At 62.2% G+C, this 114,239-nt stretch carries 102 protein-coding genes and 1 pseudogene (1 of these 103 only partly in view); 39 read left to right on the forward strand and 64 right to left on the reverse strand.

The window, feature by feature from the left end:
* Nucleotides 1–438 (forward strand): HAD-IA family hydrolase (locus HMPREF3173_RS25035; protein ID WP_256544499.1); only part of this gene is annotated, 438 nt, incomplete at its 5' end.
* Between the two features lie 100 nt (nt 439–538).
* Here the strand turns inward: HMPREF3173_RS25035 and HMPREF3173_RS14560 are convergent.
* Nucleotides 539–1,096, reverse strand: a complete 558-nt coding sequence (locus HMPREF3173_RS14560; RefSeq protein ID WP_070574102.1) for an NADPH-dependent FMN reductase — start codon at nt 1,094–1,096, stop codon at nt 539–541.
* A gap of 154 nt (nt 1,097–1,250) precedes the next feature.
* Here HMPREF3173_RS14560 and HMPREF3173_RS14565 point away from each other — a divergent pair, with 154 nt between their 5' ends.
* Nucleotides 1,251–1,469, forward strand: a complete 219-nt coding sequence (locus tag HMPREF3173_RS14565) for a hypothetical protein (RefSeq protein WP_043214129.1) — start codon at nt 1,251–1,253, stop codon at nt 1,467–1,469.
* Here HMPREF3173_RS14565 and HMPREF3173_RS14570 read toward each other — a convergent pair.
* The 4 genes from HMPREF3173_RS14570 to HMPREF3173_RS14585 form a co-directional block, all read right to left on the reverse strand.
* Nucleotides 1,453–3,714, reverse strand: a complete 2,262-nt coding sequence (locus HMPREF3173_RS14570; RefSeq protein WP_070574105.1) for an Orn/Lys/Arg family decarboxylase — start codon at nt 3,712–3,714, stop codon at nt 1,453–1,455. The genes HMPREF3173_RS14565 and HMPREF3173_RS14570 overlap by 17 nt on opposite strands.
* Nucleotides 3,715–3,843: 129 nt before the next feature.
* Entirely contained in the window at nt 3,844–4,620 is a 777-nt protein-coding gene (gene dnaQ / locus HMPREF3173_RS14575) for a DNA polymerase III subunit epsilon (RefSeq protein ID WP_070574108.1), read from the reverse strand.
* Nucleotides 4,621–4,751: 131 nt separating this feature from the next.
* Nucleotides 4,752–5,198 carry a ribonuclease HI gene (gene rnhA, locus HMPREF3173_RS14580; protein ID WP_070092842.1) on the reverse strand — a complete coding sequence of 149 codons (447 nt, stop codon included), beginning with the start codon at nt 5,196–5,198 and terminating at the stop codon, nt 4,752–4,754.
* A gap of 39 nt (nt 5,199–5,237) precedes the next feature.
* Nucleotides 5,238–5,996 (reverse strand): class I SAM-dependent methyltransferase, encoded by a 759-nt coding sequence (locus HMPREF3173_RS14585; RefSeq protein ID WP_070574111.1) that lies wholly within the window; start codon nt 5,994–5,996, stop codon nt 5,238–5,240.
* Between the two features lie 82 nt (nt 5,997–6,078).
* Between HMPREF3173_RS14585 and gloB the strand changes: the two genes are divergently transcribed.
* The 11 genes from gloB (at nt 6,079) to HMPREF3173_RS14640 (ending at nt 18,958) form a co-directional block, all read left to right on the forward strand.
* On the forward strand, nt 6,079–6,846 hold the full coding sequence (gene gloB, locus HMPREF3173_RS14590) for a hydroxyacylglutathione hydrolase (RefSeq protein WP_070574114.1): 768 nt from the start codon (nt 6,079–6,081) through the stop codon (nt 6,844–6,846).
* Nucleotides 6,847–6,946: 100 nt separating this feature from the next.
* Complete coding sequence (locus HMPREF3173_RS14595; RefSeq protein ID WP_070574117.1) at nt 6,947–8,374, forward strand: lytic transglycosylase domain-containing protein; 1,428 nt, start codon at nt 6,947–6,949, stop codon at nt 8,372–8,374.
* 167 nt (nt 8,375–8,541) lie between these two features.
* Nucleotides 8,542–10,374 carry an extracellular solute-binding protein gene (locus HMPREF3173_RS14600; protein ID WP_218188848.1) on the forward strand — a complete coding sequence of 611 codons (1,833 nt, stop codon included), beginning with the start codon at nt 8,542–8,544 and terminating at the stop codon, nt 10,372–10,374.
* Nucleotides 10,371–12,218, forward strand: a complete 1,848-nt coding sequence (locus HMPREF3173_RS14605; RefSeq protein ID WP_070574121.1) for an extracellular solute-binding protein — start codon at nt 10,371–10,373, stop codon at nt 12,216–12,218. Before HMPREF3173_RS14600 ends, HMPREF3173_RS14605 begins: the two co-directional genes overlap by 4 nt.
* Before the next feature lies 1 nt (nt 12,219).
* Nucleotides 12,220–13,293 carry a microcin C ABC transporter permease YejB gene (locus tag HMPREF3173_RS14610; RefSeq protein WP_043214147.1) on the forward strand — a complete coding sequence of 358 codons (1,074 nt, stop codon included), beginning with the start codon at nt 12,220–12,222 and terminating at the stop codon, nt 13,291–13,293.
* Nucleotide 13,294: 1 nt separating this feature from the next.
* A complete protein-coding gene (locus HMPREF3173_RS14615) occupies nt 13,295–14,314 on the forward strand; it encodes an ABC transporter permease (RefSeq protein ID WP_070574124.1) in 1,020 nt (339 codons plus the stop codon).
* A 1-nt stretch (nt 14,315) separates the two neighbouring features.
* Nucleotides 14,316–15,914: an ABC transporter ATP-binding protein gene (locus HMPREF3173_RS14620; protein WP_070574126.1), complete on the forward strand. Its 1,599-nt coding sequence runs from the start codon at nt 14,316–14,318 to the stop codon at nt 15,912–15,914.
* Nucleotides 15,915–16,187: 273 nt separating this feature from the next.
* Nucleotides 16,188–16,751: a TetR/AcrR family transcriptional regulator gene (locus tag HMPREF3173_RS14625; protein ID WP_070574128.1), complete on the forward strand. Its 564-nt coding sequence runs from the start codon at nt 16,188–16,190 to the stop codon at nt 16,749–16,751.
* A gap of 45 nt (nt 16,752–16,796) precedes the next feature.
* Nucleotides 16,797–17,276 (forward strand): nuclear transport factor 2 family protein, encoded by a 480-nt coding sequence (locus HMPREF3173_RS14630; RefSeq protein WP_070574130.1) that lies wholly within the window; start codon nt 16,797–16,799, stop codon nt 17,274–17,276.
* 392 nt (nt 17,277–17,668) lie between these two features.
* A complete protein-coding gene (locus HMPREF3173_RS14635) occupies nt 17,669–17,914 on the forward strand; it encodes a DUF2790 domain-containing protein (RefSeq protein WP_070574132.1) in 246 nt (81 codons plus the stop codon).
* Nucleotides 17,915–17,941: 27 nt separating this feature from the next.
* Nucleotides 17,942–18,958, forward strand: a complete 1,017-nt coding sequence (locus tag HMPREF3173_RS14640; protein ID WP_070574134.1) for an alpha/beta hydrolase — start codon at nt 17,942–17,944, stop codon at nt 18,956–18,958.
* A gap of 138 nt (nt 18,959–19,096) precedes the next feature.
* Here HMPREF3173_RS14640 and HMPREF3173_RS14645 read toward each other — a convergent pair whose 3' ends face one another.
* Nucleotides 19,097–20,098: a zinc-dependent alcohol dehydrogenase family protein gene (locus HMPREF3173_RS14645; RefSeq protein WP_070574137.1), complete on the reverse strand. Its 1,002-nt coding sequence runs from the start codon at nt 20,096–20,098 to the stop codon at nt 19,097–19,099.
* 108 nt (nt 20,099–20,206) lie between these two features.
* On the opposite strand from HMPREF3173_RS14645, the gene HMPREF3173_RS14650 reads away from it, so the two are divergent.
* The gene (locus tag HMPREF3173_RS14650; RefSeq protein ID WP_070574311.1) at nt 20,207–21,106 is read left to right on the forward strand and encodes a LysR family transcriptional regulator; all 900 of its coding nucleotides are present in this window, start codon (nt 20,207–20,209) and stop codon (nt 21,104–21,106) included.
* Between the two features lie 43 nt (nt 21,107–21,149).
* Here HMPREF3173_RS14650 and HMPREF3173_RS14655 read toward each other — a convergent pair whose 3' ends face one another.
* The gene (locus HMPREF3173_RS14655) at nt 21,150–21,974 is read right to left on the reverse strand and encodes an AraC family transcriptional regulator (RefSeq protein WP_070574139.1); all 825 of its coding nucleotides are present in this window, start codon (nt 21,972–21,974) and stop codon (nt 21,150–21,152) included.
* 130 nt (nt 21,975–22,104) lie between these two features.
* Here HMPREF3173_RS14655 and HMPREF3173_RS14660 point away from each other — a divergent pair, with 130 nt between their 5' ends.
* Nucleotides 22,105–22,623, forward strand: coding sequence for a carboxymuconolactone decarboxylase family protein (locus HMPREF3173_RS14660; RefSeq protein ID WP_043214166.1), 519 nt, complete (start codon nt 22,105–22,107; stop codon nt 22,621–22,623).
* A 12-nt stretch (nt 22,624–22,635) separates the two neighbouring features.
* The gene (grxC, locus tag HMPREF3173_RS14665) at nt 22,636–22,890 is read left to right on the forward strand and encodes a glutaredoxin 3 (RefSeq protein WP_043214168.1); all 255 of its coding nucleotides are present in this window, start codon (nt 22,636–22,638) and stop codon (nt 22,888–22,890) included.
* Between the two features lie 192 nt (nt 22,891–23,082).
* On the opposite strand, the gene HMPREF3173_RS14670 is transcribed toward grxC, so the two are convergent.
* Both HMPREF3173_RS14670 and HMPREF3173_RS23990 read right to left on the reverse strand, forming a co-directional pair.
* Nucleotides 23,083–23,991: an AraC family transcriptional regulator gene (locus HMPREF3173_RS14670; protein WP_070574313.1), complete on the reverse strand. Its 909-nt coding sequence runs from the start codon at nt 23,989–23,991 to the stop codon at nt 23,083–23,085.
* Nucleotides 23,992–24,126: 135 nt separating this feature from the next.
* The gene (locus tag HMPREF3173_RS23990) at nt 24,127–24,489 is read right to left on the reverse strand and encodes a hypothetical protein (RefSeq protein ID WP_083300052.1); all 363 of its coding nucleotides are present in this window, start codon (nt 24,487–24,489) and stop codon (nt 24,127–24,129) included.
* Between the two features lie 421 nt (nt 24,490–24,910).
* Here HMPREF3173_RS23990 and HMPREF3173_RS14680 point away from each other — a divergent pair, with 421 nt between their 5' ends.
* The 3 genes from HMPREF3173_RS14680 (at nt 24,911) to HMPREF3173_RS14690 (ending at nt 27,041) form a co-directional block, all read left to right on the forward strand.
* Nucleotides 24,911–25,648 (forward strand): SDR family oxidoreductase, encoded by a 738-nt coding sequence (locus HMPREF3173_RS14680; protein ID WP_070574143.1) that lies wholly within the window; start codon nt 24,911–24,913, stop codon nt 25,646–25,648.
* Nucleotides 25,649–25,674: 26 nt separating this feature from the next.
* Nucleotides 25,675–25,929, forward strand: coding sequence for an Atu4866 domain-containing protein (locus HMPREF3173_RS14685; protein WP_070574145.1), 255 nt, complete (start codon nt 25,675–25,677; stop codon nt 25,927–25,929).
* A 212-nt stretch (nt 25,930–26,141) separates the two neighbouring features.
* On the forward strand, nt 26,142–27,041 hold the full coding sequence (locus tag HMPREF3173_RS14690; RefSeq protein WP_070574147.1) for a helix-turn-helix domain-containing protein: 900 nt from the start codon (nt 26,142–26,144) through the stop codon (nt 27,039–27,041).
* A 16-nt stretch (nt 27,042–27,057) separates the two neighbouring features.
* Here HMPREF3173_RS14690 and HMPREF3173_RS14695 read toward each other — a convergent pair whose 3' ends face one another.
* The 3 genes from HMPREF3173_RS14695 to HMPREF3173_RS14705 form a co-directional block, all read right to left on the reverse strand.
* Nucleotides 27,058–27,615: a flavin reductase family protein gene (locus HMPREF3173_RS14695; protein ID WP_070574149.1), complete on the reverse strand. Its 558-nt coding sequence runs from the start codon at nt 27,613–27,615 to the stop codon at nt 27,058–27,060.
* A gap of 81 nt (nt 27,616–27,696) precedes the next feature.
* Nucleotides 27,697–28,458, reverse strand: coding sequence for an SDR family NAD(P)-dependent oxidoreductase (locus tag HMPREF3173_RS14700; protein WP_043215701.1), 762 nt, complete (start codon nt 28,456–28,458; stop codon nt 27,697–27,699).
* A gap of 193 nt (nt 28,459–28,651) precedes the next feature.
* Nucleotides 28,652–29,698 carry a GNAT family N-acetyltransferase gene (locus tag HMPREF3173_RS14705; protein WP_070574151.1) on the reverse strand — a complete coding sequence of 349 codons (1,047 nt, stop codon included), beginning with the start codon at nt 29,696–29,698 and terminating at the stop codon, nt 28,652–28,654.
* Between the two features lie 219 nt (nt 29,699–29,917).
* Between HMPREF3173_RS14705 and HMPREF3173_RS14710 the strand changes: the two genes are divergently transcribed.
* The 5 genes from HMPREF3173_RS14710 (at nt 29,918) to HMPREF3173_RS14730 (ending at nt 35,680) form a co-directional block, all read left to right on the forward strand.
* Nucleotides 29,918–30,538: a tyrosine-type recombinase/integrase gene (locus tag HMPREF3173_RS14710; protein WP_070574153.1), complete on the forward strand. Its 621-nt coding sequence runs from the start codon at nt 29,918–29,920 to the stop codon at nt 30,536–30,538.
* A gap of 219 nt (nt 30,539–30,757) precedes the next feature.
* The gene (locus HMPREF3173_RS14715; RefSeq protein ID WP_070574155.1) at nt 30,758–32,224 is read left to right on the forward strand and encodes a DUF1254 domain-containing protein; all 1,467 of its coding nucleotides are present in this window, start codon (nt 30,758–30,760) and stop codon (nt 32,222–32,224) included.
* Between the two features lie 42 nt (nt 32,225–32,266).
* On the forward strand, nt 32,267–33,754 hold the full coding sequence (locus tag HMPREF3173_RS14720; protein WP_218188849.1) for a DUF1254 domain-containing protein: 1,488 nt from the start codon (nt 32,267–32,269) through the stop codon (nt 33,752–33,754).
* A 360-nt stretch (nt 33,755–34,114) separates the two neighbouring features.
* Nucleotides 34,115–34,663 (forward strand): hypothetical protein, encoded by a 549-nt coding sequence (locus tag HMPREF3173_RS14725; protein WP_070574157.1) that lies wholly within the window; start codon nt 34,115–34,117, stop codon nt 34,661–34,663.
* A 750-nt stretch (nt 34,664–35,413) separates the two neighbouring features.
* Nucleotides 35,414–35,680, forward strand: coding sequence for a DUF3077 domain-containing protein (locus HMPREF3173_RS14730; protein ID WP_043215707.1), 267 nt, complete (start codon nt 35,414–35,416; stop codon nt 35,678–35,680).
* Nucleotides 35,681–35,730: 50 nt separating this feature from the next.
* On the opposite strand, the gene HMPREF3173_RS14735 is transcribed toward HMPREF3173_RS14730, so the two are convergent.
* The 13 genes from HMPREF3173_RS14735 to HMPREF3173_RS14795 form a co-directional block, all read right to left on the reverse strand.
* The gene (locus HMPREF3173_RS14735; protein WP_070574159.1) at nt 35,731–36,426 is read right to left on the reverse strand and encodes a response regulator; all 696 of its coding nucleotides are present in this window, start codon (nt 36,424–36,426) and stop codon (nt 35,731–35,733) included.
* Nucleotides 36,423–39,077: a sensor histidine kinase gene (locus HMPREF3173_RS14740; protein ID WP_070574161.1), complete on the reverse strand. Its 2,655-nt coding sequence runs from the start codon at nt 39,075–39,077 to the stop codon at nt 36,423–36,425. Before HMPREF3173_RS14740 ends, HMPREF3173_RS14735 begins: the two co-directional genes overlap by 4 nt.
* 72 nt (nt 39,078–39,149) lie before the next feature.
* Nucleotides 39,150–39,716, reverse strand: a complete 567-nt coding sequence (gene kdpC / locus HMPREF3173_RS14745; protein WP_043215936.1) for a potassium-transporting ATPase subunit KdpC — start codon at nt 39,714–39,716, stop codon at nt 39,150–39,152.
* An 11-nt stretch (nt 39,717–39,727) separates the two neighbouring features.
* The gene (gene kdpB, locus HMPREF3173_RS14750) at nt 39,728–41,782 is read right to left on the reverse strand and encodes a potassium-transporting ATPase subunit KdpB (RefSeq protein WP_070574163.1); all 2,055 of its coding nucleotides are present in this window, start codon (nt 41,780–41,782) and stop codon (nt 39,728–39,730) included.
* Between the two features lie 9 nt (nt 41,783–41,791).
* Complete coding sequence (gene kdpA / locus HMPREF3173_RS14755) at nt 41,792–43,486, reverse strand: potassium-transporting ATPase subunit KdpA (protein WP_070574165.1); 1,695 nt, start codon at nt 43,484–43,486, stop codon at nt 41,792–41,794.
* 9 nt (nt 43,487–43,495) lie between these two features.
* On the reverse strand, nt 43,496–43,585 hold the full coding sequence (gene kdpF, locus HMPREF3173_RS14760) for a K(+)-transporting ATPase subunit F (RefSeq protein ID WP_070574167.1): 90 nt from the start codon (nt 43,583–43,585) through the stop codon (nt 43,496–43,498).
* Nucleotides 43,586–43,768: 183 nt separating this feature from the next.
* On the reverse strand, nt 43,769–44,821 hold the full coding sequence (locus HMPREF3173_RS14765) for an AI-2E family transporter (protein WP_070574169.1): 1,053 nt from the start codon (nt 44,819–44,821) through the stop codon (nt 43,769–43,771).
* A 12-nt stretch (nt 44,822–44,833) separates the two neighbouring features.
* Complete coding sequence (locus HMPREF3173_RS14770; protein WP_043211363.1) at nt 44,834–45,616, reverse strand: DUF4892 domain-containing protein; 783 nt, start codon at nt 45,614–45,616, stop codon at nt 44,834–44,836.
* A gap of 109 nt (nt 45,617–45,725) precedes the next feature.
* A complete protein-coding gene (locus HMPREF3173_RS14775) occupies nt 45,726–46,580 on the reverse strand; it encodes an alpha/beta hydrolase (protein WP_070574171.1) in 855 nt (284 codons plus the stop codon).
* Nucleotides 46,577–47,365, reverse strand: a complete 789-nt coding sequence (locus HMPREF3173_RS14780; RefSeq protein WP_070574173.1) for an alpha/beta fold hydrolase — start codon at nt 47,363–47,365, stop codon at nt 46,577–46,579. Before HMPREF3173_RS14780 ends, HMPREF3173_RS14775 begins: the two co-directional genes overlap by 4 nt.
* A gap of 163 nt (nt 47,366–47,528) precedes the next feature.
* Nucleotides 47,529–47,987, reverse strand: coding sequence for a phosphohistidine phosphatase SixA (sixA, locus tag HMPREF3173_RS14785; RefSeq protein ID WP_043211370.1), 459 nt, complete (start codon nt 47,985–47,987; stop codon nt 47,529–47,531).
* Nucleotides 47,984–48,331 (reverse strand): DUF4389 domain-containing protein, encoded by a 348-nt coding sequence (locus tag HMPREF3173_RS14790; RefSeq protein WP_043211372.1) that lies wholly within the window; start codon nt 48,329–48,331, stop codon nt 47,984–47,986. Before HMPREF3173_RS14790 ends, sixA begins: the two co-directional genes overlap by 4 nt.
* A gap of 15 nt (nt 48,332–48,346) precedes the next feature.
* Nucleotides 48,347–49,372: an NAD(P)H-dependent glycerol-3-phosphate dehydrogenase gene (locus tag HMPREF3173_RS14795; protein ID WP_043211374.1), complete on the reverse strand. Its 1,026-nt coding sequence runs from the start codon at nt 49,370–49,372 to the stop codon at nt 48,347–48,349.
* Nucleotides 49,373–49,508: 136 nt separating this feature from the next.
* On the opposite strand from HMPREF3173_RS14795, the gene HMPREF3173_RS14800 reads away from it, so the two are divergent.
* The 5 genes from HMPREF3173_RS14800 (at nt 49,509) to fabB (ending at nt 56,505) form a co-directional block, all read left to right on the forward strand.
* A complete protein-coding gene (locus tag HMPREF3173_RS14800) occupies nt 49,509–51,653 on the forward strand; it encodes a TonB-dependent receptor plug domain-containing protein (RefSeq protein ID WP_177343699.1) in 2,145 nt (714 codons plus the stop codon).
* Complete coding sequence (locus tag HMPREF3173_RS14805) at nt 51,653–52,543, forward strand: ABC transporter substrate-binding protein (RefSeq protein ID WP_043211378.1); 891 nt, start codon at nt 51,653–51,655, stop codon at nt 52,541–52,543. The genes HMPREF3173_RS14800 and HMPREF3173_RS14805 overlap by 1 nt, the downstream gene beginning before the upstream one ends.
* Nucleotides 52,540–54,465, forward strand: coding sequence for an ATP-binding protein (locus HMPREF3173_RS14810; protein WP_070574175.1), 1,926 nt, complete (start codon nt 52,540–52,542; stop codon nt 54,463–54,465). The genes HMPREF3173_RS14805 and HMPREF3173_RS14810 overlap by 4 nt, the downstream gene beginning before the upstream one ends.
* Before the next feature lie 292 nt (nt 54,466–54,757).
* Nucleotides 54,758–55,273 (forward strand): 3-hydroxyacyl-[acyl-carrier-protein] dehydratase FabA, encoded by a 516-nt coding sequence (fabA, locus tag HMPREF3173_RS14815; RefSeq protein ID WP_043211383.1) that lies wholly within the window; start codon nt 54,758–54,760, stop codon nt 55,271–55,273.
* Between the two features lie 11 nt (nt 55,274–55,284).
* Nucleotides 55,285–56,505 (forward strand): beta-ketoacyl-ACP synthase I, encoded by a 1,221-nt coding sequence (gene fabB, locus HMPREF3173_RS14820; RefSeq protein WP_043211385.1) that lies wholly within the window; start codon nt 55,285–55,287, stop codon nt 56,503–56,505.
* Between the two features lie 93 nt (nt 56,506–56,598).
* On the opposite strand, the gene HMPREF3173_RS25305 is transcribed toward fabB, so the two are convergent.
* From HMPREF3173_RS25305 to HMPREF3173_RS14830, 3 genes and pseudogenes are all read right to left on the reverse strand, one after another.
* Entirely contained in the window at nt 56,599–57,651 is a 1,053-nt protein-coding gene (locus tag HMPREF3173_RS25305) for a methyl-accepting chemotaxis protein (RefSeq protein ID WP_371906676.1), read from the reverse strand.
* A 30-nt stretch (nt 57,652–57,681) separates the two neighbouring features.
* Nucleotides 57,682–58,224: pseudogene (locus tag HMPREF3173_RS25310) on the reverse strand (MCP four helix bundle domain-containing protein); the annotation flags it as partial.
* A 109-nt stretch (nt 58,225–58,333) separates the two neighbouring features.
* Nucleotides 58,334–59,341: an amidohydrolase family protein gene (locus HMPREF3173_RS14830; RefSeq protein ID WP_070574179.1), complete on the reverse strand. Its 1,008-nt coding sequence runs from the start codon at nt 59,339–59,341 to the stop codon at nt 58,334–58,336.
* A 115-nt stretch (nt 59,342–59,456) separates the two neighbouring features.
* Here HMPREF3173_RS14830 and HMPREF3173_RS14835 point away from each other — a divergent pair, with 115 nt between their 5' ends.
* A complete protein-coding gene (locus tag HMPREF3173_RS14835) occupies nt 59,457–60,320 on the forward strand; it encodes a pirin family protein (protein WP_043211393.1) in 864 nt (287 codons plus the stop codon).
* 122 nt (nt 60,321–60,442) lie between these two features.
* Here the strand turns inward: HMPREF3173_RS14835 and HMPREF3173_RS14840 are convergent, their stop codons facing one another.
* The 4 genes from HMPREF3173_RS14840 to HMPREF3173_RS14855 form a co-directional block, all read right to left on the reverse strand.
* Nucleotides 60,443–61,168, reverse strand: coding sequence for a dienelactone hydrolase family protein (locus HMPREF3173_RS14840; protein ID WP_043211395.1), 726 nt, complete (start codon nt 61,166–61,168; stop codon nt 60,443–60,445).
* 55 nt (nt 61,169–61,223) lie between these two features.
* Nucleotides 61,224–63,131, reverse strand: a complete 1,908-nt coding sequence (htpG, locus tag HMPREF3173_RS14845; RefSeq protein WP_043211396.1) for a molecular chaperone HtpG — start codon at nt 63,129–63,131, stop codon at nt 61,224–61,226.
* Between the two features lie 95 nt (nt 63,132–63,226).
* Nucleotides 63,227–63,685, reverse strand: a complete 459-nt coding sequence (locus HMPREF3173_RS14850; RefSeq protein WP_070574181.1) for a PaaI family thioesterase — start codon at nt 63,683–63,685, stop codon at nt 63,227–63,229.
* Nucleotides 63,682–64,158, reverse strand: a complete 477-nt coding sequence (locus tag HMPREF3173_RS14855; protein WP_070574183.1) for a PaaI family thioesterase — start codon at nt 64,156–64,158, stop codon at nt 63,682–63,684. The genes HMPREF3173_RS14850 and HMPREF3173_RS14855 overlap by 4 nt, the downstream gene beginning before the upstream one ends.
* 158 nt (nt 64,159–64,316) lie before the next feature.
* On the opposite strand from HMPREF3173_RS14855, the gene HMPREF3173_RS14860 reads away from it, so the two are divergent.
* Nucleotides 64,317–64,538, forward strand: coding sequence for a hypothetical protein (locus HMPREF3173_RS14860; RefSeq protein WP_043211402.1), 222 nt, complete (start codon nt 64,317–64,319; stop codon nt 64,536–64,538).
* A 62-nt stretch (nt 64,539–64,600) separates the two neighbouring features.
* Here HMPREF3173_RS14860 and HMPREF3173_RS14865 read toward each other — a convergent pair whose 3' ends face one another.
* The 14 genes from HMPREF3173_RS14865 to sdhC form a co-directional block, all read right to left on the reverse strand.
* Nucleotides 64,601–65,350, reverse strand: coding sequence for a DUF599 domain-containing protein (locus tag HMPREF3173_RS14865; protein ID WP_070574185.1), 750 nt, complete (start codon nt 65,348–65,350; stop codon nt 64,601–64,603).
* Nucleotides 65,351–65,546: 196 nt separating this feature from the next.
* The gene (gene brnQ / locus HMPREF3173_RS14870) at nt 65,547–66,860 is read right to left on the reverse strand and encodes a branched-chain amino acid transport system II carrier protein (RefSeq protein ID WP_070574187.1); all 1,314 of its coding nucleotides are present in this window, start codon (nt 66,858–66,860) and stop codon (nt 65,547–65,549) included.
* 352 nt (nt 66,861–67,212) lie between these two features.
* Nucleotides 67,213–67,413, reverse strand: a complete 201-nt coding sequence (locus HMPREF3173_RS14875) for a hypothetical protein (protein ID WP_070574190.1) — start codon at nt 67,411–67,413, stop codon at nt 67,213–67,215.
* Between the two features lie 27 nt (nt 67,414–67,440).
* Nucleotides 67,441–68,091: a hypothetical protein gene (locus HMPREF3173_RS14880; protein ID WP_070574192.1), complete on the reverse strand. Its 651-nt coding sequence runs from the start codon at nt 68,089–68,091 to the stop codon at nt 67,441–67,443.
* A complete protein-coding gene (locus HMPREF3173_RS14885; RefSeq protein WP_139146857.1) occupies nt 68,088–68,861 on the reverse strand; it encodes a hypothetical protein in 774 nt (257 codons plus the stop codon). Before HMPREF3173_RS14885 ends, HMPREF3173_RS14880 begins: the two co-directional genes overlap by 4 nt.
* Before the next feature lie 139 nt (nt 68,862–69,000).
* The gene (gene sucD, locus HMPREF3173_RS14890; protein ID WP_043211414.1) at nt 69,001–69,885 is read right to left on the reverse strand and encodes a succinate--CoA ligase subunit alpha; all 885 of its coding nucleotides are present in this window, start codon (nt 69,883–69,885) and stop codon (nt 69,001–69,003) included.
* The gene (gene sucC / locus HMPREF3173_RS14895; RefSeq protein ID WP_011534748.1) at nt 69,885–71,051 is read right to left on the reverse strand and encodes an ADP-forming succinate--CoA ligase subunit beta; all 1,167 of its coding nucleotides are present in this window, start codon (nt 71,049–71,051) and stop codon (nt 69,885–69,887) included. The genes sucD and sucC overlap by 1 nt, the downstream gene beginning before the upstream one ends.
* Nucleotides 71,052–71,222: 171 nt before the next feature.
* Entirely contained in the window at nt 71,223–72,659 is a 1,437-nt protein-coding gene (gene lpdA / locus HMPREF3173_RS14900) for a dihydrolipoyl dehydrogenase (protein ID WP_043211417.1), read from the reverse strand.
* 96 nt (nt 72,660–72,755) lie between these two features.
* Nucleotides 72,756–73,973: a 2-oxoglutarate dehydrogenase complex dihydrolipoyllysine-residue succinyltransferase gene (gene odhB, locus HMPREF3173_RS14905; RefSeq protein ID WP_070574197.1), complete on the reverse strand. Its 1,218-nt coding sequence runs from the start codon at nt 73,971–73,973 to the stop codon at nt 72,756–72,758.
* A gap of 42 nt (nt 73,974–74,015) precedes the next feature.
* Nucleotides 74,016–76,847: a 2-oxoglutarate dehydrogenase E1 component gene (locus tag HMPREF3173_RS14910; RefSeq protein WP_043211421.1), complete on the reverse strand. Its 2,832-nt coding sequence runs from the start codon at nt 76,845–76,847 to the stop codon at nt 74,016–74,018.
* Nucleotides 76,848–77,093: 246 nt separating this feature from the next.
* Nucleotides 77,094–77,798, reverse strand: coding sequence for a succinate dehydrogenase iron-sulfur subunit (locus HMPREF3173_RS14915; protein ID WP_043211423.1), 705 nt, complete (start codon nt 77,796–77,798; stop codon nt 77,094–77,096).
* Nucleotides 77,799–77,809: 11 nt separating this feature from the next.
* Nucleotides 77,810–79,582, reverse strand: a complete 1,773-nt coding sequence (sdhA, locus tag HMPREF3173_RS14920) for a succinate dehydrogenase flavoprotein subunit (RefSeq protein WP_043211425.1) — start codon at nt 79,580–79,582, stop codon at nt 77,810–77,812.
* 3 nt (nt 79,583–79,585) lie between these two features.
* Entirely contained in the window at nt 79,586–79,954 is a 369-nt protein-coding gene (sdhD, locus tag HMPREF3173_RS14925; protein ID WP_043211427.1) for a succinate dehydrogenase, hydrophobic membrane anchor protein, read from the reverse strand.
* Nucleotides 79,948–80,334: a succinate dehydrogenase, cytochrome b556 subunit gene (gene sdhC / locus HMPREF3173_RS14930; RefSeq protein ID WP_023628897.1), complete on the reverse strand. Its 387-nt coding sequence runs from the start codon at nt 80,332–80,334 to the stop codon at nt 79,948–79,950. The genes sdhD and sdhC overlap by 7 nt, the downstream gene beginning before the upstream one ends.
* A gap of 351 nt (nt 80,335–80,685) precedes the next feature.
* Between sdhC and gltA the strand changes: the two genes are divergently transcribed.
* On the forward strand, nt 80,686–81,975 hold the full coding sequence (gltA, locus tag HMPREF3173_RS14935; RefSeq protein WP_043211428.1) for a citrate synthase: 1,290 nt from the start codon (nt 80,686–80,688) through the stop codon (nt 81,973–81,975).
* A 107-nt stretch (nt 81,976–82,082) separates the two neighbouring features.
* On the opposite strand, the gene HMPREF3173_RS14940 is transcribed toward gltA, so the two are convergent.
* From HMPREF3173_RS14940 to HMPREF3173_RS14980, 9 genes are all read right to left on the reverse strand, one after another.
* Nucleotides 82,083–82,688 carry an START domain-containing protein gene (locus tag HMPREF3173_RS14940; protein WP_070574199.1) on the reverse strand — a complete coding sequence of 202 codons (606 nt, stop codon included), beginning with the start codon at nt 82,686–82,688 and terminating at the stop codon, nt 82,083–82,085.
* Between the two features lie 33 nt (nt 82,689–82,721).
* Nucleotides 82,722–82,976, reverse strand: coding sequence for a YkgJ family cysteine cluster protein (locus tag HMPREF3173_RS14945; RefSeq protein ID WP_070574200.1), 255 nt, complete (start codon nt 82,974–82,976; stop codon nt 82,722–82,724).
* Between the two features lie 119 nt (nt 82,977–83,095).
* Nucleotides 83,096–83,596 carry a hypothetical protein gene (locus tag HMPREF3173_RS14950; protein WP_070574317.1) on the reverse strand — a complete coding sequence of 167 codons (501 nt, stop codon included), beginning with the start codon at nt 83,594–83,596 and terminating at the stop codon, nt 83,096–83,098.
* 64 nt (nt 83,597–83,660) lie between these two features.
* Nucleotides 83,661–85,103: an aminotransferase-like domain-containing protein gene (locus tag HMPREF3173_RS14955; protein WP_043211432.1), complete on the reverse strand. Its 1,443-nt coding sequence runs from the start codon at nt 85,101–85,103 to the stop codon at nt 83,661–83,663.
* Between the two features lie 196 nt (nt 85,104–85,299).
* Entirely contained in the window at nt 85,300–86,109 is an 810-nt protein-coding gene (locus HMPREF3173_RS14960; protein WP_070574203.1) for an OmpA family protein, read from the reverse strand.
* Complete coding sequence (locus tag HMPREF3173_RS14965) at nt 86,106–86,459, reverse strand: DUF4398 domain-containing protein (RefSeq protein WP_043211434.1); 354 nt, start codon at nt 86,457–86,459, stop codon at nt 86,106–86,108. The genes HMPREF3173_RS14960 and HMPREF3173_RS14965 overlap by 4 nt, the downstream gene beginning before the upstream one ends.
* Before the next feature lie 7 nt (nt 86,460–86,466).
* Complete coding sequence (locus HMPREF3173_RS14970) at nt 86,467–87,288, reverse strand: substrate-binding periplasmic protein (RefSeq protein WP_070574205.1); 822 nt, start codon at nt 87,286–87,288, stop codon at nt 86,467–86,469.
* A 78-nt stretch (nt 87,289–87,366) separates the two neighbouring features.
* Nucleotides 87,367–88,296 (reverse strand): electron transfer flavoprotein subunit alpha/FixB family protein, encoded by a 930-nt coding sequence (locus HMPREF3173_RS14975; protein ID WP_043211437.1) that lies wholly within the window; start codon nt 88,294–88,296, stop codon nt 87,367–87,369.
* The gene (locus HMPREF3173_RS14980; protein WP_043211439.1) at nt 88,297–89,046 is read right to left on the reverse strand and encodes an electron transfer flavoprotein subunit beta/FixA family protein; all 750 of its coding nucleotides are present in this window, start codon (nt 89,044–89,046) and stop codon (nt 88,297–88,299) included.
* 547 nt (nt 89,047–89,593) lie between these two features.
* On the opposite strand from HMPREF3173_RS14980, the gene HMPREF3173_RS14985 reads away from it, so the two are divergent.
* Nucleotides 89,594–91,258 carry an electron transfer flavoprotein-ubiquinone oxidoreductase gene (locus HMPREF3173_RS14985; RefSeq protein WP_070574207.1) on the forward strand — a complete coding sequence of 555 codons (1,665 nt, stop codon included), beginning with the start codon at nt 89,594–89,596 and terminating at the stop codon, nt 91,256–91,258.
* Nucleotides 91,259–91,326: 68 nt separating this feature from the next.
* Here HMPREF3173_RS14985 and HMPREF3173_RS14990 read toward each other — a convergent pair whose 3' ends face one another.
* The 4 genes from HMPREF3173_RS14990 to HMPREF3173_RS15005 all read right to left on the reverse strand — a co-directional run bounded on the left by HMPREF3173_RS14990 (nt 91,327) and on the right by HMPREF3173_RS15005 (nt 95,690).
* Nucleotides 91,327–92,991, reverse strand: a complete 1,665-nt coding sequence (locus HMPREF3173_RS14990) for a hypothetical protein (RefSeq protein WP_070574209.1) — start codon at nt 92,989–92,991, stop codon at nt 91,327–91,329.
* A gap of 144 nt (nt 92,992–93,135) precedes the next feature.
* Entirely contained in the window at nt 93,136–94,452 is a 1,317-nt protein-coding gene (locus HMPREF3173_RS14995) for an MFS transporter (RefSeq protein ID WP_070574211.1), read from the reverse strand.
* Between the two features lie 66 nt (nt 94,453–94,518).
* Nucleotides 94,519–95,001 carry a histidine kinase gene (locus HMPREF3173_RS15000; RefSeq protein WP_070574213.1) on the reverse strand — a complete coding sequence of 161 codons (483 nt, stop codon included), beginning with the start codon at nt 94,999–95,001 and terminating at the stop codon, nt 94,519–94,521.
* A 212-nt stretch (nt 95,002–95,213) separates the two neighbouring features.
* A complete protein-coding gene (locus HMPREF3173_RS15005; RefSeq protein ID WP_070574319.1) occupies nt 95,214–95,690 on the reverse strand; it encodes a sigma-70 family RNA polymerase sigma factor in 477 nt (158 codons plus the stop codon).
* A gap of 216 nt (nt 95,691–95,906) precedes the next feature.
* On the opposite strand from HMPREF3173_RS15005, the gene HMPREF3173_RS15010 reads away from it, so the two are divergent.
* Genes HMPREF3173_RS15010 through HMPREF3173_RS15020 form a run of 3 tightly spaced genes read left to right on the forward strand, consistent with a single transcriptional unit; the run spans nt 95,907 to nt 100,460 of the window.
* Nucleotides 95,907–97,085 carry an efflux RND transporter periplasmic adaptor subunit gene (locus HMPREF3173_RS15010; RefSeq protein ID WP_070574216.1) on the forward strand — a complete coding sequence of 393 codons (1,179 nt, stop codon included), beginning with the start codon at nt 95,907–95,909 and terminating at the stop codon, nt 97,083–97,085.
* Nucleotides 97,086–99,050, forward strand: a complete 1,965-nt coding sequence (locus tag HMPREF3173_RS15015) for a MacB family efflux pump subunit (protein ID WP_070574218.1) — start codon at nt 97,086–97,088, stop codon at nt 99,048–99,050.
* Between the two features lie 3 nt (nt 99,051–99,053).
* Entirely contained in the window at nt 99,054–100,460 is a 1,407-nt protein-coding gene (locus tag HMPREF3173_RS15020) for an efflux transporter outer membrane subunit (RefSeq protein ID WP_070574220.1), read from the forward strand.
* Between the two features lie 37 nt (nt 100,461–100,497).
* Here HMPREF3173_RS15020 and HMPREF3173_RS15025 read toward each other — a convergent pair whose 3' ends face one another.
* From HMPREF3173_RS15025 to HMPREF3173_RS15040, 4 genes are all read right to left on the reverse strand, one after another.
* Nucleotides 100,498–102,120: a pyoverdine maturation tyrosinase PvdP gene (locus tag HMPREF3173_RS15025; RefSeq protein WP_070574222.1), complete on the reverse strand. Its 1,623-nt coding sequence runs from the start codon at nt 102,118–102,120 to the stop codon at nt 100,498–100,500.
* 114 nt (nt 102,121–102,234) lie between these two features.
* Nucleotides 102,235–103,635: an aspartate aminotransferase family protein gene (locus tag HMPREF3173_RS15030; protein WP_070574225.1), complete on the reverse strand. Its 1,401-nt coding sequence runs from the start codon at nt 103,633–103,635 to the stop codon at nt 102,235–102,237.
* 224 nt (nt 103,636–103,859) lie between these two features.
* Entirely contained in the window at nt 103,860–105,182 is a 1,323-nt protein-coding gene (locus tag HMPREF3173_RS15035; protein ID WP_070574227.1) for an ATP-binding protein, read from the reverse strand.
* Nucleotides 105,179–105,862, reverse strand: a complete 684-nt coding sequence (locus HMPREF3173_RS15040) for a response regulator (protein ID WP_070574229.1) — start codon at nt 105,860–105,862, stop codon at nt 105,179–105,181. Before HMPREF3173_RS15040 ends, HMPREF3173_RS15035 begins: the two co-directional genes overlap by 4 nt.
* Nucleotides 105,863–106,068: 206 nt before the next feature.
* Between HMPREF3173_RS15040 and dsbD the strand changes: the two genes are divergently transcribed.
* Genes dsbD through dsbG form a run of 3 tightly spaced genes read left to right on the forward strand, consistent with a single transcriptional unit; the run spans nt 106,069 to nt 109,374 of the window.
* On the forward strand, nt 106,069–107,778 hold the full coding sequence (gene dsbD, locus HMPREF3173_RS15045) for a protein-disulfide reductase DsbD (RefSeq protein WP_070574231.1): 1,710 nt from the start codon (nt 106,069–106,071) through the stop codon (nt 107,776–107,778).
* A complete protein-coding gene (locus tag HMPREF3173_RS15050; RefSeq protein WP_070574233.1) occupies nt 107,778–108,614 on the forward strand; it encodes a TlpA disulfide reductase family protein in 837 nt (278 codons plus the stop codon). Before dsbD ends, HMPREF3173_RS15050 begins: the two co-directional genes overlap by 1 nt.
* 1 nt (nt 108,615) lies before the next feature.
* Nucleotides 108,616–109,374: a thiol:disulfide interchange protein DsbG gene (dsbG, locus tag HMPREF3173_RS15055; RefSeq protein ID WP_070574235.1), complete on the forward strand. Its 759-nt coding sequence runs from the start codon at nt 108,616–108,618 to the stop codon at nt 109,372–109,374.
* Nucleotides 109,375–109,500: 126 nt separating this feature from the next.
* Here dsbG and HMPREF3173_RS15060 read toward each other — a convergent pair whose 3' ends face one another.
* Nucleotides 109,501–114,239, reverse strand: partial view of a non-ribosomal peptide synthetase gene (locus tag HMPREF3173_RS15060; protein ID WP_070574238.1) — the 3' portion only. It continues 8,215 nt past the right edge of the window; only the last 4,739 of its 12,954 coding nucleotides appear in the window; the start codon falls outside the window, past its right edge; the stop codon is at nt 109,501–109,503.

The raw sequence follows: 114,239 nt of genomic DNA on the forward strand, positions 1-114,239 counted from the left end.
TACCCGAAAGTGGTGATGGACAAGGTAGTGGAGCTGGCCAAGCAGAATGGGTATGTCGCCGACCACGTGGTGGCCACCGACGAAACCCCGAACGGTCGTCCGTGGCCGGCCCAGGCCCTGGCCAACGTGATCGCCCTGGGCATCGATGATGTCGCCGCCTGCGTCAAGGTCGACGACACCGTGCCAGGCATACTCGAAGGCCGTCGCGCCGGCATGTGGACCGTCGCTCTGGTCTGTTCGGGCAACGCCCTGGGCCTGACCTGGGAGGGTTACCGCGCCCTGAGCGCTGAGAAGCTCGAAAGCGAGCGCAAGCGCATCCACGCGATGTTCGAAAGCTCCCGCCCACACTATCTGATCGACACCATCAACGAGCTGCCAGAGGTCATCGCCGACATCAACCGTCGCCTGGCCAAAGGGGAAATGCCACAGGCCTCGTAAGCCTCAGGTGCCGCTCGCGGACAAGCCCCCACTTACAAGGGATGCACTGCCCTGTCAGTGCGGGCTCGTCCGCGAATGGACCGGATCGCTCATGCAGATGTCAGACCGCGCGGTTGAGCTTCACCCAGGCCGCGAACTTGTCGATGAAGGCCTGCAGGAACGGGCGAGTCTTGTCACTGAGCTTGCCCGAATCTTCGAACAGGCTCGCCGCCCCCCCGAGGTAGGCCTCCGGCATCTGCATGCAGGGCATGTCCAGGAACACCAGCGACTGACGCACTGCATGGTTGGCCCCGAACCCTCCAATCGCGCCCGGCGATACGCTCACCACCGCTGCTGGCTTGCCGCTCCAGGCGCTTTGCCCATAGGGTCGCGAGCCCACATCGATGGCATTCTTCAGCCCACCAGGCACCGAGCGGTTGTATTCAGGGGTGACGAACAGCACCGCGTCGCTGCGCCGGATCTCGTCGCGAAAACGCTTCCAGGCCTCCGGCGCATTGGCCTCGACATCCTCGTTGTACAACGGCAGGTCGCCGATCTCGACGATCTTCAAGGCAAGGCTGGAGGGCGCCAACTCTCCCAGGGCCCGGGCCACCTTGCGGTTGTAGGAATCCTTACGCAAGCTGCCGACGACGACCGCTACCGAATAAACCTGGCTCATGGTGGTGTGCAACCTCTATTGGTTGGGGAAGTTGTAGTTATAGATGACCGCTCCCCATTCCCGGAGTTTTTTTCCCACCTGCGGAAAACTTCCCCCCGGTTTCATCGGTCTATGCCTGCAGATGTTTCCGATAATTTCAGAGGTTTTCTCGCAAATGGCAGCAATCCTGGTCGGCCAATTCCACGCTCGTGACGCCGAAGGCCGCATCTATCCCGTGCACGAGTTCCAGGAGTCGACGCTCCAGGCCGACGGCAGCACCCTCGGCGCACCCATCGTCACCTACCGACTGCCCGTCGGCGACCGGGTCAATCACCTGGGCGAAGACCGCTTCGAACTGGCCCGCAGCGGCGTTGAACTCATCCGCATTCCTTGATGCAGTCGACCGTATAGACGAGGCCCTGGCCAGCGTCTTCGCATTGCAGGCCATGGACATCGGCGACAAAACCCGGAAAACCGCTGTTGAAGGCCCGGGCGAAGGCCAGATAGTCGATGATTGCCCGCGTGGAGTCGGTAAAGCGCTCCCCCGGCATGATCAAGGGGATGCCCGGTGGATACGGCACCAGCATGACCGCCGAGACGCGCCCCAGCAGCGCCTCGATCGGCACGGCCTCCACCTCTGCCCGCACGAGTTGGTCATAGGCTTGGGCCGGGCTCATGGCCATCTCCGGCAAACGGGTGAACAGCCGCTTGAGCTGCTTGGCCGTTGCATTGGTCCGGTAGCAGTCATGCAACTGCTCACACAGATCACGCAGCCCTAGACCCTGATAGCGTGACGGCGCTACCGCCATCACGCTGGGCAGACAAAGACTCAACGGTGTGTTGCCATCGTAGTGGCGCTTGAACTCCAGAAGCTCGGTGAGCAAGGTGCTCCACTTGCCCTTGGTAATACCCATGGAGAACAACACTAGGAAGCTGTACAACCCGGTCTTCTCCACCACCAGCCCACGCTCCCAGAGAAACTTGCTCACCACCGCCGCCGGAATGCCGTGCTCGCCCAAGGCGCCCCCTGCCGTGAGCCCCGGCATCACCAGGGTGACCTTCAGCGGGTCGAGCAGCACGTAGTCCTGCTCCACTTCGCCAAAACCGTGCCACTCGGCGCCCGGCTGCAGCAGCCAGTCCTGCGCCGCCAGGCGGTGGATCCCTTCGGCTGCAGGTGGCTGCCAGATGCTGAACCACCAGTCATCGGCGGCGATGTGTTCACGCAGGTTAGCCAGTGCGCGACGAAAGCTCAGGGCTTCGTCGAACATCTCCTGCAACAGCGAGCGCCCGGCCGGGCCTTCCATCATGCTCGACGCCACGTCCAGTGACGCCAGAATGCTGTACTGCGGCGAGGTGGAGATGTGCATCATGAAGGCTTCATTGAAGCGGTCGCGGTCCAGTTGCCGCTGGCTGCCATCCTGCACGTGGATCATCGACGCCTGGCTGAACGCTGCCAGCAGTTTGTGGGTGGAATGGGTGCTGAACACCAGCGGGCTGCCGTCGCCACGCGCTGTGCCCATGGCATAGCGCCCGGCAAAGAACTCGTGGAAGGCGGCATAGGCGAACCAGGCTTCGTCGAAGTGCAGCACCTCGACACTGGCACCGAGCTCCTGCTTGATCAGCCCTGCGTGATAACACAAACCGTCATAGGTGGAGTTGGTCACCACGGCCAGGCGAATACGCGCCGCTCGCCCCCGAGCCAGAGGGTTGGCCTTGATTTTCGCCTGGATCGAGGCCGCGCTGAATTCGCTGAGCGGGATCGGACCGATGATGCCCAGCTCGTTGCGCTCCGGGCACAGGTAGATCGGGATGGCGCCAGTCATGATGATGGCGTGGACCACCGATTTGTGGCAGTTGCGATCCACCAGCACCAAGTCGTCGCGACCGACCATGGCATGCCAGACGATTTTGTTGGCGGTCGACGTGCCGTTGATCACGAAGAACGTGTGGTCGGCGCCGAAGTTACGCGCAGCTCGGGCTTCGGCCTGGGCCAAAGGGCCTGTGTGGTCGAGCAGTGAGCCGAGCTCGGGTACCGAGACCGACAGGTCCGAGCGCAAGGTGTTTTCCCCGAAGAACTGATGGAACGCCTGCCCCACCGGGCTCTTGCGGTAGGCCACGCCACCGCCATGGCCGGGCGTGTGCCAGGAATAGTTCGATTGCGCGGTGTGCTGCACCAGGGCCTTGAAGAACGGCGGCAACAAGCCGTCGAGATAATTGTGGGCGGCGCGGGCGACCTGACGGGCAAGAAAGGGGACGGTGTCTTCGAACAGGTAGAGGATGCCGCGCAACTGGTTGAGCTCGCTCATGGCTTCAGCCGGGGCATATTCGAGGGTGACCTGTTCACCGAGGGCGAAGATCGGCAGGTCTGGCGCACGTTGTCGCGCCAGGCGAATCAGCTCAGCCATGCTTTGCAACAGATGAGCGTCCTCTCCGACGCCTTCGGCGGCGATCAACATGCAGGCCAAGCCGTGATGGGTCGCCGCTACCAGCCTGGCTTCAGCCTGGTCGGCGGCGGCCAAGATGGCGAAACCGTCCTGGGCGAGCTCCTCGGCAATGCCGCGCACGCGCTCACCGGCGACGCTGTCGGCCTTGATCGCGCGATGGACGATGAGGATGGGGAACTTGAGGTCCTTGTACATCGGCAACTACTCCCTTCGCAGGACAGGTCCGTCCTTTCAGGGTAGAAGCTGGCCGATCAGGCTGCGCATCTTTCTGCGGGCGCTGGCGTCGCCTGGGAAAGGGCCGCAGAGCGGCCCCGGTATAGCCAATCAGCTGGCGGCAGGCTCCGTGAGCGCCTGCCACATCGACGGCGCACCCGCCGATTTGGCGATCGCTGCCAGGCGCTCGGCATGTGCTTCGAGCTCCTCGGCGCTGGCCATTATGACCCGCCCCGGCTGGCGCCCGACGATGCGGCGGATCTCGCTGCCGGTACCGCCCTCGCCGGACTCGTCGCCGTCTGCCCCATGGGCCGCCAGCGACAGGCTGGTCTGGCCACCGGTCATCGCCAGGTAGACGTCGGCCAGCAGTTCGGAGTCGAGCAGTGCGCCGTGCAGCTCACGACCGGAGTTGTCGATGCCATAGCGTTTGCACAACGCATCGAGGCTGTTGCGCTGGCCTGGGTGCCGCGCCCGCGCCAGCATCAGGGTGTCGATGACGGTGCAGTATTGGGAAACATCGGCGCGGTCGTGTTGGCCCAGCAGGGCGAATTCGTTGTTGATGAAGCCAACGTCGAACGCCGCGTTGTGGATGACCAGGTGCGCGCCTTTGATGTACTCGAAGAACTCTTCGGCGACATCGGCGAATCGCGGTTTGCCGATCAGGAAGGCATCGGTGATGCCGTGCACCCCGATCGCGCCTTCGTCACTCTCGCGGTCCGGTTGCAGATAGACGTGGAAGTTGCGCCCGGTCAGGCGCCGGCCGATGACCTCGACGCAGCCGATCTCGATGATCCGGTGGCCTTCGGTGACCGGCATGCCGGTGGTTTCGGTATCGAGGACGACGTACCGGTTGACTTGCTGCTCCACGCGGGTGGCTCCAACTTGCATCAGGACAAAGCCGGGATTGTACCCCAAACGACAGGGTGGGGCGCTACGTCGGGTGAACCCGCTACCACCTGACCACCCCAGGCTTTGTGGCAGCGGCCATACCCGCTGCAGTGCACCCCTGGCTCAAGGACTCAGCGCTTGGCACGCACTTCGTCGACACCGCGGTTGGCCAGTTGGTCGGCACGTTCGTTGCCAGGGTGGCCGATGTGTCCACGCACCCACTTCCAAGTCACCTTGTGACGGTTGACCTGCTCGTCGAGCTGCTGCCAGAGGTCGGCGTTTTTCACCGGTTCCTTGGCCGCCGTTTTCCAGCCGCGCTTCTTCCAGTTGGCCATCCACTCGTTGATGCCTTTCATGACGTATTGCGAATCGGTGGTGAGCACCACCTCGCATTCACGCTTGAGTGCCATCAGCCCCTGGATCGCCGCCATCAGTTCCATGCGGTTGTTGGTGGTTTCGCGCTCGCCGCCCCACAGCTCCTTCTCGACGCCTTTGTAAACCATCAGCACCCCCCAGCCACCCGGGCCCGGGTTGCCCTTGCAGGCACCATCGGTGTAGATCTCGACGCTCTCGCTCATGTACCGCCTTTTCGCTCTGTGATATCGACCGCAGGGCCCTCAGGGCTCACTGTGGCGACGATTGACCTTGGCCAGCGGCAACGGCAGCAGTTTGCCCATGGGCTCGCGGCGCTCCAGGCGTAGCGGCCGCAGGCCGACCACCATCTTGCGCGCCACCACCAGGTAAACCCCGCCGCCAGCAGTCTGCCAACCGCCGGCCATGCGCTCCCAACCGGCCAGGCGCTGTTGCCAGGCCGGCGAGGCAAGCGGCGGACGATAGCACCCGAAGCGGCGTTTCTCCAGCGCGAAGCCCAGCAGGTTGAGCCAGTCGCCAAGACGCGACGGCGAGATGCAACGAGCCTTGCGCAATGCCCCGTGACTGAAGAAATGGCGCACGCCCCAACTGCTCCAGGGATTGATCCCGACGATCAGCAGATGCCCGCCCGGGCGCACGGCGCTGGCGGCTTCACGCAACAAGCCATGGGGCGAGAGGCTGAAATCCAGGCCATGCTGCAGCACCACCACGTCGGCGGCATGCTCGGAAAGCGGCCAGGCCTGTTCTTCGCAGACGATTTCCACTCCCGGCAAGGGGGCGCCCAGGCGCACGTTGCGCTGCACTTGAGGCGCATTGGGCGGAGGCTCGGCACAGGGGCCGTAATGCACCAAGAAGCCGCCGAAGAAGCGGCCGAGTTCATCCTCGAGGAGTTTTTCCTCCTCGCGCAACATCAACTGCCCGAGCGGCCCGTTGAACCACTCACGGGCCAGGCTCATCAGCGCGATCCAGTCAGGATCGGCCTGGGCAAAGGCTTTGTCGGTCATTGCGTTCTCCCTCGAAGGTTCTCCGTCCGCGCCATCGCGGCTAAGATGCCTTCATGTTCACGCCAGGCGATTCGGTACGCACATGATACAGATCGATGCTCTTCCCGCTTTCTCCGACAATTACATCTGGCTGTTACAGGATACTGCCAAACGCCGCTGCGCGGTGGTCGACCCCGGCGATGCCGCCCCGGTGCAGGCCTGGCTTGCGGCCAACCCCGGCTGGGTGCTGGAAGACATCCTGATCACCCACCACCACCACGACCACGTCGGCGGCGTTGAAGCCCTTAAGCACGCCACCGGCGCACGCGTGTGCGGCCCGGCCCAAGAGCGCATTCCAGCCCGCGACCTGGCGCTGGACGACGGCGACCAGGTAAAGGTGTTGGGCCTGGTCTTCGACATCATCGCCGTGCCCGGCCATACCCTGGGCCATATCGCTTACTACAGCGCGCCGCTGCTGTTCTGCGGCGACACCCTGTTCGCCGCCGGATGCGGTCGCCTGTTCGAAGGCACGCCCGAACAGATGCACCAGTCCCTGTCGCGGCTGGCCGCACTGCCCGCCGAGACCCGTGTGTACTGCACCCACGAATACACCTTGAGCAACCTGCGTTTCGCCAAGGCCGTGGAGCCGGAAAACCTGCACGTTGCCCAACGATTTGCCGACGTTACCCGGTTGCGCGATGAAGATCGCATCAGCTTGCCCTCGACCATCGGTCTGGAACGGCTCACCAACCCCTTTCTTCGCACGGCTGAAACATCAGTGAAACAAAAAGCAGACGAATGGAAGGGACATTCCAATACAAGCCAAGCCTCTGTTTTTGCTGCCTTGAGGTCTTGGAAAGACACCTTCTGATAACCCCAAGATATATCGCAACCCGTTGTCAACGGTTGACCCGGGGGGGACCGGTTTCTAGAATCGCCGAAATTTTTCGCCCGGAAACCTGTCCCAGCCGATGTCTTCCCGTAGCCGCAGAACCTCTCATTCCGTCGCCCTGACGCGTCTGGCCCAAATCAGCGCGCTGGCTCTGGCCGCCACCTTGGTGGGCTGCCAGAGCACCCGTCAGCTCGACGAATCCGACAGCGTTCGCGCAAGCTACCAGGCGCGCGTCAAGCACAAGCCTGCCCCGCTGATGGTCAAGAAAGCCGAGCCAGCCCCCCAGGATGTCTGGGAGCGCATGCGCCAGGGCTTCGCTTTGCAAGACAACATCGACGTCAATCCGCGCATCGAGCAGCAACGCCTGTGGTTCGCCAGCAATCCGTCGTTCCTGGAAAACGCTGGCGAGCGTGGCAGCCTCTATCTGCACTACATTGTCGAGCGCCTCGAAGAGCGCGACATGCCGCTGGAGCTGGCCCTGCTGCCAGCGATCGAAAGCGCCTACAACCCGATGGCCTACTCCCGCGCCCATGCGGTTGGCCTGTGGCAGTTCATCCCCTCGACCGGTCGCCACTTCAACCTGCGTCAAACCAATTTCTACGATGGCCGCCGCGACATCACCGCGTCGACCAACGCTGCGCTCGATTATCTGGGCCGCCTACACGACATGTTCAACGGCGACTGGCTGCTGGCCCTGGCGGCCTACAACGCCGGCGAAGGCACTGTGAGCCGGGCTATCGAGCGCAACGAGCGCCTGGGCCTGCCCACCGACTACTGGAACCTGCCGCTGCCCCAGGAAACCCGCGACTACGTGCCCAAATTGCTGGCCCTGTCGCAAGTGGTCATGACTCCGCAAGCCTACGGCGTCAGCCTTAGCCCCATCGCCAACGAACCTTACTTCGAAGCCGTGGCCATCAACGATCGCCTGGACCTGTCGCGGGTTGCGGCGTTCGCCGACATCGACGAGGACGAGCTCATCCAGCTCAATCCGGCCTTCAAGAAGCGCATGACCGTGGACGGTCCCAAGCAGCTGCTGGTGCCCACCGCCAAGGCCCAATTGCTGACCGACAGCCTGTCCAACCTCAAGCCTGAGGAACTGGTCAGCCTGCAACCTAACAAGGCTGTGTTCCAGGCTGCCCTGGCCGAGACCAAGGCACCTGCGGCGACCCGCAGCTACCGGGTCAAGCGTGGCGACAACCTGGGCGCCATCGCCAAGGCCAACCGCGTGTCGGTGAGCGACCTGAAGCGTTGGAACCGCCTCTCGGGCAACCACCTCAAGGCCGGCCAGGTGCTCGCCTTGCGCGGTGGCAGCCCGTCGAGCGGAGCCGCCAACCGTGTCGCGGCCTCCAAGCAGCGCTCCACTCAATACAAAGTCCGCAAGGGCGACTCCCTCTATGCGGTGGCCAAACGCTTCAACGTCGAGATGAAGCATCTCAAGCGCTGGAATCCACGTAGCGGCCATGCCCTCAAGCCTGGCCAGACGCTGACCGTCTACCTGTCGCACTGATCTGATTGCCTTGGGGCCGCTGCGATGGGTGACGAAGCAGCCCCCGAGGACAAATCCAGTCACACTCCCCCGCGCCCAGCCCCGCGCCAGACACCCTTTTTCCATCCCAGACAAGCTGTTACTGTAGCCCGACCAACGCCCCACGCTGCCTGGATCGGATCACCGACTTGATACGTCCCCTCCTGTTGCTTTCACTCAGCCTCGCCATGAGCCTTCCCGCTGCCGCAACGGTGAGCGAAAGCCACGGTTATGCGCAGTTCGGCACACTCAAGTATCCAGCCACGTTCACCCATTTCGACTGGGTCAACCCGCAAGCACCCAAGGGCGGCACGTTGCGGGCAATGGCGTTCGGCACCTTCGATACGCTCAACCCTTACACCTTCAAAGGCTCGAGCCCGGTCACCACGCCGAATTTCCTGCAGTACGGGGTCAACGAGCTTAATGAGCCGCTGATGGTCGGCACCGGTCAGTACGATCCTTCCGGAGACGAGCCCACCTCCAGCTACGGATTGATCGCCCGCTCCGTGGAGTACAGCGAGGACCGCAGCTGGGTCGTGTTCAACCTGCGCCCCGAGGCGCGATTCCACGACGGCCACCCCATCACCTCAGCGGATGTCGCGTTCTCCTATCGCACCCTGCTCAAGGAAGGCCACCCGATCTACCGCACCAACCTGCAGGAAGTGCAGCGCGTGGACATCCTCGGCCCGCTGCGCATCCGCTTCGTCTTCAAGCGGGCCGGCAACCCGCTTTTGATCCTGCGCCTGGGCGAGATGCCGGTGTTGCCCAAGCATTACTGGAAAGGCCGAGACTTCAAGGCCACCACGTTCGAACCACCGCTGGGCAGCGGCCCGTACCGCATCACCGAAGTTCAGCCCGGCCGGCGTCTGGTGTTCGAGCGGGTGAAGAACTACTGGGGCAAGCACCTCGCCGTCAACCGCGGCAAGTACAACTTCGACCGTGTCGAATACGAGTTCTACCGCGACGCCACGGTCGCCTTCGAAGCCTTCAAGGCCGGCGAGTTCGACATCTACATCGAGCATCAGGCCAAGAACTGGGCCAACGGTTACACCTTCCCGGCCATCCGCCGCGGCCAGGTGATCAAGGCGCAGATCCCGCACCGCATCCCGACGCAAACCCAGGGGCTATTCATGAACAGCCGCCGAGCCAACTTTAGTGACCCTCGGGTGCGCCAGGCCCTGGGCCTGATGCTCGACTTCGAGTGGACCAACCGCGCCCTGTTCAGCAGTGCCTACCGCCGCTCGACCAGCTACTACCCCAACAGCGAGTTCGCCGCCACCGGCCTGCCCAAGGGCAAGGAGTGGCTGCTGCTGGCGCCGTTCCGTGACGAACTGCCGCCCAAGCTGTTCACCGAACCCTACACGGTGAGCCACACCGACGGACGCGGCATCAGCCGCCAGACCCTGCGCCAGGCCCTGGCGCTGTTCGCCCAGGCAGGCTGGAAGCTCGACGGCCAGCGTCTGGTCAATGCCAAAGGCCAGCAGTTCCGCATGGAATTGCTGCTGGTCAACCCGAACCTCGAACGCATCCTTCAGCCCTACGTGGAAAACCTCGCCAGCATGGGCATCGACGCCCACCTGCGCACGGTCGACCGTGCCCAGTACAAGCAGCGCCTGGATCAGTTCGACTTCGACATGATCCTCATGACCCTCAACCAGACCCTGAGCCCGGGTCTGGAGCAATGGCTGTACTTCCACTCGAGCCAAGCCTCGGTCAAGGGCAGCAAGAACTACGCTGGTGTGAAAGACCCTGTGGTCGACCACCTGCTCGACACCCTGCTCGCCGCCCGCACCCGCGCCGACCAGGTCGCTGCGGCCCGCGCCCTGGACCGGGTGCTGTCGTGGCAGTACTACATGATTCCCAACTGGTATCTCGACAATCACCGCCTGGCCTACCGCAACCGGTTCGCCTTCGTCACCACGCCGCCCTATACCCTGGGCCTGAACAGCTGGTGGCTCAAGACTTCGGAGAAAGCCCAATGATGCCAACGCACCCTTTGCGCCTGCTGGCCGGCAGCCTGTTGCTGGCCTGCCTGAGCCTCCCGGCGATGGCCGCACCGCAACACGCCCTGACCCTCTACGGCGAGCCGCCAAAATACCCGGCGGACTTCAAGCATTTCGCCTATGTAAACCCTGACGCCCCCAAGGGCGGCACCTTCCGCCAGTCCAGCTTCGGCGGTTTCGACAGCCTCAACCCGTTCATCAACAAGGGCGTGCCAGCCGACGACATCGGCCTGATCTACGACACCCTGATGCGCCAGAGCCTCGATGAGCCCTTCACCGAGTACGGCCTGGTGGCCGAGAAGATCGAAAAAGCCCCCGACAACGGCTGGGTACGCTTCTACCTGCGCCCCGAGGCACGCTTCCACGACGGCCACCCGATGCGCGCTGACGACGTGGTGTTCACTTTCAACGCGCTGATGAGCAAAGGTGCACCGCTGTACCGCGGCTACTACGCCGACGTCGCCGAGGTGATCGCCGAAGACCCGCTGCGGGTGTTGTTCAAGTTCAAGCACAAGAACAACCGCGAGCTGCCACTGATCCTCGGCCAGTTGCCGGTGCTGCCCAAGCACTGGTGGGAAGGCCGCGACTTCGACCGCGGCAACCTGGAGATTCCGCTGGGCAGCGGCCCGTACAAGGTCGCCGAGGTCAAGGCTGGGCGCTCGATCCGCTACGAGCGGGTCAAGGACTACTGGGCCAAGGACCTGCCGATCAACCGCGGCTTCTACAACTTCGATGTCATGACCTACGACGCGTATCGCGATAACACCGTCGCACTGGAAGCGCTCAAGGCCGGGCAGTTCGACTATTGGCTGGAGACCAGTGCGAAGAACTGGGCCACCGCCTACGACATCCCGGCGGTGCGCGAAGGCCGGCTCATCCGCGAGCAATTGGCCAACGGCAACCCCACCGGCATGCAGGGTTTCATCTTCAACTTGCGTCGCCCTGTGTTCCAGGACGTGCGGGTGCGCGAGGCGCTGAGTCTGCTGCTGGACTACGAATGGACCAACAAGCAGTTGTTCAACGGCGCCTACACTCGCACCGGCAGCTATTTCGAGAACTCCGAGATGGCCGCCAGCGGCCTGCCAGGGCCGGATGAACTGAAGATCCTCGAGCCCCTGCGCGGCAAGATCCCCGAGCAAGTCTTCACCCAAGCCTTCCGCAACCCGGTCAGCGATGGCAGCGGCATGATCCGCGACCAACAACGCAAGGCCTACAAACTGCTGCAGGAAGCCGGCTGGAAGATCGTCGACGACAAGATGGTCGATGCCCAGGGCAAACCGGTGTCCCTCGAGTTTCTACTAGCCCAGACCGAGTTCGAGCGCATCCTGCTGCCGTTCAAGCGCAACCTCGCCGACCTCGGAATCGAGCTGAACATCCGCCGCGTCGACGTTTCCCAATACATCAACCGCCTGCGCTCGCGCGACTTCGACATGATCGTCGGCGGTTACCCGCAATCGAGCTCGCCGGGTAACGAGCAGCGTGAGTTCTGGACCAGCGCCGCCGCCGACAACCCAGGCAGCCGCAACTTCATCGGCCTGCGCGACCCGGCCATCGACCAATTGGTCGAGCAGTTGATCAACGCCGACTCGCGCCAGAGTCTGATCGCCCACACCCGCGCGCTGGACCGCGTGCTGCTGTGGGGCTACTACGTAATCCCCAACTGGCACATCAAGACCTGGCGCGTAGCCTACTGGAACCACATCGGCCATCCCGAGGTGTCGCCCAAGTACGACATCGGCATCAACACCTGGTGGATCAAGCCCGGTGCGAAGCCGGCCGAGGCCCAGGCCGAAGAAGCGGCAGCCGCGCAAGAGGCGAACTGACATGCTGGCCTACATCCTGCGTCGCCTGCTGCTGATCATCCCGACCCTGTTCGGCATCCTGATCATCAACTTCATCATCGTCCAGGCCGCTCCTGGCGGCCCGGTGGAACAGATGATCGCCAAGCTCGAAGGCTTCGAAGGCGCCACCAGCCGCATCGCCGGTGGCGGCGCTGAAGTCTCGGTGGCCGGCTCCAACTACCGTGGCGCCCAAGGCCTGGACCCGGCCCTGATCGCCGAAATCGAGCGCATGTACGGTTTCGACAAGTCGGCGCCCGAACGCCTGTGGATCATGATCAAGAACTACGCCCGCCTGGACTTCGGCGAGAGCTTCTTCCGCGATGCCAAGGTCATCGATCTGATCGCCGAGAAGATGCCCGTGTCTATCTCCCTGGGGCTTTGGAGCACGCTGATCATGTACCTTGTGTCGATCCCGCTGGGGATCGCCAAGGCCGTGCGCCATGGCAGCCACTTCGATGTCTGGACCAGTTCGGCAATCATCGTTGGCTACGCCATCCCCGCCTTCCTGTTCGCCATCCTGCTGATCGTGCTGTTCGCCGGCGGCAGCTACTTCGACTGGTTCCCCCTGCGCGGGCTGACGTCCAACAACTTCGACGAGCTATCCACCAGCGGCAAGATCCTCGATTACTTCTGGCACCTGGTGCTGCCGATCACCGCGCTGGTCATCGGCAACTTTGCCACCATGACCCTGCTGACCAAGAACAGCTTCCTCGACGAGATCAACAAGCAATACGTGGTCACCGCCAAGGCCAAGGGCCTGAGCCGCTCGCGGGTGCTGTACGGGCATGTGTTCCGCAACGCCATGCTGCTGGTGATCGCCGGCTTCCCCTCGGCGTTCATCGGCATCTTCTTCACAGGTTCTCTGCTCATCGAGGTGATCTTCTCCCTCGACGGCCTGGGCCTGATGAGCTTCGAGGCAGCGATCAACCGCGACTACCCGGTGGTCTTCGGCACCCTGTTCATCTTCACCCTGCTGGGGCTGGTGGTGAAACTGATCGGCGACCTGACCTACACCCTGGTCGACCCCCGCATCGACTTCGCCAGCCGGGAGCATTGACATGGCACTCTCCCCTCTCAATCGCCGGCGCTTCGAGCGCTTCAAGGCCAACCGCCGCGGCTGGTGGTCGCTGTGGATCTTCATCGTGCTGTTCGGCCTGAGCTTGGGCGCCGAACTGATCGCCAACGACAAACCCATCGCCATACGCTACGAAGGCCAGTGGTACTTCCCCGCCTTCAAGCGTTACCCGGAAACCACCTTCGGCGGCGAATTCCCCCTGGAAGCGAACTACAAGAGCCCCTACATTCGCGAACTGCTCGCGGCCAAGGACAGCTGGGTGCTGTGGGCGCCCATCCCGTTCAGCTACCAGAGCATCAACTACGACCTCAAGGTCCCGGCCCCGGCACCGCCCTCGGCGGACAACTGGCTGGGCACCGACGATCAGGGCCGCGACGTGATGGCCCGGGTCATCTACGGCTTCCGCGTCTCGGTGCTGTTCGCCCTGACGCTGACCGTGCTCAGCTCCATCGTCGGCGTCATCGCCGGCGCCCTGCAGGGTTTCTATGGCGGCTGGGTGGACCTGGCCGGCCAGCGTTTCCTGGAGATCTGGTCGGGCTTGCCGGTGCTGTACCTGTTGATCATCCTCGCCAGCTTCGTACAGCCCAACTTCTGGTGGCTGCTGGGCATCATGCTGCTGTTCTCGTGGATGAGTCTGGTGGACGTGGTGCGCGCCGAGTTCCTACGCGGGCGCAACCTAGAATACGTGCGTGCCGCCCGCGCCTTGGGAATGCGCGACGGCCCGATCATGTTCCGGCACATCCTGCCCAACGCCATGATCTCCACCATGACCTTCATGCCGTTCATCCTCACCGGCGCCATCGGCACCCTCACCGCCCTGGACTTCCTCGGCTTCGGCCTGCCACCGGGCGCCCCCTCGCTCGGCGAGCTGGTGGCCCAAGGCAAGTCCAACCTGCAGGCGCCGTGGCTTGGCATCAGCGCCTTCGCCGTGCTGGCGATCATGCTGAGCCTTCTGGTGTTCATCGGCGAATCCGCCCGCGATGCCTTCGACCCGAGGAAATGACATGAGCGAACACAACCTGATCGAAGTGCGCGACCTCTCGGTGGAGTTCGTCACTGGTGAACACGTGCATCGCGTGGTCGATGGCATCAGTTTCGACATCCGCAAGGGCGAGACCCTGGGCCTGGTCGGCGAAAGCGGCTCGGGCAAGTCCGTCACCGCGCATTCCATCCTGCGCCTGTTGCCCTACCCACTGGCGCGCCACCCCAGCGGCAGCATCCGCTACAACGACCAGGACCTGCTGCAGCTCGGTGAAAAGCCCATGCGCCGCATCCGCGGGGACCGCATCGCGATGATCTTCCAAGAGCCGATGACCTCGCTGAACCCGCTGCACACCATCGAAAAGCAGGTCAACGAAATCCTCCTGCTGCACAAAGGCCTCACCGGCAAGCAGGCCACTGCCCGCACCCTGGAGCTGCTGGAGATGGTCGGCATCCCCGACCCGCACAAGCGCCTCAAGGCCCTGCCCCACGAGCTGTCCGGCGGCCAGCGCCAACGCGTGATGATCGCCATGGCCCTGGCCAATGAGCCCGAGCTGCTGATTGCCGACGAGCCCACCACCGCGCTCGACGTCACCGTGCAGTTGAAGATCCTCGACCTGCTCAAGGAGCTGCAGGCCCGCCTGGGCATGGCCCTGCTGCTGATCAGTCACGACCTGAACCTCGTGCGACGCATCGCCCACCGCGTGTGCGTGATGCAGTGCGGCAAGATCGTCGAACAGGCCGACTGCACTACCCTGTTCAAGGCCCCGCAGCACCCCTACACCCAAATGCTGATCAACGCCGAACCCAGCGGCGCCCCCGCCCACAACCCCGTGGGCGACCCCTTGCTGGAAGTCGAAGACCTGCGCGTGTGGTTCCCCATCAAGAAAGGCCTGCTGCGCCGCACCGTCGACCACGTCAAAGCCGTGGACGGCATCGACTTCAGCCTGCCTCAGGGCCAGACCCTCGGCATCGTGGGTGAAAGCGGCTCCGGCAAATCCACCCTTGGCCTGGCCATCTTGAGGTTGATCGCCAGCCGTGGCGGCATCCGCTTCCACGGCCAGAACCTCGAAGGCCTCAGCCAGAAGGATGTGCGCCCCCTGCGACGGGAAATGCAGGTCGTGTTCCAAGACCCCTTCGGCAGCCTCAGCCCCCGCATGTGCGTGGCCGACATCGTCGGCGAAGGCCTGCGCATTCACCGCATCGGCTCCCCTGCCGAACAGGAAGCGGCGATCATTGCCGCGCTGGAGGAAGTCGGCCTGGACCCCCGCACCCGACACCGTTACCCCCACGAATTCTCCGGCGGCCAACGCCAACGCATCGCCATCGCCCGCGCGCTGGTGTTGAAGCCTGCGTTGATTCTGCTGGATGAACCCACCTCCGCGCTGGACCGCACGGTACAGCGACAGGTAGTGGAGCTGCTGAGGAATTTGCAGCAAAAGTACAACCTCACGTACCTATTCATCAGTCATGACCTGGCGGTGGTGAAGGCGTTGAGTCACCAGTTGATGGTGATCAAACATGGGCATGTGGTTGAACAGGGGGATGCGCAGACGATTTTTCATGCGCCGCAGCATGCGTATACGAAGCAGTTGTTGGAGGCGGCGTTTTTGGAGGTTTAGGGGGGCAGGACGAACCACTGTTGCGTGCGGTTTTAATGGCTAAGTGCAGGAGAGGTCTCGCCTGCACCTGGCTTTTGAAAGAGCCCCACGTGCAAAGCGTATGTAAACCTCACCAGCATCCGTCAGGCGCACCGTCCTGAACGGCATCTCTATATCCTATCGAGCCAGATAACGTTGTATAAGCGCTTGTAAATCAAGCATATTTTATTTTTCTTTGAAACTGCTGTAGCGAGGGTATTGACCATGGAGAACGATCGTTCTACCATTGCCGACATGAACAGCGAAAGTAGTAACGACACCAAAGAGCGGCTATTGAAGATCGGGGAAGACTTGATCTATCGCGGCGGGATTGCTGCAACCGGAATGGATCTTTTAGTGAAGACATCTGGTGTCGCTCGCAAGAGTATCTACCGCTATTTCGGTACTAAGGAAGCGCTCGTAATAGAAATTTTAAAGCGCCGCGACAGAAACTGGATGCGATGGTTTGAGACGGAAGTAAATAAAGCCGACTCAGCAGCAGACAAGCTTCTACGCATATTTGATGTACTTTGCGACTGGTTCGCCTCTGAAAGTTTCAGAGGATGCGCATTCATTAATACAGCCGGTGAAACAGGCGACCCAGAAGATCCAGTACGACGTGTGGATAAAGAGCACAAAGAAAACGTAAAAGCGTTTGTGCTCTCTCTCTGTAAAGAATATGGCTTCGATGATCCAGAGGCGCGTGCGCGCCAATTTCTGATTCTGATCGACGGCGCCATCACCGTTGCCCATTTACTTGGTGACAGCCGATCAGCAGTTGATGCAAAAGCCATTGCACAACAACTGCTGAATCGTTAATCGCCAGTAGGCGGGCGATACCAGCCCAGTAAGCGAGGAATTAAAATGTCCGCTCATAACGAAGTACGCCCGCCAGTACCGCCATTCACACATGAAACCGCCATTCTCAAAGTACGTCTGGCCGAAGATGGCTGGAATAGCCGCGACCCCGAAAAAGTCTCTCTGGCTTACTCCCTTGATACGAAATGGCGTAATCGCGCTGAATTTGCATTTAACCGTGAGCAAGCAAAGAATTTCCTGACTCGTAAATGGGCCAAAGAACATGAGTACCGTTTGATCAAGGAGCTGTGGGCGTTCACCGAGAACCGCCTGGCCGTTCGCTATGCTTATGAATGGCACGACGATTCTGGTAACTGGTTCCGCTCGTACGGTAACGAGAACTGGGAGTTCGGTGATGACGGCCTGATGATCAACCGTTATGCCTGCATCAATGACATGCCCATCAAGGAGTCCGAGCGCAAGTTCCATTGGCCTCAGGGCCGTCGTCCAGACGACCACCCAAGCTTGTCTGATCTGGGCTTGTAAACGTTTCCCGTGTACACGGAAGTTCACCCTATTTTCTCTATGTTCTCTCACTCTGTAATTGGCGTGGCGCCCGATGGGTTCCCAGAGGGTAAGCCACGCCTTTAAATGCTTTTGAAGCATGGCGCTGATACGCCGCTCTCCTTCCCTTCTGCTGCATGCTCGCTAGCGCGCGCTCTGCGTGGCTGACAGGCGGCCCTCGGTACTACCAACGCCATCCGGCGGTCATTTCTGCCTGACTGCGAGACGCTTTCACACCGTGCGTTTGGGTGATGCGATTGTTCAATGAGAACAATAGCGCAAATATATTTTGCGCACTAACTATTTAGACGCAAAATAAACCCCACGCAGCAAGCAGTCGCTGATCCCAATATCAAAGCTCACGGAGAATCATCATGACTTTTAGCAAAGCACTCGCCATCGCCACCCTGACCTTTGGCACCAGCGTCGGCGCCTTCGCCCAGAGCGCCACCCCCTACCACTACGGCATGAACTTGGACATCGCTCGAGTGATCGCTGTAGACGCGCCGGCCAACGCCGCCAGCTACGCCAGCACCGCCACCCTCACCTACCGTGACAGCCACGGCAAGCTGCAGAAAATCAGTTACCTGCGCCCCACCACCTCCGCCAACCAGAACTAATGACTCCAGCGACCCAGGAACTTGACCATGAAAATGTCCCTTACCCTCACCGCCGGTCTGCTCGCCCTTGCCGTCAACAGTGCCTTCGCCGCTGGTAGCCCCGGTGTTGAAACCACCACTCAAGGCTTCCTACAGGCCCTTGCCGCGGGTGGCGGTAAACCGTTGGAAACCCTGTCCCCGAAAGATGCCCGCGGCGTGCTCACTGGCGCCCAGGCCAGCGTGAAAGTGGATGTCTCCGGTATCCAAATCGAGCGCCGCAGCATTCAGGTCGACAGCCAGGCGTTGGAGATCCGCGTGATACGACCACAAGGCGCGAAAGGCGAACTGCCTGTGTTCATGTTCTTCCACGGAGGTGGCTGGGTGTTGGGTGACTACCCAACGCACGAACGCCTGATCCGCGACCTGGTGGTCGGCTCCGGTGCAGCAGCGGTCTATGTCGACTACACCCCGTCGCCGGAAGCCCAATTCCCCACGGCCATTAACCAGGCTTACGCCGCCACCCGCTGGGTTGCCGAGAATGGCAAACAGATTGGTGTCGATGGCAGCCGCCTGGCGGTGGTAGGCAACAGTGTCGGTGGCAACATGGCGGCGGTGGTCGCGATCAAAGCCAAGGAGGCCGGCACGCCCAAGCTGCGGTTCCAAGCCTTGTTGTGGCCGGTGACTGACGCCAACTTCAACAACGGCTCGTACAACCAGTTCGCTGAGGGCCACTTCCTGACCCGCAATATGATGCAGTGGTTCTGGGACAGCTATACCACCGATCCGAGGCAGCGTAACGACATCCATGCATCGCCACTGCGCGCCAGCCTGGATCAGTTGAAAGGCTTACCGCCAGCATTGGTGCAGACCGCCGAGATGGACGTGCTGCGCGACGAAGGCGAAGCCTATGCCCGCAAGCTGGAGGCTGCCGGTGTACCGGTGACCGCCGTGCGTTACAACGGCATGATTCACGACTTCGGCCTGCTCAACGTACTCAGCCAGGTGCCTGGAACCCGCAGTGCATTGGACCAGGCTGCCCAGGCGATCAAGCAACACCTGAAGTAATCGAGCGGTACCGGACCGGGGCGGCTTTGACGCCCCCGGTCGTGCTTGTAGGCTCATCGGCACCCTGTACCGGCCAGCCCCCCGATCGGCATATCGCTCCCTGCGCGAAACGGTGCAGTGCCTTGAGCAGCTTCGGCTCTATTCGTTCACCAACTGGATTATCGTCTTGCCCTTGCCACGACCTTGCGCGACTTGGCGAAATGCGTCGTTGACAGTGTCCAATCCAAAGCGTTGCTGATCCACCCGGATGGTCAGTTGCCCAGCATCAGCCAGGGCAGCTGCCTGGCGCAGGATGGCCCCGTGGTGTTCGCGGCCCATGCCGGTAAGTAAGGGTGTCAGGGTGAACACGCCCGAATAGGTGGCGCTTCTGAACGACAGCGGCGCGAGGCTATGCTGCCCCCAGCCGAGGCAACTCAGAACGTGCCCTGTGTAAGGCTTCACGGCCTTGAATGATGCATCCAGCGTGCTGCCACCAACGGTGTCGTAGACGATGTCGAAACCTGCTCCGGCGGTATGTTCCTCGACATAGGCCTCCACACTTTGCGCCTGGTAGTCGATCGCTATCGCCCCCAGTGAGCGTATGAAGTCGAGGCTCGCCGCCGAACCTGTGGCGTAAACTTTGGCTCCACGGGCCTTGGCCAGCTGGACAGCCGCTTGGCCAACGCCACCTGCGCCACCATGAATCAACACCTGCTGGCCAGTGCGGACGTTGGCGCGATCCACCAAGCCTTCCCAAGCGGTGATGAATGCCAGGGGCAAAGCGGCTGCCTCGCCCATGCCTAGCGCGTGCGGCTTCGGGGCAATAAGCCGGGCATCAACAGCGATGTATTCAGCCATGGCGCCCTGAGCGCCACCGACTCCGCCGGCCATACCGAAGACCTCCTGGCCAAGCGTGAAGCCCTCGACCGCCTCACCCAGCTCGACAACCGTACCGGCCAAGTCCAGACCGAGCACCGCCGGTAGCGCCTGCCGAGCGTGTGCTGCTGCGCCAGTGGCGATCTTAGTGTCGAGTGGGTTGACTCCTGCGGCGTGGACGCTGACAAGGACCTCTCCCTTACCGGGAACCGGGCGAGCAATACGCCGCACAGCCAAGGGTGCCTGGGCGGATTCAGCGATGGCGGCAAGCATGGTCTGATTCATGATGGAAGCTTCTGATTAAGTGGACGAGTGACAGGTTGCTCCTGCTCTTTCATTCCGATAAGAGTCTAAAGTTGCATATCATTTATTCCCGGAAGAGGCCTAATGGCGGTGGACCTATTTCACAGCATGCACATCTTCGTACGCGTCGTGGAGCGTGGGTCCTTCTCGGCGGTCGCCCGCGAGCTGAACATGGGACAGCCGGCGGTAAGCAAGCAGATCCGCGCACTGGAGCAGCATCTGGGCGGCCCTGTGTTCGCTCGCAGCACCCGGCACCTGGCATTGACCGACCAGGGACAACGCTTCTACAGCCATTGCCAGGAAATTCTCGGACACCTCGAAACCGCTAAGCGCAGCTTTGCCAGCGGCCAGGAACAGGTTGCCGGGCCGTTGCGCGTTGCCGCGCCGGTCAGCTACGGAAGGTTGTGCATTGCCCCAGTTATCGGCCGTTTTCTGCAGCGCTACCCGGATGTGCAGATCGACTTGCGGCTAAACGATCACAATGAAGACTTGCTCATGGAAAACATCGACCTGGCGATCAGGATCGGCGTGGTGCAGAGCGAGGGCCTGGTAGCCGTGCCCCTTGGCAGCAGCACCCGGCGAGTGTATGCCTCACACGCCTACCTGCAACGCCACGGCCTGCCACTGGAGCCGAGTGATCTGGCGAGTCACAACTGCATCGGCTTCACCTTGCTTACGCATTACGACCGTTGGCGCTTCATCCGTGACGGTGAGGCGCTCGATATCGCCATCAGCGGCAACGTCACCAGCAACAGCAGCGAGGCCATTCGTGAGATGGTCCTCAGTGGCTTGGGTATTTCCCTCTCTCCCGAATGGCTATTCGCAGAAGATGTCAAACAAGGCTTCGTGCGTACTTTGCTCGATGATTATCCGACCACTGCCCTGCCTGTGAGCGCCGTATTCAGCCATGAACGACGACGTTCAGCACGGACAAAAGCGTTCATCGATTTTATGCGAGAGCACTTGCGCACTGCCCCACACGGAGCGTAAACCGCGCTGGACTGCCACAACCGATACGGCACGCGACCACGTATCATGCCGTGGTCTGCTGCAACCACTGCTTCGGACTTGCCCCCACCTTGCGGCGAAAAGTACGGGCCAACGCTGACGGGCTTTCATAGCCGACCTCATCGGCAATCAGGGCAATGGGGCGGCCTTCCCGGAGACGTTTTTGCGTCAGACTGATTCGCCAGTTCGTCAGGTAATCCGCCGGGGTGACACCCACGGTCTGGCGAAAGTGCGCAGCAAAGCTTGCGCGCGACATCCCTGAGCGATCAGCCAGCTCCGCCACGGACCAATTGCGCTGTGGCTCGTTGTGGATACCCACGAGTGCACGGGACAGCTGAGCATTGGCCAATCCGGCCATCATTCCCGAGGCGATGCTGCGGCTGGTGATGAGATGGCGAAGTAGCTGAATCACCATCAGCTCGAACAACCGATTGAGGATGACATCCCGTCCGCATTCATCGCCGACGGCTTCTTCGAATAGCCAGTTGAGGGTGCCATCAAGGCCCTGCAATTCGCGCAACGGCTTGATGATGAAATCCGGCAAAGCCAGGGTCAGCGGATTATTGGCACCGCCATCGAACTGCAAGGTGGCGCAAACCAACTCTGCGTTATCTGCTTCGCTGGCCAGCAGCTGATGCGTCTGCGGGCGCACCGCCAGAATCAGGCTGGGCTCCGTCAGTTCGGCGGGCTGGCCGCGTTTGTCCTTGAAGGCCAGGCGCCCTGATCGCAGCAAATGCACATGCCCGAACCTTTGCTGCCCATCGAAATGGGTCACTCCACAAAACCCACCCTGGTGAAAGGTGGACGCATGCAGGTTGAAGTGCTTGAGCAGTGTCGATAATCGGTCCATGGCGCACTCCAGATTTAGACGATCTGTTGCATAGATTCGACGATCAGAAGCCAAGAAGATAGCCCACGTCTCTAGGATTGATTCCAAGCTTGATCGACAAGCTCGTTAATCAACCTACTGGAGAACCACCATGACTCGTATCGCTGCTCTCTCGCTGGACCAAGCTCCTGCTGGCTCGCGCACTGCCCTCGAAGGCATTCAAAAAGGTCTCGGCTTCATTCCCAACGCCTTCAAGACCCTGGCTCACTCCCCGGCCGCGCTCAATGGCTATCTGGGCCTCGCCCAAGCCTTGGGCAAGAGTTCGCTGAACGCCGCCGAGCGTGAAGTCGTTGCGCTTGCCACGTCGCAAATCAACGGTTGCGACTATTGTCTCGCCGCGCACGCCTTCTTCGGTGCCAAGGCTGGCCTGAGCGATGAGGCCATCGGCCAGGCCCGCAATGGCACACTCAACGCGGTCGCCACGCTGGCGCGTCAGATTACCGAAAGCCGCGGGCAATTGAGCGATGGTCAAATCGCAGCAGCACGTGAAGCAGGCCTCACCGATGGCAAGATCGTGGAAGTGGTGGCTCAGGTCACGCTGTTGACCCTGACCAACTACCTGAACAATGTCGCCACGACCGATATCGACTTTCCACCATCGGCGCACTAAGGGGTAACTGCCATGAGCCATGTGACGATCTACACCACCCAGCACTGCCCTTACTGCATTAGTGCCAAGCGGCTGTTGGCGCAGAAAGGGGTCAGTGTCGTGGAAATCGACATCGAAGCATCGCCGAACCATCTGGCGCAAATGCTGCAGCGATCCCAGCGCAGGACCGTGCCGCAGATCTTTGTGGGTGAAGTTCATGTGGGAGGCTTTGATGACCTCAAACGCCTCGATCACAAAGGCGATCTCGACGCGTTGCTCCGTGCCTGAGGCACAACAGTGCTCCGGACGGCGCCGCCTCAAAGTGGACATCCATCCAGAGCACTTGGCCATTTTCGGACGATGCTATGGGTCGAAAGAAGGTCGCATCTGGCCGCTTTCGATCTATAGCGGCTATGCAGGCGCGGCGGCTCTGGACCCAACGAGCGTCATCAGGATGGCGCTAGCCAAGGCCAGCCGCCCTCACCCGAGCGATCGAAGCTTTGCGATATCTCGGCTCGGTGGAGCACCAAACAGTCGGCTGTACTCACGGCTGAACTGTGACGGGCTTTCATAGCCCACCTTGAACCCAGCCGTAGAAACATCAAGCCCCTCTGAGATCATCAACCTGCGTGCGTGTTGCAGGCGAAGTTGTTTCTGATACTGCAAAGGACTCATGGCGGTGACAGCCTTGAATCGATGATGAAGCGTGGAGTTACTTAAATTGACGTAACTTGCAAGCTCATCGATGTGCAACGGCTGCGCATAGTTGTTGTTCAGCCATTCAATGGCCCGAGTGACGCGGTGGGTCTGGCAATCGGTGATGGCGATCTCATGTAAACGCTGGCCCTGCTGGCCTTTGAGCAGCCGGTAGAATATTTCCCTCAGCGCTAGCGGTGCCAATGCCGGGATGTCAGATGGCGCATCCAACAGGCGTACCAGTCGCAACATCGCATCCAGCAGCGAGCTATCGACCTTGTCCAGGTACAGCCCGCGATGGGGCTGTTGGCTCGGCACGCCGATAGGGCTGACGTCTGCTATCAGCTGAGCGATGACTGTGGGATCGATATCCAGGCGGATACAAAAATAGGGCTGTTCTGGGGATGCCTCGGTCACTTGGCCCGCTAGAGGCAGCGTGACAGAGACGACCAGGTAGTTCAGGGGATCGTAGGTATAGCTCTCGTCCCACAACTGCACTTGTTTCCGGCCCTGCACAATGATGCATAGCCCAGGTTTATGCACGGTATGGATCACATCGGTTGGGGTGTCGCTGCGTATGAAATGCAGCGGATCAATCGCCGTCTGATACACGCCGTATGTCGGAGCGAAACGTTGCATGGTAGATGCCAGTTCGGCCCTTAGGCGTTTCAGGTCTTCGTCCCGATCACTCACCACCCTTACCTCCCGTTAGGCTGTACCGATTGCAGAGGATAGGTGGGTCAGTCACCTTTTGGGTAGATGCTAGATCGACATATTTCATATGCAAAAGCCCGGCGGGCCGGGCTCTTGGTTGGGTGGATATGGGCGTCAGGCATAGAAGGCACGCTGCGCATCGTTTTTAGCCACCCGACGGCTATTGAGTCGGTCCGCGCCGTCCTCAGCCACGCGGCGGTCATTGAGTCGGTCCGCACCGCCCTCAGCCACACGACGAGCATTGAGTCGGTCCGCACCACCCTCAGCGACACGACGAGCATTGAGTCGGTCCGCGCCGTCCTCGGCCACGCGGCGGTCATTGAGTCGGTCCGCACCACCCTCAGCCACAAGTGGAGTCATCACCTCTTTACAGGGCTGATTACTCCAAATGCCGATTTCTTTGGCTGGCAGCGCCATAGAACCTGCGCTGACAACAGACAAGGCGATTCCGATCATCATTTTGTTAACAGTTTTCATGACAGCGACTCCGTAATTAGCAATGGATTCGTTGCCGGTTGTCAGTGCAAAGCGTGACGTTGACTCCTGTTTACTGCAGGCTCGGTCGCTCTGATGGCCGGCGGCAGAAGCGGTCTCGCTTTCTGCTTGGGCTCAGATTAAGGCGGCGCTGATTTGGCCGTTATTAGGTTCCTGCGAGGCTTTTGCACATTCCTGCGCCGGGCCGACTTACAAAGACTCACTCGCGCGCAGGGCCGGTAGAGAAATTTTGTCGGCGGATTGGATGCGCTGACCGGCAAGACCATTGCCGCATAGTGTTCATGCAGGATCGTGCATGTCGTGCGTAGGAATCGCATAACCCTGCCCACCCCTGCCCTCTTACGCTTGCTTCACCACCTGCCTATCGGCAGGTGCCTCTTAAGCAATAGACAGGAGTGGGAAAATGCACGGCATCGAACAAAAAGTCATCGTGATCACTGGCGCCAGCAGTGGTATCGGCGAAGCAACAGCCCGCCTGCTTGCCAGCAAAGGCGCTCGCGTGGTTTTAGGTGCCCGCCGCACCGATCGCTTGGAAGCCCTCGCCAAGGAGATTCGTTCAACAGGCGGTATAGCTGATGTGCTTGCGCTGGACGTCACCCGCCTGGACGACATGCAATCCTTTATCGACTTCGCTATCGAATTGCATGGACGTGTCGACGTTCTCATCAACAACGCCGGCGTCATGCCGCTTTCGAAGCTCGAAGCACTCAAGGTCGACGAGTGGAACCGGATGATTGATGTCAACATTCGCGGCGTCCTGCACGGCATTGCCGCAACGCTGCCGCTCATGCAACAACAGCGCGCCGGCCAGATCATCAATATTGCCTCCATTGGAGCCTACGCTGTGAGCCCGACAGCTGCGGTGTACTGCGCCACCAAATATGCCGTACGGGCCATTTCAGAGGGTTTGCGCCAAGAGGTGGGTGGTGATATCCGGGTCACGGTCATTGCACCAGGCGTTACTGAGTCGGAACTGGCCGACAGCATTTCCGATGAAGGCGGACGGACGGAGATGCGCGAGTTCCGCAAGATCGCCATTCCTGCCTCGGCCATTGCCCGGGCAATTGCCTATGCGGTAGAGCAGCCTGCGGATGTGGATGTCAGCGAACTGATCGTGCGTCCAACAGCAAGTCCATTCTGAGTGACCTGACGAGAGCGAGGAAGAAAATGGGCAAGCCATATGGAGACCAAGACAAATACGTTGGCATGTGGGTGACGGCCGACGGCCGCATTCGCCATGAACTCTTGCCTGGCGGCCGCTATGACGAGGCCCGCGCAGAGCAACAAAGCGCGTACCAAGGTCGGTACTGGCTGGAGGGTGATCACATCGAGTATGTGGATGACACAGGGTTCACTGCTGACGGAGAGTTTCGCGGCAACGTGTTGTATCACGCTGGGATGATTCTCTATCCCGAACGTTGAAGCGCAGGCCGGAATGGAGACATTCCGGCTTTTTTTTCGACCATTCCTCTTCAGGCCCCACACCCAGCGCGAGGTTTCTGAGGTATCCCTCCGGGAACGCTAACGAGCTTTACTGGCCCAATCTTTTGGGCTTGAAATGCGAGCCCACCCTGTGAGACCAATGCCCGAAATGGCTCGTTCGAGCCGGCTTACTGAATGAGGCGATAATTCCCATGGATGTTATAGAGCGGACTTCAGCCCATGGTTTGGAGGCGTATATCCGCGGTGAGCGGCTTGCCGCTTCGGACGTTCTAGCCGATCGGGACATGTTGGTGCAGATCTTTAACCGAGCGCGTGAAGAAGAAAGCTTCATCGTCCCTGCGGTAGCCGAGCCTTTACTGGTGTGGATCATTTCAGGCAATGCTGCCGTGCAGGAGCGTGAGCTTGACGGCGATTGGCAATGCAGCCACGTCGCTAAAGGTGATTTCTTTTTAACGACCTCGGCACAGCCGTACGAGATGCGTTGGAAAGTGGACGGCGCTGAACCCTTCGAGGTGATGCATATCTACCTCGGCATTCCGCTGTTGGATAAAGCCATTCATGAGGTTTTGGGCGGCTCCGTCGAAGCGGTTCGCCTACGTGAAGTGTCGGGCGGGCGTGACGATGGGTTGTCCGTTCTACTGGAACAGGTTCGGCTGGAGCTGACAGGACACAGGGCCAGCCCTCTTTATCTGCAAGGGCTGGCCCAGTGCATCGCCATTCACCTTGCCCGCAGCTACCTGGACAGCTCAGCGAACGATATCGTGCGCCGCAACGCGTTGCCCGCTTACAAGTTGCGCCGCGTGCTGTCGGCAATGGAGGCGAATCTGGCCGGGGAATTTCATCTCGGGCACTTGGCCGAAGTAGCAGGGATGAGCGAATACCACTTCAGCCGGCTGTTCAAGAAGGCCGCTGGTTACTCGCCGTCACAGTTCTTCATCAGGCTAAGAATGGCAAGAGCCCGGCAGCTCCTGGTCGAAACGGATCAGAGCGTGATTGATATAGGCTTGGAGGTCGGGTACAGCAGCCCAAGCCATTTTTCTCAGGTGTTCAAACGTGAGGTTGGCGTTACGCCCACTCAATACCGCAAATAGCGAGTGGGCACGCCATTCAGAGATTCTGGGGACGGAATCGCCGGTGAAAGTCCAGGGTTTCCCCCGCCACCATGAATTGACCGCGCCCTCTGTAGTGCAGCGTTCTCGGCTGCTTCACTGATCGGTCGACATGCGCTTTAACGACTTCCCAGACAAACAGACCGTATTCGCCAATGAGCTTCGAGTCGTACAACTGGCATTCGAAACTGGCATAACACTCTGCAATCAGGGGCGCTTCAACCCGAGTCGCCGGCGTCGCGGTGAGACCGAATTGGCCAAACTTTTCCACGTCACTGCCCGTACTGTTGCCCACCGCGACCACTTGGTCAGCCAGCTCCAAGGTGGGCACATTGATCACGCATTGCTGGCTATTGCGGATCAGCTCATAGCTGTGGTTTCCCGACCAGATGTAGCAGCCGAAAAGAGCAGGGTCGAATTGCATCATCATGTGCCAGCCCATGGTCATGATGTTGGTTTCGCCGTTCCAGGCTGAGGTCACGAGTACGATGGGCCCGGTTTCCAGATGCTGGCGAACGTCGATGAGAGGGAAGTCGGATTTTCGAAGTGCGGTCATGACGCCTCCGTTGAGTGGGGTCTGGTAGCAAGAGAACGCGTTGTGCCGGCCATGCAGCACAACGCGTTTGGAGACCAAGGATCAACCCACAGGGACACTCATGCCGCCATCGGCCATGACCACCGAGCCGACGATGAAACTGGCGCGCTCGGAAGCCAGGAAGGAGACGATCTCGGCGATCTCTTGCGGTGCTGCAGCTCGGCCGATCGGCGCGGATTTGCCATGCTCCTGCAGGAACCCGCGACCGTCCTCCATGAAGTGGTTCAAGAGGTTGGTAACGACATCTCCTACGCCGATGGCATTGACCCGAATGCCATGCTCGATCGCTTCGAGCGCCTGAGTACGCGTCAATTGCGCCAGCGCCCCCTTGGACGCGGTATAGGCCGCGATACCGGGGAAGGCGAAGTAGGACGCGTAGGAAGCGATGTTCACGATCGCGCCGCTCTTGTTCTTCATCATTTCCTTCATTGCCTCTCGGGAGTGAAGAAACGCACCCGTCACGTTGGTTTGCATCTGCCATTCCCAATCTTCGCGGGTCATCTCGATCAGGGGTTTGTACAGAATGCGACCGGCGTTGTTGACCAAGACGTCCAGTTTGCCGAACTGCTCGACAGCCAGCGCCACTGCCTGCTCGGCAGAGCCATCGACAGTGATGTCTGCGACGAAGGGAACCAGGCCAGGACGCTCAAGCGCATTGACTGCGGGGTCGATGTCCTCGGCGATGATTTTCGCACCGCGAGCGTGAAGAAGCTCGGCGATGGCCTTACCGATGCCGCTAGCCGCCCCGGTCACCAGCACTACTTTGCCTGCCACTTCGTTTGGGGTTGGGGTGAAGTCAGTCATGTCATGTCTCCAAGTCAGGAATTGGTTGTCGCTTTCGACGGTGCCAATTTCTCCCTTTTCGACATTCCACTCCTTGGTGGCCTTGCTCTGCCTATCGGAGTTTTGCTTCTTTCGTTTCAACGTCCGCCAGGCGTGCTAGGGCATGTACGAGATGTGGTTGCACAAAGCGTACGTCCTTGCTCTTCAAAGAAGGTCAATCACCGAGCCGCCACTCAAGGATCGGAAGACTTCGGGCCTCGCCATCAATCGGGCGCGATACATCGCCCACATGCCGGGCCCCGAGCCGCTCGTAGAAGGCCCTGGCGGAAGGATCCGACTCAACCGCAAGAATGGTTACGCCCAACCCGCGTGCTACAGCCAGGGCGTGGTCTACCAGGCGCCGTCCGTGCCCTCTTCCCATGGCCGAGGGATCAACCCAGCAATGCTCCAGCTGCCAGCCATCCTCGCCGTGCTCCAGCCCATAGAAGCCCAACAATGCACCATCCGCTGCGGTCAGCACCGCATAATGGCCGGTCAGTTGCGTAGAGTGGATGGTCAGCGCACCCTCCCACGCATTCATCCAGGCTTCGGGATAACCCCAATGAGCCTTGCTGCGCCGGGCCAAGGCGCTCAGAGCCTGCGCATCCGCCTCACGTGCCGGACGCAGCGTTGGGGTGTCGTCCATCAGCATCGCTAGCGCCGCCGGGTCGGTAGCCAGCAGACTGAACTGGTGCAGGCTGAGGAAGCGCCCGCCCTTGTACTCCACATCTCGCAACGTTCCCTCCAGCACAAAGCCGAGGCGCTCCAGCAAGCGAGTACTGGCGGAGTTTTCAGGCTCGACATCTGCATGGATGCGGTGCACGCCGAGGGTATCGAAGGCGAAGCGGAGGATGGCGAGCAGGCAATCCTGCATCAGCCCCTGGCCCCAGTTTTCAGGCATCAGCCAATAGCCGATATCCACGCTGCGATCGGCTTTAGACCAATCATTGAAGCCACAAGCACCTATCAGTTCGTCTTGACCCGGCAAGGCGATACCCCACCAGATGCCTCGATCCTCCTCCAGCAGCGCGTCGTACCAATGCATTTGCTCGTAGGTCGCCTCGATGCTATCGAAAGACACACCATAGTGAGCAATAACCTGCGGGTGGGAAAGTCCGGTAAAAATCGCCGCTACATCACCGCAATGTATCCGGCGCAGTGTGCAACGCGGGAGCAAGAATTCGGGAAACTCGACAGAAAAGTCCATCATTATCAAATTCACAGGCCTGGATCACCGGAAAATCTTCTCAACAAAGGACGCAGGTCTACAAGGACTGTCAGGAGAGGGATGGCAGAACAGAAAAATAGGGCGATTGCGTGGTGTCGCCATCAAGCGGTTTGGGACGGCAGTTGCTGAAAGCGACTGGCAGGTATGGGTCGGTTAGCGACCGTCCATCGCATCGAGTTCACCCTTGTCCTCCTGTAACGCGGAGGAGAACCCATGAAAACCGCTGCTATCTACACCCATCGCCCATGGAACAAGGGAAAGCTAGTCGGGCAGAAAGCCCCGCTCCGACTGAGAGATATCTGGGCCATCCGGGTAAGGCTCCAGATCGCGGAGAAATCCAGGGATCTGGCGTTGTTCAACTTGGCAATCGACAGCAAGCTGCGAGCCTGCGACTTAACCAAGCTTCGTGTACGGGACGTAGCCCATGGAGAGCATGTGTCGTCACGAGCGATCGTGATGCAGCAGAAAACTCACCATCCAGTGCAATTTGAGATCACCGAGCAAACCCGTATGGCTTTGGAAGTCTGGATGCACCGGGCTCATCTCCGTAGCGAGGACTGTCTGTTTCCGAGTCGGCTACACGGTTCAGCTCATCTCTCCACCAGGCAATACGCTCGAATAGTGAAAGCCTGGGTGACAGCCATTGGCCTTGATCCAGCGCTGTACGGCACTCACTCGCTGCGGCGAACAACGGCCTCGTTGATCTATCGTAGAACCAAGAATCTGAGGGCAGTCCAACTCTTGCTTGGCCATACGAAGCTTGAAAGCACCGTCAGATATCTGGGGATTGAGGTCGACGATGCCTTGGAGATGGCAGAGCAGACGGAAGTCTGAAAGCGTACAGCGACGGTCGAGGGATGACCGTCGCTATTCGACCCAAAGCGAACGTAGCGGCTTAGGCTGATGCTATTGACCAGTTGCTGTGAATCGAACACCGACTAGACTCCCAGACGGTCTGGGGGTCGAAAATTTTGAGTGTGGACGTGCCTATCCCGTTCATCGCAGTTCGCTTATTCGTCTCCTTCGTTTTCCCCGCCAGAAAGGAAGTTGACGATGCATCAAGCTCTCAAAGGCATTCCTGCTGCTTTCCTGGCCATGGCGATCAGCGCATCGCTGGCCCAGGCCTCCGAGCCGTCACAGCCCAGTTCAACACAGCTGACTCAACCCAACGTCGATGCCCTGATGCATCCGGAGTACGCGAAGACCATAGCGCGCATGGCATACCTCTGGGGATGGCCGATGGTGAACATGATCAATCGCTACGATCGCATTACCAAAGCACCACATCCAGGGCTGCTGGGGGGTATCTTGCCCGCCGCGCCCCGTGGCCAGCTTGGCATGTTGCATGACTACATCACTCCCGCAGAAACATTCGTCACTTGCCCTAATCAAGACGTGGTGTACGGTCTGGGCTTCTTCTCCCTGGACGAGGAGCCGGTGATCGCTCAGGTGCCGGACTTTGGCGACCGGTTCTGGGTTTACGCCATGTACGACCAACGCACCGACCAGTTCGGTCAGTTGGGTAAGCCCTATGCCAGCAAGCCCGGCTTCTACCTGCTGGTGGGGCCGAATTGGAAAGGCGAGAAACCCGATGGCGTAGAAGCCATCATTCGCAGCCCCACAGCGCTAGCTAACACCATTCCCCGAATCTTCATGGACGATACCGAGGCGGACCGGGCGGCCATCCAGGAAAAGCTCAACCAAGTGGTGTTCTACCCGTTGAAAGACTTTGACGGAAAGATGAAGACCATCGACTGGAAAAAGACGCCGGACATCCCGGTACCCAATGCTGACAGTGCCAGCCAGGGCGAAACAAAGTGGGTGATCCCGGAGAAGTTCTTCGACCAGTTCCCGCAAGTACTGGATACCGTGGCGCCGCTGCCGGGCGAGGAGGCCCTGTACGCTCAATTCCGCCAATTGATAGAGATCGCCGCGAAGGACCCAGAGATCAAAAAGCTGCTGGTGGAAGAAGCCAAGCTGGCTGACAAGGAATTGATTGCTCCGTTCTTCCAGTGGAAGCACAACGGTCGTCCGGCGGGCAACGGCTGGAATCGCTCCACCAACAACGCGCAATGGGGGGTGGACTACTTCAACCGCACGGGCACCTCCAAGTCGAACATGTTCGACAACCGGCCCAACGAAACCCAGTACTTCTACACCGACTTCGATGGCAACGGTGCTCAACTCAATGGTGCCCACAGCTACGAGGTCACTTTCGCCAAAGGTGAAGAGCCTCCGGTGCAGGGCTTCTGGTCGCTGACGCTTTACAACCAGCACCACCTCTTCAGCGCCAATGCGCTCAATCGTTACTCGCTGGGAACCAAGAACAAAGACCTCAAGCGCAATGCTGATGGCTCACTGACGATCTACATCGGCCCGGTTTCCCCTGGGAAAGACAAAGAGAACAACTGGCTCCCGTCACCTAAAGAGTCCATCTCACTGTATATCCGGGCGTACTGGGGCAAAGAACCGATCCTCGATGCAAGCTGGAAGCCGCCAGTAATCAAGAAGATCAAGTAAACCTCGCGTTGCGACGCTTATCATTGCTCAGGAGACTGTTTGATGAGTTCCATTCGACGGGTATTTACGCTGTCCACCCTGGCTGCTGCGCTGGCAATCCTGCCAATGGCACAGGCGGCGGATCAGGCACCGGCTTCGCCGCTGATCAAGCAGATCAACAACGGCAACTGGCTCGAGCCCAAAGAAGCAGAAGGCCTGCGCGATGAGTTGTATTACCAGCGGGCAATCTTCGCCTACATGACCATGCTGCCGGCGCTTAACACCATCGGCATGAAAGACGGTTCGGAAAAAGCCTTCGGCGCCGGCTACAACGTGTTGCCGATCTGGAAGCAGCGCATGGATTCAAGGACCATGGTGCCCACGCCAAATGCTGACGTGATCTATTCGATGAGCTACCTCGACCTGAAGCAAACCGGGCCGCTGGTAGTAAAGGCGCCTGCCAACGTCATCGGCATGTTTACCGACTTCTTCCAGCGCACGCTTACCGACGTCGGCGCCATCGGCCCCGATCGTGCCCGTGGCGGCCTTTATCTGCTGTTGCCCCCAGATTACAACGGTCCGGTCCCGGGCGGCTATTTCGCGGTCAAGTCGCGCACCTACAACGTGTTCCTGTTCTTCCGCACCGTCATGGCCAAAGGCGATGGCAAGCCTGACCCTGGGCCAGCTGTGAAGAACGCCGAGACAACGCGTGTTTATCCACTGTGGGCAACCGAGAAGGACGCTAAGCCCATGGAGTTTCCCGATGCCAGCGGCAAGAAGCTCGACATGATGTATCCCGTCGACAACGCCTACTGGACCAAACTCAAAGCGTTTGTCGACTATGAGCCGGTCGAAGCCATCGATCCGGAGCTGCGTGGCGTGTTGGCGTCCATTGGCATCGTTAAGGGACAGCCGTTCGAGCCAAGTCAGAAGCAACAGGAGTTGCTGAAAAAAGCGGTAGAAACGGCACCGAAGATGATTCTTGCAAACCGTCAGTTGGGGCGTGAGGACAAGCGCAATCTCTACTACAAGGACCGCCAGTACGAGAACACCTGGGCCGGCGGCACCAACGACTGGATGCAGGAGAGCTACCTGGATGTGAACCAGCGCGCCAGTTTCTTCCAGTTCGCCTATTCTTCCGCACCGGCGATGGTGATGCACACCACCGGGGCCGGTTCCAAGTACCCGTTTACCGGGCGCGACAAGGACGGCAAGTTCCTGGACGGCGGTAGTACCTACAAACTGCGTCTCCCACCAAATCCGCCCGCCGCACTGTTCTGGGCTGTGACGGCCTACAACATCACCGACGGCACCATGCCGGAGACCAGCCAGCTGCTGCCGTCGACCAACGGCTACTACGACATTCCCAAGCAGCAGGACGGCTCCATTGAAATTTGGTTTGGTCCAGAGAAGCCCAAGGATATTGCTGACGCTGCCTTCATCCAGACCATTCCTGGACGTAACTTCCTGGTCGCCCTGCGGCTGTATGGCAGTGAGGACCCGTTCTATGACCAGACCTGGAAGCCGGACGACGTCGTAAAGGTCAAGTAACCAGCACCATCCTGGCGGAGATGCAACTCAAGCAAAAACTGTGTCTGGCAGCTCTCTATGCTCAATGGGTCGACTATGCTAATCGGCGTCGGGCTCAACCTCCGTTTCTGAGTTCAATATCAGCCCGCTTCGGCGGGCTTTTTTGTGCCGTTCCAGAGAACCCAAATTTTCAGCCACTTCGAACGCCCGCTTCTGGCCGATTTCTGCCCTTCACGAATGGCCGCTATGGGTCGAGAGCGGCCACTCGTGATTGGAGATTTCGTCCCAAAGCGGACGCTAAATCTTGCTGCTTTGTAGCAGCCTATCGCCGGCAAGCGCGTCTCAAGGTTTACAATCGAATGCCGTATTCAGGAAAAGCCGATGCTATACACCATCGCCCCAGAGGAGTGCCAGAGCTTTGTACGAAAGCTGGCACGGAAAATCGACATTACAAGTGACCTTCCGGCGCATATTTTCCTTGATCAGAACCTTTGTTATTGGTTCTTTGAGCGGTCACTTCTTTCTGACTTGGACCTGCTTGAAAGTCTGTTGATCGAAAGCCATCGGCAATTCTCAAGCGGGATGGGAGTGCTGTTTTCATGGGGCACCCGCGATTGCGTGGGCAGGTTCTTCGATGGCCGAAATACAGAGGAGAGTGTGCTTGAGCTTCAGCGCCAATCATTCCTATCAGACACGCCGCTGGAAATGCCGCACTTAGTATTCAGCCCGACCTATGAATGGCTTGCCTATGAAAGTGCTTTCGAAGAGTGGGGCGTGTTGGCAATGGACCGCTCCCTGATAAACACTGATTTTGCAGGGTATCTTAATCATGAATTCATCAGCATCGGGGAAGCGTGGAGGCTCAGCAAGCTGGAGGACTTCAATGGCATGTTGGCTAGGGCTTTCCTCCACAATTACGCCTGCGTTTGAGGATTGATCAGTAATCTACCGGCATTATTCACTGGGAAACTAACGCCGTGTATTGCCCACTTCCAAGGGCTGTTCTGGGTCGAAAGCAGTCCCTCGCCAAGCGACCACCTTCACCTATCCTCTGCTCTTCCAAACGCTCCGAAACCGTAGAAAAAATCAGATTCCCCCTCTTCCTCGTAGTCCATTTCCCAAACACACTCCCGCCACCTTTTTTCCGTTGCGGGTACTCTGGCAGGGCTCTAGTCTCGGCGAGTCGTTGCACTTCAACGACGCGGCTTTGACAGGCCGCAACGGAACGCAGGGGCATAGCTTGGCCTTCAATGGCGGCTGTGTGTGGGGCACGTTCGCGTGCGCCGGTCTTCCTGTATTCCACCGGTCTGTCAACCCATACGCAGCTGCCACCCACCTGTTTGACAGCAGGTCGTGTGCAGCACTATCGGGAATACAGGAGTTGCCATGCTGAAAAACGATCTTCGATCCATCTCGCTATCCCTTTCTCAAAGCACGATCTCCAGCCTCAACGCAAATTCAATCCATTCGAATCGTGGCTCACCATCCAATCCCGCTACTCCCACTTTCGATTCAGGTTATGGGCTTGCGTGTCCAACCCTAAGACGCTGCATTTAAGCCTTAACCATGTGCTATCTGCGCCGGCCCATTCGCGAGTGAATCCGCTCCCACAGCGGGTTTGCGTTGTCGGGCAGCGGTATGTCTGTGGGGCGGCGCTGATCATTTCAGGGAGATCGAACAATGACCACGAAGGACATCGAGCCGAGGACGGTGGGCAGGACGAAGTTCTACCAGGGCGAGGGCATGACCGCGCCGCTGTTTTGCATCGAGCCTGGTATCTCGTGCCAGCACGCACGCGAGCAGGCTTCGGAGTTGATGGGGTATGTGCGGGACATGACCCTAACAGGCGTGATGGACGACAAGCCGCAGTTGGTATGGGCGTCGCACTATCTGGCGGCGTTAGCGAAGGCGCTGATGGATGATGCGGAGTTGGGGATGATGGGCTGAGGTCAAGGTGCTCAGCCCTAGCGCCGCGTTGGGGCGCGAAGCGGCCCCGGTCAGGGCCCCGGAGCAACCAGGCGATAGCCTACGCCGGCTTCGGTGATGATGAACCGCGGCGCAGTCGGATCATCCCCCAACTTCTGCCGTACGTGGGCGACGACGATGCGCAGGTAATGGGTGTCATCGACATGCGTCGGCCCCCAGATGTCCTTGAGCAGTTGCTGCTGGGTGATGACGCGGCCGGGGTGGCCGGCGAGCTGGGCGAGCAATGCGTACTCTTTGCGGGTCAGGGCTACTTCCGCACCGTCGAGGGTCACCTTGCGAAACGCAAAGTCCACCACCAAGGGGCCGAAGCTTACGCTCGACTGGATAGCGTCGGCCTGGGGCGTCTGGCGCAGCAAGGCGCGGATGCGGGCGAGGAATTCCTGGATGCCGAAAGGTTTGGTCACGTAGTCATTGGCGCCGCCATCGAGTGCGTCGACTTTCTGTACTTCACTCGCGCGCACCGAGAGCACCAGCACTGGCACGGCGCTCCATTCACGCAGCTCGCGCAGCACCTGTTGGCCGTCCATGTCGGGCAGGCCAAGATCGAGCACCACCAGGTCCGGCTTGCTCAGCGCGGCCTGGGCGAGGCCTTCGGCGCCGGTGGCGGCTTCGATGACTTTGTAGCCTTGTGAGGCGAGGCTGATGCGCAGGAACTTGCGGATCTGCGGTTCATCGTCGATGACCAGCAGGGTGGCGGACTGACTCATGGGGCTTCGCTTTCAGGCTCAGGTTGTGGAGGCAACGGCAAGCATAGAGTGATGCAGGTGCCCTGACCATCGATGCCGTCGCCGACGAGGATCTGCCCGCCGTGGGCGCCGATCATGCCTTGGCAAATGGCAAGGCCAAGGCCGGTGCCCTGCCCTCCCCGGTCGCCGCGGGCTGCGGTGTAGAACATGTCGAAAATCTTCTCGCGCTCACTCACCGGAATGCCCGGGCCTTGGTCGCTGACGGCGAAGTGCAGTTGCTCGTTCTGCTCAGAGACCTGCAACGCCAGGCGCCCATTGACCGGCGAGAAACGGGCGGCGTTTTCCAGCACGTTGACCAGCGCCTGTTCGATCAGCGCCGCATGCACGAACAGCAACGGCAGCGCAGGCGGCACATCGGTGTGCACCCGCAGCGGAGCCAGGACCACGCGCAAGCGGTTAAGGGCGCTGCCTACGATGTCGGCCGGGGCGACCCAGTCGCGGGCGAGCTTGAGGCCGCCGTGGCCGAGACGGGTCATGTCCAAGAGGTTCTGGATATAGCGGTCCAGGCGTTCGGCTTCGTTGCGGGTGCCTTCGAGCAGCTCTTGGCGATCGGCCGGGGGGATGGCGTCGCCCAGGGCCAGCAGGCTGTCGATACTGCCGCGCATGGCGGTCAGGGGGGTGCGCAGGTCGTGGGAAACAGAGGCCAGCAGTGCACTGCGCAGTTGTTCGGTCTCGCCATGCAGGCGCGCGGCCTCCAGTTGCTCGCTCAGGCGGGCGCGGGCCAGGGCCTGGGCCAGGGGTTGGCCGAGAGACATCAACAGGCGTCGGCGTTGGGGGCTTAAGGTCTCCCCTGTGCGTGGGCGCACGCCAAGCAGGGCCAGGGGCTGGTCATCCACCGCGAGCGGCCACCACCACCAGCGCCCATCAGGCAGGGTGTCGCTGCCGTGCCCGGCGGCCTGGCCGTGCTGCCAGGCCCATTCGGCGGCAGCGCGTTCGTTGTCGGTCAGTTGCGGTTCGTGGCTGCTGGTGGCTTGCAGTAGGCCCTCAGCATTGCGCTCGAGCAGGCAGGCCTGCATGTCCTGCCAGGCGCCCAGGTGCTGGCCGGCGGCGTTGAACACGGCCTGACGGTCCGCAGCCACGGTGAGACGACGTGAGAGATCCAGCAGTTGCGTGGTCTCGGCCTGGGTTTCGCGCAGGGCCTGCAACTGACGGCGCTGGCGGGCGGCGAGGTTGCCGGTGAGGCCCGCCATGAGCAGGAAGAACACCAGCGTGAGCACGTCTTCTTCGCGCTGGATGGCGAAGGAGAAGTTCGGCGGGATGAACAGAAAGTCATAGGTGAGAAACGACAGCGCCGCACAGGCCAGCGCCGGCCCCAGGCTGCTGCGCACCGCCACCAGCAGCACGGCAGCGAGGAACACCAAGGAAATATTGGGCAGCGCCAGCACACTGGATACCGCCCACGACAACCCTGCTGCCAGCACGGTGGCCACCAATGCCAGCAGGTAATGGCGCCAGACCCACACGCGCTGCACCGCCGAGGGTGCTGTGCGGGGTTGGGTGTCGCGGTCGAGGACGTTGATTTCCAGGCCGTGGCTTTCTCGCAGCAGGCGCGCGGCCACGCCTGCGCCGAACAAGCGACGGCGCAGCCGATCGCGGGACTGGCCTACCAGCACCAGGCTGGCCCGGCGTTCGCTGGCGTGCTGGATCAGGGTGCGGGCCACTTCGCCGGCACGCAGCACCACCACTTCGCCGCCCAGACGCTCGGCCAGTTGCTGGGCGGCCTGCAGGCGCTGGCGGGCGGTCTCGTCGCGCAGGCGGCCGTTGTCCACGTGCACCAGGCTCCAAGGCAAGTGGCGGCGCTGGGCAACGCGACTGGCATGGCGCACCAGGCGTTCGGCCTGCTCGTCACCGTCCACGCCCACCAGCAGGCGCCCGCGCAGGGCCGGGGCCTCCTGACCGCGCTGGCGGTAGCCGTGGGCGAGGTCGGCATCGACCTGAGCGGCGGCGGTCTGCATGGCCAGCTCGCGAAGGGCGGTGAGGTTGGTCTGGGAGAAGTAGGCGTCGATGGCCGCTCTCGCCTGCTCCGGCACATAGACCTTGCCCTCGCGCAGGCGCATCAGCAGCTCACGCGGTGGGAGGTCGATCAGCACCAGCTCGAAGGTTTCCTGCAGGACCCAGTCAGGCAGGGTCTCGCGGACCTGAACGCCGGTGATGTCGCGGACTTTGTCGTTGAGGCTTTCCAGGTGCTGGACGTTGACGGTGGTGTAGACATTGATGCCGGCAGCGAGCAGTTCCTGCACGTCCTGCCAGCGCTTGGCGTGGCGGCTGCCGGGGGCGTTGGTGTGGGCCAGTTCGTCCACCAGGGCCAAGGTGGGGGCGGCCTTGAGCAAGCCGTCGAGGTCCATTTCCTCGAGGGTCACGCCGCGATAGTCAGTACGCAGCAAGGGCTGCTGGGCCAGGCCGCCGAGCAGCGCCTCGGTTTCGGCGCGGCCGTGGGTTTCGACGATCCCGGCCAGCACTTGCACGCCCAGACGTTGCTGGGCGTGGGCGGCCTGGAGCATGGCGTAGGTCTTGCCCACGCCGGGGGCGGCGCCGAGAAATACCTTGAGCTTGCCACGACCTTCGCGCGGCAGGCCCGCCAGGAGCGCATCGGCGCGGGCGGAGTCACTCATGTTTCATCCTTCGATTTCAGAGAGCCTGGAGCCTGCTGTGCAGGCCGCAGGCTTCGCCAGCTCCGATAAGGCTTAGGAGCCGGAGGGCATTGGGGCCAGGCGCTCCAGCGCCTGGTTCAGCGCCAGCACGTTGACCACAGGCGGGCCGATCAATGGGTGGAGGGTGGACGCTTCCACCAACGCTTGCAAGCGCTGCACCGGCACTTGCCGCGCCGACGCCACACGGGGCAGTTGGTAGGCCACGGCATCGGGCGGCAGGTGCGGGTCCAGGCCGCTGCCGGAGGTGGTCAGCAAGGCCAGGGGTACAGGGCCTTGCTGGGGTTGATAGAGCGCAGAGGCCTCGGCCTTGACCCGCTCGGCCAGGGCCGGATTGCTCGGCGAGAGGTTGCTGGCGCTGCTGGCGACAGTGGCGTAGGCGCCGGCCGACGGGCGCGAGTGGAACCAGGCATCGCCAGTGAAGTCCTGGGCGATCAAGGCCGAGCCGCGCACCCGCCCCTGCTCGTCACGTACCAGGCTGCCATTGGCCTGCTCGGGGAAGGCGACCTGGGCGATGCCGGTCACCGCCAGGGGATACAGCGCGCCGGTGACCAGGGTCATCAGCAGGGCCAGGCTCAGGGCCGGGCGCAGGTAAGTGGTCATGTCCATCTCCTTCAAACCAGGTGCAGAGCGTTGAGCAAAAGATCGATCGCCTTGATCCCGGCAAACGGCACGATGATGCCGCCCACACCGTAGATCAGCAGGTTGCGTCGCAGCAGGTGGGCCGCGCTCGCCGCCTGGACGCGCACGCCGCGCAGTGCGAGCGGGATCAGCACGACGATGATCAGCGCGTTGAACACGATGGCCGAGAGGATCGCGCTCTGCGGGCTCTGCAGTTGCATGAGGTTGAGCACGCCCAACTGCGGGTAGATCGCGGCGAACAGCGCCGGCAGGATGGCAAAGTACTTCGCCACGTCGTTGGCGATGGAGAACGTGGTCAGCGCACCGCGGGTGACCAGCAGCTCCTTGCCCACCTGGACCACGTCCAGCAACTTGGTCGGGTCGCTGTCCAGATCGACCATGTTGGCCGCCTCGCGCGCGGCCTGGGTGCCGTCGTTCATGGCCATGCCGACATCGGCCTGGGCTAGGGCGGGGGCATCGTTGGCGCCGTCCCCGCACATGGCCACCAGACGGCCGTCGTTCTGTTCCTGGCGGATGCGCGCCAACTTCTTCTCCGGCGTGGCCTCGGCCAGCACATCGTCGACCCCCGCTTCGGCGGCAATGGCAGCGGCGGTCAGCGGGTTGTCGCCCGTCACCATCACCGTACGGATCCCCAGCTTGCGCAGCTCGGCGAAACGCTCGCGAATGCCGGGCTTGACCACATCCTTGAGGTGGATCACTCCCAGCAAGCGCTTGTCGATGCACACCAGCAGCGGTGTGCCACCGCTCTGGGCGATACGCTCGACTTCACGGGCCAGCGGCGTGGGCATCTCCAGGCGTTGCAGGCCGACGAAGGCCAACACCGCATCGACCGCGCCCTTGCGATAGCGGCGTTGCTGGAAGTCGATACCCGAGAGCCGCGTCTCTGCACTGAAGGCAATGGCCTCGAACTGGTCGGCCGAAGGTTCGATGAACGCCTGTTGCTGACGTAGGTATTCGACAATCGACTTGCCCTCGGCAGTGTCGTCGGCAAGCGAGGCGAACAACGCGCCCTCCCCCAGTTCCCGCGCGGTGATGCCGGGCGCGACATGCAGTGCACTACAACGACGGTTGCCGAAGGTGATGGTGCCAGTCTTGTCGAGCATCAGCGTGTGCACATCACCCGCCGCCTCCACCGCACGGCCGGAGCGGGCGATGACGTTAAGGCGCACCAGGCGGTCCATGCCGGCGATGCCGATGGCCGAGAGCAGACCACCGATGGTGGTGGGGATGAGCGTGACCAACAGCGCAGCAAGGAAGATCAGCGGCAGGCTGCCACCCGAGAAATGGGCGAACGGCTGCAACGTCACCACCACGATCAGGAAAATCAACGTCAGGCCGATCAGCAGGATATCCAGGGCGATTTCGTTGGGGGTCTTCTGGCGTTTGGCGCCTTCGACCAAGGCGATCATGCGATCCAGGGTCGACTCGCCGGGGTTGCTGGTGATGCGGATCAACAGCCAGTCCGAAACCAGGCGGGTGTTGCCGGTCACCGCCGAGCGGTCGCCACCGGACTCACGGATCACAGGGGCCGACTCGCCGGTGATGGCCGCCTCGTTGACCGCAGCGATGCCTTCGAGCACCTCGCCGTCACCGGGGATCAACTCGCCGGCAACGACCTTGACCACATCGTCCTTGCGAAGCTGGGTGGCGGGCACGGTCTCGAAGCGGCCATCGACGGTGCGACGCTGGGCGGTCAGGCCCTGACTGCCGGCCTTGAGGCTGTCGGCACGGGCCTTGCCACGGCCTTCGGCCAAGGCTTCGGCGAAGTTGGCGAACAGCACGGTGAACCACAGCCACAGGGCGATCTGCAGGGCTACGCCGGTCCCCACACCACTGCCGGGGACGAAGCACAGCAGCGTGGTCAGCAGCGCGGTCAGGGCAACCACCAACATCACCGGCGAGCGCTTGAGTTGACGGGGGTCGAGCTTGACGAAAGCCTGGACCAGGGCCGGACGCCAGAGCGCGGCGAAGCGGGTCTGGTCCACGGCGGTGCGGTTGGCTTTGACATCAGGAATAGGCATGTTCATGGGAGGTCCTCAGAAGCCCAGGCTCAGGTGTTCGGCAATCGGCCCGAGGGCCAAGGTCGGCAGGAAAGTCAGGCCACCGACCAGCACAATGGTCACCAGCAGCAGGACCACGAACAGCGGGCCATGGGTGGGGAAGCTGTTCAGCCCCTGGGGCGCGCTCTTCTTCGCTGCCAGGCTGCCAGCCAGGGCGAGCACCGGCAGGATGTAGCCGAAGCGGCCGATAAGCATGGCCAGGCCGATCATCAGGTTGTGGTACGGCGTGTTGGCACCGAAGCCGGCGAACGCCGAACCGTTGTTGGCGGTGCCGGAGGTGTAGGCATAGAGCAGTTGGCTGAAGCCGTGGGCACCGGGGTTGGTCACGGCACTGGCAGGCCCGGCGAGGCTCGCGGTGATGGCGCCGAGCACCAGTACACCCACCGGCATCACCAGCAAGGTCGCCACCAGCAGTTGCACCTCCCGCGCCTGGAGCTTCTTGCCCAGGTACTCCGGCGTGCGCCCGATCATCAGGCCCGCCAGGAACACGGCGATCAGCACGAACAGCAACATGCCGTAAAGGCCTGCGCCGACGCCGCCGAAGATCACCTCGCCGACCATCATATTGACCATGGCCACCATGCCCGTGAGTGGGTTGAGGCTGTCATGCATGGCATTGACCGAACCGTTCGAGGCGGCGGTGGTGGTCACGCTCCATAGCACCGAGGCGGTGGTGCCGAAGCGGCTTTCCTTGCCTTCGAGCGGCGCGGTCTGTTGTACCTGGGCGCTTTCCAAGGCAGGGTTGGGCTGTTGCTCGGACCACAGCGCCGTGGCGCCGCCGAGCAGGAACAGGCCCAACATGCAGGCGAGGATCGCCCGGCTCTGGCGCAGGTCTTTGACGTAATGGCCGAAGGTGAACACCAGCGCTGCCGGAATGAGGATGATCGATGCCACCTCGAACAGATTGCTCCAGGCTGTGGGGTTCTCGAACGGGTGCGCCGAGTTGACGCCGAAAAAGCCGCCGCCGTTGGTGCCCAGTTGCTTGATGGCGATCTGGCTGGCGGCTGGGCCAAGGGGAAGGGCCTGGTCGCTGCCTTGCAAGGTCAGTGCGTGGGCGTAGTCGGCGAAGGTTTGCGGCACGCCCTGCCACACCAGCAGCAGTGCCAGCACCAGGCACAGTGGCAGCAGCACGTAGAGGGTGGCGCGGGTCAAGTCGACCCAGAAATTGCCTAACGTGGTGGTGGAGCGACGGGCAATCCCTCGGCACAGGGCGACCAGCACGGCCAGACCGGTGGCGGCGCTCACGAAGTTCTGCACAGTCAGGCCGATCATCTGGCTCAAGTAGCTGACCGACGCTTCACCGCTGTAGGCCTGCCAGTTGGTGTTGGTCATGAAACTGACTGCAGTGTTGAACGCCAGCGTCCACTCCTGCCCCGGCAGTTGCTGCGGGTTCAGCGGCAGATACCCCTGGAGCATGAGCACGGTGAACAGCAACACGAAGCCCACCAGGTTGAAGGCCAGCAAGGCCAGGCTGTATTGCTTCCAGTTCTGCTCCTGCTCGGCGCGTACACCGGCCAGGCGGTAGCAACCTTGCTCCAGCGGGCCGAGCACCGGTGTCAGCCAGGTGCGCTGCCCTTCCATCACCTTGAAGCAAAAGCGCCCGAGCCAAGGTGCTGGCAGCAGCACGATGGCGAAGAACGCCAACAGCAATAGGTAGTCGTAACTGTGCATGGCCGCCCCTTAACTGCGATCGGCGCGCAGCAGCGCCACCAGCAGGTACATCGCCAACGTCACTGCCAGCAGCAGTGACACCCCGTCCAGCATGTTCATGTGCACATCTCCCTTGGTACGGCGCATGGGCCGCTTTAGGGAAATTGTCCGAGGGAGGGGCGTAAAGGGACGAGATGGGGGGTGGGGTCAGGGCATAAAGAGTGCGTAAAGATCAGCCTTTTCGGCAGCCGCCATCGTCGCGGGTACCCCGCAAGGATGGCGGCATGGAGAGCCTTGGCCTGACTACCGCTGGGGTGTCTGCTGCCCCGCGTTACGGCTCCAGTCCAGCAGCAGGCTATAGCCCACCGCCAGCAAGGTCGGCCCGATGAACAGGCCGATGAAGCCAAAGGCGATCAGCCCGCCGAACACCCCGAGCAGCACGATCACCAACGGCAGGTTGCCACCGCGGCTGATCAAGTACGGCTTGAGGACGTTGTCGACGCCGCTGATGATGAAGGTGCCCCACAGGCCGAGGAACACCGCCATGCCGTACTCACCCTTCCACACCAGCCAGCCGGTGGCAGGTATCCAGGCCAGCGGCGGCCCCATGGGAATCAGGCTGAGCATGAAGGTCACCAGCCCCAGCACGATGGCGCCCGGCACACCGGCGATCAGGAAGCCGATCAAAGCCAGCAAGCCTTGGGCCGCGGCAGTGCCGATCACGCCGTTGACCACGCGCTGCACGGTGCCAGCCACCAGGTCCAGGTAATACTCGGCGCGTTCCCCCATCAACCGCTGCAACAGGCGCAGCACGAAGGCCGCCAGGCGCGGCCCGTCACGGTAGAAGAAGAACACGAACACCAGGCTCAGGGTCAGCTCCAACGCGCCGCTGCCAATCTGCGCACTGCGCGCCAGAAGCCAGTTGCCGACCTGCCCCAGGTGAGGCTTGACCGAGGCCAGCAAGGCCGCGCCCTGTTGATCCATGGAATCCCACCAGCGCACCAGTCGCTCCCCCACCAGGGGGATGCTGCCAAGCCAGTCGGGGGCGTCGGGCAAGCCGTCGACCTGCACGTCCCGGATGAACGCGGTGGCATCACGGATGTGGTCGGCCAGATTGAAGCCGAGCCACACCAGCGGCAAGGCCACCACCAGGATCCACACGGCGGTCAGTAGGCTCGCGGCGAGCGTTTCGCGCCCGCCCAGCACGCGGGTGAGCAAGCGCATCAGCGGCCAACTGGCGAAGGCCAGGATGGCGCCCCAGAGCAATGCCGAAATGAAAGGCGCCATCACCCACAGCCCGGCCCCGAGCAGGGCCAGCAGCAGGATCTGGATCAGCAGGCGGTCATTGTTGGGCATGGAGGGACTCATTCAACGGATCAGCTCAAGGTGCAGGCCATCGGTGGGTGCCGTCCCGACTTCCAGGCGGGTACTGCGCACGCCGGCGTTTACCAGTTGCTCGCGCCAGGCTTCGGCCTGGGCGCCGCTGAGGCTGGCGCGCAGGGTGCTGTCCAGGTTCAGGCTGCGCCCGAGCAAGGCCACCCAGGTGGGCTGCGGTGCGGCAAGGTCAGGGTAGTCCAGCTTGCCGGTGTCGCGCAGTTCGCGCAGCACCGTGGCTGGAGTCGGCAACAGCTCGCCCAGAGGCTGGTCGGCCACGAACTCCTCGACGTGCAGGTAGGCGCGGCGATTGCCACGGGTGACGCTGTAGAGCGAGACCAAGGTGTCGGCCTCTTCGGCGGAGCGGCGCAGGAGGATGAACGCCTGTTGCTCGTCACCACCATTGAGGCGGGCATTGGCGAATACTTCGTTGGCCCACAGGCTGGCTTCGCCGCAATCGCGACCCTGGCACCAGAACAGCGGGTAGCCCCCCTCGCGCTGCAAGGCCTCGCGGGCACTGGTGAAGGCCTCGCGGGCAGTCCGTTCGACAGGGAGCTCATAGGTGACGGAACTGACCTGGCCGCGGCTTTCGACTTTTTCGTCCACCCTCAGGCGGCCGCTGATCTTGCGTAAAGGGCCCATGGGATAGACCCGCTCCTGCTCCACGGCCGGACGCTGGTCGACCACTTTGGCATCCACCGGCACGGGCAGGCTGCCGGCCCACGACAAGGGGCTGGCCAGGCCCAAGCAAACGGCGATCAGGGTGCGCGTGATCATCGGCCACCTGTCACGCACAGGGCGCCGATGGGGTTATCCAGGATGTCTGGCATGTGCATGGTTGTCTCCGTGTTCAACCCGCCAAGCCTCGACACTTGTCCTGTGCAAGTCAAGAAAAGCCGAAGAAGCGATTGAAACAGTCTGCAACAAGGGTTGCGCCCTGTTCGTCATTCAAATGCAGGTGATGGCCACCGGGCAGCGTGACCTGCTCAAAGGGTAGCTGCTCTAGCAAGGCTGTGTGCTGCGCGAGCATGCCATCGGCCGCCACCACCAGGCAGGCCGGGCACGCGACCCGATGCACGAAGGCCATGGCCTGCGCCTCGTTCAGGCGTACCGGTGATGGCAAGGTCAGGCGGCTGTCGCTGCGCCAGCTGTAGCCGCCCGGCACCGGCATCAAGCCACGCTGGGCCAGCAGCTCGGCGGCTTCGCGGCTGACCGCGACCATGCCTTTCATGCGCGCCTGTACGCCTTCTTCAAGGGTCGCGTACACCGACTTGCGCTTGCCATCCAGGCGCAGTTGCGCCTGCAGCGCCATGCCCAGGCGTTCGGCGGCGTCCTGCTCGCGGGCCGTGGGCGGGATCAGGCCGTCGATCAACGCCAGGTGGCTGATGCGATCGGGCAAGGCTCCCGCCAGCTGCACGCTGATGATTGCGCCCAACGAATGTCCGAGCAGACCAAAGCGCTTCCAGCCCAGTTGCTCGGCCACCCGCAATACATCGTGGGCGTAGTCGGCCAAAGCGTAACCGGCGCCGACAGGGCGATGCTCGGAATAGCCATGCCCGGCCAGGTCCAAGGCGAGCACGCGCAGCCCGTCGAGGCGCGGCGCGAGGCGGGCGAAGCTGTTGGCGTTGTCCAGCCAGCCATGCAAGGCGATCACCGGCAGACCGTCATCCGGCCCGAACAGGTGCGCCGCCAGCTCGATATGGCCCAGACTCAGACGGATCTCTTCGACGTGCGTGCTCATGCCCGGCTCCAGCGATCGAACAGACCCTTGATCAAGCGCGCTGTATCCCCCGGCCGCTCCAGCGGGAACATGTGCCCACCGGGCAGGCTGTGGTATTCGCCCCGGGGAATGCCGCGCACCGCCAGGGCATGGTGGCGGCGGATCACCCGGCTCTGGTCGCCACGCACCACCGCCAGCGGCACCTGCAGCTGGCGCGCTGGCGCCGGGCTGACGTGGGGGATACTGCGGTAGATGTCGATCTCGGTGGTGGGGTCGAAGCGCAGGCGCAAGCCCTCCTGGGTGGCTTGCAGGCCGTGCTCCAGATACGCCTCCAGGCAATCGGGGTCGAAGTGGCGGAACAACGTCTTGCCGGCGAAGTAGGCCCGTGCGCTGTCACGGTCGGGGAATGCCTCGCGACGCCCCAGGGTGCGCCCGGCCGGGGTGATGCGGTCGATGAAGCCCAGGCGCTTGGCCGCGCGGATCATCCACTGGTCGGCGCGGGTCAGCACAGGCGAATCGAGCATTACCACGCCTCGGTAGTACTGCGGGCAACGTAGGGCGGCATGCAGGTGCAGAAGGCCACCCAGGGAATGGCCGACGCCCCAGACCGGCTGCCCCTGCTGGGCCAGGTGGTGAAGCAACTCATCGACCAGGTTCTGCCAGTTGTCGTTGACCGGGAACCGCGGGTCGTGGGCATGTTGCGCCAGGTGCCGGACCTGGTAGTCCGGCGCCAGGGCGGCGAACAACTTGCCGTAGGTGGCCGAAGGGAAGCCATTGGCGTGGGCGAAGAAGATCTGCTGCGACATGGCGGCCTGGTCTGAATGGGAAGTGATGGCCCATTGTCGGCATGGCGTGCTGGGGCGGCAACGTTCGGAAAGGTCATCGCTGAGGGCGATCCGGACATGCCTGGCATGTGTGTCGCCTTCTTCGCGCGTGAACCCGCGAAGAAGGCACCGTCAACAGCCAGGGTCAGCCGGCGTGGTACAGCCCCTGCAGGGTCATCAACCCGGCCAGCGGCCAGTCCCCTTCCAGCTCAGCCAGGCTCGCTGTGCTCAGCGGCGCCGGTTGCTGGCCATGGCCGTGTTCGAGCATGCCTACCAAGGTGCCGACCAAGGGCTGGTGACTCACCAGCAGCACGTGCTCCAGGCCCAGTTGGTCCAGCTCGCCGATCACCTGCCCGACATCGCTGTCGGGGGTGAGCCAAGGCACGGTACGCACCGGCTCATCGAAGCCCAAGGCGTCGTGCACCAGAGCTGCTGTCTGCTGGGCTCGAACGTACGGGCTGGCGATGATCGCCTGCAGCGGTTGGCCCAACAGGCGCGCGGCACTACGCAGCACCTGCTCGCGACCATGGTTGGTCAGGCGCCGCTCGGCGTCGGTGTTGGCGCGTGGCTCGGCCTCGCCGTGGCGCAGCACCCAGACCTTCACAGCTTGGGCTCCTGATCACGCACCGGGTGAGGCGCCGAGGCAACTTCGTGGGGCACTTCGCCTTCAGGGGCGCGAGGGGTCGGCCAGTCGGCGAACGGCCAGGGCTTCTGGTCGCTGTGGAAGGTGCCAAAGCGGCCGATCTGCGCCAGGAACTGGCTCAGGCTGTCGCCGAAATTCATCAGGCTACCGCTGGGCGCGCCATAGACCAGGCGGTAGATCAGCTGGACCAGCACCAGGCCACCCAGCAACAGTTGGGCCATGTGCCAGACCAAGAGGAACACCAGCATCCACAGTACCCGCAGGATGATCGATTCGCGCTGGGCGCGGTTGGCTGTGTCGTTCATGCATGTGCTCCGGGATCAATTGAAACCGCTGATGGAAATGAAATCGACGTCGGTCTTGGGCTCGGCGCGCATCAGGTGCTCGATCACCTGGTTCAGCGTACGCCCCTCGAAGAGGATCGCGTGCAGGCCAGCCACCAGCGGCATGTACACCTGTACCTCCTGGGCCTTGGCCTTGAGCACCTTGAGGGTGTTGACCCCTTCGGCCACCTCGCCCAAGCGACTCACCGCCTGCTCCAGGCTCAGACCCTGGCCTAGGGCATGGCCGACCTGATAGTTGCGGCTCTTGGGCGAGGAGCAGGTGACGATCAAGTCGCCGACCCCGGCCAGGCCTAGGAAGGTCATGGGGTTGGCGCCCTGGCTCACGGCGAAGCGGGTCATCTCGGCCAGCGCACGGGTGATCAGCATGCTCTTGGTGTTCTCGCCCATGCCCAGGGCGACGGCCATACCGGCAATGATGGCGTAGACGTTCTTCAACGCGCCGCCGAGTTCGACGCCGAAACGGTCGGCGCTGGCGTAGACGCGGAAGGTGCGGCCATGCAACACCGCCTGCACACGTTGACAGAGGGCTTCGTCCTCGCTGGCGACCACGGTGGCGGTCAGGGCGTGTTCGGCGATCTCGCGGGCCAGGTTCGGCCCCGACAGCACGCCGATGCGGGCCTCGGGCGCGATCTCTTCGAGGATCTGGCTCATCAGCTTGAAGCTTTGCGCCTCGATGCCCTTGGTCAGGCTGACCAGACCCTTGCCGCGCAACAGTTCGGCATGGGGCGCCAGCACGCTGCGCAAGGCGCTGGAAGGTAGCGCGACGAAGATCAGGTCGCAGGCCTGCAACGTGGCCAGCAGGTCGTTGACAGGCTCCACCCCGTCCTGCAGGCGAATGCCTTTGAGGTAGCGAGGATTCTCGCGATTGACGCGCATGGCCTCGGCCTGCTCGGGGTCACGCATCCATTGCCGGACCGGCACGCCGTTTTCGGCCAGCAAGTTCGCCACGGCGGTGCCGAAGCTACCGCCCCCCAGAACTGCAACAGGTTGCTGTTCAGTCATATCCAATCCGTTAAAGCCAATAAGTTAAGTTGGCGACCGGGGCATTATACGGCGCGCATGCGACAGAGCCAGTGGCAGTGCCAGCCCTGCGTATGGATATCAAATCGCACTGGCAAAACCCAAGCGGTCAGTTAACATGCCTGTTTCATCTCTGAAACAAGGCCGTACCGTGTTCCCTGGCACGCCACCTTACCCTCGCCTGCTGTTGCTGACTGCCCTCTTGGGCGGCCCGGCCCTGGCCGATGACATGTTCCTCGACAACCAGGACCTGCCGCAGGTTCTGACCGCGACACGCCTGAAACAATCCCCGGCCGCCGTACCTGGCAGCATGACGGTGCTCGACAGCGAACTGATCCGCGCCAGCGGCGCACGCGACATCCCCGAGCTGATGCGCCTGGTACCCGGCATGATGGTGGGCTACGTCGCCGGCAACCAGCCGACCGTCAACTACCATGGCAGCAACGTCAACGACGCGCGGCGCATGCAGGTGCTGATCGATGGCCGCTCGGTGTATCGCGCAGGCCTTGCCACGGTGGACTGGAGCGACATCCCGCTGGCCATCGAGGACATCGACCGGATCGAGGTATTCCGCGGCCCCAACACCGTGAGTTACGGGGCCAACGCCTTGATGGCCGTGGTCAACATCCTCACCCGCAACCCCGCCGACAGCCATGGCACCCGAGTGAAGGTGACCCGCGGCCAGGACGGCATCAACGATTACTACGCCAGCCAGGGCTTCGGCTGGGAAGGCGGCGACATGCGCCTGTCGCTGTCCGGCATGCAGGATGATGGCTTCGACGAGGACCAGTTCGGCAACGACTACCGCGACAGCCGCCGCCTCAACCGCTTCAACCTCAGCGCCAGCCACAACCTGGCGGTCAACCAGACCCTTGAATGGCAACTGGCGGCCAAGGAAGGGAGCAATCAGCGGCCCTATACCTATCAGCCGGTGTTTCCCTTCGTGACCGCCCGAGGCGACAACGCCGACGTCAATGCCAAGGACTATGCGGGCTCGATGCGCTGGAACATCGATTTCAATCCCGAACACAGCCTATACGTCCAGGGCTCGGCCCAGCACTTCGACCGGCAACAGGTCTGGCTGGCCTGCGATGCGGCCATCGCCTTCAGCCCGGAGCTGACGCGGCTCTGGCAGATCAACCCGGACTATGCCGAGCAAGTGGCACGCAACGCCAACAACCCGCCTCCCAGCAGCGACCCCGTGCAGAACGCCCTGCGCGACCAGATCGCCAGCCAATGGGCCAATGGTGGTCGTGAAGTGGTTTGCGGCGATGTGGACCAAAGCACCCGGGAAACCCGCTTCGATCTCGAGGTCCAGGACACCCTGAGCCTGACCGACAACCTGCGTCTGCTCAGCGGAATGAACTACCGTTATGATCGCGCCGACTCCCAGACCTACTTCAACGGCAGCCTGGACGACCAGACTTGGCGCCTGTTCGGTCAACTGGAGTGGCGCGCCGACGAGCACTGGATTCTCCAGGGTGGCGCGATGTTCGAGGACTCGCGCCTGTCGGGCAGCTCGCTCACCCCGCGCATGGCGGTCAACTACCTGATCACCCCGCGTCACGGCTTGCGTGCGGTGTATTCAGAGGCGGTGCGCTCGCCGGACATGTTCGAGAACAACGTCAACTGGAGCTACACGGTCAACAACCTGACCCCCAACGTGTATGGGTTGCAGCACGGCGAATACTTCGTCAAGACCCGCGGCCCTGGCGACCTCGAACAAGAGCGCATGCGCTCGCGGGAGCTGGGCTACAACGGCAATTTCAGCGACATCGATTTGAACATGGATGTGAAGTTGTTCTATGACGAGATCACCGGAATGATCAGCGAGCCGTTGCGCAACAACCAGTACATCGCCAGCAACGCCAACAAGGCCCGCTTCAGCGGCAGCGAAGCGCAGCTGGACTGGCGCCCTACCCTGCGTGACCGACTGCGCCTGACCTACGCCTACGTCGATGCCTGGGCCAGCAACCCCAGCGACCGACGCCTGAGCGCGCGCAACAGTGGCTCGGCCGGCTGGATGCGCGAATGGGGCCAGGGCTGGTCCAGCGCCCTGTTCTACTACGGCGACGACGCACTCAACCAGTACCGCTACGAACGCCTCGACCTGCGCGTGGCCAAACGCTTTCGCATCCAGGGCAGCAATCTGGAGCTGGCCGCACTTTGGCAGCAACGCCTGGATGACGAGCCGGTCACCGTGCCGCAGAACCGCTACGACAGTCGTCACCGCTTGAGCGTGAGCGCGGAGCTGGAGTTCTGATGGCCTTGTTGCTGCGCCTGTTGCTGTTCTGCCTGTGGCCTTTGGGCGCGGTATCAGCCAGCGAGATTCTGTTGGTAGGCGCCAGCGACCAACCAGGCGTACGCAGCTTCGTCTCCGCCCTGGAAGCGCGCCGTCCCAACGACCAGGTGCATTTCAAGACCGTCGACGCCCTGCCCAAGCCGGGGCAGTTGAAGGCTGATGTGCGCCTGGTGCTGCTCGACAGCGCAGCGTTCGAATGGCGCCTGGGTGAGGCCGCTGGCCCTCCGGCGCTGGCCTTGCGGGTCAGCCGGGTACAGGCGGAACAACGCCTGGGAAAGTCGCGTCCCGCCTACCTGTGCCTGTTGTGGAGCGATCCACCGCCTGGTCGGCAATTGCGCCTGACGCGCTACTTGTTGCCACAGGCGCGACGAATCGGTGTGCTGTACGGCGAACATAGCCGCTTCATGCTTGACGAACTGCGCCTGGCCGCCCGCCCGCTGGGCCTTGAGATCGTCGCACAGGACTGGCCGGACCCGCGCGACAGCCGCCCGCTGCAACACCTGCTGAGCAATAGCGATGTCCTGCTGGGGATCGACGACCCCGACCTGTACAACTCCAAGACCGCCAAGAACGTCCTGCTCAGCAGCTATGGCCGGCAGATGGCGCTGATCGGTCCCAACGCAGGCTTTGTCCGCGCCGGGGCGCTGGCCAGCACCTTCAGCGATCAGGACGACTGGCTCGCGGTGCTCGACCAATTGCTCGACCGCTCGCCCGCCAGTTGGCCGCGCAGCCACTACCCCACGCACTATGGGGTCAGCGGCAACCAGCAAGTGGCTCGCGCCCTGGGGCTGGAGCCGATCGACCCCAAGGCCGCCGCCGTGGTCCTGGCCGAAGGAGAGCCCACCCCATGAGCAACCGCCTGAGCTGGGACATCCACACCCGCACCCAGATCATCAGCCTGGGCCCCGCCCTGTTGCTGACCCTGCTGCTGATCAGCTTCTTCACCTTCGTGCGTCTGCAGGACCTGCGCCAGGAGCTCAACCATACCGGGCAACTGATCGCCAACCAGTTGGCTCCCGCCTCCGAATATGGCGTGATTTCCGGCAACAATGAGGTACTCGAAAGCCTCATGCGCGCGACCCTGAGCATTCCGCACGTACGCTTTCTCGAGGTGCAGGACAGCCGCAACCACATCCTGGTGTACGTCGAGCAGAACGGCGAGAACGTCAACCGTGCCCAGCGCGTGGAAGTGTTCCAGGCGCCGATCCGCCTGCAGCAGATCCGCCTGGACAACGATTTCTTGCAACAGGGCAACGCGCCTGCTCCCAGCATTGGCGATGACTATCTGGGGCGGGTGATCGTGGGCATGTCCGACGATGCCTTCAGCCAGCGCCAGCAGGAAATCGTGATCAAGGCCGGCATCCTGGCCCTGTTCGCCTTGCTGTTCACCTTCCTGCTCGCCCGCCGCCTGGCCATGAGCCTGGCCAAGCCGATCAGCGACATGGGCCATGCGGTCAAGGCCATCCAGAAGGGCGAATTCAAGACCCAGGTGCCGGAAGTCGACGACAGCGAGCTGGGGCACCTGGCCCGACACATCAACAACCTGGCCAGTGCCCTGGAGAAAGCCAGCACCGAGCAGAAGCAGGCCATGGCGCAGATGATTCAGGCGCGTGAGGAGGCCGAGCAAGCCAACCGGACCAAATCGGAGTTCCTGGCGATGATGAGCCATGAACTGCGCACCCCCATGAACGGTGTCCTGGGCATGCTGCAACTGCTCGAGACCACCCCGCTGACCAGCGAGCAGGCTGACTACACCGCCGTGGCCAGCGAATCCACCGGGCATCTGCTCAAGGTGATCAACGACATCCTCGACTTCTCGCGGATCGAGCGCACCACGCTGGAACTCGAACACATCGCCTTCAACCTGGGCGAGCTGATCAGCAGCAGCGTCCAGTCGTTCCAGCACAGCGCCCAGCAGCGCGGGCTGGGCCTGCATTTGCAGCTCCCCCAAGGCATCGACCAGTTGCAGGTCACAGGCGATCCGACACGGATCCGCCAGATCTTGCTGAACCTGATCGGCAACGCCTTGAAATTCACCGAACACGGCCAAGTGGAAGTGGAGGCCCGCTGGCGGGCCCTGGATGCCCAACAGGTGTGGTTCACCTGCGCGGTGCGTGACACCGGCATCGGCATCGACAGCGACCGCCTGGAGATGATGTTCGTGGCCTTCCAGCAGGCCGACAGCTCGATTTCCCGTCGCTATGGCGGCACAGGCCTTGGCCTGGCGATCGCACGGACCCTCGCCGAGCGCATGGGCGGGCAGTTGCGCGGCGAAAGCCGCGAAGGGCTGGGCTCGACCTTCACCCTGGAAATGCCTTTGGCCCTGGCCAGCGCCACGGCGACCTTGCTGCCGGCCCAGGACGTCGAAGGGCAAGCGGCCTGGGAAGGCGGGCAGATCCTGCTGGTAGAAGACAACCCGGTCAACCAGAGCGTCATCGAGGCCATGCTGCGTAGCCTGGGCTTCGATGTCGTCACCGCCCTCGATGGTCTTCAGGCCGTCGAGCAGGTGCTTGAGCAACGCTTCGCCGCCGTGCTGATGGACTGCCGCCTGCCCGTTGTGGACGGCTACGAGGCCACTCGGCGCATCCGCCTGCTGCCCAACGGCGCGCAGGTGCCGATCATCGCCCTCACGGCCAACGCGCTGCAGGGCGATCGCGAGCGATGCCTGGCAGCGGGGATGAACGACTACCTGAGCAAGCCTTTCAAACGAACGGAACTGCAGCAGGTGCTGCAACGCTGGTTGTCCGGACGGACAGCCGCGACTGGCGATTAACGCCGAAATGCGGCAGTCTAGGGAGATGGAGGCCAGAACGCGGCTTGTCCGGTGTCGGTGACGGGTCGCCCGACGACGCAAAGCAACCGAATTAACCGCCGTGGCCACTAGACAGGACCTGCATAGGCCCTGAAAATAAGCGTTTCAGTGCACACCTGTACTTCTTTGCCAGGTGCGCTGTGACTTTCACCACAACGCAATAGTCTACCTGTAGGCTGCCGTCTCGGACTCAACCGCCGAGCCGGCCGGGAAGATTCAGCCCCAGCCGCACGGGGATTATTGAGGAGCTCGCATGACCAAACAAAACGCCTTTACTCGGGAAGATTTGCTGCGCTGCAGTCGCGGTGAGCTGTTCGGCCCAGGTAATGCGCAACTGCCCGCCCCGAACATGCTGATGGTCGATCGCATCACCCATATCAGCGCCGAAGGCGGCAAGTACGGCAAAGGTGAATTGGTCGCCGAGCTGGATATCAATCCGGACCTGTGGTTCTTCGCCTGCCACTTCGAAGGCGACCCCGTCATGCCAGGCTGCCTGGGCCTGGATGCCATGTGGCAACTGGTCGGTTTCTTCCTTGGCTGGCAGGGTCTGCCAGGCCGCGGCCGCGCCTTGGGCTCGGGCGAAGTGAAATTCTTCGGCCAGGTACTGCCTTCGGCCCAGAAAGTCACCTACAACATTCATATCAAGCGCGTCCTGAAGGGCAAGCTGAACATGGCCATCGCCGATGGCTCGGTCAGCGTCGACGGCCGCGAGATCTACACCGCCGAAGGCCTGCGGGTCGGCGTGTTCACCTCCACTGACAATTTCTAAGGGTTATTCGCATGCGCCGCGTCGTTATCACTGGTCTGGGCATCGTATCGTGCCTGGGCAATGACAAAGCTACCGTCACCGAAAACCTGCGCAACAGCCGTCCGGGTATCCGTTACAACCCGGAATACAAGGAAATGGGGCTGCGTAGCCAGGTTTCCGGTTCCATCGACCTCAACCTCGAAGAGCTGATCGACCGCAAGGTCTACCGCTTCGTCGGCCATGCCGCTGCCTACGCCTACCTGGCCATGCAGGACGCGATCAAGGACGCCGGTCTGACCGAGGAGCAAGTCTCCAACCCGCGTACCGGCCTGGTTGCAGGTTCCGGCGGCGCCTCCACCCTGAACCAGATGGAAGCCCTGGACACCCTGCGCGAGAAAGGCGTCAAGCGCGTCGGCCCATACCGCGTCACCCGCACCATGGGCAGCACGGTATCGGCGTGCCTGGCCACCCCGTTCAAGATCAAGGGCATCAACTACTCGATCTCGTCGGCATGCGCCACCTCCGCACACTGCATCGGCACCGCCCTGGAGCAGATCCAGTGGGGCAAGCAGGACATCGTCTTCGCCGGCGGCGGTGAAGAAGAGCACTGGAGCCAGTCGTTCCTGTTCGATGCCATGGGCGCCCTGTCGACCAAGCGCAACGAAACCCCTGAACTGGCCTCGCGCGCCTATGACGCTGACCGCGATGGCTTCGTCATCGCCGGTGGCGGCGGCATGGTCGTGGTCGAGGAGCTGGAACACGCCCTGGCCCGTGGCGCCAAGATCTATGCCGAAATCGTCGGCTACGGCGCAACTTCCGACGGCTACGACATGGTTGCCCCGAGCGGCGAAGGCGCGATCCGCTGCATGCAGCAGGCGCTGGCCACCGTCGACACCCCGATCGACTACCTCAACACCCACGGCACCTCGACTCCGGTCGGTGACGTCGCCGAGATCAAAGGTGTACGTGAAGTGTTCGGCGACAAGGCTCCGAAGATCAGCTCGACCAAGAGCCTGTCCGGCCACTCCCTGGGTGCCGCAGGCGTACACGAGGCGATCTACTGCCTGCTGATGATGGAAAACAACTTCATCGCCGGCTCCGCCAACATCGACGAGCTGGACCCGGAGGTCGCCGACCTGCCGATCCTGCGCCAGACCGAAGAAAACGCCAAGATCGACACGGTCATGAGCAACAGCTTCGGCTTCGGTGGCACCAACGCCACCCTGGTGCTCAAGCGCTGGACTGGCAAGTAACAGCCTGACCTCGCTGCAACGAAAACGCCCCGACTGGTTCGGGGCGTTTTCGTTTGGCTGCAAGAACAGAGCGAGGGCCTTGCCCTTGCTGGGCTATACCGAAAACCTGTGCACCAGTGCGTTCAGATCCACCGCCAGCTGCGACAAGGCCTGGCTCGCCGCCGAGGTCTGCTCGGCCCCCGCCGAGGACTGGTGCGCCAGGTCACGGATGGTGGTCAGGTTGCGATCCACTTCGCGGGCCACCTGAGCCTGTTCTTCCGATGCACTGGCGATCACCAGGTTGCGTTCGTTGATCCGCGCTATGGCCGCCGTGATCGCCTCCAACGCCTCGCCTGCAGCATGGGCACCCTCGAGGGTCGAACGCGCCCGCTCATTGCTTTGTTGCATGCCGTGCACGGCACGTTCGGTGCCGGCCTGGATGGCAACGATCATCTGCTCGATCTCGCGGGTGGACGTCTGTGTGCGGTGGGCCAGCGCCCTTACCTCATCAGCCACCACCGCAAAGCCACGCCCCGCCTCTCCCGCCCGCGCCGCCTCGATAGCGGCATTGAGCGCCAACAGGTTGGTCTGTTCAGCAATAGCACCTATCACATCCAGCACCTTGCTGATGTCCTGAACCTGCTGGGCCAGTTGCCCGACCTCATCGGCATTGTCGGCCACGCCCGCCGCCAGGGACTCGATGGCATGTACGGTCGCCTGCACCTGTTCACGCCCCTGGCGGGCGATACGGTCGGACTCGCGGGAGGCCTCGGACGTCGCTACCGCATTGTTCGCCACCTCCTCCACTGCCGAGGTCATCTGGTTGACGGCCGTCGCCGCCTGTTCGATTTCCTGGCTCTGTTGCTGCAACCCTCGGGTAGCGTCCTCGGTAACCGCACTGAGCTGCTCGGAAGCTGAAGCCAATTGTCCCGCCGAATCGGAAATTCGTCCGATGGTGTCACGCAAGCTCTGCTGCATGACCTTGAGCGCCGCCTGCAGGCGCGCAGGCTCGTCCTCGCCCTGTACAGTGATCTGCGGCGTCAGGTCGCCCTTGGCGACCGTCTCGGCCACCTGCAACGACTGCCCCAGCGGCCGCACGATACTGCGTGTCAGGGCCAGCGCCAGGACCACGGTCATGGTCACCGCCACCAGTAACAATCCCCACACCCAGACCTTGGCCCCTGCGTAGACCGCCTCGGCAAGATCCGTGGCGCGATCGGCATGGTGGATGTTCAGCTCGATCAGTTCGTTGAGGGTCGCGGTCATCTGGTCAGCGAACTGGTTCATCTCGCCGTTGACCAAGGTCGCCGCCGCATCGGTGCGCCCTTCGCCCGCCAGTTGCATTACCTGGCCCTGCAGGTCCAAGTATTGGCGTTCAAGCCCTTGGTAGCGAGTGAGCAGCGTGTGCTCTTCCGGCAACACGATCAGCGCCTTATAGCGCTGCTGGACTTCGTTCAAGCCGGCTTTGAGTTCTTCGATACGCGCACGGTTCTGCTGTTGTGCCGCCGGCGCCGGGTCGATCAGCAGGCGCAAGGTCAGGGCGCGGATTCGCAACATGTCCTGAGTCATGCGCCCGACCGAAATGACACTGGGCAACCAGTTGTCGTCCACCTGCTCGGCTTGCTGGCGCATCTGTGTCATCTGTTGGAGAGAAAAGCCCCCGAGCAGGGCGACCAGCAAGGCCATCAGGCCAAAGCCAAGCCCCGCACGGGGGGCGATATTCAAACGTCTCAGACTCATGTACAGCTCCCTCTGCCACGTTGTCGTTGTTATAGACACTATCGGGGAGGGGCCGAATTTGCTTAAGACGAAAAGGCAATATCAAAGGGCCAGAATCAAGCGGCACGCATTATTTTGGTGCACCCGGTAGCACTGACAGAAAATTCGTGTGCGCCACACGGTTGGCCACTTCGACCGGCAGCGCATCGAGGAAGGCATCAAAACCGTGCATCTGCTCGCCGATTCCGGAAAAGCGCCCGACCACATCCGAACCGAGCATGAAACGCCCCGGGAACCGCTCGACCAGCTTGACCCATGCCTCGTGCGGCCTGCCCTGCCCGTCCAGCAAGTAAGGCTCGCGCATGCTCCAGGACAGGTCGATATACAGGTTCGGGTAGTCTTCGAGCAGCCGAGTGAGCACCGGCAGGAGGAAGTTCATCTGTGTCTGGTGCCGATGGATTTCCGCGCTGGTACCGGCATGGGCCCAGATGAAGCGGGTGTGTGGATGGTTACGCAGTGGCTCTTCGATCTCCGCCAGGTAAAGCGGGTTGCGCTCGCGCTTGGAGGTGATATTGGAATGGATGAGCACCGGCAAGTCACGCTCGGCCGCCAAGTGATAGATCCGCGTCATGGCCTCATTGTTGGCTCTGGGTGTATCGCCACTGGTGAGCGCAGTCAGATCGTCATGACGGGTGAACACCTCGCCAATGCCCTGCCACAGCCCTGGGTACAGCTCGAGCATGCGCTCGATATGACTGACAGCGTTCTTGTCCACCGGATTGAAGCCGCTGAGAAACGGATGCAGGCGTCGGCGCTGCTGCGGCGGCAACTGCTGCACCGCAGCGGCGACGTAGACATCGGTGGCGCTGTACCAGTAGGCGTCCGCATCATCACCGGCGTAGTAGCGCGGGCGCTTGGGCTCATCTTCATGCCACTTCTTGGCCACGGGAATGCCCGCGATCATGGACTGCTCGACCCCAGCCTCGTCCATGGCCTTGAACAGCGCAGCCATGCCCTCGCTCTCTTGGAAGAAGTCTACGTAGTGCAGGTGGGCATCACTGTAGCGGTAATCCCGGGCCTGCGCCGTCAGGCACATGCCGGCGGACAACAACAGGCAGGCCAGCGCTCTGGCGATCATGGTGGTCTTCCTCTGCGGCGGTGAAAAGAGTAGACCCGTACCTGCGCGAGGCGGTTCAGCCCGCTTCGCTGAACCGCTATGCTTGAGGCATCCGTTGCCCGCCTGGAGCCCTGTCATGAGCCGCCCCCTGATCATTCACCCGCGCGCCGAATCGGTCGAGGGCCAACCGATCCTGCGCCCACTGCCATCGGCCCAGTGCCGCAGCGTGGGGCCCTTCGTGTTCTTCGACCACATGCTCGATACCCGCTATGCCCCCGGCAGCGGCATGGACATCCGCCAACACCCGCATATCGGCCTGTCGACCCTGACCTACTTGTTTGAAGGCGAAATCCTGCACAAGGACAGCCTGGGCTCCGAACAGCGCGTCCTGCCCGGCGATGTCAGCTGGATGACCGCTGGCAGCGGCGTCGCTCACGTCGAGCGCACTCCCGCCGATGCCTTGAGCAGGGGTTCGCGCCTGCATGGCCTACAGGTATGGCTGGCTTCGCCCCGCGAGAATGAGCAAGGGCCGCCCAGCTACAGCCATCATCCGGCCGACAGCCTACCGGTCAGCGACAATCTGGGCGTAAGCATCCGCATGATCGCAGGCCAAGGGTTTTGTCTTGAATCCCCAGTGCCGGTGCTCTCCCCTACCCTGTACGCCCTGGTGCAAATGCAGGCGGCCACCACGCTCAACGTGCCCCTCGAACATGCCGAGCGTGCCCTCTACCTGCTCGACGGCGAGCTGCTGCTGGGCGAGGACGAGGTCGAGCCATGCAACCTGCTGGTACTGCCCGAAGGCGAAGAAGTGACGCTGTATGCACAAAGCGAGTGCCAGCTGGTGCTGATCGGTGGCGCGCCACTGGATGGGCCACGGCGGATGAACTGGAACTTCGTGGCCAGCGATCCGGAACTGATCGAACAGGCCCGGGCGCGCTGGGCTGCGGGGGATTGGCCGACAGTGCCGGGGGAAACATCGCGGATCGAATTGCCGCGTTGAGAGGGCCGCCATGTGGTCAACGCAGGCCTCGCAAGGACCCAAGGGGCTTGTGGCGTTGTAGCGCAGCAGATCCGTGGGCGCTGGCGTAGCCTGCGATGGGCTGCCGCGCAGCCCTTGCCCAGTCAGCGCTGGAACACTTCGTCCAGCAGGTTATGCATGGCACGGAACGCACGCTCGCTGGTACGGCGGTCGTATTGCATCTTGCCGGGCACGTTGGCGGACGGGTCGGTGAACGAGTGCACCGCACCGCCATAACTGAGCAATTGCCAGTCGACCTTGGCCGCGTTCATCTCCTCCTCGAACGCCGGCAACTGCTCCTTGGGCACCAGCGGGTCGGAAGCACCGTGCAACACCAGCACAGAGCCTTTTATGCGCTGGGCATCGGCCGGGTTCGGCGTATCCAGCGTCCCGTGGAACGACACTGCCGCCCGTAGGTCGGCGCCGGTACGGGCCAGCTCCAGGGCGCAGCAACCACCGAAACAGAAGCCAAAGGTCGCCACCTTGCCCGGCTCCAGCAATGCCTTGGACTGCCCGAGCAATTGTGCCAAGGCTTCCTGCATGCGCTTGCGCAGTTCGCCACGGTCATTCTTGAGCGGCATCATCGCCGCGCCCGCCTCGTCGGCATTGGATGGACGAACCGATTGTCCGTAAAGGTCAGCGACCAGCACCACATACCCCTGACTGGCCACTTCCTTGGCAATCCGTTCGGCGCCTTCGCCGACGCCCATCCAGTTCGGCGCCATCACCAGGCCCGGCTGGGGCAGCGCGCCCGGCTCATAGACCAGACGGCTCTCGTAAGCCTTGCCCGCATGGTGATAGACCAGCGATTCGACGATTACCTTGCTCATCAAACTCCTCCTTGCACCATGAAAAAAGCCCGCCGAAGCGGGCTTTGTCTTCAACTCAAGCAGACAATTCGACCAACAGCTTGTTCAGGCGACGAACGTAGGCCGCCGGGTCCTTCAAGCTGTCACCCGCTGCCAGCGCAGCCTGGTCGAACAGGATGTGGGAAAGCTCCGCAAAGCGGTCCTCGCTCTGTTCGTTATCCAGCTTCTCGATCAGCGGGTGGCTCGGGTTGAACTCGAAGATCGGCTTGGAATCCGGCACCTTCTGACCACTGGCCTCGAGGATCTGGCGCATCTGCAGGCCCAGGTCCTGCTCGCCGATGGCAAGGATCGCCGGCGAGTCGGTCAGACGATGCGAGACACGCACTTCGGCGACACTCTCACCCAAGGCGGTCTTCAGGCGCTCGACCAGGCCTTCCTTCTCCTTGGCGACTTCTTCCTGGGCCTTCTTGTCTTCCTCGGAGTCCAGCTTGCCCAAGTCCAGGTCGCCACGGGCGACATCGACAAAGGCCTTGCCGTCGAACTCGTTGAGGTAGCTCATCAGCCACTCGTCGATGCGGTCAGTCAGCAGGAGAACCTCGATGCCTTTCTTGCGGAAGACTTCCAGATGCGGACTGTTCTTGACCTGTGCATAGGACTCGCCGGTAAGGTAGTAGATCTTGTCCTGGCCTTCCTTGGCGCGGGCCAGGTAGTCCGCCAGCGCAACGCTCTGCTCGCCGCTTTCGTCGGCGGTCGAGGCAAAGCGCAGCAGGCCGGCAATCTTCTCCTTGTTGGCGAAGTCTTCGGCCGGGCCTTCCTTCATCACCTGACCGAAGTTCTTCCAGAAGCTCTTGTACTGTTCAGGCTCGTTCTTCGCCAGTTTCTCCAGCATGTCCAGCACGCGCTTGGTCAAGGCCGACTTCATCGAGTCGATGATCGGATCCTTCTGCAGGATTTCGCGCGAGACGTTCAGCGACAGATCATTGGAATCGACCACGCCCTTGATGAAACGCAGATAAAGCGGCAGGAACGACTCGGCCTGGTCCATGATGAATACGCGCTGCACATACAGCTTCAGGCCACGCGGCGCTTCGCGCTGGTACAGGTCGAACGGTGCGCGGGCCGGCACGTACAGCAGCGAGTTGTACTCCAGCTTGCCTTCGACCTTGTTGTGGCTCCAGGCCAGCGGGTTCTCGAAGTCATGGCCGATGTGCTTGTAGAACTCCTGGTACTCCTCGTCCTTGATCTCGGTACGCGGACGGGTCCACAGGGCGCTTGCGCGGTTGACGGTTTCCCATTCCTGGGCAGGCTTTTCTTCGCCTTCGGCGGTCTCGACGTGCTGCTTGGGCAGTTCGATCGGCAGAGCAATATGGTCGGAGTATTTCTTGACGATGTTGCGCAGGCGCCAACCATCGGCGAACTCTTCTTCGCCCTTCTTCAAGTGCAGGACAATACGGGTACCGCGTTGCGGCTTGTCGAGCGTGGCGACTTCGAACTCGCCTTCACCCTTGGACGACCAGTGGACACCCTCGGCGGCAGGAAGACCTGCGCGACGGCTGTAGACATCGACCTTGTCGGCGACGATGAACGCCGAATAGAAGCCGACGCCGAACTGGCCGATCAGGTGCGAGTCCTTCTTCTGGTCACCGGTCAAGTTCTTCATGAAGTCGGCAGTGCCGGACTTGGCGATGGTGCCCAGGTGCGTGATGACGTCTTCACGGCTCATGCCGATACCGTTGTCCTCGAGGGTCACGGTGCCGGCGTCCTTGTCGAAGCTCACGCGGATCTTCAGCTCGGCGTCGCCTTCGAGCAGCTCTGGCTTGGCCAGCGCTTCGAAACGCAGCTTGTCGGCGGCGTCAGAGGCGTTGGAAATCAGCTCACGCAGGAAGATCTCCTTGTTCGAATACAAGGAATGGATCATGAGGTGCAGCAGTTGCTTTACCTCGGTCTGGAAGCCCAGGGTTTCTTTTTGAGTTTCCACACTCATGGTCTTCAAAACTCCGATCTGTTGGCGGTGGCCGCCTGGCGCCCCTCGAAGGGCTGCGTTGGCGGCGGATGTCCAGCAGATGGGGGCTGGCCTGACTATTTCAAGGGCTTTTCCGGTTCAATCTTGAAATGAGCACGCGCGGTAGCGATCGGTGAGTCGGGGTCGGCCTGCCAGGCGGTGATGGCGACGTTGGTCACTCGACGCCCCTGGCGCCAGAGCTGACAACGCGCGAACGTGTCGCGATAGTGCCCGGCCCGCAGGTAATCGATGGAGAAATCGATGATCTTGGGAATGCTGGCGCTCTCACTGTAGATCAGTAGGTAAAGGGCCGCGGAGAGTTCCATGAAGCCTGCGATCACCCCGCCATGGATCGCGGGCAGCAAGGGATTGCCAATGTTGTCCTGGCTCGCCGGCAGACGAAACAGCAAGTCATCGCCCTGGCGCTCGCACTCGATGCCGATGAGTCCGGCGTAGGGAATCAGCCCCAGCAAAGGTCGGTAATTGCCGACGGCGTGGGCTTCGTTGAGCTGGAGGCGAACATCAGCAGGAATCATGACCTCTCCTCCTTGAGGCTGTTGCCGAAGCGGATGCCACCCTTGATCTCCTGCCCCAGACGCATGAAGGTGCCGACCACATGACAAATCGGGCGTGACGGGTCGTCCTGGTAGGCAGTGCCGCGGGTAAAGATCACGTCGCGGGTCACCCGGTAGCACTGCGCATGGCCGTGGATATCCTTGCCCGCCTCGGCCGGGTGCATATAGTCGATGCGAAGGTCCAGCGTCGGGCAGACCTCGAAGCGCGGCAGGGCGCACAAGGTGGCCATGCCACAGGTGGTGTCCATCAGCGTGGTCAGGGCACCGCCGTGCACCGCGCCGGTCTGCGGATTGCCGACGATGGCCACAGACCAAGGCAGCACCAGTGTCATGCCTTCGGTATCGGCGTGGTGCACTCGCATCTGCAATAACTGACAATGTTTCAATGCGGACAGAAAGCGTTCGGCCATGGCCCGCAGGTCTGTATCTGTCATGGGGCAACCTGTTTTTGTGAGGCTATTCACTCTGCACAAATCCGAGGAAAAGTCTATCTGGATCCACGCTATATATATCTGTAATCTTCGCGGAACTTATTCCACTTACTTGAGCTCGAATGGAACAAGTAAGTTATTCCACCAAGGAGAGACACCCCATGCGTAAACCTTTTGCTTTTGCCCTGATGCTGGCCGCTGCCATGGGCCTGGCCGCTTGCGACAAGGCGAGCGAAAACAAGGCTCCGGAAACCAAGACCGAGCAAGCCGCCCCTGAAGCTGCCCCAGCTACCCCGGCTCCAGAAGCCGCTCCTGCTACCCCAGCTCCGGAAGCCACTCCTGCTCCGGAAACCGCTCCAAGCGAAGAGCCGGCCAAGCAGTAAGCAGCACTTAAAAAAAACCCGACACTGTCGGGTTTTTTTATGCCTGGCGTTCAGGGAAGGGGTCAGCTAGCCGGGCTGGCAGGCTCTTTGAGCCCCTCCCCGGCCACCGGCTCGGTGGGCGTGAATACCATTACCTCGAGCACATCGGAATGAAACTCCCGGCGATAGAGAATCAGCACCACGCAGACACTGGTGACCATGAACAACCAAGGGCTGATGAACCAGGTCAGCATGGCCATTCCGAAGTAATACGAACGCAGCCCGAAGTTGAACTGGTTGGCTGCCAGTGATAATACCCGCGCCGCTCTAGATGCAAATGCCTTGCGCTCCAACTCACTGACTTGTCGCTCACCGATCATGGGCGCAGAACCCACCAGAACAGCGGCGAAGTTGTACTGGCGCATGCACCAACTAAAAGTGAAGAAGGCATAGACGAACACCATTGCCAGCCCCAGCAGCTTGATTTCCGACATGCCTTGGGACGCCTGCTGCACCAGAGGCAGGTCGGCCAGCAACGACAGCGCGCGGTCCGATGCCCCGAGCACGGTGAGGATACCGGCAAGGATGATCAGCGTACTGGAGGCGAAGAACGAGGCGTTACGCTCCAGATTACCGATCACGCTGGCGTCGGCGATGCGGTTGTCGCGCATCAGCATGCGGCGCATCCAGTCTTCCCGGTACAAGTGCAGCACGCTGGCCAGGCACGCTGTGTCGCGCCCCTTCCAAATCGCATAGCGGGTGTAGCCACCCCAGCAGAGGGCGAACCAGCAGGCCGCTACCCAGTGGCTCAGATTGCTTTGAATGAAGCTCATGCAGGCTCCTGATCGTTCAAGTCCTGAGAATATTGAAGTCCGCTTTTCGACGCACGGCGGTCAGAAAAGACACGCTCTGGAAACAAAACGTAGCAAGAAAAAAACCCCGTATCCGAATGGATACGGGGTTGGCGTTTTGACCATCGACTGGCGCCCTTTGGCTTGTGGCCGGCGCCAGCGCTCTGGCTTCAACGTATCAGGCCAGCGCCTCGCGGGGCTTGCCCAGCATGCGATCGCATGCCACGGCCAGGCCCAGGGTGATGACCGACGGCACCAGCCAGGCCAGGCCCTGATCGCTCAGCGGCAGATGGGCCATGGCGCCCGGCAGCATGTGCGCCAGGTTGCTGCCCTTGATGGCATCGACCATGCCGAACAGCAGCGACACCAGCATTACCGGCGCCAGGATGCGCACCGGCGAGTTCCACAGCTCTTTGACGAAGCTCAGGCCCACCACAACGATGCAGGGCGGGTAGATGGCGGTCAGCACCGGGATCGAGAACAGGATCAGCTTGGTCAGGCCGAGATTGGAGATCAGCAGCGAGAAACCGGCCAGGATCACTACCAGTGCACGGTAGGACAGCGGCAGGATCTGGCTGAAGTACTCGGCACAGGCGCAGGTCAGGCCCACGGCGGTCACCAGGCATGCCAGTGCGATCAGCACCGCGAGGAAGCCACTGCCCAGCGAGCCGAAGGTGTGCTGCACGTAAGCATGCAGGACCGCAGCGCCGTTGGTCGCACCCATGGCGATGTCATGGCTGCCGGCACCCAATCGGAACAGGCTGATGTACACGAGCGCCAGGCCCACGCCAGCGATCAGGCCAGCGATGATGGCGTAACGGGTGATGAGCTTCGGCGACTCCACACCGCGCGAGCGGATGGCATTGACGATGACGATCCCGAAGACCAGCGCACCCAGGGTGTCCATGGTCAGGTAGCCATTGATGAAGCCTTGGGAGAACGGCGCGGCCACATAGGCCGGCTGCGCCTCACCGATGGTACCGGCCGGCAGCGCGAAGGCAGCGATGCCCAGCACAGCCAGGGCAATGATCTTCAACGGGGCCAGGAACCGGCCGACGGTATCGAGCAGCTTGCCCGGATACATCGACACGGCCAGCACCACGATGAAGTAGACCAGGCTGTAGATGAACAGGGCCAACGGGCTTTCACCCGTCAGCGGTGCCACACCGACCTCGAACGAGACTGTAGCTGTACGGGGGGTGGCGAACAACGGGCCCACCGACAGGTAGCACACGGCCGCCAGCAGGCCGCCGAAGAACTTGCCGATCGGGCTGCTCAGAGCGTCCATGCCGCCGCCGACCTTGGCCAGGGCAACCACGGTGATGACCGGCAGACCCACAGCGGTGACGAGGAAGCCAAGGGCTGCCATCCAGACATGTGGGCCGGATTGCAAACCAACGATAGGCGGGAAGATGATGTTGCCCGCGCCGACGAAAAGCGCAAACGTCATAAAGCCAAGCGCCAGGATATCCTGGCCTTTCAACACTTTCATTTAGGGTAGTACCACACTGCTGAAATCGGGGTTCGAGAAGGGATTTCCCCAGGGGTATGGGAAAATGCTGCCCGGCTTGATAGGCCAGACCCGTTTAGCGTGTCGTTCCCTTTTGGGGGACGGGCACAGAGTGAACGCGTAGGTTAACCGTTTTACCCGGTAAACGCACTGGCACAGGCCTGCTTGTCCGATGTGCGTATGTTCTTGTCGTCTGGGTGACTCTGTGACACGGTTAATGCTGGCATATAGGATCAGGCCCGTCTGCCTTAAAATCCCTATCAAATCGATCGATTTTTCTTACAAGTTACACAAACCTGCCGAAAACGCCGGCTTGTCCTCGGCAGGTCATTCCTCAAAGCGGTTTGTCAGCCGCGTCTACCCCAACGCTCTGCCAAAAGCGTTTGATTTCATGAATGTTGCCAAAGTTGTAGCGTGGCCCGGTGTAAAAACCACCGTCACCGGAACAAAAAATTTCGGAGTCGACGCCGGTCTGCGGCAAGGTTTCGCTACCAGCGCTGTATAGACGGGCTTGCGCCCAAACAGGTTTGTGCATGATTTTCTACCTTTTTCACGGTTTACATCAGGATTGATGTGCTTGCCACAGCGCCTGGATGCGCTGGTGTATATGTTGTTCCTGCGAACCAAGTCCCGAATAGATCGGCCGCAGTTGCTCATCGAAACACCACTCCTGCCGCCCATTTCGGCTCGCGGCAGGAACAGCGACCATCAATGCCAACGACAGGGAAAACTCCTCGGGAGGAATCTGATAATGCAGGTCCTCAAAGGCACGCATATGTAGGAGCTTGCCTGGGCTCAAGCGAACTTCTTCAGGCTCGCCCAGTACGGGCCTAGTCCGCGCGTCGACCTGCGCTGCATTGAGTATCGGGTACTTCATGGTTCGGTAGCCGCAGCCTTGATAACCCACGGCATACAGTTCGAAATCATGGGTATGCGGCACGCCATAGATGAAGGTTTGCCGCTCAGCCTGCGCTTGGGCCGGCAACCAGCAGGTCATTCGCAGCGAGACGTACTGCGAGGCATGCAACGCAAAACCGTACGGGCTGTACACCTGCTCCCCCCGGCTGAAGGCGTGTTGCTGGATGTGCTCATACATGCACTCCCCAAGCAGGCTGCGATTCTGCGCAAGCGCCAGAAGGTCGGCGCTGATCGCGTCCTGCTCTCGCTCAAGATCCCGCTGCTCGAGTCGCTCGATGAAGGTGTCCAGTTTCATGCCGCCCCCAGCCCAAGGTAGTTCGACAGCATGTCATCGAGTGCAGGGTCGGATAGTGAGCGAAGGACCTTCAGATAATGCTCAAGATGCCCTGGAGCCAATCTCATCAACACCTCGAAAGCCCGCCAACGGACAGCCGAATGGTGGTGATAGATCAGCTCACCTGCCACAGCTTCCAGATACGGATCCTCGATGCGCTGGAGTGCATCGAGCCACACAAGAAAGCGCGAAACCTGCGGATCGGCGGGAAACCAGGCGATACGTGCCAGCGTGGTGCGGTCGAACACCTCGATGTCACTGCCGGGGCTTGGCAGGTTCAGGCTGAAGACCAGACGCTCTGGCCGTTCACCTGGGCATAGCGCCACCACCTTACAAGCACCGTCTACAAGCACGGGCGCTTGGGGTGTCACCTCCACCTTCACACCGTTGCACAGGCGGTCGGATTCGCGGTTGAACAGCCATAGGGGGTATTCGAAGCCCTGGGGTGCAAACCAGATGCTGTAACCCGAAGTGGAATACAGATGATCCGCTGTCGAGCGCACCCGCGTGACATCCAGTGCAACAGGTTCATGTGGGGCATTGAGTCGTAGACGCTCACTGAAATGAGCGACCGTGCCACACAACATGGCCTTGCTCCCAGGCTCGCCCTGGTCTTTCATGCGTTGATCAAAACCCTGCCATGCGGCGTTGACGAATGCACGCATGTCGGTACACCTCACCTGTTCCAACAGGACGGCCGGTTCGGGTTTCCTACTCAGCAATGCTTCCATGAAGTTTTCTTTCATCCGCTCTTCTGATCTCGAGCGGGATGATCTCTGACATGGATAACGTCATTAAGATGGAAGTAATCCCCTGAAACGACAAAGGCCACCCGAGGGTGGCCTTTGTGCGCGTGGGGGGTAAAGCGTATTACTTCTTCATTTCCCAACCGGTCAGCTCGGCCAGCGCCTTGCCGATATCGGCCAGGGAACGCACGGTTTTGACACCAGCGTCCTGGAGGGCGGCGAACTTCTCGTCCGCAGTACCCTTGCCACCGGAGATGATGGCGCCAGCGTGGCCCATGCGCTTACCCGCAGGCGCGGTAACGCCGGCGATGTAGGAAACGACAGGCTTGGTCACGTTGGCCTTGATGTAGGCCGCGGCTTCTTCTTCAGCAGAACCGCCGATTTCACCGATCATAACGATCGCTTCGGTCTGCGGATCTTCCTGGAACAGCTTCAGGATATCGATGAAGTTGGAGCCTGGGATCGGGTCACCACCGATACCAACGCAGGTCGACTGACCGAAACCTGCGTCGGTGGTCTGCTTGACCGCTTCGTAGGTCAGGGTGCCGGAACGGGAAACGATACCGACCTTGCCTGGCAGGTGGATGTGGCCTGGCATGATGCCAATCTTGCACTCGCCCGGGGTGATGACACCTGGGCAGTTAGGGCCGATCAGGCGTACACCCAGCTCGTCGCACTTGACCTTGGCGTCCAGCATGTCGAGGGTAGGAATACCCTCGGTAATGCAGACGATCAGCTTGATGCCACCGAAGGCAGCTTCCAGGATCGAGTCTTTGCAGAACGGAGCCGGAACATAGATGACCGAAGCTTCGGCGCCGGTGGCCTCAACCGCTTCCTTCACGGTGTTGAATACCGGCAGGCCCAGGTGCGTGGTGCCACCCTTGCCTGGGGTTACGCCGCCAACCATCTTGGTGCCGTAGGCGATGGCTTGTTCGGAGTGGAAAGTACCCTGCGAGCCGGTGAAACCCTGGCAGATGACTTTGGTGTCTTTATTGATCAGGACGCTCATTACTTGCCCTCCGCAGCTTTGACAACTTGTTGAGCAGCGTCGGTCAGGCTGGTTGCCGCAATGATGTTCAAACCGCTTTCTGCCAGTACTTTAGCGCCCAGTTCGGCGTTGTTGCCTTCGAGGCGAACGACGACCGGAACTTTAACGCCGACTTCTTTCACTGCACCGATGATGCCTTCGGCAATCATGTCGCAACGAACGATGCCGCCGAAGATGTTGACCAGAACGGCCGCGACATTGCTGTCGGACAGAATGATCTTAAACGCTTCGGTAACGCGCTCTTTGGTAGCACCACCGCCAACGTCGAGGAAGTTGGCTGGCTTGCCGCCGTGCAGGTTGACGATGTCCATGGTACCCATGGCCAGACCGGCACCGTTGACCATGCAGCCGATGTTGCCTTCCAGGGCAACGTAGTTCAGTTCGAACTTGGCAGCGTGAGCTTCACGGGCGTCGTCCTGGGACGGGTCGTGGAAGGTCTTCAGCTTTGGCTGACGGTACATGGCGTTGGCGTCGATGTTGATCTTGGCATCGAGGCAGTGCAGGTCGCCGTCGGCCTTGATGACCAGCGGGTTCACTTCCAGCAGGGCCAGATCGTGATCCTTGAACAGCTTGGCCAGGCCAACGAAGATCTTGGCGAACTGTTGAACTTGCTTGCCTTCCAGACCCAGCTGGAACGCCAGTTCACGACCTTGGAACGGCTGAGCGCCGACCAGCGGATCGATGGTAGCCTTGAGGATCTTCTCGGGAGTTTCGTGAGCGACTTTCTCGATGTCCACGCCACCTTCGGTGGAAGCCATGAACACGATACGGCGGCTCGAACGATCGACTACAGCGCCCAGGTACAGCTCTTTGGCGATGTCAGTGCAGGATTCGACCAGGATCTTGGAAACTGGTTGACCGTTGGCATCGGTCTGGTAGGTGACCAGGTTCTTGCCGAGCCACTGTGCAGCGAACGCCTTGGCGTCTTCCTTGCTGCGAACCAGCTTGACGCCGCCCGCCTTACCGCGACCACCAGCGTGGACCTGGGCCTTTACGACCCACTCGGAACCGCCGATCTTGTCGCAGGCTTCTGCAGCTTGCTCAGGGGTATCGACTGCGAAACCCTTGGAAACTGGCAGGCCGTATTCAGCGAACAGCTGTTTACCCTGATACTCGTGAAGATTCATGCTTTTTACCGTCTTCGTTAGGTACTGCGCTTCGGCGCTGCGCCATCACTGGCGCCGCACCACCTGTGACCGTTGACCCCGGGTTTCCCGTGTGATCCGGTCCGGCGGACGTTCCGCGGTGAGTCTTGCACGCAAGACCCACGACGGGCAGCCCGCCGTGGTTTCTTATAATTAACGCTTCTTACGGTTGGCGACGTGAATGGCGCCGCCATTCACAGCCAGCGCTGCTTCATGCAGCGCTTCGGACAGGGTCGGATGGCTGAAGACCATCATGCCCAGATCCTCGGCACTGGTGCCGAATTCCATTGCGATCGCGCCTTGCTGAACCAGCTCGGCGGCCGATGGGCCGATCACGTGAACACCCAGGACGCGGTCGGTCTTGGCATCGGCGATAACCTTGACGAAACCGCCGGTATCGTTGGCTGCCATCGCACGGCCGCTGGCCGCGAACGGGAAGGTGCCCACGTTAACCTCAACGCCCTCGGCCTTCAAGGCCTGTTCGGTCTTGCCGACCCACGCGATTTCCGGGTGGGTATAGATGACCGACGGAATCAGGTCGTAGTTCATCTGGGCTTTGTGGCCCTTGATGCGCTCGACGACCATGATGCCCTCTTCCGAGGCCTTGTGCGCCAGCATCAGACCACGGACCACGTCACCGATGGCGTAGACGCCCGGTACGCTGGTCGCGCAGTAGTCGTCGACGTAGATGTAGCCACGCTCGTCGATGGTCACACCGCTGTCGGCAGCCAGCAGGTCGGTGGTCACCGGACGACGGCCTACGGCCACGATCAGTTTGTCGAAGACGATCTTCTGCTCGCCATTGGCGTCGGTGTAGGTGACTTCGACTTCTTCGCCATTGACCTTCGAGCCAGTCACACGGGCGCCCAGCTTGATGTCCAGGCCTTGCTTGGTCAGGGTCTTCTGGGCTTCCTTGGAAACCGCGGTGTCAGCGGCCATCAGGAAGGTGTCCAAGGCTTCCAGGACGGTCACCTGGGCACCCAGGCGGGACCATACCGAACCCAGCTCCAGACCGATCACGCCTGCGCCGATGACGCCCAGACGCTTCGGTACCGATTGGAATTCCAGGGCGCCGGTGGAATCGACGATGACTTTCTGGTCGACCGGAGCAGGCGGAATGTCGATCGGACGCGAGCCGGAGGCCAGAATCACGTTCTCGGCTTCGATGACTTCGGTGGTGCCGTCAGCCTTGGTGACTTCGACTTTCTTGCCAGCCAGCAGTTTGCCGTGACCTTGGATGGAGGTAACACCGTTGGCCTTGAACAGGGTGGCAACACCACCGGTCAGGTTCTTGACGATGCCAGCCTTGCGTCCAACCATCGCAGCAACGTCCATCTTCACTTCGCCAGTGGAGATACCGTGGACGTTGAAGCTCTCTTTGGCCTCCTTGTACTTCCAGGAGCTGTCCAGCAGGGCCTTGGAAGGAATGCAACCCACGTTCAGGCAGGTACCGCCCAGGGCCAGTTTGCCCTCGGCGTCGGTGTATTTCTCGATGCAGGCGGTCTTGAGGCCGAGCTGAGCAGCCTTGATCGCGGCCACGTAGCCGCCAGGACCTGCACCAATCACCACTACGTCGAATTTCTGGGTCATAAAAGATTCCTTTTTAGCTTCAAGCGGCAAGTTGCAAGCCGCAAGACTGGCAAGCTTCGACGTGAAGCTTGCCGCTTGCAGCTTGCAGCTGCGCGATTAGATGTCCAGCAGCAGACGAGCCGGATCTTCCAGCAGATTCTTGATGGTCACCAGGAAGGTTACCGCTTCCTTGCCGTCGATCAGGCGGTGATCGTAGGACAGCGCCAGGTACATCATCGGGCGAATGACCACTTGGCCGTTGATGGCCATCGGACGCTGGATGATGTTGTGCATGCCCAGGATGGCAGCCTGCGGCGGGTTGACGATCGGGGTCGACATCATCGAGCCGAAGGTACCACCGTTGGTGATGGTGAAGGTACCGCCAGTCATCTCTTCGATGGCCAGTTTGCCTTCGCGGGCCTTCTTGCCGAAGGTGGCGATGCCGTTCTCGATCTCGGCCAGCGACATCGATTCGGCGTTGCGCAGGACAGGAACCACCAGGCCGCGGTCGCTGGAGACGGCAACGCCGACGTCAGCATAACCGTGGTAGACGATGTCGTTGCCATCGATCGAGGCGTTGACGGCCGGGAAGCGCTTCAGTGCTTCGGTGGCAGCCTTGACGAAGAACGACATGAAGCCCAGGCGTACGCCGTTGTGGGACTTCTCGAACAGGTCCTTGTACTTCGAGCGCAGGGCCATGACTTCGGTCATGTCCACTTCGTTGAAGGTGGTCAGCATGGCCATGCTCGACTGGGCTTCGACCAGACGCTCGGCGATCTTGGCGCGCAGACGGGTCATCGGCACACGCTTCTCGGTGCGATCGCCTGCGGCGGTGACCACTGGCGCAGCAGCGGCAGGCTTGGCAGCCGGAGCGGCGGCAGGCGCGGCCTTCTTGTTGGCGATGGCGGCAACCACGTCTTCCTTGGTGACGCGGCCACCTTTACCGGTGCCGGCAACCGAAGCCAGATCGATGCCGTTCTCTTCAGCCAGCTTGCGAGCGGCTGGAGCGGCGATCGGGTCTTCTTCGCCAGCGTCCGCGGCAGCGGCAGCCGGAGCAGCAGCGGCCGGGGCGGCAGCAGGGGCGGCGGCGGCAGCGCCACCTTCAACGATCGAACCCAGGACTTCGTCGGACAGGACGGTATCGCCCTCGCCCTTGACGATGTCGCCCAGCACGCCGTCGGCGGTGGCCAGAACTTCCAGGACGACCTTGTCGGTCTCGATGTCGACGATCAGCTCGTCACGCTTGACGGCATCGCCCGGCTTCTTGTGCCAGGTGGCAACGGTGCCGTCGGCGACCGATTCCGGGAAGGTTGGGGCTTTGATCTCGATAGCCATTATCAGTGTTTCCTTAAATTCGGTTTCAGGTGCGCGAAGGCGTTAGACAGTGAAAGCATCCTGCAGCAGTTTTTCCTGCTGCTCGGCGTGCATCGAAGCGTAGCCACAGGCTGGCGCGGCGGAAGCGTCGCGACCGGCGTATTCCAGGACCAGCGCCTTGTTGTGGCGGGTCAGGATACGGCGCATGTGATGCTGGCTGCTGTACCAGGCGCCCTGGTTCATCGGCTCTTCCTGACACCAGACCGCGTGCTTGAGGTTGGTGTAAGGCGCCAGGATTTCCACCAGGTCGTCCTCAGGGAACGGATACAGCTGCTCGATACGCACGATGGCGATGTCTTCGCGGCCTTCGGCACGGCGCTTTTCCAGCAGATCGTAGTAGACCTTGCCGCTGCACAGCACGAGGCGCTCGACCTTGGCCGGATCGAGAGTGTCGATTTCCGGGATAACGGTCTGGAACGAACCTTCGGCCAGATCTTCCAGGGTCGAGACGGCCAGCTTGTGGCGCAGCAGCGACTTCGGCGTCAGGACGATCAGCGGCTTGCGCAGCGGACGGATGACCTGGCGACGCAGCAGGTGGTAGATCTGAGCCGGAGTGGTCGGTACGCAGACCTGGATGTTGTGCTCGGCGCACAGCTGCAGGTAACGCTCCAGACGCGCCGAGGAGTGCTCGGGACCCTGGCCTTCATAGCCATGCGGCAGCAGCATGGTCAGGCCGCACAGACGACCCCACTTGTGCTCGCCACTGGTGATGAACTGGTCGATCACGACCTGAGCACCGTTGGCGAAGTCACCGAACTGGGCTTCCCAAATCACCAGCGCGTTCGGCGTGGTGGTGGAGTAGCCATATTCGAAGGCCAGTACCGCCTCTTCCGACAGGAAGGAGTCGTACAGCTCGAACTTCGGCTGGCCCGGGAACAGATTCTGCAGCGGTACGTAGGTGCTGGCGTCCTTCTGGTTGTGCAACACCGCATGGCGGTGCGAGAAGGTGCCACGACCGATGTCCTGGCCGGTCATGCGGATCGGGTGACCTTCGAACTGCAGGGTGGCGTAGGCCATGGTCTCTGCGTAACCCCAGTTGATCGGCAAGCCACCGGCCTGCATCTTCTGGCGGTCTTCGTAGATCTTCGCGACCTGACGTTGGACGACGAAGCCTTCCGGCAGCTCGAGCAGCTTGGCCGACAGGTCCTGCAGGGTCTTGAGGTCGAAGCGGGTGTCGTGACGTGCAGTCCAGGCATGGCCCAGGTACGGACGCCAGTCGACGAACAGCTCGCGGTTCGGCTCCTTGACCAGGCTCTTGACCACGTGCAGACCGTTGTCCAGGGCGTTGCGGTACTCGTCGATCTTGGCCTGGGCGCGCTCGGCATCGATGCGACCGGCCTGGATCAGCGCGTCGGCGTACAGCTCACGGGTGGTGCGCTGCTTGCTGATCTGCTGGTACATCAGAGGCTGGGTACCATTCGGTTCGTCGGCCTCGTTGTGGCCGCGACGACGGTAGCAGACCAGGTCGATGACCACGTCACGCTTGAACTGCATGCGATAGTCGATGGCCAGCTGGGTGACGAACAGCACCGCTTCCGGATCATCGCCGTTCACGTGCAGGATCGGCGCCTGGATCATCTTGGCGACGTCGGTAGCGTACTCGGTGGAGCGCGAGTCCAGCGGGTTGGAGATGGTGAAGCCAACTTGGTTGTTGATCACGATGTGCACGGTCCCGCCGGTCTTGAAACCGCGAGTCTGCGACATCTGGAAGGTTTCCATGACCACGCCCTGCCCGGCGAACGCAGCGTCACCGTGGATCGAGATCGGCAGAACCTTGTCACCCACGGTGTCGTTGCGACGGTCCTGGCGGGCGCGCACCGAACCTTCCACCACCGGCGAGACGATTTCCAGGTGGGAGGGGTTGAACGCCATGGCCAGGTGGACTTCGCCACCGGGGGTCATCACGTTGGAGGAGAAGCCCTGGTGATACTTCACGTCACCGGAGCCCAGCTCGTTCATCTTCTTGCCTTCGAACTCGTCGAACAGCTCGCGCGGGTTCTTGCCGAAGGTGTTGACCAGCACGTTCAGGCGGCCGCGGTGGGCCATGCCGATCACGACCTCCTTGGTGCCGTAGGAGCCGGAGCGCTGGATCATTTCGTCCAGCATCGGGATCAGGCTTTCGCCGCCCTCGAGACCGAAACGCTTGGTCCCCGGGTACTTGGTGCCCAGGTACTTTTCCAGGCCTTCGCCCGCGGTGACGCGCTCGAGCAGGTGAGTCTGCACGTCAGCGGAGAATTCAGGACGGCCACGAACGCTTTCCAGACGCTGCTGGAACCAGCTGCGCTGCTCGGAATCGACGATGTGGGTGAACTCGGCGCCGATGGTGCGACAATATGTCTTCTGCAGCGCATCGAAAATTTCGCGTAGGCTCGCTTCCTCTTTGCCGATGAACAGGTCACCGGTACGGAAGGTCGTATCAAGGTCGGCATTGGTCAAGCCGTAGTGATTGATCGACAGGTCTACGGGCGCAGGACGCTGCCACAACCCCAACGGGTCGAGCTTGGCAGCCTGATGGCCGCGCATACGATAGGCCTGGATCAGTCGCAGAACTTCAACCTGCTTCTTCTCGTGTTCACTGCTCACGCTCCCGGCGGATACCGGTTGGGCGCGGCGCTGGTTCTTTGCCAGCAGTACGAAATGGTCGCGGATTGTAGAGTGCGATACATCGGTAGCGGTGCTGCCGTCGGCGGGCAACTTCTGGAAGTAGGTGCGCCACTCTTCTGGCACAGCGTTAGGGTCGTGCAGGTAGAGCTCATAAAGCTCTTCCACATATGCAGCGTTACCACCTGAAAGGTGGGCGCTTTCCCACATGCGCTGCATCACGCTTTCTTGCATGCTTGGTCACCCTCGGTTAGGGGACTGATCGGCAAAAGCCACAGCAAACCTGGAAAAGTCCGAACACAGCGACTGAACCACGCCACCTGGATCCTGCTGATTTTCCGGGTACCAGCCCGGAAGCCCCTGCTGGTCTCATATCTTCATAGGTAATGAGCGCGGGCTTTGTGGGCCCTTGCTCGGGTTTTACCTTGGTGCGGGCTCAGCGCCCGCACCTCGGCTTACTGCAGGTGCAACATTTTTGAATCAGGTGCCGCTTTGCAGCAGCATGTTACGTACGTGACCGATTGCCTTGGTCGGGTTCAGACCTTTCGGGCAAACGTTTACGCAGTTCATGATCCCGCGGCAGCGGAATACGCTGAACGGGTCATCCAGGGACGCCAGGCGCTCCTGAGTCTTGGTATCGCGGCTGTCGGCCAAGAAGCGGTAGGCCTGCAGCAACGCGGCGGGGCCCAGGAACTTGTCCGGGTTCCACCAGAACGACGGGCAGGAAGTCGAGCAGCAAGCACACAGGATGCACTCGTACAGACCGTCCAGCTTGTCGCGGTCTTCCGGCGACTGCAGACGCTCGATGGCCGGGGCCGGCGTGTCGTTCTGCAGGAACGGCTTCACCTTCTCGTACTGCTTGTAGAAGATGCTCATGTCGACGACCAGGTCACGAATGACCGGCAGACCTGGCAGCGGGCGCAGAACGAGCTTGTTGCCCTTGACCACCGACGACAGCGGAGTGATGCAGGCCAGGCCGTTCTTGCCGTTGATGTTCATGCCATCGGAACCGCAAACGCCTTCACGGCAGGAGCGACGGTACGAGAAGCCCTCGTCCTGCTCCTTGATCAGTGCCAGCACGTCCAGAACCATCAGATCCTTGCCACCGGTATCGACCTGGAAGGTCTGCATCTTCGGCGCCGAATCGGTATCCGGGTTGTAACGATAAACTTCGACTTGCAACATAGCGGCCACCCTTAGTAAGTCCGGACTTTCGGTTCGAAGGCAGGAACTGTCTTCGGCGCAAAGTTGACGCCACGCTTGGCAACGCGCTTCTCACCCGGGTAGTACAGGGTGTGGCACAGCCAGTTCTCGTCGTCACGGTCTTCGTAGTCTTCACGGGCGTGAGCACCGCGAGACTCTTTACGGGCTTCGGCCGCGATGGCGGTAGCTTCGGCGACTTCCAGCAGGTTCTGCAGCTCCAGCGCTTCGATACGCGCGGTGTTGAAGGCCTGGGACTTGTCGTTGATCTTGACGTTAGCGATACGCTCGCGCAGGCCAGCCAGCTGAGCGATACCCTTCTGCATGTATTCGCCAGTACGGAATACACCGAAGTAGTTCTGCATGCAGCTCTGCAGCTCGCGCTTGAGGCTGGCAACGTCTTCGCCAGTGGTGCGCTCGTTGAGCTTGTTCAGGCGGTTCAGGGCTACGTCGACGTCGGTGTCGCTGGCGTCGCGGTATTCGACGCCTTCGGTCAGCGCCTTCTCCAGGTGCAGACCAGCTGCACGGCCGAAGACCACCAGGTCCAGCAGCGAGTTGCCGCCCAGACGGTTGGCACCGTGAACCGATACACAAGCCACTTCACCTACAGCGAACAGGCCTGGGATGATCTGATCCTTGCCTTCGGCGTCCATGGTGATGGCCTGGCCATGAATGTTGGTGGCGATACCACCCATCATGTAGTGGCAGGTCGGGATGACCGGAACCGGCGCGACCACAGGGTCGACGTGAGCGAAGGTCTTGGACAGTTCGCAGATGCCTGGCAGGCGGCTGTGCAGCACCTCCTCGCCCAGGTGATCCAGCTTCAGCAGCACGTGGTCCTTGTTCGGGCCCACGCCGTTGCCGGCGATGATTTCCTTGACCATGGAACGGGCGACGACGTCGCGGCCAGCCAGGTCTTTGGCGTTCGGCGCGTAACGCTCCATGAAGCGCTCGCCGTGGGCGTTGATCAGGTAGCCACCCTCACCGCGGCAACCCTCGGTGACCAGTACACCGGCACCGGCGATGCCGGTCGGGTGGAACTGCCACATTTCGATGTCCTGCACCGGCACGCCGGCACGCAGGGCCATACCGACACCGTCACCGGTGTTGATCAGGGCGTTGGTGGTCGAGGCGTAGATACGACCCGCACCGCCAGTGGCCAGTACGGTAGCCTTGGACTTGATGTACAGAGTTTCGCCGGTTTCGATGCAGATCGCGATCACGCCGACAAAAGCGCCGTCCTGGTTCTTCACCAGATCAACGGCATAGTACTCGTTGAGGAAGGTGGTGCCTGCTTTCAGGTTGCCCTGGTACAGGGTATGCAGCAGCGCGTGACCGGTACGGTCGGAAGCGGCGCAGGTACGGGCGGCCTGGCCACCCTTGCCGAAGTCCTTGGACTGGCCACCGAACGGACGCTGGTAGATACGGCCAGTTTCGGTACGCGAGAACGGCAGACCCATGTGGTCCAGCTCGAAGACCGCAGCAGGGCCTTCCTGACACATGTACTCGATAGCGTCCTGGTCACCGATGTAGTCGGAACCCTTGACGGTGTCGTACATGTGCCAGCGCCAGTCGTCGTTCGGGTCGGCCGAAGCGATGGCGCAGGTGATGCCGCCCTGGGCGGATACAGTGTGCGAACGGGTCGGGAAGACCTTGGTGACTACGGCAGTCTTGTGACCGCCCTGGGCCAGCTGCAGCGCAGCGCGCATGCCGGCACCGCCGCCACCGATGATGATGGCGTCGAAAGAAATGGTTGGAATGCTAGCCATGGATCAGATACCCCAGAGAATCTGCACACCCCAGACGAAGTACGCGAACATCGCAACGCCGCACACAGCCTGGAACAGGAAACGAATCGCAGTCGCCGACTTGCCGAAGGACATCGGCGTCAGGTAGTCGGTGGCAATGGTCCACATGCCGACCCAGGCGTGAGCGCCCAGGGCAACGAGTGCCAGCAGACTGAAGATACGCATCGCGTTGTTGGAGAACAGACCGTGCCACTGGGCATAGTCAAGACCCGGGTGAACGGCGACGTAGCCGATCAGGAAGATGAAGTAAGCCGCGAGAACGACCGCAGATACGCGCTGCGCCATCCAGTCATAGAGGCCCGAACGCGACAGGTTCGTGACATTAGTTACCATACCCAAACTCCCGCCAGAACGATCAGCACCACGGAGATGACGATCACGATTTTCGAGCCCAGCTTGCCGCCCTCGAGCGTCTCACCGACACCCATGTCCATGATCAGGTGGCGTACACCTGCAACGAGGTGGTACAGCAGGCCGGACAGCAGGCCCCAAGTCACCAGCTTGGCCAGCGGACTGGTCAGACACGCCTTCACCTCGGCAAAGCCTTCCTCGGAACCCAGCGACTTGCCCAATGCATAAAGCATGATGGCCAGGCCAAGGAACAGGATGACGCCGGAGATACGGTGAAGAATGGACGTGTACGCGGTGATCGGGAGTTTGATGGTCCTTAGGTCTAGGTTTACAGGTCGTTGGCTTTTCACGGCTTTTTTCACACTGAAGAGCCCCTAGCTAACAGGGCAAAGTTGTTGGTAAGTGTACTGGTCAGGTACCCACCACCCAGGGAGCGACGACCCCCAGCAGAACGGGCTTGCAAGCCCCTGGCGGTCGGTTGCGGAGTATAGACAGTTAGGCTGCTTATGACAACGTGAGGGGCTAGCCCAAATAGCGCATTGCCTTTAACGAACAAAAGGCGTAAATGGGCGAGAATTTCGTGAAAAATCAGGGCTCAGAGGGCGTTTCAACCAGCCTTTAGGCAAATTGACATTCGAATTTATCCCTCTATAGTGGTGCGGGCCCTGCGTGGGGGGTCTGTCTGATGATTTCAAGCATTAATAGGAGGCCACATGGCTGACAAAAAAGCGCAGTTGGTCATCGAGGGCGCTGCCCCCGTCGAGCTGCCCATTTTAACCGGCACCGTTGGTCCCGATGTTATCGACGTCCGCGGGTTGGGGGCTACTGGTCACTTCACCTTTGACCCTGGTTTCATGGCGACTGCGTCCTGCGAGTCGAAGATCACCTACATCGATGGCGACAAGGGTGTCCTGCTGCACCGCGGCTACCCGATCGAACAGCTCGCCGAAAAATCGGACTACCTGGAAACCTGCTACCTGCTGCTCAACGGCGAACTGCCGAACGCCGAGCAGAAGGCCCAGTTCGTCAGCACCGTGAAGAACCACACCATGGTTCACGAGCAGCTGAAATCCTTCTTCAATGGCTTCCGCCGCGACGCTCACCCGATGGCGGTGATGTGCGGCGTGGTCGGCGCCCTGTCGGCGTTCTATCACGACTCCCTGGACATCAACAACCCGCAGCATCGCGAGATCTCTGCGGTGCGCCTGGTCGCGAAAATGCCGACCCTGGCCGCGATGGTCTACAAGTACTCCATGGGCCAGCCGATGATGTATCCGCGCAACGACCTGTCGTACGCGGAAAACTTCCTGCACATGATGTTCAACACGCCGTGCGAGATCAAACCGATCAGCCCGGTGCTGGCCAAGGCAATGGACCGGATCTTCATCCTCCACGCCGACCACGAGCAGAACGCCTCCACCTCCACCGTACGCCTGGCGGGCTCCTCGGGTGCCAACCCGTTCGCCTGTATCGCCGCCGGCATCGCTGCACTGTGGGGTCCGGCCCACGGCGGCGCCAACGAAGCCGTGCTGACCATGCTCGATGAAATTGGCGATGTCTCCAACATCGACAAATACATCGCCAAGGCCAAGGACAAGAACGATCCGTTCAAGCTCATGGGCTTCGGCCACCGCGTGTACAAGAACCGCGACCCGCGTGCCACCGTGATGAAGAAGACCTGCGATGAGGTCCTGAGCGAACTGGGCATCAAGAACGACCCACAGCTCGAACTGGCCATGCGCCTGGAAGAGATCGCACTGACCGATCCGTACTTCATCGAGCGCTCGCTGTACCCGAACGTCGACTTCTATTCCGGCATCATCCTGAAGGCGATCGGCATTCCGACCAGCATGTTCACCGTGATCTTCGCCCTGGCACGCACCGTCGGCTGGATCTCCCACTGGAAGGAAATGCTCTCCAGCCCGTACAAGATCGGCCGTCCGCGCCAGCTGTACACTGGCCACGAGCAGCGTGACATCGTTGACTTGAAAGATCGCAAGTAAGCTCATCGAGCCGAACGTAAAAAGGCTGCCCTTGGGCAGCCTTTTTTATAGCGCAGCAACCGAAAGACCACTGCGCACCGCTTCGCGGGCATGCCCGCACCTCAGATTCAGGGCTTTTCAGCCTTCTCGCGCAACCCCTTGAGGGTATTGAAGGGCGCGTCCACCACAAACTTGTTGGCCAGCCAGGACGGCACACTGCCTCCAGGCTCGGTATGCACTTGGTAGGTAACCTCGGTGCTGTCACCCTTGGGCACCAGCTTCCAGAAGCCTTGGACCTGTGCCACCCGTACATAGCCCTTCTCCTCCGGCAGGTATTTGGGGTCCTCCTCGAGCTTGCGGACCAGGCTGCCGTCAGCCTCCTCGGTGGTGGTCACGTGAAGGATCGAATCACGCGGCGTCACCGGCCAGGGCGTATTGAAGCGGGTGTAGGTCCAGCTCTGCGCGCCGTCCTGCTTGAGCAGCTTTTGCGACTCGCACTCATGAATCCACTTGCAGGCACCTACAGTGTCCTCCTGCAAAGCCTTGACCTTGGCCAGCGGCGCCTTGATCAAGGTCACGCCGCGATAGGCTTTGTACTTCGAACCCGGTACTTCACTGAGGGACACCTTGATGCCGTCCTCATCCTTGGCCACCTGCCAGTTCTCGGCCCAGGCAACCGGCGACAGCAGAACACCAACGCCACACAGCAGTGCAATACGCTTGATCGATCTCATCGTTTTGTTCCTTGTTGTCGAAGATCCAACCTGTTACGCCGCCGTCATTTGCTCCAACCAGCCGAGAATCCTGATCGCCTCGTCGCGATCATTGCCGCACACCTCCACGTCCGCCTTGAACCCACCACACACCGTCGGCCGCTCAGGCTTGCCGAACAACTCACAAAGGTTGTCAGTGGTCAGGTGCAGGCACCGCTCGCCAGCAGGCTTGCCCTGGGGCATGCGCGGCATCGGCGAGCTGATGGATGGGGCAATGCAGCATGCGCCGCAGCCCTCTCGGCATCTCATGAAACAGGACTCCCACGAGCAAAACGGGACGAACGTCCCTGGATAGTAACCGCTCAAACATATGTTTGAAATTGCGGATCGGATGAAATCTGCCGTGACCCGGCAGTCAGTTGGAACACCTACTGACGAAACTCGAAATCGATAGCAGCGCCCTCCACATCATGACGACTGTCGTTGCGCAGCTGTAACTGCATTTCGTTGTTGATCAGGCGCCCATTGAGTTGGAAGGGACTGTCATCGCTGACCGGCTTTTGCGGAAACATGGACGGCAGCAAAGGCTTGCGCCGCATCACCGGATCACCCACCTCTGGCTTGAGTTCTTCGACCATCGCGGCAGGCAAACTCAGGTCAAGCTTTGGCTTGGGCAACGGCTTGGCGACCGCCTTGGCCAAGGGTTTTTTGCGCACTACCTTGCCGGACGGCTTGGCCTTGCCCCTGCCCGGCGTCTTGCTCGCGACTTTGCCGGCCTTGTCCGCCGCCTGCTTGCGCACCGGCTTGGCCGTCGCCTTGGCTTGCGTCGCAGACGCTTTGGCCGCCGGCTGCGCGGCGTGTGCCATAGCAGCGGACAGGCACAACGGAGCCAGGCAAAGGAGTAGGACAAAAGAGCGAAGCGCTTTCATGGACATCAGGGGCGTGCTGGAAAAGTGTGCGTATGCTCTCTGTTCCGCTCGCCCCTGGCAAGATTTACAACAATGATCCTGTCGACGATTTGCATAACTGATGAGCCAGCAGACCCAGCGTGATCACTGCACGCTCGGCCTCCTTGTTCCATGGAATGCCGCAGTTGAGCCGAATGCAATGGTTGAACTGCTCGGTGTTGCTGAAGATAAGCCCCGGCGCGATGCTGATGCCTTGCTCCAACGCCCGCACATGCAGATCTTGGGTGTTGACCCTCCCAGGCAGGCTCACCCAGAGAATGAACCCTCCCGTAGGCCGGGTCATCTGCGTACCTTCAGGAAAATGCTGCTGCACGGCCAACTGATAGGCGCTGAGGTTCTTGCGGTACTCCTGGCGGATGTACCGCAGGTGGCGGTCATAGCCGCCGTTCTCCAGATAGGCGGCCACACCCATCTGGGTGACGCTGCACGCCGAATGGGTGGTGAAGGTCTGCAGCCGCTGGATCTCGTCCTGGTAGCGACCGGCGATCATCCAACCTACCCGCACTCCAGGCGAAAGGGTCTTGGAAAAGCTTGAGCAGTAGATGACCCGATCCAGACGATCGAATGCCTTGAGCGCCTTGGTCCGCCCTTGCTCGAACATCAGTTCGCCATAGATGTCGTCCTCGACGATCTGGATGTCGAAGTCCGAGGCCAGACGCAACAGCTGCTTTTGCCGATCCTCAGGGATCGTGCCTCCCAAGGGATTGCTCAGACGCGGCGTCAACACCAAGGCCTTGATTGACCATTGGTTGGCAGCCAACTGCAAGGCCTCAAGACTGATGCCGGTCGACGGGTCACTCGGAATCTCGATGACCTTGAGCCCCAACAGGTCGGCCAATTGCAGCAATCCATAATAGGTGGGCGACTCCGCAGCGATCAGGTCGCCTGGGCGAGTCAGTACCCGCAGCGACATTTGCAGGGCATCGACGCAACCATGGGTCACCACCACCTCACGCGGATCGACCAGCACCCCGGCGTCACGCATACGAATGGCTATCTGCCGGCGCAGTGGCTCGAAGCCAGGACTGAACATGTAACTGAAGGCGCGCGGGCTGTGAAAGCGCGTCACTTTGGCCAATTGCTGATGTAGAGCCCGCACCGGCAAATAGTCAACGTGCGGGACTGCCGCACCAAAGGGGAAAACTCCGTCTCGTCGCGCCTCGGTCAGCACCTGCTGGATGATGCTCGCACGGGTTACCAGACCCGGTCGCTCGACCCGGGCGATATCCGGGGTCTGTGCGGTGAGTGCCGGTGTCTGGTGCACGTAATAGCCAGACTGCGGCCGCGCGCGGATCAGGCCTTGATCCTCCAGGTTGGCATAGGCCTGCAGCACCGTGGCATGACTGACGTTGAGCTGGGCGCTCATCTTGCGCACGGAGGGCACACGCTCACCAGGCTGGTAGACACCTCGGCGGATGTCATCGGCCAGTTGCTGGGCAATGCGCTGGTACAGCAGCAGGTTGGTCATGGCGGCTCTCGAAACGCGGACGGGTTCGTTGTTCTTGTGCGACTCAACGCCGAGTCAGAATACCGTAACAGTTACGAAGTGTACTGGGACAGATTGGAGAATAGTCAACAATACAGTGAGGTAACAATCACAGAATCAACAAACCCGCTCGCTACCGACGAACGAGATAGCCAAAAACCTACAAGAACGCCTGGATTCAACGCGCTGGCGCGAGTTTGCCCTTGTCGTCGGAAAAGACGATTTCGACCCGACGGTTCTGCGCCCTGCCCCGCTCGGACGCATTGGCGTCGATCGGATACTGGTCGCCATAGCCTTCGACTTGTATGCGTTTTTCGTCTACACCAAGGTCGATCAACATATCAGCCACGGCCTGGGCACGATCACGCGATAGCGCAAGGTTGTCCTCGGGCAGGCCGGTACTGTCGGTATAACCTTCGACCCGCACCACTCGACGAGGATTGAGCTGCAGGAACTGGACGAGCTTGAGCACTGTGCGGCTGGCGGAGGTCTTGAGCTCGGCGCGACCAGTGTCGAACAGCACATCGCCCAACGTCATCACCAAGCCACGATCGCTTTGCTCGGAGGCCATGGCCGCGATCTGCGCTTCGACCCACTTACCTTGCTGTTGGACGCTGGCCAATTTGGCTTCGCGCAGCCCCAGCTGCAAGCGCTGGCGCTCCAGGTCGAGCTTGGCCAGACGCTCTTGATTAAGCGCCAACTTGGCATGCTCGGCCGCGATCTCGCTGTAGCGCTTGCTCAAATAGGCGTAGTGACGCACGTCGGAACCGGTTCCGATGTAGCTCGAGAGACGCTCGGCACGCGCCAGGGATTCACCAGCACGAATCACATCGCGCGGCGCGCTGCGCAGTACATCGGCATCATCCTTGACCTTTTGGAAGGCGACCGCCGCTTCATCGAGCGCCGACTCGCTGCGCTGGCTCGCGCAACCCTGCAACCCGACCAGCGCCAGCAGCGCCAGTGCAGCCATCGATTGACGACGCATCATGGCTGGACCTCCAGTTGCTTGCGAAGGCGCTTGACCCGCGCTTGCACGACCTGAAGCTGCTCTTCGCTCTTCTGGGTCAACACCCGAGCCTCGGCCAGGCGCGCATCCAGCTCGGCCTGCTCGGCGCGCATGCGCGCGTCACGGTAATCCTCGGTGGCCATGTTGGTCTTGGCTCTCGCCAGTTTGTCTTCGGCCAGTTTCAATTCCGCCACCTGCTCGGTGGCACCGACGGCCTTGGCCTGCTCCAGGGCCTGCTCGGACAGACGCATCTGCTCGTTGGGCGCAGGATCGTTGGCACAGCCAGCCAGGCCGAGCATGGCCAAGGCAAGGATCAGTGGTTGGGTTCTCATTGCATTCCTACTGTTTAGGGGCATCCAGAGGCGCCTGAATCTGCGCCTTCCAGCGCTCGACATTGCGCTGCAGCACAGCCTGGGACACCCCGGAGATCGGCAATTCTGTCAGTTTTTTTGCCAGTTGTCCGCGCAGCCAGGCGTCATTGCAGGCCGAGTTGTGCGACACAGCGAGGTACAGGCCTGGGCGATCCACCGGCAAGCCGCGGGCGATCAAGTCGTTGCCCATCCCCAGACTCTGGACCATGCCCATGCCCGAGTAGCGCCCGGCCAGCACATAGTCGACCTGGCCCAGCACCAGTTTCTGGAAGGCCTGGGTCAGGTTCTGCGCAGGGGCCAGCTTGAGCTGGGCCTTGGCGAAGGCTTCGAAAGCCGGAGTCAGGCGAGCCCGCTCGGAGATACTGCCTTGGTACTGGGCAAGGTCCGCCGGCCCGTCGAAGACCAACGTGGCGTCATGGCGAGTCCAGACAAGGTACTCGTTGAGCTGCAACGGCGGATGGATGTAGTCCAGGGCGGTCAACTGTTCGACCTGCATGGGCGTATCGATCAACAGGTCCATACGCCCGCTGCGCACTTCCTCCAGCGCCTGGTCGCGCTTGCCGGCGTGCAGCACTTCGACCGACACCCCAAGCTCGACGGCGACCTGACGCAGCAGGTCGACATTGGCACCGATCAGATGCCGAGGATCCTTCGGATCCTGCCAGGAGTACGGCGGAGCATCCGGGCTGCCAGTCGCCACCAGGCGTTCGCACTTGCCTGCTGCCATTGTCCATGGCGCCGACAACGCCGCCATGCAGGCCAGCGCCCTGCCCGCTTTGCGAAACTCCATGCCCTACTCCTTGCAGCCAGAAAAAAGCCCGGCCCTCGTTTCGGAGGGCCGGGCTTCTTTATAAGTGAAGCCGCCGGATCAGACCAGCTTTTCCAGCTCTGGAACCGCCTCGAACAGGTCGGCGACCAGGCCGTAGTCGGCCACCTGGAAGATCGGTGCTTCTTCGTCCTTGTTGATCGCAACGATCACCTTGGAGTCCTTCATGCCCGCCAGGTGCTGGATAGCGCCCGAGATACCGACGGCGATGTACAGCTGCGGCGCAACGATCTTGCCGGTCTGGCCGACCTGCATGTCGTTGGGCACGAAGCCTGCGTCGACCGCGGCACGCGAGGCACCGACAGCAGCGCCGAGCTTGTCGGCCAGGGCGTACAGGTGCTTGAAGTTGTCACCGTTGCCCATGCCGCGACCGCCGGAAACGACGATCTTGGCAGCGGTCAGCTCAGGACGGTCGGACTTGGCCAGCTCTTCACCAACGAAAGCAGACTTGCCAGCGTCGTGCACAGCACCAACGGCCTCGACAGCAGCCGAACCACCCTCGGCGGCCACGGCGTCGAAGCCGGTGGTACGCACGGTGATGACCTTGACCGCAGCGCTGGACTGCACGGTAGCAATGGCGTTACCGGCATAGATCGGGCGCTTGAAGGTGTCGGCAGACTCGACCGAGATGATCTCGGAGATCTGGTCGACGTCCAGCAGCGCGGCGACGCGTGGCAGGATGTTCTTGCCATTGGTGGTGGCCGGAGCCAGCACGTGGCTGTAGCCCTTGCCCAACTCGGCGATCAGCGGCGCTACGTTTTCCGGCAGCGCGTGAGCGTAGGCGGCATTGTCCGCGACCAATACCTTGGCAACGCCAGCGATCTTGGCAGCTGCTTCAGCGACACCACCGACGTTCTGGCCTGCGACCAGCACATGGATATCCCCACCGATCTTGGCGGCAGCGGCAACAGTGTTCAGGGTAGCCGGGGCAACGGCACCGTTTTCGTGTTCAGCGACAACCAGGATAGTCATTTAGATTACCTTCGCCTCGTTCTTCAGTTTCTCGACCAGTTCAGCCACCGACTTGACCTTGATACCCGCGCTGCGAGCAGCCGGGGCTTCGACTTTCAGGGTCTTGGTGGTGGAAGCGGTGGAGACGCCCAGCGCGTCTGGAGTGACAGTCTCCAGAGGCTTCTTCTTGGCCTTCATGATGTTCGGCAGCGACGCATAGCGTGGCTCGTTCAGACGCAGGTCGGTGGTGACGATCGCCGGCAGGTTCAGCGCGACGGTCTGCAGGCCGCCATCGATTTCACGAGTGACGTTGAGCTTGTCGCCAGCCACTTCGACCTTGGAGGCGAAGGTGCCTTGGGCGTAGCCGGTCAGCGCAGCCAGCATCTGGCCGGTCTGGTTGTTGTCACTGTCGATGGCTTGCTTGCCAAGGATGACCAACTGTGGCTGCTCTTTATCGACAATGGCCTTGAGCGCCTTGGCTACGGCCAGGGAGTTGAGCTCTTCGGCGGTCTCGACCAGGATGGCGCGATCGGCACCCAGCGCCAGGGCGGTACGCAGCTGCTCCTGAGCTGCGGTCGGACCGACGGCAACGGCGACGATCTCGGTCGCAACGCCCTTTTCCTTCAGGCGTACGGCTTCTTCCACGGCGATTTCGCAGAAGGGGTTCATGGACATCTTGACGTTTGCAAGGTCGACGCCGGAGTTGTCCGCCTTGACGCGAACCTTGACGTTGTAGTCGACCACTCGTTTGACAGCTACAAGAACCTTCATGGATTCCTCGTTACTCTCCGGTGAAAAGAATGTCGCCTGGGGCATGCCCGGCGATTGCGCGTGGGTACAAGGGCACCTCTAAAAACGTTCCTGGCTGCGGGGAATTTCCTGTGACCGAACAGTCCTGTTTCGACTTCGCCGGCAAAACCGACGGGTCATTTTCTGTCGTGGCGTGTAGACTCCACTACAAAACCGGATTCGGCCCGAAAACCCTGCTCCATGCCTGGTCTTTAGGGGTACACCTGCGCCCGGCGGTCAGCCTACGGCGAGCGTAAAACCGCTCGTATCTTGACCGTAACACCTAATCCGGTCAATACGGCAAATCGGCCAGCCTCCAGCCGCGTTCCAGTGATTTTACTGGGCTCCGGCAAATTCAAACAAACGTTTGTATTGGACCCGCCAAGTGGTGTAGATATAATGCGCGGCCAAGACAAAGCGGTGTAGTCCGTCATCCACGAAGCTACAGCTTACACAGTCGTGCATGGCCCTCCATCACCCAAAAAGACAAGACAAGCAACAGCGATGAGCCTTGAGTAGGAGAGAACCAGTGGAACGCGAATACATGGAATTCGACGTGGTCATCGTCGGCGCAGGCCCGGCGGGCCTGTCCGCCGCCTGCCGCCTGAAGCAGAAGGCCGCCGAAGCCGGTAACGAGATCAGCGTCTGCGTGGTCGAGAAAGGCTCGGAAGTCGGTGCCCACATCCTCTCCGGCGCGGTGTTCGAGCCACGTGCTCTGAACGAACTGTTCCCCGACTGGAAAGAACTCGGTGCTCCGCTGAACACCGAAGTCAAGCGCGACGACATCTATGTACTCAAGGATGCGAGCAGCTCGACCAAAGTCCCTGACCTGTTCGTGCCAAAGACCATGCATAACCAGGGTAACTACATTATCTCCCTGGGCAATCTGTGCCGCTGGCTGGCCCAACAAGCCGAGAACCTGGGCGTGGAAATTTACCCAGGCTTCGCCGCCCAGGAAGCGCTGTTCGATGAGAACGGCGTGGTCCGCGGGATCATCACGGGCGACCTGGGGGTCGACCGCGAAGGCAACCCTAAAGACGGCCTGTACACGCCAGGCATGGAACTGCGCGCCAAGTACACGTTGTTCGCCGAAGGCTGCCGTGGTCATATCGGCAAACAGTTGATCAAGCGCTTCAACCTCGACAGCGAGTCCGACGTCCAGCACTACGGCATTGGCCTCAAGGAAATCTGGGAAATCGATCCGGCCAAGCACGAGCAAGGCCTGGTGGTGCACACCGCCGGCTGGCCGCTGGACGTAGTGAGCGCCGAGAACACCGGCGGCTCCTTCCTTTATCATCTGGAGAACAATCAGGTGGTGGTCGGCCTGATCGTCGACCTCTCCTATGCCAACCCCTATCTGTCGCCATTCGATGAGTTCCAGCGCCTGAAGCACCACCCGGTGATGAGCCAGTACCTTGAAGGCGGCAAGCGCATCAGCTACGGTGCCCGCGCCATCTGCAAGGGCGGCCTGAACTCGCTGCCGAAGATGGTCTTCAACGGCGGCGCACTGATCGGTTGCGACCTGGGCACCCTGAACTTCTCCAAGATCAAAGGCAGCCACACCGCCATGAAGTCCGGCATGCTCGCCGCCGACGCCGTGGCCGAAGCCCTGCTCGCCGGTCGCGAAGGTGGCGACACCCTCGACAACTACGTCAGCGCCTTCAAAGCCAGCTGGCTGTATGAAGAGCTGTTCGCCAGCCGCAACTTCGGCCCTGCGCTGCACAAGTTCGGCCCGTTGTTCGGTGGTGCGTTCAACTACATCGACCAGAACTGGTTCGGCGGCAAGCTGCCGTTCACCCTGCACGACACCAAGCCGGACTACGCCTGCCTCAAGCTGGCGGCCGATTCGCAGAAGATCGATTACCCCAAACCCGACGGCAAGCTCAGCTTCGACAAGCTGAGTTCGGTGTTCCTCTCCAGCACCAACCATGAAGAGGAACAGCCCTGCCATCTGAAACTGGCCGATGCCAGCGTACCGATCGCCAGCAACCTGCCGCTGTATGACGAACCTGCCCAGCGCTACTGCCCGGCCGGCGTGTACGAAGTGGTCACCCAGGAAGACGGCAGCAAGCGCTTCCAGATCAACGCGCAGAACTGCGTGCATTGCAAGACCTGCGACATCAAGGACCCGGCCCAGAACATTACCTGGGTCACTCCAGAAGGCGCAGGCGGGCCGAATTACCCGAACATGTAAGATCGCCCTGCATGAAAAAAGCCCCCAAGGCCAGGCCTTGGGGGCTTTTTCGTTTAGGTTGCAGGCCATCACATTGCCGGGGTTTGCGTCCTGTATCGGATCTGCGTACTGCTCGTATCCAGCCCAAGTTGGGCCAGCCGTTCGCGCACATGTGCCAGACATGCGCCGCCATCGGGTAGGTAATGCCCGGACGCGTCGTTGATCATCCCCAAAAGATCCTGCACAGCCATATGGGTCGCAACACGTGTGATGGTGAGCTCTCCGGCGCACACTACTGGATTGCCGGAGCCGAGTTGGCTATGACGGATATAGCTGCTGCGGGACGCGGTCTTGTCCCAACGCCGGATGATGATGCTTCCCTGCGGGGTGTAGACCCACGTGTAAGAATCGATTGCGGTATTGGGCTCAAGATAGACCGGTTTCTTGTCTTTGAGATCGTAGGCCAGAAGCCTGCCCTGATACTCCCCAATCAACTGGCACACCCCCGTGAGCGTTTCCGGTTCATACGAACGCCAATTCAGCCAATCGGACAGCAGTGGCCCCCAATTGACCGGATAGGTGTACCCGGCAAAGTCCAACGGCGTCTGACCGCCCTCCTCACGCCAGTCCAGCCAATTGATCGTACCCGTCCAGTTTGCGCCTGACGCTGGCAACAGCCATGGACTGTCAGACCCGAGCACACGATTGCTCATGTGGTCATTGACCACCAGATCCAGCGCGTTCATACGCCATGCTGGGCCGTAGCCGTCGCCGCTTACCTGATACAGCTCCACGCTGACGAGTTCGTCGGCAAAGATGGCGCGCCCCTGGAACATACTGGCCAGATCCACCTCGGCGGCCAGCGCCGAGCCTCGTTCGAAATTCCTGGCCAGAAGCTGCTGATGACGGCAGCCATTGATCGAGAAGTAGACGCTGTCCGAAGTCCCGGCGCTGTAGTCGTCGCAGACCTGCACATGCAGGACCAGCTTCTCGACCTGCATGCCCGACGCCTTGTTACGCGGTCGTTTCACCTGCCAACGCACAGATGGCAACCCCGGGTCCTGAGGCTGAAGCCAGACCTCGCCATGCGCCGGGTCTGCGCACAGCGCCTGCGCCTGACGGCCAAACGCAAGCACCCCTTCGGGAGAAAGATGCCATTTTTCAAGCCCTCGGGCGGGGGGCAGACAACGTACTCCCAGGCCAAGGACTTGACCGGTGGCGACGCTGCTCAGTTTTCCGTCCTTGAACATCCATTGCATGGCCAGGGTCTCCGGCCCCGAATCAATGCGCACGCCCCTTTCATCGGCCATCAGCAAAGCATGGTCATGGCCCAGGCAAAAAGGGATACCCACTGGCAATCCCTCGATTTCGGACTCGCGGCCCTCCTTGCCATCCAGCGAATCAAGCTCCAAGTGCGAGATTTCCACCTCATGGCCATTGGCATCGATCAGACGCAGTGCAACGCCACTGGCCGCCTCCTTGATATCAGCGATATGCCGGAACCCTTGCAGAGGTCGGCCCCCCGTGAGCCGCTGGCCATCCCCATAGACCACCAGCCAGGCCTGCTCATGGTGTACCCGGTCATCAAAGACGCAGGCTTTGCTGTTTCCCCAGCGTATGACGGGCGTACTCATCACAGGGGCATGGCCGGGATCAGCCTCTGGCGTGTCGCGCGCCACACCGGAGAACAACATGTCCTGGGGGATTTCCGGCAGTTGCTCGCGCGTCTGCCACTTCACGTTAAAGCCATACATCGGCAGCCTCCAAATCCGGTAGATGCGGGTGCTTGAATCAAGCACCGAGCAATCTACGCAGAGGCTCCACCACCGACAGTCAGCGCCGTTCCCCTTACCTTGCATGAACCCAAGCTCGCGCACCGTAGGACACGCCCTGCACCTTCAGAGGGGCGAGGTAGCCGAGCACGACGTCGCGCACGCCACCCCACGACCGCGGAAGTAGGCCGCCGTCATGAAGCCGACAAGCCCCATGATCAGGCAGAACCCGACGCACACCCAGGGGCTCCATGGCATCAATGCAATCAACGCCAGCGGCGTGGTGCTGGCCCATAAGGCGTAGGCGATGTTGTAGGTGAAGGAAATACCCGACACACGGATCTGCGCCGGGAACAACCCGACCATCACTGATGGCACCACCCCTACCACACCGCAGGACAACCCTGCCAAGGCATAGGCCAGCCACGTCCAGCCAAACTGCCCCACCAGACTTGCGTACAACGCTCCGATGCCCACAGGCAACAGCAGGCTGTAGATCATCAAGGCGCGCCAGGCACCGATGCGATCGACCAGCAAGCCGGCCAGCACGCAACCCATGTTGAGAAAGACAATTCCCACGCTGCTCAGGGCGAAGGTGTGGCCCGCTGCGATGCCGAAGCGCTGCTGCATCACGGTAGGGGTGATCACCACCAGCACCACCACTGCCGACGTCAGCACGCAAGTCAGCAAGGCCGCTGGAATCAGTGCATGACGATGCGTGCCCAGCACGCTACGCAGCGGGAAGGCCACTGGCTGTTCCTGGCGTTCGCGCAGGGCCAGGAACACCGGCGTTTCACTCAACCAACGGCGCAACCAGACGCCGATGACACCAAACACACCGCCCAACAGGAAGGGATAACGCCAGGCGTAGTCGAGAATCTCCTGAGGACTGTAAAGCTTCGCCAACAAGGTCGCGGTCAAGGCGCCCAGCAGGTAGCCGAAGGTCAGTCCGGCTTGCAGAAAGCCCAGGGCATAGCCGCGCCGGCCCACAGGGGCATGTTCGGCAACGAAGGTCCAGGCGCTCGGCACCTCGCCACCCACCGCAGCGCCTTGGAGGATACGCAACGCCAGCAGGATCAGCGGCGCGGCATAGCCGATATCGGCATAGGTCGGCATCAGGCCGATCAGCAAGCACGGCAGGGCCATCATCAGGATGCTCAGGCTGAACACCCGCTTGCGCCCCAGGTGGTCGGCGAAGTGGGCCATCAGGATGCCGCCCAGGGGCCTGGCCAGGTACCCGGTGACGAAAATTCCGAAACTCTGCAGCAGCCGCAACCACTCAGGCATTTCAGGCGGGAAAAACAGCTGGCTGAGGGTCAGGGCGAAGAACACGAAGATGATGAAATCGTAGATTTCCAACGCGCCGCCCAACGCCGCCAGGCCCAGGGTCCGGTGATCGCCGCGGCTGAACCGGGGTGCACGGGCGGTATCGATGGCAGTCATGGCATGGTTCCGCAAATCGGCAAAGGGCAAGAGGATAGCAAATGCCACCCCCTTGCCCTACCTGGCTCAGCTCGAGCGGCTGAACACCGTGTGGCCGAAGTTTCGGTGCCGGATCGGATTGCCCTTGCCCGCCAGGCTCGCCGGCAGCGGCAACTGCCCTACCACCAAAGGCAGGTCAATGATCGCCATGAACGATTGCAGCGCCTCGTCATCCGGTACGCGCGGCAGGCTGATGTTCACCGCCTGGCGCTGGGCCTGAGGCACTGCGGGCACCTTCAGGTGCTGGGAATGGTAGAGCAAGGCATGCTGGATCTGGGTGCTGACCCGGCAAAAGCGCGCCAGGTCGACGCCGGCGTGGCTGGCCAGCTCGATATTGCCGATCAACAGGTTGAACGGCTGCAGCGCGCTCTGCACCAGGCGCTGCAGGTCTTCGAAACTGTCCACCGGGGCGATGCGGTAATAGCCCAGGCCATTGAGCATTTTTTCCAGCTGCAAACGTTGGCACGGATGCTCGTCGGCAATGAGGATGCGCATGGTCTTGTTTGCCATTGTCTGCACCTGGGCAACGAGGCGTTGAGGGAAGATGCCCTGCCCCTACTGCGCCAGTACAGGCAACCACCACGACGGGGGCCCGGCCGGGGTCTTTCCTTGATAGTTGTCGGGAAAGCAGGAGAAATCAAGTCGCCAGCATGGGGAATTTTCATTTCCCATCAAGGGTGTAACGCGGCTGATACGGGTGTTTCAGGGATGTGTCGGCAACGTCAGGATTCCCACTCGCGCATGCGTACGCGGCAGTGTTTCATGGCATTGACAATATGCTTTTCCACCAGGCTGCGAGAGATCCCCAATCGCTCGGCGATCTGCGGGTGGGACAGCCCTTCGAGCTTACGCAGCAGGAAGCTGTCCCGGCAGGGCTTGCTCAACTCATCAAGGGCGCGCTGCATCAACTCCAGGCGCTGGTCCATCTGCATGCTGTGGGACAATCCAGGCCCGTGCCAGCGCTCATCGGTGTCCAGCACCTCCAGCGGCTCGGCCTGGCGCACCTGATGGCGCCGGTGGCGATCGACCACCAGATTCAGTGCGGTACGGTACAAAAAGGCGCGCGGGTGTTCGATGCGCTGAGCGTCGGTGCGCTCCAGCACCCTCAGGTAGGCATCATGGGCGACGTCCTCCGCCGCCTGACGGTTGCCCAGGCGCGCAGAAAGGAAACTCACCAGCTCACGATAGTAATGTTCCACGACGGTACCTGGCATTTCCTTGCTCGACACTTGCAATCGGAACACGGGACGAAGTGATATCAGCGCGACATATTACAAATTATAATTATTCTCAGCAACAACCCTCCCCCACTTCTCGAATCGACTAAATCTCCCCGTTGTGGCTTCGTCTACCTGAGACCGCCCTGCGTGCCACGATTGGCCGCGTGTGACTTTCACCCCTGGCCGGAAGCCCGCATGAGACGCTTAATCCACACCCGCCGTCGGATCCTGCTCGGTGGCCTGGGCCTGCTTGGCCTGGGCGCCATCCTGGCCTGGAAGACCCTGCCCTTCGGCACCCTGCCGGTAAGCACCGTCCAGGTCGTGCGAGGCGATATCGAAAGCAGCGTCACGGCCTTGGGCACCTTGCAGCCCAGGCGTTATGTCGATGTGGGCGCCCAGGCCTCCGGGCAGATCCGCACGTTGCACGTGGAGGTGGGCGATGTGGTGCGCCAGGGTCAGTTGCTGGTCGAGATCGACCCGTCCACCCAGCAAGCCAAGCTCGATGCCGGTCGCTATTCCATCGAAAACCTCAAGGCCCAACTGGCCGAACAACGCGCCCAGTACCAGCTGGCGATGCAACAGTACCAACGCCAACGTGATCTGGCCGCCGCAGGCGCCACCCGCGAGGAAGACCTGCAAACAGCCCAAGCCCAACTCAAAGTGACCCAGGCGCGCATCGACATGTACCAGGCGCAGATCCGCCAGGCTCAAGCCAGCCTGCGCAGCGACGAGGCCGAGTTGGGCTACACGCGCATCTATGCCCCCATGAGCGGCACCGTGGTCGCTGTGGATGCCCGGGAGGGCCAGACCCTCAACGCCCAGCAACAGACGCCGTTGATCCTGCGTATCGCCAAACTCTCGCCGATGACTGTCTGGGCCCAGGTATCGGAGGCCGACATCGGCAAGGTCCAGCCCGGCATGAGCGCCTACTTCACCACCCTGGCCGGCGGCAAGCGCCGCTGGAGCAGCCGCGTGCGGCAGATCCTGCCGATCCCGCCCAAGCCGTTGGACCAGGCCAGCCAGGGCGGCGGCAGCCCGGCCAGCGCCAGCGCCGGCACCACCGGCAACAAGGTGGTGCAGTACACCGTGCTGCTGGACGTCGACAACCCCGATGGCGCCCTGATGGCCGAAATGACCACCCAGGTGTTCTTCGTTGCCGGCCAGGCCAAGCAGGTGCTCACCGCCCCCCTGGCCGCCCTGGACGATGCCGATGACGACGGCCTGTACCTGGCCCAGGTGCTCAATCGCCAGGGCAAGATCGAGCAGCGCCAGGTGCGAACGGGCCTGAGCGATCGTCTGCGCGTGCAGATCCTCGAAGGCCTGAGCGAAGGCGAGCAACTGGTTATCGGCGCCCCGACCGCCAGCGGAGGTTGAATGTCTGCCCCCCTGATCGAACTCACCGACATCCGCAAGGCCTATGGCGGCATCGACACACCGAAAGTCGAGGTGTTGCGCGGCATCAGCCTAACCATCCACCCCGGCGAGTTCGTCGCCATCGTCGGTGCCTCGGGCTCAGGCAAGTCGACGCTGATGAACATTCTCGGCTGCCTTGATCGCCCCAGCGCCGGCAGTTATCGCTTCGCCGGCAAGGACGTCGCCGACCTGGACAGCGATGAGCTGGCGTGGCTGCGTCGCGAGGCCTTTGGCTTCGTGTTCCAGGGCTATCACCTGATCCCCTCGGGCTCCGCGCAGGAAAACGTCGAGATGCCGGCCATCTATGCCGGAACGCCCGCCGCCGAACGTCACGCCAGAGCTCGTGCGCTGCTCGAACGCCTGGGGCTGGCCAGCCGCACCACCAACCGCCCGCACCAGCTCTCCGGCGGCCAGCAGCAGCGGGTATCGATCGCCCGGGCACTGATGAACGGCGGACACATCATCCTCGCCGACGAGCCCACCGGCGCGCTGGACAGTCACAGCGGCGCCGAAGTCATGGCCCTGCTGGATGAACTCGCCCACCAAGGCCACGTGATCATTTTGATCACCCACGACCGCGAAGTGGCGGCACGAGCTCATCGGGTCATCGAGATCCGTGATGGACTGATGATCAGCGACTCGGCCGACGAGCAACCTGCAACCGCTACGTACCCAGGCCTGCAAGCCGACGAGCTGCGCCAGCGTCTGGACCGCGGCGCCACCTTGCGCGGCGCCTGGAAAGGCGAGCTGCTCGAAGCCCTGCAGGCGGCCTGGCGGGTCATGTGGATCAACCGCTTCCGCACTGCCCTGACCTTGCTCGGCATCGTCATCGGCGTCGCCTCGGTGGTGGTGATGCTGGCCGTCGGCGAAGGCAGCAAGCGCCAGGTCATGGCACAAATGGCCGCGTTCGGCTCGAACATCCTCTACCTGTCCGGCAAAGCGGCGACACTGCGCGAACCTGCAGGCCTCATCACCCTTGATGATGTCGACGCGATCGCCGAACTGCCACAGGTCAAACGCGTCATGCCGGTCATCGGCGAAGAACTGATGGTGCGCTACGGCAACAACAGCCAGCAGTTCTATGTCGGTGGCAACAACACCTGGTTCTCGGAAGTCTTCAACTGGCCAGTGGTCGAAGGGGCCTTTTTCAGTGAGGCAGACGAGGCCAGTGGTGCTGCCGTGGCGGTGATCGGGCAGAAAGTGAAGGAGAAGATGCTCGGCAACCGGCGCGACCCGCTGGGCCAGTACCTGTTGATCGGCAACGTGCCGTTCCAGGTCGTGGGCATTCTGGCCGGCAAGGGTGCAAGCTCGGGGGACCAGGACAGCGACGAGCGCATCGTGGTGCCCTACTCCGCCGCCGCCATTCGCTTGTTCGGGCGCTATGAGCCCGAGTACATCGCCATTGCCGCTCTCGACTCATCCCAGGTCCACGCCACCGAGGCGGCCATCGACCACCTGCTGCGCCAGCGCCACCAAGGCAAGCGCGATTTCGAACTGACCAACGATGCAGCCTTGATCCAAGCCGAAGCCCGCACCCAGAACAGCCTGTCGCTGATGCTCGGCGCCATTGCCGCCATCTCCTTGCTGGTTGGCGGCATCGGCGTGATGAACATCATGCTCATGACCGTGCGCGAGCGTACCCGTGAGATCGGCATCCGCATGGCCACTGGAGCCCGTCAGCGCGACATCCTGCGTCAATTCCTCAGCGAAGCGGTGATGCTGTCGATGGTCGGCGGGGTCACCGGCATCGTACTGGCCCTGTGCATCGGCGCAGGCCTGATGCTGGCCGACATCGCCGTGGCCTTCGCTCTACCCGCCATGCTCGGTGCATTCGCCTGCGCCGTCGTCACCGGCGTGGTGTTCGGCTTCATGCCAGCCCGCAAGGCCGCTCGCCTCGATCCGGTCAAAGCCCTCACCAGCGTATAACTCATGACATTGCCCAGCCGTATCACCCTGTTGACCCTGAGCCTCGCCCTTGCCGCGTGCAGCACACCGCCCAGTCCAGAGGCCGATATCACCGCGCCGGCGGCCTGGCAGGCGCAGCGCGAAGACGCTACCCGCCCCCTGCCCGATGCCATCTGGTGGAAGGCATTCGCCAGCCCCCAGCTGGACCAATTGATCGAGCGGGCCCTGCGCAACAGCCATGACCTCGCCGCCGCCACCGCACGGGTGCGCCAGGCCCAGGCCCGCGCAGTGATCGCCGGCGCACCTTTGTTGCCAGAGCTGCAGTTCGGCCTGGATGCCAGCCGCCAGCGCCTGTTGCGCGGCGACGGTAACGACCAACTCGATGCCAGCAGCAGCGAGCGTACCAGCACCTCCTTCGGCACCCGCCTGAGCGCCAGCTACGAGATCGATTTCTGGGGAGGCCTGCGCGCTGCACGTGACAGCGCCTTGCATGGCCTGGACGCCAGTCGCTTCGACCGCCAGACGGTCGAGCTGACGCTGACCTGCGCGGTGGCCGACAGTTACCTGCAAGGCTTGGCATTGGAGGAACAACTGCGTATTGCCCGTCTGAACCTGGACAATGCGCGTGACGTGCTGGCGCTCGTACAAGCGCGGGAACGCTTAGGTTCGGCCACGCGTCTGGAATTGGCCCAGCAGCGCAGCCTGGTAGCCGCCCAGGAACGCCAGGTGCCGCTGCTTGAGCAGCAATGGCAAGACAGCCGCGTCACCTTGGCCACCCTGCTGGGCGAGCCTGTCCAGCGCCTGCCCACCAACCGTGGCACGATCGGCGCCTTGCAATGGCCGCGCATCGGCAGCGGCGTCCCTAGCGATCTGCTCGGCCGCCGCCCTGATATCGCCGCTGCCGAGGCACGCCTGGCGGCAGCCAGCGCCAACGTTCAGGTCGCCCGAGCCGCGCTGTTGCCCAAGCTGACTCTGGGCGCCGACCTGGGCAGCGGCGCGCGCACCTTCGCCCAGATCCTGGACAGCCCCTATTACACCCTCACCAGCGGGCTGATCGCGCCGGTCTTCAACAACGGCCGCCTGCGTGCCGCCCGCGACCTGGCCACTGCCGAGCAGCAAGAACTGCTGGAAAACTACCGGACGAGCATTCTGGCGAGCTTTGCCGACGTGGAGAAGGCGCTCAATGCCATCCAGGGTGTGGACCACCAGCGCCAGTGGCAGGACGAGGAAGTGCGCCAGGCGCGCATCGCCTTCGATCTTGCCCAGCAACGTTATGCCGCCGGCGCAGAGACCCTGCTCAGCGTGCTGCAGACCCAGCGCACCCTATATGACGCGCAGGACCAGCAGGCGCAATTGCGCCTGGCCCGGCTACAGGGCAGCGTGGCGTTGTACAAGGCGTTGGGAGGTGGCTGGCAGGTGCCTTCGCGCTGAACGGCATCGGGGCCGCAATGCGGCCCCTGGACATCGATCAGGACACGATGTTCTTCAGCGAAAGATGCCGCGCATACCAGGGCCGGCGAGGCACCCGCCGCACCAGATCGCCGATCGCATCATCCTCGCCAAAGGTGATGCGCAGCGCCAGTTTCATGATCTCGACATCCATCTCCACCGACTTGCCGGGACGCGTGCCAGGAACCGTGCTGCAACCATGGGTGTCCGGCCCCAGCCAGGGGTCATCGACCTCTACCCAGCGCCCTGGCGCGAACCAGTCCACACCGTTGACCTGCATACGCCGTACCTGGCCTGGGTGGTAGCGCTCCTGGGCGCGGTACCAGTCCTCGATCCGGTCGTCGATCCAACCATGGAAGCCCCAGAACACAGGGTTCACATGGGAAGAGAACGGGTCACCGAGAAAGTCGTTCTCCGGCCCGAACCAACGCAGGGCGAAGTCAGACGGATCGCGGGCGAAAGGCACCGGCGCACCATTGAGCGGGTCACGCGGCACCGAAGCCCAGCACATGTGCAGCCAGTCGTGCAGGGTCATCTCCATCTCCGATCCCAGCGCGCCCAGGCTCAGCTTCGCGAGGTACCGAGGGTCCTGGTACTGCGACTCCCAGACCTGGAAGTTGCTGCAAAACGTCTCGCTGGCCTTGATCGCCGACACCCACTGCCCATAGGGCTCATCGTCCGGCGCCTGCCAGCTCGGTGGCACACAGCAACCATCGTGATTCTCGTGATAGCGGGCAAAGCCTGCCCGGTCGAGCTCGACACTTGGCGCAGGCAATGGGAAGTGCGTCCAGGATGGCAAGTCCTGCAGCTGGCGAGCGGTCTGCAGCATATGCCTGTGCATGAACAGAAAATCGATCCCCGAGCCATTGCGGTGCTTGCGCGGGCCGCGGGCATCGCGCTCACGCTCCCGTGGGCCTGGCTGCCAGCCCAGGCCACGCAGGGCGCCGCGCTGCTGTTCGGACAGGTCGTGCCATTTGTCCCGGGTGGCATGCCAGAGCTGGTGGAACAACCGATGCTCGGCACTGAGCACCCAGGCGTGCATCTGAGGCGTATAGCCGATGCGCTCGCGGGCTTCGGGGAAGCGCCGCTTGACCGCGACGAAGCGGCTGTCGGCCACCGGCAGCATGAGCGGTCGGTCCAACCGCTGCAGACGTCCGCTCAGGGTACCAGTGCCAGCATTGGCGAAATCGCCCCAGACCTCGTCGAGGCTGGCAATGCATTCGTAGCTGGGCCCACCCTGCTGGTTCAGCAAGCGCCAACGTACCTGCGCAGATGATGCCTCGACCAGATCGCCCAACACTCGATAGCGGGCCACCCCGTCGCCACGCAAGCGCTCGCCGGTATCGACAAAGCCGCGCAGGCCGCGACCCTTGGTGGCAATGTCGAGAAACAGCTCGACACCGACCACGGGCAACCCTTCAAGGCCCGCTTCTGGGCCTTCGAAGCGCAGGTCCCAGATGCCACGCAGGTGATCGGCCAGTACTTGTCCTGCGTAGTCGGCCAACTCGACGCTGGCCTCCCCTGGCGTGACGATGTCGTCCTCAGGATCGTGGGTCAGCGCCTTGTGTGCGTGATAGGCAGCCGTACCGGTTGCCCCCGCCACTGCCAGGCCTGCGATGAATCCTCGTCGGGAAATGCCCATTGCGCCTCTATCCGTTCCAGCCACACTGCGGGTTCTGTCCAAGCTAGGACGTAACCTGGATCGGGAAATTTACTGCTGGCAGAAGCCCCCCGAGCCTTGGCAGGTTCCGTTCGTTCAACCGGCGGAGACCGCTGCCTGCACGGCCTGAGCAAAGCGGTCGGCCACGTCGTCGATTTGTTCGGCACTGATGATCAGCGGTGGCAGGAAGCGCACCACAGCACCATGGCGCCCGCCGAGCTCCAGGATCAAGCCGCGCCTGAGGCATTCGCGCTGAATTTTCGGTGCCAGGGTGCCGTTGGCCGGTGCCCGACCCAGCGCATCGACGGCGCCATCCGGGTCCACCAGTTCGACCCCAAGCATCAGCCCGCGACCACGAACATCTCCAAGTTGCGGATAATCCTGCTGCACACGCAGCAAGTGGCCGCGCAAGCGTTGCCCCATGGCCTCGGCGTGCTCGGCCAGGCGATGCTCGACCAGATACCCCATCACCGCGGAACCTGCCGCCATGGCCAACTGGTTACCGCGGAAGGTACCGGCATGGGCTCCAGGCTTCCAGGTGTCCAGCCAGTCGCGATAGACCACCACCGCCAGGGGCAGGCTGCCGCCGATGGCCTTGGACAGGGTGACCACGTCCGGCACGATGCCGGCATGCTCGAAGGCGAACATGCGCCCGGTGCGGGCGAAGCCACTTTGAATCTCGTCGACGATCAACGCCACGCCGGCCTGCTCGGTGATACGGCGCAGGCCACGCAACCACTGGATATCCGCAGGGATCACTCCGCCTTCGCCCTGCACCACTTCGACGATCACCGCCGCCGGCAACGCGACACCGGCTTCTGGATCGCACAGCAGGTTCTCCAGGTAATGCAGGTTGGCACGCACGCCCGCCTCGCCACCCAGGCCGAAGGGGCATCGATAGTCGTAGGGATACGGCAGGAACTGCACGCCATTGGCAAGCAGCGCACCCAGCGGCTGTTTCGGCCCCAGGCTGCCCATCAGGCTCAACGCCCCCTGGGACATGCCATGGTAGGCGCCCTGGAAGGCCAGCACCGTGCTGCGCCCCGTGGCGGTGCGTACCAGTTTCAGCGCCGCCTCCACCGCATCGGTGCCGGTCGGTCCACAGAACTGGACCTTTGCCTCCCGGCGCAAGGCTTCGGGCAGGATGCCGAACAGGTCCTGGACAAAGCGGTCCTTGACCGGCGTGGTCAAGTCCAAGGTGTGCAGGGGCAGCTCTTCGGCCAGCACGCGCTGGATGGCCTCGATCACCACCGGGTGGTTGTGGCCCAGGGCCAGGGTGCCGGCACCTGCCAGACAATCGATGAACTGACGGCCTTCGACGTCCTCGACATGGATGCCACGCGCACGCTTGAGCGCCAAGGGAATACGCCGCGGGTAACTGCGGGCGTTGGACTCCTGTTGCTGCTGGCGCAACAGCAGGGGGGAATCCTCGAACTCGTACAGCGTCTGTGGCGCGCTGCTCGGCAGGACCTGGGCAAGGCTGGAAGCGATCGACATCGGAAAAATCCTCGCGAACAAGCGAATGAGCCCCGCCACGCCCCGGTAAGCGGATGGGTGTCGGGTGGTTATCGCTTGGAAAACGCTTCAGCGAGGCAAGGATTTAGCTGTCAGGCAGGTTTTTCCGCAGGCGCCCTCTTCGCGGGTAAACCTGCTCCCGCAGGGCCCGCGTGGGCCGAATGGGAGCGGGTTTACCCGTCATGAGGTTTGCGCAACATCGAGGATCAGGCCTCCTGGCGCGCCGGCACCCGCAGCCACACCCGCAGCCCATCGCTGTGGCTTTCGAAGCGCAGGCTGCCGGCGCAGCGCTGCACGATGGCCTGGACAATCGCCAGCCCCAACCCGCAGCCACCGCTCTGGTCATGACGCCAGAAGCGTTCGGTCAGGTGCTCGATGTCCTCCTCGGCGATCCCCGGCCCGTGGTCCCGAACCATGAAACCCACCTGCCCGTCGGCCATCTGCACCTCCAGTTCCACCGCGTTGTCGCCGCCGTGGCGCAGCGCGTTGTCCAGCAGGTTGCGCAGTGCCGCCACCGCCAGTGGCGCGGGCATGCCCAGGTAGATCCGGCTGGCCTCCTCGGGCAGGCGTACCACGATGCGGCGGTTGTCGCCGCCGCCGGCGTCTTGCACCGCCTGGCGTGCCACCTGCTCGGCGCTGCACTGCACGCCGTCGTCGAACGACAGGCTGCCCTCAACCCGGGCCAGCATCAGCAGTTGTTCGAGAGTCCGGTGCATGCGGTCAGTGCCTTGCTCGGCATGCTCAAGGGCCTGCTCGCGGACCGCGCCGTCAGTCATGCGCGCGACCTGCAGGTGGGTCTTGATCGCCGTCAGTGGGCTACGCAGCTCATGGGCGGCATCGTCGGTCAGGCGCCGTTCGCGCTCGATGGTCTGGGCGATGCGCAGGAACAGTTGGTTCTGGGTCTCGAGCAGTGGCTGCAGCTCACTGGGCATGCCCGCCACCTGCAGCGGTTCGACGCTGTCGGCGCGCCGTCTGCGCAGCGCATCGCGCATGCGGTTGAGCGGCTCCAGCCCTTTGCCTACGCCTATCCACAACAACCCTAGGCTGCCAAGCAGGGCCATCAACACCGGCGCTGAGGCTGCCAGCAAGATCGAGCGATTGAGCGCCTCGCGTTCCTGGTGACGGTCGGCGGTGGTGATGCGCACATCGCCATGGTTGTAGGTGAAGGTGCGCCACAGCGCACCGTCGATGGTCTGGTCACGGAAGCCACTGCGCTGATCGTCCATGGCACCGTCGTGCTTGTGATTGCTGGCCAGGATCTCGCCGCGCAGGGAACTGACCTGGCAGGCCATGCCATCCGGCACGCTGAGCTGGTCGGCGGAGAAATGCGCATCCTCGCCCTTGGCCGCCAGCGGCTGCGGCAGTTGTTCGATCAGCCCGGCGACCATACGCGCCGATGCGACCAGCCGCTGGTCGAGGGAAAACATCATCTGTTGGCGCAGGTCGCGCAGCATCCAGGCGGCGGCCAATGCCCAGATGATCACGAAGGCGCTGCCCAGGATCAGCGTCAGGCGCGCGCGCAGGCTCATGGTGCTGGCTCCTGCGGAGCCTGCGCCGGGCCTAGGCGATACCCCAGGCCGCGCACGGTCTCGACGATGCTGTTGCCGAGCTTGCGGCGCAGGTGATGGATATGGACGTTCAAGGCATTGCTTTCGACTTCGTCGCTGAAGCCATAGACGCAGTCCTTGAGCTGCTCGCTGGAGAGCACCCGTCCGGGATTTTGCAGCAAGGCCTGCAGCAGCGCCTGCTCGCGGCGGGACAGGTCCACCGCCCGGCCGGCCAGGGTGGCCTCGCAACTGCTGGGGTCGTAACGTAGGGGGCCATGCTCGATAACATTCACCGCACGACCCGCCACGCGACGCAACAGAGTGTGCAGACGGGCCGCCAGTTCGCGCAGGTCGAAGGGTTTGAGCAGGTAGTCGTCGGCCCCGGCCTGCAGGCCATCGACCCGGTCGGTGACCGCATCGCGGGCGGTGAGCACCAGCACGGGCAGGGTCACGCCTTGTTGGCGCAGGCGGCGCAGCAGTTTGAGGCCATCTTCGTCGGGCAGGCCCAGATCGAGGATCATCACATCGAACTGCGCGGCCTGAAGCAAGGCCTGCGCGGCCGAAGCGGTGGCCACCCGGTCCACGGTCAGGCCTTGGGCGGCGAGGCCGGCGCAGATGCCGCTGGCGATCAGGTCGTCGTCCTCGCAAAGCAGTACGTGCATGAGGGGTCTCCGGTGGGGAAGCTTGTATTGCACGCTTGGCGGATTAAGAACCGATTATGAATGATTAACGAGACGGCTGTACCCGCCCATTGCCAATCGAACCTCGGGCGGCACCTGCAGGATGGCAGCAAAACGACACCGGTTAACTTTGGGTTAATCAGCCAAGGCCAGCATGGCCAGATTCACAGTACTGCCAAGGCGAAGACATGCGCGTTCTCCTGCTCTTCCTGACATTTCTGCTGGCCGGCCCGCTGCAGGCTAACCCGTTCGAGACCAAGCCGGACTTCCTGCCGGTCAACCAGGCGTTCGTCCTGACCCATGACCGCCAGGCCGACGGTCAGATGCGCCTGAACTTCCAGATCAAGGACGGCTACTACCTCTACCAGAAGCGTCTGAAGTTCGACGGCCTCACGCCTGAACAACATCCACAGCTCCCTCCCGCCGAAAACCACCATGATGAGTTCTTCGGTGACAGCGCGGTCTACCGCCACCAACTCCAATTGCTGATACCCGCCACTGCCCAGGGCCAATTGCGCCTGGGCTGGCAAGGCTGCGCCGATGCTGGCTTGTGCTACCCGCCTCAAACCACCGCCATCGACCTGGGTGGCCAGGCGGTGCCGGCTTCGGATCAAGCCACTGACCAGGCCCTGGCCAGCGACCTGCAACAGGCCAGCCTGGCGTGGAGCCTGCTGGCGTTCTTCGGCCTTGGCCTGCTGCTGGCCTTCACGCCCTGTTCGCTGCCGATGCTGCCGATCCTCGCCGGGCTGGTCCTGGGCAATGGCGAAAGCGCCCGCCGTGGCTGGCTGCTGGCGGGGGTCTATGTACTGAGCATGGCGCTGGTCTATGCCGGCCTCGGCGTGGTGGCCGCCCTGCTCGGCGCCAGCCTGCAGGCCTGGTTGCAGCAACCCTGGTTGCTGGGCAGCCTGGCAGCGTTGTTCGTGATGCTCGCCCTGCCGATGTTCGGCGCCTTCGAACTGCAACTGCCTGCCGCCCTGCGCGATCGCCTGGACCGTGCCGGCCAAGGCACCCGCGGTGGCAATGTGTATGGCGCAGCCCTGCTCGGCGCGCTCTCCGGCCTGCTCATGGGGCCCTGCATGACCGCGCCGTTGGCCGGCGCATTGCTGTACATCGCCCAGAGCGGCGACGTGCTGCAAGGAGCGCTGGTGCTGTTCAGCCTCGGCCTGGGCATGGGCGTCCCTCTGCTGTTGCTGGTCACCCTCGGCAACCGCTACCTGCCCCGCCCCGGCGCCTGGATGAACCTGGTCAAGGGGCTGTTCGGTTTCGTCTTCCTGGCCATGGCCCTGTACACCGTGCGCAGCCTGCTGCCGGCCCCGTTGCTGCTGGCCCTGGGTGGCGCCTGGCTGATCGCCCTGGCCTGGGCCGCCTGGCCGGCCCTGCACCGTTTGCCGGCCCTGCGCGCAGTCCCCTTGCTGGGTGCACTCTGGGGTGGGCTGTTGCTGGTCGGCGCGGCCGCTGGCGGCGACGATCTGTGGCAACCCTTGCAGCCCTTTGCCGGCAGCGGCGTGCAAAGCGCGACCAAGGCCGAGGACGCCTTCGTCACTGTCAGCCAGCCCCAGGATCTGCAACGCGAACTGAACGCTGCCAAGGCACGCGGCCAGTGGGTCATGCTGGACTACTATGCCGACTGGTGCGTGTCGTGCAAGGTGATGGAGAAACAGGTATTCGCCCGGCCCGATGTGCTTGCCGACCTCGCCAGCGTGCACCTGGTGCGCCTGGACGTCACCGCCGACACGCCCGCCAGCCGCGAGTTGCTGCAACGCTACCAGGTGCCAGGCCCGCCCAGCCTGATCTGGATCGGTCCGGAAGGCGACGAGCGCCGAGCCCGGCGCATCACCGGTGAAGTGGATGCCGCAGCCTTCAAGCAACACTGGGCACAGACCAGGAGCCAAGGCTGATGCTGACCGTAACCCTGGGGCCACTCACCATGGCCCTCAACCACCTGCTACTGCTCGCGGCCCTGGCCGTGGCCAGCATCGTGGGCTGGTGGGTGGCCCGGCGCGGCGGTGAAAGCCCCGAGTCGGCGCTGTTCAACCTGTTCCTGCTGGGGCTGCTGTGTGCACGCGCAGGTTTCGTCCTGGCGTACTGGCCGATGTTCCGCGACGATCCGCTGCAGGCGATCGACATTCGCGACGGCGGCTTCCTGCTGTGGGCCGGCCTGATCGGCATCGTCATCGGCGCGCTGTGGCAGGGCCGGCGACATCCGGGCCTGCGTCGACCACTGGGCTGGGCGCTGCTGAGCGGTGCGGTGTTCTGGATCCTTGCCAGCCTCGGCAGCCATCTCTACAGCAAGGGCACCGAGCTGCCGACGCTGAGCCTGCGCAATGCCGGCGGCCAATCGGTGGCACTGCACGACTACCGAGGCAAGCCGCTGGTGATCAACCTCTGGGCCACCTGGTGCCCACCGTGCCGTCGGGAAATGCCTGTGCTGCAGCAAGCCCAGGACGAGTACCCGCACGTAACGTTCCTGTTCGTGAACCAAGGCGAGACGCCGGAGAACGTCAGCACCTTCCTGGCCACCACCGGCTTGAGCCTGACCCACGTGCTGTTCGACGGTAGCGGTCAGCTGGCCCAGCAGGTGGGCTCCATGGCTCTGCCCACCACCTTGTTCTACACCGCCGAAGGGCGCTTGATCGGCAGTCACCTGGGCGAGTTGTCCCGGGCCAGCCTGCACCGCGCCCTGGAACCTTTCGAGCAGGCCAACCGGCCCGCCTCCGCCGCACAAGGAAATTGACATGCGATTGAATGCCCTCTTGCCCCTGGCCCTCATGACCTTCGCAGCCCCCGCCCTGCAGGCTGAAACGTTGCCCAAGGCCATCCAGCAACTGCAAGCCAAGGGCGCCGAAATCAAAGGCAGCTTCGATGCGCCCAATGGCCTCAAAGGCTATGCCGCCGCCTACCAGAACAACGGCATCGCCCTGTACCTCACCCCCGATGGCAAGCATGTGCTGGTCGGCAGCCTGTTCGACGAACAAGGCAAGGACCTCAGCGCCGAGCCGCTGGAAAAACTCGTGTATGCCCCGATGAGCAAAGCGATCTGGGCCAAGATGGAAAAAACCGCCTGGATCGCCGACGGCAAGGACGACGCTCCGCGCAAGGTGTACCTGTTCAGCGACCCCAACTGCCCCTACTGCAACATGTTCTGGGAGCAGGCGCGGCCTTGGGTGGAATCGGGCAAGGTGCAGCTGCGCCACATCATGGTCGGCATCATCCGCGAGGACAGCCCGGGCAAGTCTGCGGCGCTGCTGGCTGCCAAGGACCCGGCCAAAGCGCTGCAACAGCATGAGAAAGCAGGCAAGGCGAGCACCCTCAAGCCGCTGGGGACCATCCCCGAGGCGGTGCGCCAAAAACTGGAGGCCAACCTGGCCTTGATGGAAGAGATGGGCTTGGCAGCGACCCCGGCGATCTTCTACCAGGATGACAAGGGTCGGTTGCAGAGCCAGCAAGGCGCGCCGCGGCCAGAGATGCTCGGGCAGATTCTGGGCAAGCGCTGAGCCGTAGCCTGCCAGCCTGCCTCATACGCGGGTAAACCCGCCCCCGCAGGCACCGTGGTTTCGAGAACACCGCAGTGTCTGCCGAAGCGGGTTCATCCGCGACGGGGCGCAACGCGCCCCTACACCTCAAAGCGCCTCCAACTCCGCCATCAGGTCACTGAGCCGGTCCACCTTGCCCTCGTCCAGCGCGCTGCCCTCCAGCGCTCGCACGTACTCGGCCAATGCTTCCACGGTGTTGCACTCGAACATCGCCCGCAGCGGCACATTCAGTTGCAACTGCTGCTGCACACGCGAGGCGATCTGGGTTGCCAACAAGGAATGCCCGCCCAACTCAAAGAAGTTGTCGTGCACCCCCACGCGCTCGACCTTGAGCACATCGGCCCAGATCCCCGCCAACTTGTGCTCCAGCTCGTCGCGGGGCGCCAGGTAGTCCTGGCTGTGCTGCGCGCCGATGTCGATCGCAGGCAGGGCCTTGCGGTCGAGCTTGCCGTTGGCGTTGTGGGGCAGGTTCGCCAGCCAGGCCCAGTGCAGCGGCACCATGTATTCCGGCAACTCGGCGCGCAGACGCGCCTTTAGCTGCTCCAACAGCGCGGCATCGGCCGCCACGCCCTGGTGCGCCACTAGGTAGCCGACCAGATGCTTGCCGTTGACGCCCTCCTGCACGCCCACTGCCGCATCACGAATCTCGACCTGCTCATGCAGACGGGCTTCGATCTCACCCAGCTCGATGCGGTAGCCGCGGATCTTCACCTGATGGTCGATACGGCCCACGTATTCGAGCACACCATCGACCCGGCGCCGTGCCAAGTCGCCCGTGCGGTACAGACGCTCGCCCGGGGCACCGAAGGGGTGAGGGATGAAAGCCAGCGCCGTGCGCAGCGGGTCCCCCACATAGCCACGCCCAACGCCGGTGCCGGCCACGCACAACTCGCCCACCGCTCCCAAAGGCACCAGGGCCTGGGCCTCGTCGAGCAAGTACAGACGGTTGTTATCGGTCGGCGTGCCGATCGGCAGGTAGCTGCCCTGGGTCGACGCGACATCGACCCGGAAGAACGCCACATCGTCCGAGCACTCCGCCGGGCCATAGGCGTTGACCAGCCCGATGTGCGGATAGCGTTGCAACCATTGGGCGGCCAGCTCCGGAGGCATGGCCTCGCCGGTTGGCAGCATCCAGCGCAGGCCTTCGAGTGCCCGTTGCTCGCTGGCGAGCATGCCCTGGATCAGCGAAGGCACGCTCTCAAGCACCGTGATGCCAGTGGCCTGCACGTGCGCCAGCAGGCCTTGCGGGTCGTGGGCGATGGCGTTCGGCACGATCTGCACCCGGGCACCGAACAAGGGCGCTGCGAGGAACTGCCACACCGAAATGTCGAAGCTCTGGGACGCGGTCTGGGCAATCACGTCGTGCTCGTCCAACTCCAGGTACGGCACCTTGCTCAACTGGTTGTTGAGCATGCCGCGTTGCTCGACCATCACCCCCTTGGGCAGGCCGGTGGAGCCGGAGGTGTAGATCACGTAGGCCAGGTTGTCGGGCGCGCTGTAGATGCCTGGGTTGTGACTGGCCATGGCACTGGCTTGCACCTGCTCCCATACCAGCAACGTCGGCCTGGCGACCCCGGAGATCTCATCGAGCAACTGACGCGCCTGCTCGGCGCACGCCGCCGTGCACACCAGCACCGGCGTGCGGCTGAGTTCGACGATGCGCTGCAGGCGCGCAGGCGGCAGGCCCGGGTCCAGCGGCAGATAACCACCGCCGGCCTTGAAGCAACCGACGATCATGCCCAGCAGCGGCAGGCCACGCTCGGCGAGCAGCGCCACCGGCTGGTCGATGGCCACGCCCGCGGCGATCAAGGCATGGCCCAGGCGGTTGGCCACAAGGTTCAGCCCGGCGTAGTCGCAGGACGCGTCCAGGCAGCAAGCGACCGTGCGCTCAGGGTGCGCGGCGACCCGCGCCTCGAACAGCTCGACATAGCTCTGCTCCAGCGCATAGGCGTGTTCGGTGCGGTTGCAGTCTTCCAGCAGGAAGCGTTGCTCGGCTTCGCCAAGCAACGGCAGTTCGGCCACGTCACCGTCGAAGCCTTCTACAAGCGCCAACAGCAGGCGCTTGAACTCCGCCAACAAGCGCTCGACGGTGGCGAAGTCGAAGTAACGCTGGTCAAACGACAGGTGCAGGCCCAGGTCGTCGCCTGGGTAGCACACCGCCGTGAGCGGGAAGTTGGTGTGGGTACGGCCCGAATCGGAGCTGGCGTTCAGCTGCTGGGCATGGTCCAGCACGGCGGTTTCCACCGGCGCGTTCTCGAACACGAACAGGCTGTCGAACAGTGGCTGGCCCTTGGGCAGCTCGCTGCACTCCTGGATCGCTACCAGCGGCAGGTACTCGTACTCGCGCAGTTCCATGTTGCGCTCAAGCAGGCCTTGCAACCATTGACCCACGCGCTGACGCTGGCCCGGGTCGGGCAGTTGCACACGCAGGGCAATACTGTTGATGAACAGGCCGACGGTGCGCTGCATCTGCGGCAGGCTGACCGGGCGACCGGCCACGGTGACGCCGAAGACCACGTCGCGCTCGCCGCTGTAGCGGGCCAGCACCAGCGCCCAGGCCGCCTGGGCGAAGGTGTTGATGGTCAACTGGTGTGCCTGGGCCAGCTCACGCAGTCGCACGCCGTCGCGCACGTCAAGGCGGGTGTAGCAGTCGCCGACGATCATGCCGTTGCCCGCATGATCATGGCGCAGCGGCCGGTCGCTGGGGATGGCCGTGGCGCGCTCGAAGCCTGCCAGGTTGCGCTGCCACCACTGGCGCGCCTCGCCCAGGTCCTGGCGTTGCAGCCAGCCGATGTAGTCGCGGTAGCGCGGCGGCACTGGCAACTGAGCGGCGCGCCCCTCGCCCAGGGCCTGGTAGAGCGCGAAGAAATCGTTCATCAGCAACGAACGGCACCAGGCATCGATGAGGATGTGGTGGTTGCTCATCATGAACCAGTAGCGGTCGTCAGCAACCCGTACCAGCCGCAGGTGGAAAGGAGCCTCGCGCAGCAGGTCGAAGCCGGCTTCGCGCTCCTGCTTGTGCAGCGCTTGCAGGCGCGCCTCCTGGGCCGCGTCGTCAAGACCGCGCCAGTCTTGGTAGTCCAGCGGCGTCTTGCCTGGTTTGTGGATGATCTGCAGCATCGCTTCGCCGGCGTTCCAGCTGAACGAGGCACGCAGGGCCTCGTGGCGCGCCACCACGGCCTGCCAGGCCTGGGCGAAGCGCTCGGAATCCAGGGCGCTGTCGATGCGGTAGCGGTCCTGCATGTAGTAGATGCCTGTGCCCGGTTCCAGCAAGGTGTGCAGCAGCAGGCCTTCCTGCATGGGCGTGAGCGGGTAGACATCCTCGATCTGCGCTGCCGGAACCGGCAAGGCGTCGATCTGCGCCTGGGTCAGGCGGGCCAGCGGGAAATCCGAAGGCGTGAAACTGCCGGTGCCGTCGGCCAGGCAATGGCCGACCAGGGCCAGCAGTTCCTGGCGATAGGCCTCGGCCAACGCGGCGATGGTCGCCTCGTCATAGCGCTCGGTGCTGAAGGTCCAGCGCAGTTGCAGGGCACCGCCATACACTTGGCCATCGACGCTGAGCCAATTGGGCAGCGGCGCATCCAGGTCGTGGGCCAGGCCTGCCGGCGCATCCAGCGGCTGGAACAGCGCGGCACTGTCAAACTGCTGGTCGAACTGGCCCAGGTAGTTGAAGGTGATGCGCGCCTGGGGCAAGGCGGCCATGGCTTCGCGCCCGGTGGTGTCGGTCAGGTAGCGCAGCACGCCATATCCCAGCCCCTTGTGCGGCACCTGGCGCAGTTGTTCCTTGATGCCCTTGATGGCCGCGGCGAAGTCCTGATCGGTGTCGCCCAGTTGCGGCGTCAGGCACAGCGGATAGGCATTGGTGAACCAGCCGACGCTTCGGGTCAGGTCCATGTCCTCGAACAGGCCGTCACGACCATGGCCTTCCAGTTGCACCAGCACCTGGCTGTCGCCACTCCAGCGGCACAGGGTGCGCGCCAGGGCAGTGAGCAGTAGGTCATTGACCTGGGTTCGGTAGGCCGCAGGTGCCTGTTGCAGCAACTGGCGGGTCTGCTCCTCGTCCAGGCCGATGGCCAAGGTACGGGCATGGCGGTGCAGGTTGCCGCCCTGGGGATGATCGCAGGGCAGTTCGCGACGGGCAGTACCGAGCTGATCCTGCCACCAGCCAAGCTCGTCACGCAGTGAGTCGCTGCCGGCATAGCTGACCAGGCGCGCGGCCCAGTCAGCCATGGCGTGGGTCTTGGCCGCCAGAGGCTGGCCACGGTAGAGCGCCTGCAGGTCCTCGAGCAGCACGCGCCAGGACACACCGTCCACCACCAGGTGATGGATCGCCAGCAGCAAGCGCTGGGCACCCTGCCCGTCGGTCACCAGCAGCGCACGCAGCAATGGGCCTTCGGCAAGGTCCAGGCTGCGCTGTACATCGGTGTACAGCGCCTGGCAATTCTCGAAATCCGCCACGGTGGCGACCCACAGTAATTGCTGGCCAGGCGATTGGACGTACTCGGCCTGCCAATGCCCGCTGGCCTGGGTAAAGCGTAGGCGCAGGCTGTCGTGATGCGCCACCAGCGCCGCCAGGGCATGCTCCAGCGCCTGAGTCTGCAACGGCTGACGGACCTCCAGCAGCACGGCCTGATTCCAGTGTTGAGGGTGAACGATCTCGCTGTCGAAGAACCATCGCTGGATTGGCGTCAGGGCGCTGCTGCCCTGCCGAGCGCCCTGCTCGATGCCGCTTTGCGCCTCGCTACGGCTGACCACGGCGGCGAGCGCCTGGACAGTCTGGTGTTGGAACAGATCGCGCGGGGTGAACTGCAAGCCCAGCTGGCGGG

This window comes from Pseudomonas sp. HMSC08G10 (genome assembly GCF_001808425.1).
Classification (GTDB): domain Bacteria; phylum Pseudomonadota; class Gammaproteobacteria; order Pseudomonadales; family Pseudomonadaceae; genus Aquipseudomonas; species Aquipseudomonas guariconensis.

Excerpts from the sequence above, each read along its gene's own strand:
- HMPREF3173_RS14560 (WP_070574102.1), bottom strand. The coding sequence starts at position 1,096 with ATGAGCCAGGTTTATTCGGTAGCGGTCGTCGTCGGCAGCTTGCGTAAG.
- HMPREF3173_RS14565 (WP_043214129.1), top strand. The coding sequence starts at position 1,251 with ATGGCAGCAATCCTGGTCGGCCAATTCCACGCTCGTGACGCCGAAGGC.
- HMPREF3173_RS14570 (WP_070574105.1), bottom strand. The coding sequence starts at position 3,714 with ATGTACAAGGACCTCAAGTTCCCCATCCTCATCGTCCATCGCGCGATC.
- dnaQ (WP_070574108.1), bottom strand. The coding sequence starts at position 4,620 with ATGCAAGTTGGAGCCACCCGCGTGGAGCAGCAAGTCAACCGGTACGTC.
- rnhA (WP_070092842.1), bottom strand. The coding sequence starts at position 5,198 with ATGAGCGAGAGCGTCGAGATCTACACCGATGGTGCCTGCAAGGGCAAC.
- HMPREF3173_RS14585 (WP_070574111.1), bottom strand. The coding sequence starts at position 5,996 with ATGACCGACAAAGCCTTTGCCCAGGCCGATCCTGACTGGATCGCGCTG.
- gloB (WP_070574114.1), top strand. The coding sequence starts at position 6,079 with ATGATACAGATCGATGCTCTTCCCGCTTTCTCCGACAATTACATCTGG.
- HMPREF3173_RS14595 (WP_070574117.1), top strand. The coding sequence starts at position 6,947 with ATGTCTTCCCGTAGCCGCAGAACCTCTCATTCCGTCGCCCTGACGCGT.
- HMPREF3173_RS14605 (WP_070574121.1), top strand. The coding sequence starts at position 10,371 with ATGATGCCAACGCACCCTTTGCGCCTGCTGGCCGGCAGCCTGTTGCTG.
- HMPREF3173_RS14610 (WP_043214147.1), top strand. The coding sequence starts at position 12,220 with ATGCTGGCCTACATCCTGCGTCGCCTGCTGCTGATCATCCCGACCCTG.
- HMPREF3173_RS14615 (WP_070574124.1), top strand. The coding sequence starts at position 13,295 with ATGGCACTCTCCCCTCTCAATCGCCGGCGCTTCGAGCGCTTCAAGGCC.
- HMPREF3173_RS14620 (WP_070574126.1), top strand. The coding sequence starts at position 14,316 with ATGAGCGAACACAACCTGATCGAAGTGCGCGACCTCTCGGTGGAGTTC.
- HMPREF3173_RS14625 (WP_070574128.1), top strand. The coding sequence starts at position 16,188 with ATGAACAGCGAAAGTAGTAACGACACCAAAGAGCGGCTATTGAAGATC.
- HMPREF3173_RS14630 (WP_070574130.1), top strand. The coding sequence starts at position 16,797 with ATGTCCGCTCATAACGAAGTACGCCCGCCAGTACCGCCATTCACACAT.
- HMPREF3173_RS14635 (WP_070574132.1), top strand. The coding sequence starts at position 17,669 with ATGACTTTTAGCAAAGCACTCGCCATCGCCACCCTGACCTTTGGCACC.
- HMPREF3173_RS14640 (WP_070574134.1), top strand. The coding sequence starts at position 17,942 with ATGAAAATGTCCCTTACCCTCACCGCCGGTCTGCTCGCCCTTGCCGTC.
- HMPREF3173_RS14645 (WP_070574137.1), bottom strand. The coding sequence starts at position 20,098 with ATGAATCAGACCATGCTTGCCGCCATCGCTGAATCCGCCCAGGCACCC.
- HMPREF3173_RS14655 (WP_070574139.1), bottom strand. The coding sequence starts at position 21,974 with ATGGACCGATTATCGACACTGCTCAAGCACTTCAACCTGCATGCGTCC.
- HMPREF3173_RS14660 (WP_043214166.1), top strand. The coding sequence starts at position 22,105 with ATGACTCGTATCGCTGCTCTCTCGCTGGACCAAGCTCCTGCTGGCTCG.
- grxC (WP_043214168.1), top strand. The coding sequence starts at position 22,636 with ATGAGCCATGTGACGATCTACACCACCCAGCACTGCCCTTACTGCATT.
- HMPREF3173_RS23990 (WP_083300052.1), bottom strand. The coding sequence starts at position 24,489 with ATGAAAACTGTTAACAAAATGATGATCGGAATCGCCTTGTCTGTTGTC.
- HMPREF3173_RS14680 (WP_070574143.1), top strand. The coding sequence starts at position 24,911 with ATGCACGGCATCGAACAAAAAGTCATCGTGATCACTGGCGCCAGCAGT.
- HMPREF3173_RS14685 (WP_070574145.1), top strand. The coding sequence starts at position 25,675 with ATGGGCAAGCCATATGGAGACCAAGACAAATACGTTGGCATGTGGGTG.
- HMPREF3173_RS14690 (WP_070574147.1), top strand. The coding sequence starts at position 26,142 with ATGGATGTTATAGAGCGGACTTCAGCCCATGGTTTGGAGGCGTATATC.
- HMPREF3173_RS14695 (WP_070574149.1), bottom strand. The coding sequence starts at position 27,615 with ATGACCGCACTTCGAAAATCCGACTTCCCTCTCATCGACGTTCGCCAG.
- HMPREF3173_RS14700 (WP_043215701.1), bottom strand. The coding sequence starts at position 28,458 with ATGACTGACTTCACCCCAACCCCAAACGAAGTGGCAGGCAAAGTAGTG.
- HMPREF3173_RS14710 (WP_070574153.1), top strand. The coding sequence starts at position 29,918 with ATGAAAACCGCTGCTATCTACACCCATCGCCCATGGAACAAGGGAAAG.
- HMPREF3173_RS14715 (WP_070574155.1), top strand. The coding sequence starts at position 30,758 with ATGCATCAAGCTCTCAAAGGCATTCCTGCTGCTTTCCTGGCCATGGCG.
- HMPREF3173_RS14720 (WP_218188849.1), top strand. The coding sequence starts at position 32,267 with ATGAGTTCCATTCGACGGGTATTTACGCTGTCCACCCTGGCTGCTGCG.
- HMPREF3173_RS14725 (WP_070574157.1), top strand. The coding sequence starts at position 34,115 with ATGCTATACACCATCGCCCCAGAGGAGTGCCAGAGCTTTGTACGAAAG.
- HMPREF3173_RS14730 (WP_043215707.1), top strand. The coding sequence starts at position 35,414 with ATGACCACGAAGGACATCGAGCCGAGGACGGTGGGCAGGACGAAGTTC.
- HMPREF3173_RS14735 (WP_070574159.1), bottom strand. The coding sequence starts at position 36,426 with ATGAGTCAGTCCGCCACCCTGCTGGTCATCGACGATGAACCGCAGATC.
- HMPREF3173_RS14740 (WP_070574161.1), bottom strand. The coding sequence starts at position 39,077 with ATGAGTGACTCCGCCCGCGCCGATGCGCTCCTGGCGGGCCTGCCGCGC.
- kdpC (WP_043215936.1), bottom strand. The coding sequence starts at position 39,716 with ATGACCACTTACCTGCGCCCGGCCCTGAGCCTGGCCCTGCTGATGACC.
- kdpB (WP_070574163.1), bottom strand. The coding sequence starts at position 41,782 with ATGAACATGCCTATTCCTGATGTCAAAGCCAACCGCACCGCCGTGGAC.
- kdpA (WP_070574165.1), bottom strand. The coding sequence starts at position 43,486 with ATGCACAGTTACGACTACCTATTGCTGTTGGCGTTCTTCGCCATCGTG.
- kdpF (WP_070574167.1), bottom strand. The coding sequence starts at position 43,585 with ATGAACATGCTGGACGGGGTGTCACTGCTGCTGGCAGTGACGTTGGCG.
- HMPREF3173_RS14765 (WP_070574169.1), bottom strand. The coding sequence starts at position 44,821 with ATGCCCAACAATGACCGCCTGCTGATCCAGATCCTGCTGCTGGCCCTG.
- HMPREF3173_RS14770 (WP_043211363.1), bottom strand. The coding sequence starts at position 45,616 with ATGATCACGCGCACCCTGATCGCCGTTTGCTTGGGCCTGGCCAGCCCC.
- HMPREF3173_RS14775 (WP_070574171.1), bottom strand. The coding sequence starts at position 46,580 with ATGAGCACGCACGTCGAAGAGATCCGTCTGAGTCTGGGCCATATCGAG.
- HMPREF3173_RS14780 (WP_070574173.1), bottom strand. The coding sequence starts at position 47,365 with ATGTCGCAGCAGATCTTCTTCGCCCACGCCAATGGCTTCCCTTCGGCC.
- HMPREF3173_RS14790 (WP_043211372.1), bottom strand. The coding sequence starts at position 48,331 with ATGAACGACACAGCCAACCGCGCCCAGCGCGAATCGATCATCCTGCGG.
- HMPREF3173_RS14795 (WP_043211374.1), bottom strand. The coding sequence starts at position 49,372 with ATGACTGAACAGCAACCTGTTGCAGTTCTGGGGGGCGGTAGCTTCGGC.
- HMPREF3173_RS14800 (WP_177343699.1), top strand. The coding sequence starts at position 49,509 with ATGCCTGTTTCATCTCTGAAACAAGGCCGTACCGTGTTCCCTGGCACG.
- HMPREF3173_RS14805 (WP_043211378.1), top strand. The coding sequence starts at position 51,653 with ATGGCCTTGTTGCTGCGCCTGTTGCTGTTCTGCCTGTGGCCTTTGGGC.
- HMPREF3173_RS14810 (WP_070574175.1), top strand. The coding sequence starts at position 52,540 with ATGAGCAACCGCCTGAGCTGGGACATCCACACCCGCACCCAGATCATC.
- fabA (WP_043211383.1), top strand. The coding sequence starts at position 54,758 with ATGACCAAACAAAACGCCTTTACTCGGGAAGATTTGCTGCGCTGCAGT.
- fabB (WP_043211385.1), top strand. The coding sequence starts at position 55,285 with ATGCGCCGCGTCGTTATCACTGGTCTGGGCATCGTATCGTGCCTGGGC.
- HMPREF3173_RS14830 (WP_070574179.1), bottom strand. The coding sequence starts at position 59,341 with ATGATCGCCAGAGCGCTGGCCTGCCTGTTGTTGTCCGCCGGCATGTGC.
- HMPREF3173_RS14835 (WP_043211393.1), top strand. The coding sequence starts at position 59,457 with ATGAGCCGCCCCCTGATCATTCACCCGCGCGCCGAATCGGTCGAGGGC.
- HMPREF3173_RS14840 (WP_043211395.1), bottom strand. The coding sequence starts at position 61,168 with ATGAGCAAGGTAATCGTCGAATCGCTGGTCTATCACCATGCGGGCAAG.
- htpG (WP_043211396.1), bottom strand. The coding sequence starts at position 63,131 with ATGAGTGTGGAAACTCAAAAAGAAACCCTGGGCTTCCAGACCGAGGTA.
- HMPREF3173_RS14850 (WP_070574181.1), bottom strand. The coding sequence starts at position 63,685 with ATGATTCCTGCTGATGTTCGCCTCCAGCTCAACGAAGCCCACGCCGTC.
- HMPREF3173_RS14855 (WP_070574183.1), bottom strand. The coding sequence starts at position 64,158 with ATGACAGATACAGACCTGCGGGCCATGGCCGAACGCTTTCTGTCCGCA.
- HMPREF3173_RS14860 (WP_043211402.1), top strand. The coding sequence starts at position 64,317 with ATGCGTAAACCTTTTGCTTTTGCCCTGATGCTGGCCGCTGCCATGGGC.
- HMPREF3173_RS14865 (WP_070574185.1), bottom strand. The coding sequence starts at position 65,350 with ATGAGCTTCATTCAAAGCAATCTGAGCCACTGGGTAGCGGCCTGCTGG.
- brnQ (WP_070574187.1), bottom strand. The coding sequence starts at position 66,860 with ATGAAAGTGTTGAAAGGCCAGGATATCCTGGCGCTTGGCTTTATGACG.
- HMPREF3173_RS14875 (WP_070574190.1), bottom strand. The coding sequence starts at position 67,413 with ATGCACAAACCTGTTTGGGCGCAAGCCCGTCTATACAGCGCTGGTAGC.
- HMPREF3173_RS14880 (WP_070574192.1), bottom strand. The coding sequence starts at position 68,091 with ATGAAACTGGACACCTTCATCGAGCGACTCGAGCAGCGGGATCTTGAG.
- HMPREF3173_RS14885 (WP_139146857.1), bottom strand. The coding sequence starts at position 68,861 with ATGGAAGCATTGCTGAGTAGGAAACCCGAACCGGCCGTCCTGTTGGAA.
- sucD (WP_043211414.1), bottom strand. The coding sequence starts at position 69,885 with ATGAGCGTCCTGATCAATAAAGACACCAAAGTCATCTGCCAGGGTTTC.
- sucC (WP_011534748.1), bottom strand. The coding sequence starts at position 71,051 with ATGAATCTTCACGAGTATCAGGGTAAACAGCTGTTCGCTGAATACGGC.
- lpdA (WP_043211417.1), bottom strand. The coding sequence starts at position 72,659 with ATGACCCAGAAATTCGACGTAGTGGTGATTGGTGCAGGTCCTGGCGGC.
- odhB (WP_070574197.1), bottom strand. The coding sequence starts at position 73,973 with ATGGCTATCGAGATCAAAGCCCCAACCTTCCCGGAATCGGTCGCCGAC.
- HMPREF3173_RS14910 (WP_043211421.1), bottom strand. The coding sequence starts at position 76,847 with ATGCAAGAAAGCGTGATGCAGCGCATGTGGGAAAGCGCCCACCTTTCA.
- HMPREF3173_RS14915 (WP_043211423.1), bottom strand. The coding sequence starts at position 77,798 with ATGTTGCAAGTCGAAGTTTATCGTTACAACCCGGATACCGATTCGGCG.
- sdhA (WP_043211425.1), bottom strand. The coding sequence starts at position 79,582 with ATGGCTAGCATTCCAACCATTTCTTTCGACGCCATCATCATCGGTGGC.
- sdhD (WP_043211427.1), bottom strand. The coding sequence starts at position 79,954 with ATGGTAACTAATGTCACGAACCTGTCGCGTTCGGGCCTCTATGACTGG.
- gltA (WP_043211428.1), top strand. The coding sequence starts at position 80,686 with ATGGCTGACAAAAAAGCGCAGTTGGTCATCGAGGGCGCTGCCCCCGTC.
- HMPREF3173_RS14940 (WP_070574199.1), bottom strand. The coding sequence starts at position 82,688 with ATGAGATCGATCAAGCGTATTGCACTGCTGTGTGGCGTTGGTGTTCTG.
- HMPREF3173_RS14945 (WP_070574200.1), bottom strand. The coding sequence starts at position 82,976 with ATGAGATGCCGAGAGGGCTGCGGCGCATGCTGCATTGCCCCATCCATC.
- HMPREF3173_RS14950 (WP_070574317.1), bottom strand. The coding sequence starts at position 83,596 with ATGAAAGCGCTTCGCTCTTTTGTCCTACTCCTTTGCCTGGCTCCGTTG.
- HMPREF3173_RS14955 (WP_043211432.1), bottom strand. The coding sequence starts at position 85,103 with ATGACCAACCTGCTGCTGTACCAGCGCATTGCCCAGCAACTGGCCGAT.
- HMPREF3173_RS14960 (WP_070574203.1), bottom strand. The coding sequence starts at position 86,109 with ATGATGCGTCGTCAATCGATGGCTGCACTGGCGCTGCTGGCGCTGGTC.
- HMPREF3173_RS14965 (WP_043211434.1), bottom strand. The coding sequence starts at position 86,459 with ATGAGAACCCAACCACTGATCCTTGCCTTGGCCATGCTCGGCCTGGCT.
- HMPREF3173_RS14970 (WP_070574205.1), bottom strand. The coding sequence starts at position 87,288 with ATGGAGTTTCGCAAAGCGGGCAGGGCGCTGGCCTGCATGGCGGCGTTG.
- HMPREF3173_RS14975 (WP_043211437.1), bottom strand. The coding sequence starts at position 88,296 with ATGACTATCCTGGTTGTCGCTGAACACGAAAACGGTGCCGTTGCCCCG.
- HMPREF3173_RS14980 (WP_043211439.1), bottom strand. The coding sequence starts at position 89,046 with ATGAAGGTTCTTGTAGCTGTCAAACGAGTGGTCGACTACAACGTCAAG.
- HMPREF3173_RS14990 (WP_070574209.1), bottom strand. The coding sequence starts at position 92,991 with ATGTATGGCTTTAACGTGAAGTGGCAGACGCGCGAGCAACTGCCGGAA.
- HMPREF3173_RS14995 (WP_070574211.1), bottom strand. The coding sequence starts at position 94,452 with ATGACTGCCATCGATACCGCCCGTGCACCCCGGTTCAGCCGCGGCGAT.
- HMPREF3173_RS15000 (WP_070574213.1), bottom strand. The coding sequence starts at position 95,001 with ATGGCAAACAAGACCATGCGCATCCTCATTGCCGACGAGCATCCGTGC.
- HMPREF3173_RS15010 (WP_070574216.1), top strand. The coding sequence starts at position 95,907 with ATGAGACGCTTAATCCACACCCGCCGTCGGATCCTGCTCGGTGGCCTG.
- HMPREF3173_RS15015 (WP_070574218.1), top strand. The coding sequence starts at position 97,086 with ATGTCTGCCCCCCTGATCGAACTCACCGACATCCGCAAGGCCTATGGC.
- HMPREF3173_RS15020 (WP_070574220.1), top strand. The coding sequence starts at position 99,054 with ATGACATTGCCCAGCCGTATCACCCTGTTGACCCTGAGCCTCGCCCTT.
- HMPREF3173_RS15025 (WP_070574222.1), bottom strand. The coding sequence starts at position 102,120 with ATGGGCATTTCCCGACGAGGATTCATCGCAGGCCTGGCAGTGGCGGGG.
- HMPREF3173_RS15030 (WP_070574225.1), bottom strand. The coding sequence starts at position 103,635 with ATGTCGATCGCTTCCAGCCTTGCCCAGGTCCTGCCGAGCAGCGCGCCA.
- HMPREF3173_RS15035 (WP_070574227.1), bottom strand. The coding sequence starts at position 105,182 with ATGAGCCTGCGCGCGCGCCTGACGCTGATCCTGGGCAGCGCCTTCGTG.
- HMPREF3173_RS15040 (WP_070574229.1), bottom strand. The coding sequence starts at position 105,862 with ATGCACGTACTGCTTTGCGAGGACGACGACCTGATCGCCAGCGGCATC.
- dsbD (WP_070574231.1), top strand. The coding sequence starts at position 106,069 with ATGCGCGTTCTCCTGCTCTTCCTGACATTTCTGCTGGCCGGCCCGCTG.
- HMPREF3173_RS15050 (WP_070574233.1), top strand. The coding sequence starts at position 107,778 with ATGCTGACCGTAACCCTGGGGCCACTCACCATGGCCCTCAACCACCTG.
- dsbG (WP_070574235.1), top strand. The coding sequence starts at position 108,616 with ATGCGATTGAATGCCCTCTTGCCCCTGGCCCTCATGACCTTCGCAGCC.